The 103,568-nt window shown below is 57.8% G+C and carries 99 protein-coding genes and 1 pseudogene; 66 read left to right on the forward strand and 34 right to left on the reverse strand.

The window, feature by feature from the left end; translation table 11 throughout:
- Positions 1–210 precede the first annotated feature (210 nt).
- On the forward strand, positions 211–531 hold the full coding sequence (locus FBY10_RS28585; protein ID WP_145338533.1) for a 2Fe-2S iron-sulfur cluster-binding protein: 321 nt from the start codon (positions 211–213) through the stop codon (positions 529–531).
- 192 nt (positions 532–723) lie between these two features.
- Here the strand turns inward: FBY10_RS28585 and FBY10_RS28590 are convergent.
- From FBY10_RS28590 to FBY10_RS28620, 7 genes and pseudogenes are all read right to left on the reverse strand, one after another.
- Positions 724–1,061: pseudogene (locus FBY10_RS28590) on the reverse strand (SDR family NAD(P)-dependent oxidoreductase); the annotation flags it as partial.
- 61 nt (positions 1,062–1,122) lie between these two features.
- Positions 1,123–1,875 (reverse strand): hypothetical protein, encoded by a 753-nt coding sequence (locus tag FBY10_RS28595; RefSeq protein ID WP_145338534.1) that lies wholly within the window; start codon positions 1,873–1,875, stop codon positions 1,123–1,125.
- Positions 1,876–2,072: 197 nt separating this feature from the next.
- Entirely contained in the window at positions 2,073–2,924 is an 852-nt protein-coding gene (locus FBY10_RS28600; protein ID WP_145338535.1) for a 3-hydroxybutyryl-CoA dehydrogenase, read from the reverse strand.
- A gap of 10 nt (positions 2,925–2,934) precedes the next feature.
- Positions 2,935–4,116 carry an acetyl-CoA C-acyltransferase family protein gene (locus FBY10_RS28605; RefSeq protein WP_145338536.1) on the reverse strand — a complete coding sequence of 394 codons (1,182 nt, stop codon included), beginning with the start codon at positions 4,114–4,116 and terminating at the stop codon, positions 2,935–2,937.
- Positions 4,117–4,189: 73 nt separating this feature from the next.
- The gene (locus FBY10_RS28610) at positions 4,190–5,386 is read right to left on the reverse strand and encodes an acetyl-CoA C-acetyltransferase (RefSeq protein WP_145338537.1); all 1,197 of its coding nucleotides are present in this window, start codon (positions 5,384–5,386) and stop codon (positions 4,190–4,192) included.
- A gap of 28 nt (positions 5,387–5,414) precedes the next feature.
- Positions 5,415–6,665, reverse strand: coding sequence for an acetyl-CoA hydrolase/transferase family protein (locus tag FBY10_RS28615; protein WP_145338538.1), 1,251 nt, complete (start codon positions 6,663–6,665; stop codon positions 5,415–5,417).
- A gap of 122 nt (positions 6,666–6,787) precedes the next feature.
- Entirely contained in the window at positions 6,788–7,984 is a 1,197-nt protein-coding gene (locus FBY10_RS28620) for an amidohydrolase family protein (RefSeq protein WP_145338539.1), read from the reverse strand.
- Between the two features lie 206 nt (positions 7,985–8,190).
- Here FBY10_RS28620 and FBY10_RS28625 point away from each other — a divergent pair, with 206 nt between their 5' ends.
- Both FBY10_RS28625 and FBY10_RS28630 read left to right on the forward strand, forming a co-directional pair.
- Positions 8,191–8,904, forward strand: coding sequence for a hypothetical protein (locus tag FBY10_RS28625; protein WP_145338540.1), 714 nt, complete (start codon positions 8,191–8,193; stop codon positions 8,902–8,904).
- Between the two features lie 33 nt (positions 8,905–8,937).
- The gene (locus FBY10_RS28630; RefSeq protein ID WP_145338541.1) at positions 8,938–9,876 is read left to right on the forward strand and encodes a LysR substrate-binding domain-containing protein; all 939 of its coding nucleotides are present in this window, start codon (positions 8,938–8,940) and stop codon (positions 9,874–9,876) included.
- Here the strand turns inward: FBY10_RS28630 and FBY10_RS28635 are convergent.
- From FBY10_RS28635 to FBY10_RS28670, 8 genes are all read right to left on the reverse strand, one after another.
- Positions 9,868–11,055 carry a CaiB/BaiF CoA-transferase family protein gene (locus FBY10_RS28635; protein WP_218571051.1) on the reverse strand — a complete coding sequence of 396 codons (1,188 nt, stop codon included), beginning with the start codon at positions 11,053–11,055 and terminating at the stop codon, positions 9,868–9,870. The genes FBY10_RS28630 and FBY10_RS28635 overlap by 9 nt on opposite strands.
- Complete coding sequence (locus FBY10_RS28640; RefSeq protein ID WP_218571052.1) at positions 11,040–11,726, reverse strand: enoyl-CoA hydratase-related protein; 687 nt, start codon at positions 11,724–11,726, stop codon at positions 11,040–11,042. Before FBY10_RS28640 ends, FBY10_RS28635 begins: the two co-directional genes overlap by 16 nt.
- A gap of 35 nt (positions 11,727–11,761) precedes the next feature.
- Positions 11,762–12,772, reverse strand: coding sequence for a nitronate monooxygenase family protein (locus FBY10_RS28645; RefSeq protein WP_145338543.1), 1,011 nt, complete (start codon positions 12,770–12,772; stop codon positions 11,762–11,764).
- 14 nt (positions 12,773–12,786) lie between these two features.
- On the reverse strand, positions 12,787–13,269 hold the full coding sequence (locus FBY10_RS28650; RefSeq protein ID WP_145338544.1) for a PaaI family thioesterase: 483 nt from the start codon (positions 13,267–13,269) through the stop codon (positions 12,787–12,789).
- Between the two features lie 23 nt (positions 13,270–13,292).
- Positions 13,293–13,736: a PaaI family thioesterase gene (locus FBY10_RS28655; RefSeq protein WP_256663604.1), complete on the reverse strand. Its 444-nt coding sequence runs from the start codon at positions 13,734–13,736 to the stop codon at positions 13,293–13,295.
- Positions 13,737–13,746: 10 nt separating this feature from the next.
- Positions 13,747–14,523 (reverse strand): enoyl-CoA hydratase, encoded by a 777-nt coding sequence (locus tag FBY10_RS28660; protein WP_371921006.1) that lies wholly within the window; start codon positions 14,521–14,523, stop codon positions 13,747–13,749.
- A 61-nt stretch (positions 14,524–14,584) separates the two neighbouring features.
- The gene (locus FBY10_RS28665) at positions 14,585–16,234 is read right to left on the reverse strand and encodes an electron transfer flavoprotein-ubiquinone oxidoreductase (RefSeq protein WP_145338624.1); all 1,650 of its coding nucleotides are present in this window, start codon (positions 16,232–16,234) and stop codon (positions 14,585–14,587) included.
- A gap of 10 nt (positions 16,235–16,244) precedes the next feature.
- The gene (locus tag FBY10_RS28670; RefSeq protein WP_145338546.1) at positions 16,245–17,960 is read right to left on the reverse strand and encodes an MFS transporter; all 1,716 of its coding nucleotides are present in this window, start codon (positions 17,958–17,960) and stop codon (positions 16,245–16,247) included.
- A 152-nt stretch (positions 17,961–18,112) separates the two neighbouring features.
- On the opposite strand from FBY10_RS28670, the gene FBY10_RS28675 reads away from it, so the two are divergent.
- Together FBY10_RS28675 and FBY10_RS28680 are read left to right on the forward strand one after the other, a co-directional pair.
- A complete protein-coding gene (locus tag FBY10_RS28675) occupies positions 18,113–18,910 on the forward strand; it encodes a crotonase/enoyl-CoA hydratase family protein (protein WP_145338547.1) in 798 nt (265 codons plus the stop codon).
- 15 nt (positions 18,911–18,925) lie between these two features.
- Entirely contained in the window at positions 18,926–20,161 is a 1,236-nt protein-coding gene (locus tag FBY10_RS28680; RefSeq protein WP_145338548.1) for a CaiB/BaiF CoA-transferase family protein, read from the forward strand.
- Positions 20,162–20,197: 36 nt separating this feature from the next.
- On the opposite strand, the gene FBY10_RS28685 is transcribed toward FBY10_RS28680, so the two are convergent.
- From FBY10_RS28685 to FBY10_RS28695, 3 genes are all read right to left on the reverse strand, one after another.
- The gene (locus FBY10_RS28685; RefSeq protein ID WP_145338549.1) at positions 20,198–20,959 is read right to left on the reverse strand and encodes a DUF2889 domain-containing protein; all 762 of its coding nucleotides are present in this window, start codon (positions 20,957–20,959) and stop codon (positions 20,198–20,200) included.
- Between the two features lie 24 nt (positions 20,960–20,983).
- Complete coding sequence (locus FBY10_RS28690; protein WP_145338550.1) at positions 20,984–22,684, reverse strand: methyl-accepting chemotaxis protein; 1,701 nt, start codon at positions 22,682–22,684, stop codon at positions 20,984–20,986.
- A gap of 83 nt (positions 22,685–22,767) precedes the next feature.
- Positions 22,768–23,718, reverse strand: a complete 951-nt coding sequence (locus FBY10_RS28695; RefSeq protein ID WP_145338551.1) for an SDR family NAD(P)-dependent oxidoreductase — start codon at positions 23,716–23,718, stop codon at positions 22,768–22,770.
- Positions 23,719–24,094: 376 nt separating this feature from the next.
- Between FBY10_RS28695 and FBY10_RS28700 the strand changes: the two genes are divergently transcribed.
- From FBY10_RS28700 to FBY10_RS28720, 5 genes are all read left to right on the forward strand, one after another.
- Entirely contained in the window at positions 24,095–25,888 is a 1,794-nt protein-coding gene (locus FBY10_RS28700; protein WP_145338552.1) for a DUF1302 domain-containing protein, read from the forward strand.
- A 36-nt stretch (positions 25,889–25,924) separates the two neighbouring features.
- Positions 25,925–27,298, forward strand: a complete 1,374-nt coding sequence (locus FBY10_RS28705; protein ID WP_145338553.1) for a DUF1329 domain-containing protein — start codon at positions 25,925–25,927, stop codon at positions 27,296–27,298.
- A gap of 106 nt (positions 27,299–27,404) precedes the next feature.
- On the forward strand, positions 27,405–28,466 hold the full coding sequence (locus FBY10_RS28710) for a YCF48-related protein (RefSeq protein ID WP_178116807.1): 1,062 nt from the start codon (positions 27,405–27,407) through the stop codon (positions 28,464–28,466).
- A gap of 74 nt (positions 28,467–28,540) precedes the next feature.
- Entirely contained in the window at positions 28,541–31,024 is a 2,484-nt protein-coding gene (locus FBY10_RS28715) for an RND family transporter (protein ID WP_178116808.1), read from the forward strand.
- Positions 31,025–31,093: 69 nt separating this feature from the next.
- Entirely contained in the window at positions 31,094–32,161 is a 1,068-nt protein-coding gene (locus FBY10_RS28720) for a hypothetical protein (protein WP_145338555.1), read from the forward strand.
- Positions 32,162–32,205: 44 nt separating this feature from the next.
- Here the strand turns inward: FBY10_RS28720 and FBY10_RS28725 are convergent, their stop codons facing one another.
- From FBY10_RS28725 to FBY10_RS28760, 8 genes are all read right to left on the reverse strand, one after another.
- A complete protein-coding gene (locus tag FBY10_RS28725) occupies positions 32,206–33,051 on the reverse strand; it encodes an oxidoreductase (protein ID WP_145338556.1) in 846 nt (281 codons plus the stop codon).
- Between the two features lie 209 nt (positions 33,052–33,260).
- Positions 33,261–34,229 (reverse strand): nitronate monooxygenase family protein, encoded by a 969-nt coding sequence (locus tag FBY10_RS28730; protein WP_145338557.1) that lies wholly within the window; start codon positions 34,227–34,229, stop codon positions 33,261–33,263.
- Between the two features lie 64 nt (positions 34,230–34,293).
- Positions 34,294–35,265, reverse strand: coding sequence for a quinone oxidoreductase (locus FBY10_RS28735; RefSeq protein WP_145338558.1), 972 nt, complete (start codon positions 35,263–35,265; stop codon positions 34,294–34,296).
- 247 nt (positions 35,266–35,512) lie between these two features.
- Positions 35,513–36,289, reverse strand: a complete 777-nt coding sequence (locus tag FBY10_RS28740; RefSeq protein ID WP_145338559.1) for an enoyl-CoA hydratase-related protein — start codon at positions 36,287–36,289, stop codon at positions 35,513–35,515.
- A 28-nt stretch (positions 36,290–36,317) separates the two neighbouring features.
- Entirely contained in the window at positions 36,318–37,082 is a 765-nt protein-coding gene (locus FBY10_RS28745) for a glucose 1-dehydrogenase (protein ID WP_145338560.1), read from the reverse strand.
- Between the two features lie 50 nt (positions 37,083–37,132).
- Positions 37,133–38,416: a CaiB/BaiF CoA-transferase family protein gene (locus FBY10_RS28750; protein WP_218571053.1), complete on the reverse strand. Its 1,284-nt coding sequence runs from the start codon at positions 38,414–38,416 to the stop codon at positions 37,133–37,135.
- A gap of 2 nt (positions 38,417–38,418) precedes the next feature.
- On the reverse strand, positions 38,419–38,898 hold the full coding sequence (locus FBY10_RS28755) for a MaoC/PaaZ C-terminal domain-containing protein (protein ID WP_145338562.1): 480 nt from the start codon (positions 38,896–38,898) through the stop codon (positions 38,419–38,421).
- A gap of 60 nt (positions 38,899–38,958) precedes the next feature.
- Positions 38,959–40,131, reverse strand: coding sequence for an acyl-CoA dehydrogenase family protein (locus FBY10_RS28760; RefSeq protein WP_145338563.1), 1,173 nt, complete (start codon positions 40,129–40,131; stop codon positions 38,959–38,961).
- 435 nt (positions 40,132–40,566) lie between these two features.
- On the opposite strand from FBY10_RS28760, the gene FBY10_RS28765 reads away from it, so the two are divergent.
- From FBY10_RS28765 to FBY10_RS28925, 33 genes are all read left to right on the forward strand, one after another.
- On the forward strand, positions 40,567–40,935 hold the full coding sequence (locus FBY10_RS28765; RefSeq protein ID WP_145338564.1) for a Zn-ribbon domain-containing OB-fold protein: 369 nt from the start codon (positions 40,567–40,569) through the stop codon (positions 40,933–40,935).
- 67 nt (positions 40,936–41,002) lie between these two features.
- The gene (locus FBY10_RS28770) at positions 41,003–42,154 is read left to right on the forward strand and encodes a thiolase (RefSeq protein WP_145338565.1); all 1,152 of its coding nucleotides are present in this window, start codon (positions 41,003–41,005) and stop codon (positions 42,152–42,154) included.
- Entirely contained in the window at positions 42,151–42,948 is a 798-nt protein-coding gene (locus FBY10_RS28775) for an enoyl-CoA hydratase/isomerase family protein (RefSeq protein WP_145338566.1), read from the forward strand. The genes FBY10_RS28770 and FBY10_RS28775 overlap by 4 nt, the downstream gene beginning before the upstream one ends.
- Positions 42,949–42,960: 12 nt before the next feature.
- Complete coding sequence (locus tag FBY10_RS28780; RefSeq protein WP_145338567.1) at positions 42,961–43,761, forward strand: enoyl-CoA hydratase/isomerase family protein; 801 nt, start codon at positions 42,961–42,963, stop codon at positions 43,759–43,761.
- Between the two features lie 10 nt (positions 43,762–43,771).
- Complete coding sequence (locus FBY10_RS28785; protein WP_145338568.1) at positions 43,772–44,563, forward strand: enoyl-CoA hydratase/isomerase family protein; 792 nt, start codon at positions 43,772–43,774, stop codon at positions 44,561–44,563.
- A 4-nt stretch (positions 44,564–44,567) separates the two neighbouring features.
- Positions 44,568–45,419 carry an SDR family oxidoreductase gene (locus FBY10_RS28790; protein WP_145338569.1) on the forward strand — a complete coding sequence of 284 codons (852 nt, stop codon included), beginning with the start codon at positions 44,568–44,570 and terminating at the stop codon, positions 45,417–45,419.
- A 2-nt stretch (positions 45,420–45,421) separates the two neighbouring features.
- Positions 45,422–46,567 (forward strand): CaiB/BaiF CoA-transferase family protein, encoded by a 1,146-nt coding sequence (locus FBY10_RS28795; protein ID WP_145338570.1) that lies wholly within the window; start codon positions 45,422–45,424, stop codon positions 46,565–46,567.
- Positions 46,568–46,581: 14 nt separating this feature from the next.
- Positions 46,582–47,778 carry an acyl-CoA dehydrogenase family protein gene (locus FBY10_RS28800; RefSeq protein ID WP_145338571.1) on the forward strand — a complete coding sequence of 399 codons (1,197 nt, stop codon included), beginning with the start codon at positions 46,582–46,584 and terminating at the stop codon, positions 47,776–47,778.
- Positions 47,779–47,780: 2 nt separating this feature from the next.
- Positions 47,781–48,935, forward strand: coding sequence for an acyl-CoA dehydrogenase family protein (locus tag FBY10_RS28805; protein WP_145338572.1), 1,155 nt, complete (start codon positions 47,781–47,783; stop codon positions 48,933–48,935).
- Positions 48,936–48,955: 20 nt separating this feature from the next.
- Entirely contained in the window at positions 48,956–50,119 is a 1,164-nt protein-coding gene (locus tag FBY10_RS28810) for an acyl-CoA dehydrogenase family protein (RefSeq protein ID WP_145338573.1), read from the forward strand.
- Positions 50,120–50,131: 12 nt separating this feature from the next.
- The gene (locus FBY10_RS28815) at positions 50,132–50,956 is read left to right on the forward strand and encodes an enoyl-CoA hydratase (RefSeq protein WP_145338574.1); all 825 of its coding nucleotides are present in this window, start codon (positions 50,132–50,134) and stop codon (positions 50,954–50,956) included.
- Positions 50,957–51,048: 92 nt separating this feature from the next.
- Complete coding sequence (locus FBY10_RS28820; RefSeq protein ID WP_218571054.1) at positions 51,049–51,966, forward strand: SDR family NAD(P)-dependent oxidoreductase; 918 nt, start codon at positions 51,049–51,051, stop codon at positions 51,964–51,966.
- A 48-nt stretch (positions 51,967–52,014) separates the two neighbouring features.
- Positions 52,015–52,884 carry a MaoC/PaaZ C-terminal domain-containing protein gene (locus tag FBY10_RS28825; protein WP_145338575.1) on the forward strand — a complete coding sequence of 290 codons (870 nt, stop codon included), beginning with the start codon at positions 52,015–52,017 and terminating at the stop codon, positions 52,882–52,884.
- Positions 52,885–52,893: 9 nt separating this feature from the next.
- Positions 52,894–54,090 carry an acyl-CoA dehydrogenase family protein gene (locus FBY10_RS28830; RefSeq protein WP_145338576.1) on the forward strand — a complete coding sequence of 399 codons (1,197 nt, stop codon included), beginning with the start codon at positions 52,894–52,896 and terminating at the stop codon, positions 54,088–54,090.
- Between the two features lie 79 nt (positions 54,091–54,169).
- Entirely contained in the window at positions 54,170–55,300 is a 1,131-nt protein-coding gene (locus FBY10_RS28835; protein ID WP_145338577.1) for an acyl-CoA dehydrogenase family protein, read from the forward strand.
- A 1-nt stretch (position 55,301) separates the two neighbouring features.
- Positions 55,302–56,168 (forward strand): alpha/beta fold hydrolase, encoded by an 867-nt coding sequence (locus tag FBY10_RS28840; protein ID WP_145338578.1) that lies wholly within the window; start codon positions 55,302–55,304, stop codon positions 56,166–56,168.
- Between the two features lie 501 nt (positions 56,169–56,669).
- Positions 56,670–57,680: an alpha/beta hydrolase gene (locus FBY10_RS28845; protein ID WP_145338579.1), complete on the forward strand. Its 1,011-nt coding sequence runs from the start codon at positions 56,670–56,672 to the stop codon at positions 57,678–57,680.
- Between the two features lie 82 nt (positions 57,681–57,762).
- Complete coding sequence (locus tag FBY10_RS28850; protein ID WP_145338580.1) at positions 57,763–58,512, forward strand: electron transfer flavoprotein subunit beta/FixA family protein; 750 nt, start codon at positions 57,763–57,765, stop codon at positions 58,510–58,512.
- Position 58,513: 1 nt separating this feature from the next.
- Complete coding sequence (locus FBY10_RS28855) at positions 58,514–59,443, forward strand: electron transfer flavoprotein subunit alpha/FixB family protein (RefSeq protein WP_145338581.1); 930 nt, start codon at positions 58,514–58,516, stop codon at positions 59,441–59,443.
- A 156-nt stretch (positions 59,444–59,599) separates the two neighbouring features.
- Positions 59,600–61,141, forward strand: a complete 1,542-nt coding sequence (locus FBY10_RS28860) for a class I adenylate-forming enzyme family protein (protein WP_145338582.1) — start codon at positions 59,600–59,602, stop codon at positions 61,139–61,141.
- A 187-nt stretch (positions 61,142–61,328) separates the two neighbouring features.
- Positions 61,329–62,690: an SRPBCC family protein gene (locus tag FBY10_RS28865; RefSeq protein WP_145338583.1), complete on the forward strand. Its 1,362-nt coding sequence runs from the start codon at positions 61,329–61,331 to the stop codon at positions 62,688–62,690.
- Entirely contained in the window at positions 62,687–64,393 is a 1,707-nt protein-coding gene (locus FBY10_RS28870) for an FAD-binding protein (RefSeq protein WP_145338584.1), read from the forward strand. Before FBY10_RS28865 ends, FBY10_RS28870 begins: the two co-directional genes overlap by 4 nt.
- Positions 64,394–64,436: 43 nt before the next feature.
- On the forward strand, positions 64,437–65,420 hold the full coding sequence (locus tag FBY10_RS28875; protein ID WP_145338585.1) for a thiamine pyrophosphate-dependent dehydrogenase E1 component subunit alpha: 984 nt from the start codon (positions 64,437–64,439) through the stop codon (positions 65,418–65,420).
- Positions 65,417–66,412 carry an alpha-ketoacid dehydrogenase subunit beta gene (locus tag FBY10_RS28880; protein ID WP_145338586.1) on the forward strand — a complete coding sequence of 332 codons (996 nt, stop codon included), beginning with the start codon at positions 65,417–65,419 and terminating at the stop codon, positions 66,410–66,412. Before FBY10_RS28875 ends, FBY10_RS28880 begins: the two co-directional genes overlap by 4 nt.
- Positions 66,413–66,434: 22 nt before the next feature.
- Positions 66,435–66,665, forward strand: a complete 231-nt coding sequence (locus FBY10_RS28885) for a biotin/lipoyl-containing protein (protein ID WP_053136215.1) — start codon at positions 66,435–66,437, stop codon at positions 66,663–66,665.
- Between the two features lie 29 nt (positions 66,666–66,694).
- Positions 66,695–67,477, forward strand: a complete 783-nt coding sequence (locus FBY10_RS28890; protein ID WP_145338587.1) for a 2-oxo acid dehydrogenase subunit E2 — start codon at positions 66,695–66,697, stop codon at positions 67,475–67,477.
- A 110-nt stretch (positions 67,478–67,587) separates the two neighbouring features.
- Positions 67,588–69,123 carry a class I adenylate-forming enzyme family protein gene (locus tag FBY10_RS28895; protein WP_145338588.1) on the forward strand — a complete coding sequence of 512 codons (1,536 nt, stop codon included), beginning with the start codon at positions 67,588–67,590 and terminating at the stop codon, positions 69,121–69,123.
- Positions 69,124–69,146: 23 nt separating this feature from the next.
- On the forward strand, positions 69,147–70,037 hold the full coding sequence (locus tag FBY10_RS28900) for a crotonase/enoyl-CoA hydratase family protein (RefSeq protein ID WP_145338589.1): 891 nt from the start codon (positions 69,147–69,149) through the stop codon (positions 70,035–70,037).
- Between the two features lie 16 nt (positions 70,038–70,053).
- A complete protein-coding gene (locus FBY10_RS28905; protein WP_145338590.1) occupies positions 70,054–70,833 on the forward strand; it encodes an enoyl-CoA hydratase/isomerase family protein in 780 nt (259 codons plus the stop codon).
- A 40-nt stretch (positions 70,834–70,873) separates the two neighbouring features.
- On the forward strand, positions 70,874–72,091 hold the full coding sequence (locus FBY10_RS28910; RefSeq protein ID WP_145338591.1) for an acyl-CoA dehydrogenase family protein: 1,218 nt from the start codon (positions 70,874–70,876) through the stop codon (positions 72,089–72,091).
- Positions 72,092–72,100: 9 nt separating this feature from the next.
- Entirely contained in the window at positions 72,101–73,222 is a 1,122-nt protein-coding gene (locus FBY10_RS28915) for an acyl-CoA dehydrogenase family protein (RefSeq protein WP_145338592.1), read from the forward strand.
- 67 nt (positions 73,223–73,289) lie between these two features.
- On the forward strand, positions 73,290–73,832 hold the full coding sequence (locus FBY10_RS28920; protein ID WP_145338593.1) for a nuclear transport factor 2 family protein: 543 nt from the start codon (positions 73,290–73,292) through the stop codon (positions 73,830–73,832).
- A gap of 33 nt (positions 73,833–73,865) precedes the next feature.
- Positions 73,866–74,876 carry an NAD(P)-dependent alcohol dehydrogenase gene (locus tag FBY10_RS28925; protein ID WP_145338594.1) on the forward strand — a complete coding sequence of 337 codons (1,011 nt, stop codon included), beginning with the start codon at positions 73,866–73,868 and terminating at the stop codon, positions 74,874–74,876.
- Positions 74,877–74,958: 82 nt separating this feature from the next.
- On the opposite strand, the gene FBY10_RS28930 is transcribed toward FBY10_RS28925, so the two are convergent.
- Entirely contained in the window at positions 74,959–76,377 is a 1,419-nt protein-coding gene (locus FBY10_RS28930) for an MFS transporter (protein ID WP_145338595.1), read from the reverse strand.
- A gap of 73 nt (positions 76,378–76,450) precedes the next feature.
- On the opposite strand from FBY10_RS28930, the gene FBY10_RS28935 reads away from it, so the two are divergent.
- The 10 genes from FBY10_RS28935 (at position 76,451) to FBY10_RS28980 (ending at position 84,568) form a co-directional block, all read left to right on the forward strand.
- On the forward strand, positions 76,451–77,302 hold the full coding sequence (locus FBY10_RS28935) for an SDR family oxidoreductase (RefSeq protein ID WP_178116809.1): 852 nt from the start codon (positions 76,451–76,453) through the stop codon (positions 77,300–77,302).
- Positions 77,299–78,081, forward strand: coding sequence for an SDR family NAD(P)-dependent oxidoreductase (locus FBY10_RS28940; RefSeq protein ID WP_145338597.1), 783 nt, complete (start codon positions 77,299–77,301; stop codon positions 78,079–78,081). Before FBY10_RS28935 ends, FBY10_RS28940 begins: the two co-directional genes overlap by 4 nt.
- A gap of 18 nt (positions 78,082–78,099) precedes the next feature.
- On the forward strand, positions 78,100–78,912 hold the full coding sequence (locus tag FBY10_RS28945; protein WP_145338598.1) for an SDR family NAD(P)-dependent oxidoreductase: 813 nt from the start codon (positions 78,100–78,102) through the stop codon (positions 78,910–78,912).
- A gap of 7 nt (positions 78,913–78,919) precedes the next feature.
- On the forward strand, positions 78,920–79,498 hold the full coding sequence (locus FBY10_RS28950) for a nuclear transport factor 2 family protein (RefSeq protein ID WP_145338599.1): 579 nt from the start codon (positions 78,920–78,922) through the stop codon (positions 79,496–79,498).
- A 20-nt stretch (positions 79,499–79,518) separates the two neighbouring features.
- On the forward strand, positions 79,519–80,691 hold the full coding sequence (locus tag FBY10_RS28955; RefSeq protein WP_145338600.1) for an NADH:flavin oxidoreductase: 1,173 nt from the start codon (positions 79,519–79,521) through the stop codon (positions 80,689–80,691).
- 58 nt (positions 80,692–80,749) lie between these two features.
- Entirely contained in the window at positions 80,750–81,373 is a 624-nt protein-coding gene (gene folE / locus FBY10_RS28960; RefSeq protein WP_145338601.1) for a GTP cyclohydrolase I FolE, read from the forward strand.
- 15 nt (positions 81,374–81,388) lie between these two features.
- Positions 81,389–82,141 (forward strand): pteridine reductase, encoded by a 753-nt coding sequence (locus FBY10_RS28965; RefSeq protein WP_145338602.1) that lies wholly within the window; start codon positions 81,389–81,391, stop codon positions 82,139–82,141.
- A 175-nt stretch (positions 82,142–82,316) separates the two neighbouring features.
- Complete coding sequence (locus FBY10_RS28970; protein WP_145338603.1) at positions 82,317–83,285, forward strand: phytanoyl-CoA dioxygenase family protein; 969 nt, start codon at positions 82,317–82,319, stop codon at positions 83,283–83,285.
- Between the two features lie 10 nt (positions 83,286–83,295).
- Positions 83,296–84,120, forward strand: coding sequence for an SDR family NAD(P)-dependent oxidoreductase (locus tag FBY10_RS28975; protein WP_145338604.1), 825 nt, complete (start codon positions 83,296–83,298; stop codon positions 84,118–84,120).
- Between the two features lie 28 nt (positions 84,121–84,148).
- Positions 84,149–84,568 (forward strand): carboxymuconolactone decarboxylase family protein, encoded by a 420-nt coding sequence (locus tag FBY10_RS28980; RefSeq protein WP_053136158.1) that lies wholly within the window; start codon positions 84,149–84,151, stop codon positions 84,566–84,568.
- Positions 84,569–84,617: 49 nt separating this feature from the next.
- Here FBY10_RS28980 and FBY10_RS28985 read toward each other — a convergent pair whose 3' ends face one another.
- The 3 genes from FBY10_RS28985 to FBY10_RS28995 form a co-directional block, all read right to left on the reverse strand.
- The gene (locus FBY10_RS28985) at positions 84,618–84,938 is read right to left on the reverse strand and encodes a 2Fe-2S iron-sulfur cluster-binding protein (RefSeq protein WP_145338605.1); all 321 of its coding nucleotides are present in this window, start codon (positions 84,936–84,938) and stop codon (positions 84,618–84,620) included.
- Between the two features lie 25 nt (positions 84,939–84,963).
- Entirely contained in the window at positions 84,964–86,220 is a 1,257-nt protein-coding gene (locus FBY10_RS28990) for an NAD(P)/FAD-dependent oxidoreductase (RefSeq protein WP_145338606.1), read from the reverse strand.
- Between the two features lie 158 nt (positions 86,221–86,378).
- Positions 86,379–87,284 carry a LysR family transcriptional regulator gene (locus FBY10_RS28995; protein WP_178116810.1) on the reverse strand — a complete coding sequence of 302 codons (906 nt, stop codon included), beginning with the start codon at positions 87,282–87,284 and terminating at the stop codon, positions 86,379–86,381.
- 257 nt (positions 87,285–87,541) lie between these two features.
- Between FBY10_RS28995 and FBY10_RS29000 the strand changes: the two genes are divergently transcribed.
- The 7 genes from FBY10_RS29000 (at position 87,542) to FBY10_RS29030 (ending at position 94,493) form a co-directional block, all read left to right on the forward strand.
- Entirely contained in the window at positions 87,542–87,721 is a 180-nt protein-coding gene (locus tag FBY10_RS29000; RefSeq protein ID WP_145338608.1) for an SDR family NAD(P)-dependent oxidoreductase, read from the forward strand.
- Positions 87,722–87,945: 224 nt separating this feature from the next.
- Positions 87,946–89,193, forward strand: a complete 1,248-nt coding sequence (locus FBY10_RS29005) for a cytochrome P450 (RefSeq protein WP_145338609.1) — start codon at positions 87,946–87,948, stop codon at positions 89,191–89,193.
- A gap of 73 nt (positions 89,194–89,266) precedes the next feature.
- A complete protein-coding gene (locus tag FBY10_RS29010) occupies positions 89,267–90,868 on the forward strand; it encodes a GMC family oxidoreductase (protein ID WP_145338610.1) in 1,602 nt (533 codons plus the stop codon).
- A complete protein-coding gene (locus tag FBY10_RS29015; protein WP_145338611.1) occupies positions 90,865–91,626 on the forward strand; it encodes an enoyl-CoA hydratase/isomerase family protein in 762 nt (253 codons plus the stop codon). Before FBY10_RS29010 ends, FBY10_RS29015 begins: the two co-directional genes overlap by 4 nt.
- Positions 91,627–91,647: 21 nt before the next feature.
- The gene (locus FBY10_RS29020; protein WP_145338612.1) at positions 91,648–92,805 is read left to right on the forward strand and encodes a serine hydrolase; all 1,158 of its coding nucleotides are present in this window, start codon (positions 91,648–91,650) and stop codon (positions 92,803–92,805) included.
- Entirely contained in the window at positions 92,806–93,660 is an 855-nt protein-coding gene (locus tag FBY10_RS29025; protein ID WP_145338613.1) for a MaoC family dehydratase N-terminal domain-containing protein, read from the forward strand.
- Between the two features lie 41 nt (positions 93,661–93,701).
- Positions 93,702–94,493 (forward strand): CoA ester lyase, encoded by a 792-nt coding sequence (locus FBY10_RS29030; RefSeq protein WP_145338614.1) that lies wholly within the window; start codon positions 93,702–93,704, stop codon positions 94,491–94,493.
- Positions 94,494–94,550: 57 nt separating this feature from the next.
- Here FBY10_RS29030 and FBY10_RS29035 read toward each other — a convergent pair whose 3' ends face one another.
- The gene (locus tag FBY10_RS29035) at positions 94,551–95,417 is read right to left on the reverse strand and encodes an IclR family transcriptional regulator (RefSeq protein ID WP_218571056.1); all 867 of its coding nucleotides are present in this window, start codon (positions 95,415–95,417) and stop codon (positions 94,551–94,553) included.
- A 273-nt stretch (positions 95,418–95,690) separates the two neighbouring features.
- Here FBY10_RS29035 and FBY10_RS29040 point away from each other — a divergent pair, with 273 nt between their 5' ends.
- The 5 genes from FBY10_RS29040 to FBY10_RS29060 all read left to right on the forward strand — a co-directional run bounded on the left by FBY10_RS29040 (position 95,691) and on the right by FBY10_RS29060 (position 99,669).
- Positions 95,691–96,605: an SDR family NAD(P)-dependent oxidoreductase gene (locus FBY10_RS29040; RefSeq protein WP_218571057.1), complete on the forward strand. Its 915-nt coding sequence runs from the start codon at positions 95,691–95,693 to the stop codon at positions 96,603–96,605.
- Between the two features lie 106 nt (positions 96,606–96,711).
- On the forward strand, positions 96,712–97,911 hold the full coding sequence (locus FBY10_RS29045) for a cytochrome P450 (protein WP_145338615.1): 1,200 nt from the start codon (positions 96,712–96,714) through the stop codon (positions 97,909–97,911).
- A 9-nt stretch (positions 97,912–97,920) separates the two neighbouring features.
- Positions 97,921–98,085: a rubredoxin gene (locus FBY10_RS29050; protein ID WP_053136117.1), complete on the forward strand. Its 165-nt coding sequence runs from the start codon at positions 97,921–97,923 to the stop codon at positions 98,083–98,085.
- Positions 98,086–98,148: 63 nt separating this feature from the next.
- Positions 98,149–98,946, forward strand: coding sequence for an enoyl-CoA hydratase/isomerase family protein (locus FBY10_RS29055; RefSeq protein ID WP_145338616.1), 798 nt, complete (start codon positions 98,149–98,151; stop codon positions 98,944–98,946).
- 30 nt (positions 98,947–98,976) lie between these two features.
- Complete coding sequence (locus FBY10_RS29060) at positions 98,977–99,669, forward strand: SDR family NAD(P)-dependent oxidoreductase (protein WP_145338617.1); 693 nt, start codon at positions 98,977–98,979, stop codon at positions 99,667–99,669.
- A 327-nt stretch (positions 99,670–99,996) separates the two neighbouring features.
- Here the strand turns inward: FBY10_RS29060 and FBY10_RS29065 are convergent, their stop codons facing one another.
- The 3 genes from FBY10_RS29065 to FBY10_RS29075 are packed head-to-tail and all read right to left on the reverse strand — an operon-like array spanning position 99,997 to position 102,585.
- Positions 99,997–100,827: an enoyl-CoA hydratase/isomerase family protein gene (locus FBY10_RS29065; protein ID WP_218571058.1), complete on the reverse strand. Its 831-nt coding sequence runs from the start codon at positions 100,825–100,827 to the stop codon at positions 99,997–99,999.
- A gap of 18 nt (positions 100,828–100,845) precedes the next feature.
- Positions 100,846–101,760, reverse strand: a complete 915-nt coding sequence (locus tag FBY10_RS29070) for an NmrA/HSCARG family protein (protein WP_145338619.1) — start codon at positions 101,758–101,760, stop codon at positions 100,846–100,848.
- Between the two features lie 30 nt (positions 101,761–101,790).
- Positions 101,791–102,585 (reverse strand): IclR family transcriptional regulator, encoded by a 795-nt coding sequence (locus tag FBY10_RS29075; protein WP_145338620.1) that lies wholly within the window; start codon positions 102,583–102,585, stop codon positions 101,791–101,793.
- An 86-nt stretch (positions 102,586–102,671) separates the two neighbouring features.
- On the opposite strand from FBY10_RS29075, the gene FBY10_RS29080 reads away from it, so the two are divergent.
- Positions 102,672–103,445, forward strand: coding sequence for an SDR family NAD(P)-dependent oxidoreductase (locus FBY10_RS29080; RefSeq protein ID WP_145338621.1), 774 nt, complete (start codon positions 102,672–102,674; stop codon positions 103,443–103,445).
- The last annotated feature ends 123 nt before the right edge of the window (positions 103,446–103,568 follow it).

Raw genomic sequence — 103,568 nt, forward strand, 5'->3', positions numbered from 1 at the left:
TCCATTTCTGCCGGGACCAAGGGGGTGAAGGTGTTCGACGAGCTGAAACCGCTGACGTTCTTTACGCCTGAGTCTCTTGCGCGACAGTCTCAGCGCTGAAGGGCTGTAGGTGGTCAACTAGGCGCACCTGTTCGAAGGCAAGTATTGCCAGATAAGTCGAAATGGCAAGCCGCACATCTTTGATTTGAAATACAACGAGAGTACATCTCTATGCCCAAGATTAGCTTTATCGAACATAATGGCACAGTTCACACTGTCGATGCTCAAGTTGGGCAATCCTTAATGCAGGCTGCAATCGACAACCTGATACCGGGTATCCTGGGCGATTGCGGGGGATATGCAAACTGCGCGACCTGCCATTGCTACGTCGCGACACCCTGGGACGAACAATTATTAGGTCCGGACGCCACAGAAGAAGGGATGTTGGCGTGCGCAATTGACCCCAAGCCGAACAGCCGACTGAGCTGTCAGATAATCATGACCGAAGAATTAGTGGGACTCACTGTCGAGTTACCTGCTTCCCAGCTGTAAATTCTGCATGAAAGGCCAGTTGCATTTTGGAGGTAAGATTCAACCAGCCTTTCATTCTTTATAAGTTGCATGCAGAGATGCAAGCATTGTGCGCATGTTGGAAACTGCACGCTGGCGCTGTATCCCAACTGACGCTGTTGCGGAAGGCGTTGGTTGAGAATTCGTAACCAAGCGTTGTCCCGGAGCAATTCGAACAGCCCAGCCCATATACGCCTGATAACCGCCGATGGATGAGATGTTGATGATATGACTGCTACGCTGAGGACACATGTGCGGCGGAGCGGCTTGAATGACGCTCAGTATGCTGAACACATTGATAGCAAAGAGGTGCTCTGTTTCCCATGCGCTAGTTTCTTCTACCGCACTCAACAAGCCCCCCACACAACATTAATTCGACAGAAGCGCTTGATACCTTCCGCAACAGCTCGGTACGCCTCCTCTTCGCTGCTAACGTCCGACCGAACGGCCAGCAAGTTGGGGTGTTCACTCAGGCGAGTAATGATGTCTCGCGGTTTACGTGCGGATTGAATCGCACAAGGCGGGAGGAGTCATTACATTGCAATCAAGCCTATTACAATGCAATTGACCTGATCAGTTATTTTTTTTGAGACTTCGATTGGCCACGGCAAATTTTTCATCCAGCGTACGCTTGCTCAGGCCGGGCACATCTTTGTGACGGGCGACAATGGCGTCAACGATGGCTGCTTGATTCGTGAATACCGAAAGAGGTTTTCTGGCGGGCGAATGGTCCAAGAGAAGGCTGACCAATGCCCCAATGATGTTGTGATAGGTCACTTCGCTACGCTCGCTGAGTTGACCATTCGTTTTGGCCAAGGCTTTGAGATCATCTCTTTCAAGTCCAATCGACTGGAGCTCACCCAAGATTTCTTGAATGTGTTGCTGTTGCGCTTTCAACGCCCTCGATAACTCGTCTCGATCTGCTTTCAATGAAAGAAAAGTTCCGAGACTGACCTTTGCAGGAGCTGCATCCTCACCGGACTCGAATAAAAAGCTGGGCTTATGGTCGGGGTAATGAATCTCCATCCAGCGGCGTAAGTCCGAATGGCGGATGGTTAGCTGAAAGGGCTCTACATAGCTTCCGAAAGGAACCGAAACCCCGAGGCAGCCATACGGCAGCTCACCATTGCGTATGGCGTCTAAAATCCTTTCTATAGCGATATGGAGATTGGGCCATTGGGGAAATAGAACTGCAAGGTTCTCGGGACGAGACCAATCCGCCTGGACTATTTGGGCTTCGTAACGAGTAAGACTGCACCAGCGTAATGCTGCATCTATAGGGCGATAGAAGGTTTTGCTATGCGGATTGAACACATAAACAGTCATGACGTGATGGGCCTCCATTCCTAATGGATGGGCCTCTCACCGATTATCTGTAAATTTAAACTGGCTAATCACTCTAGTTGTTCCCCCGGTCGAAAAATTCTGTGAGGTCATTCCATTTCCAGTTAAACGAGTTTTTTATTCGATTTTAAAGTTCATCTTTTCGAACATCCTGGCTCTTCATTGAAGGATATTTGTATTCATTTATAGATGTAGAAACCACGACCACTTTTACGACCTAGATAACCTGCGGCAACCATTTCCTTGAGTAACTGCGGCGGGCGATATTTAGGGTCGTCGAAGCCTTGGTGGAGACTTTCCATGATTGCCAGCATGGTATCCAGACCTATCAAATCAGCAAGAGCCAGTGGACCGATAGGATGGTTACAGCCCAATTGCATACCCGTATCTATGTCCTTGGCGCATGCCAACCCTTCCTGCAAGACGAAGATCGCTTCATTAATCATCGGGCACAGGACTCGGTTGACGACGAAGCCTGGACTGTTGCGCACCATCACTGCACTTTTGCCAATTTGTTCAGCAAGTTTGATCGCCAGGGCATGGGTTACATCCGAGGTTTGTATACCGCGTATGACTTCAACCAATGCCATCAGGGGAACTGGATTAAAAAAGTGCAGGCCTATAAAGCGGCTCGGCTGGGTAACGACTGCCGCTAATTCGGTAATCGACAGCGAAGATGTGTTGGTTGCGATAATGCAGTGATCACTCACGACGCTATCAATCTGTTTGAGAATGCGTTTCTTCAGTTCTAGATTCTCGGTGGCGGCCTCAATCACCAGATCGGCAGCGCTTAATACGGCATAGTCGGTGCCTGGTGATATCCGGGCGAGGGCATCCTGTTTGTCTTTGGGACTAATGCTTTCCTTGCGAACCTGACGCTCCAGGTTTGCAGTGAGAGTTGCCACGCCTTTTTCCAGCGCCTCGTCGCTGACATCAAGCAGAGCGACATTGATGCCTGCCAGCGCACAGATTTGCGCGATTGCGTTACCCATCGTGCCCGCGCCAATCACTGCGATATGTTGAATGCTCACGAATATTTCCTCATACATGCTCAAAAATAGCCGCGATACCTTGGCCGCCGCCGATACACATGGTGACTAAGGCATAACGACCGCCAATACGATGCAGCTCATGAATGGCTTTGGTGGCAATGATCGCTCCGGTTGCCCCTACCGGATGGCCAAGGGAAATCCCTGAACCATTAGGGTTGACCTTCGCCGGGTCCAACTGCAGTTCCTGATTAACCGCGCAGGCTTGGGCGGCGAACGCGATGTTGGCTTCGATAACGTCTAGATCTGCAATCGTCAGGCCGGCACGCTTCAATGCCAGACGTGTAGCCGGAATGGGGCCTAATCCCATCAGCTCTGGTTCTACTCCCGCGTGGGCGTAGGTAACCAGACGGGCGAGAGGACGCAGATTATTAGCCCGTACCGCTGCGCCGGTGGCCATTACCAGTGCTGCGGCGCCATCGTTAAGTCCTGAGGCGTTACCAGCAGTGACCGAACCGTCCTTCTTGAACGCCGGCTTCATCTGCGCCAGTTGTTCTGTAGAGGTGAGCCTAGGGTATTCGTCGACGTCGAACACTTGAGTGCCTTTTCGAGTACGTATTTCAACGGCAGCGATTTGTTCGATGAACCTACCTTCCTCGATCGCGCGAAACGCACGCGTCTGATCTTCCATGGCCAACGCATCTTGCATTTCGCGACTGATGTTATTGCGCACCGCGATGTTCTCGGCAGTGATGCCCATGTGGATGCCATGAAAGGGGTCATGCAGGATGCCGAGCATGTAGTCGACAGTCTGGATGTTGCCCATTCGTGCGCCCCAGCGAGCGGCGGGCAAGATGTAGGGGCCTCGGCTCATGGACTCGACCCCCGCGCCGATGGCGATTTCGGCGTCACCCAGTAAGAGTGTGTGTGCCGCCGAGATGATGGCTTGCAGTCCTGAACCGCATAGACGGTTAACGTTAAACGCGGGTGTTTCTTTCGGGATGCCGGCGTTCATCGCGGCAACTCTGGAAATGTAAGCGTCCTGTGGTTCTGTAGGAATAACATTGCCCATCACCACATGTTCGACCTGGGCTGGATCGACGCCGCTTCGTTGCAGGGCTGCTTTAACGGCCGTGGTGGCTAAATCTGCCATCGGCACGTCTTTGAGTGATCCGCCAAAAGTGCCGATGGCGGTCCGTGAAGCGCTGACGATAAATACTTCAGTGGAACTCATTCTCGATCCTTGTTCTTATGGCAACTGCTCATGGGGTCATGGCGCGGTGATCAAGTGGCATCAATCAGCAAAATCAGGTGCGTTCAAAAATCGCCGCCAGCCCCTGACCTCCACCGATGCACATGGTCTCCAGCCCATACCGACCTTTGCGGCGCTCCAGTTCATGGAGCAGAGTACTTAGCATGCGCACACCGGTCGCACCGATTGGATGGCCCAGTGAAATGCCCGAGCCGTTCACGTTGACGCGATCCACATCATTCCAACCCCACCCCTTGAGCACCGAGAGTGCCTGGCAGGCGAAAGCTTCGTTGAGCTCAATCAGATCCATTTGATCCAGGGTCAGTCCAGTCTTGGCCATCAACTTTTGCACCGCGGGCACTGGGCCGATCCCCATCATTGCGGGATGGCAACCGCTGGCCGCCCAGCCCGCTAGAAAGCCCATCGGCTTGAGACCTAACTCTTCAAGCTTGTCTTCCGCTACGATCAAGCACGCTGCGGCAGCATCGTTTTGTTGACTTGAATTGCCTGCGGTAACTGTTCCGTCCTTGATCAGAGGGCGTAATTTTCCCAGTGAAATCAGGCTTGAGTCAGCACGAAAACCTTCATCTCGGTCGAACAAAATCGGATCGCCTTTGCGTTGCGGCACGCTGATAGGCACGACCTCGTCATTGAAACGTCCATCGGCCCATGCCTGGGCTGCGCGCTGATGACTGCGCAAGGCAAAAGCATCTGATTCTTCCCGGCTGATATGGTATTCCCGAGCAAGGTTTTCGGCCGTTTCGATCATTCCCGAAATCTGGCCAAAGCGTTCCTCTGGTTGCGAGCGTTCACGTCCACGCTCAAGCCGATCATGCATCGTCACACTGCCAGCGCGTGAGCCCCAGCGCATATCGGTCGAGTAATATTCAATGTTGCTCATGCTTTCTACGCCGCCGGCCAGTACGACATCGGCGGCCCCCGTTTGAACCATCATGGCGGCAGTAATGACCGCTTGCAGGCCACCTCCGCAGCGACGATCGAGTTGCATGCCGGGAACTTCGATGGGCAGTCCTGCCTGCAACCCAATCCAACGTCCAATGCATGGCGTTTCACTGCTGGCGTAGGACTGAGCAAAGACGATGTCCTCGATACGGGCTGGATCCAGACCTGTCCGCTCCAGGATCGCCTTGACGACATGAGCGCCCAGTACTTCGACGGACACTGGCCGTAGAGTGCCGCCAAAGGTTCCAACAGGGGTGCGTAGGGGCGCAACGATCGCGGCACGTCTCATCACTTATTTCTCCAGGTAAGGCAGGCCTTCAGAGGCCGGCGGCTTGTTCCAGTTGTTCGCGGAAATCGGGGTGGGCAATGTCCAGCATCTTTAACCGACGCTGGCTGATACTCAGGCCGCGCAGATCAGCTACGCCGTATTCGGTGACGATCAGGCCCGCATCGCTGCGCGGGGTACTGACAGGACCGTTGATGCGCGAGACGATGCGGCTGTGGATCCCGGAAACGGAGGGCAAGGCAATAATGGGTAAACCACCACGGGACCGCCGCGCTCCACGGAGGAAATCGAGTGCGCCGCCGACCGCGCCAATATAGCTACCACCGGCTGTTTCAGCGTTGATCTGGCCGCTCAGGTCGACTTCGATGGCCGAATTCAGCGCCACGAAACGCTCCAGGCTGCCCAGCACCTGCAGGTCATGCGTGTAAGCCGTCGAGCGCATCTGGATGGCTGCATTGCAATGGGCGAAACGGTTCAGACGGTGACTGCCCATGAGCACGCCAGTGATCGTGACACCGCGATCTATGGTTTTGTTCGTGTTGTTAATGACACCTTTTTCCATCAGGTCGACGACGCCATCACCGATTGCGCCGGAATGCACACCCAGATTGCGATGGTTTCCGAGGGCGCTAAGGATCGCTTCGGGAATGACCCCTAGCCCGAACTGCAAAGTGGAACCGTCCTCGATCAAGCCGGCGACCCGATTGGCAATTGCCTGTTCGACCTGACCGGGCTTCGACGCATGGCTCTCAAGTGGAGCGCGCGAAGTCTCCACCATGCAATCAATGTCTTCTTCGTACAAATAGCGCTCACCGAAGGTCCAGGGCGCTTGTTGATTAACTTCCGCGATCACCAGGCGAGCATGCTCAAGCGCTGGCAACAGGTATTCATGGGCCAGACTCAGGCTGTAACGGCCGTGCTCATCGGGAGGCGCAAGTTGCAGCAACAACACATCGATCTTTAACGAACCGTCCCGAATCATTTCGGGAAACTGCGAGTAATGGCAGGGCAGGATATCCAGCACACCGGCCTTGGCCAGTGCGCGATTCGCTCCACCGCCACAGTAGGAAAGAAAGCTGACGTGGTCCGCATGTTCCGGCCGACAGGTGTCGCTGTTGCTAATGCCGAGCATGACTCGGAACTGGCCTATTGCAGCCCGTTGCTCCATCAATGCTTGCGTCAGGGGAAGAGGCTCGGCATTAGCCTGACCCCAGAGGACGGTATCACCGGGCTGGATCCAACGGGACAGGTCGATGCGTTCGACGGAAGTATGCAGAGTCATGACGTCATTCGTTATTATGAACTGCGTTCAGAATAACATGGTGTTGAGGAAAAGCCGCAAGTGCTTTTTCCGCGCCAACAAAAAAGCCCTCACACAGTGAGGGCTTTTTTTGCCAGCTAATTTCAGCTCATGGCGATGAAGTGCTTGCCGTTTTCATACATGATTTTGCGTTGTTCTTCGACGCTGCAGTTGGTCAATGCTTCACCAATGAAGTCGGCCGGGGTCGGTACGCCTTCGGCGTGAGGATAGTCTGAACCGGTGATGATCCAATCGGCGCTGCCGGTTTGATCGATCAGGCTGCGAATGTTGTCTTCCGGGTAGGCGACAACACCGACGTGGCGTTTGAAAATTGCGCTTGGACGCTCTTTCAATTGCCCCGCTGGCCATAGACCCATCTTCGCCATGCCGCGGACCTTGTCCATTTTCACCAGCATGTTTGGCACCCACTCTGCACCGTTTTCGGCTGAAAGCAGCTTGATGTTCGGGAAGCGTTCGAAGAAGTTCCAGAAGATGAAGTTCGAGATGGTCTCGATCACCGGGCGTTCACTGTAGCCGTGCATCCAGACGAAGGCGGACTGGCGCATCCGCGATTGCTGCATCAACTCGCCCCAGACCGCCATATGGTGTTTGAGGTAGATGGCTTCCGAAACGTGATAGACAACCCGAACATGCGCTTCATTGAGAATTGACCAGAAGCGGTCGTAGTAAGGATCGGCGGGAGAGCGACCGATTTCGTTCGGGCCCATTGGCATCAGCACCAGACGGGCGCCGTTCTTGACCACGAACTCGGCTTCTTTAATTGCCGAATCAATGTCGGCCAGGGAAATCAGGGGGGCCGAGTAGATCCGATCGGAGTGATTGAATTTCCACTCGTCGAGCATCCAGCGGTTATAGGCATGCAACACCCCGGCCGCAGGCTTGGGGTCGTCGAGGTAGCTGACCGCTGCGACCATGTTGCCGCAGTACATGAAGCAGCCTTCCACGCCAAACTCGTCCATTTTTTTCAGACGGTCTGCGGCGTTGTACATATCCGGCGTCATGTCGACGCGCATTTCTACTTCACCATGACCGTCTTTCATGGCGCGCAACCATTCATGCAGCTTGCCAGGCGGCGGTACCTTACCGTCGGCGGTGAAGTAACCGGCGCTGACTTCCACTTTCTTCTGACCTACATAAAGCGCGTACTCGCCGTCGGCGCCGACACGCCACTGAAAGCTCCAATCCTTTTCCAATTCCTTGGGCAGGTAACGACTCCAGGAGTCGGGTTGCTCGTAGATATGCGTATCGCCGTCGAAAATCGCGCCTTTGTACGTGCTCATAACTCATCTCCGGTTACTTTTTTATGAACGGTGTTCACACTTGTGTGCGTTGGGTCATTCTTATAGAAAGGTCCGGTATGTGCAAACGCAATATCGTATTTCGAACGATTGATATCATATCGATATTGATCCCGCAGAAAATTTTCGCCTGAAGGGCCCATGCTTCAACCGATGTACACATAAACCAGACTGACGAGACCTGGTTTATGTTGGAGTGGCTGACACAATCTCAGGGAGGCCCTGTAGCGCTGAAGACCATGCGTGTGTTTATATTTGTGCGCGGCGTTCATTTTATTGTCTTTTGGCCGCTGCCGTATCTGCTCACTGCATCCCATGAGGTTTACATGGCACATCTGCCCGATTTTCCAACTGTCGCAAAGGTGATGGTCACGCTTTTCATCGAAGGAACGCCTGAGCTCATCGACGATTTTCTGGTGATCTGCGTCCCTTCGCCGACCATCCGTCCTGAGGAAATGACAACGGCCGAACTGCATTTCGACACCTTGCTCGCCAAACTAGGTTCTTTGGCACGCGCCAGTCGTGAGGTTTCAAGCCACCAGCAGGCATGGCAGAACGGAGAAACCCGCTCCCAAAATAGTCGCGTAAAAGCGTTGATAAAGGACACGAGTGCTCCGACCAGCAAGCGCCGCCAGTTGGAAATAGATTTCAGAATGGACGCTGAACTTCAGCCTGCCACGGTAAAGGCGGCTGAGTTGTTCCTGATTCGCTTGCTCAAACATCATTTTCCCAATGGCAGCATTGCAGCCAGTTGGCGGGCCGACCTTAGCGATGGGGCGATCTGGTATGGGGACACGCAATTCGCCTATAACTTGCTCCAGCCGGGAGTTGCCGGTCTGCACCCTGATGTTCACGCCGGTCTGGTCGAGCACTTTTCAGCCCCGCGTTGGAGCGCAATCTGATTTCCACCCACCCCCTATGAGCAGGTATCGATGATGGAACTGCGGCAGCTCAGACACTTCATCGTGGTGGCCGAAGAGCTGCATTTTGGTCGAGCGGCCACGCAGCTTGGAATGGCGCAACCCCCCCTTAGCCAATCCATTCAACGGTTGGAGGAGTCACTGGATGCACGCTTGCTGGACCGCACCAGCCGCCAAGTCAGCCTGACGCCTGCAGGCAAAGTCCTGCAGCGAGAGGCCATGGCCATCATTGCTCAGGTTGATTTTGCCGAGCAGGCAGTGCGCCGCCAGGCGCGGGGAGAATTGAGCCGAATGCGAATCGCGTTCTCACCTATGAGCGCGATGCGGATCTTGCCGGCGGCGGTCAAGGTGTTCAATGAGCGCTGGCCCAATATCGAAGTCCAGCTCGATGAACAGCTCAGCACCCAACAGGTCGAGGGGTTACGTAACGGTAACCTGGACATCGGCATTCTCAACCGCAACATGGTGAATACCGACGGCCTGGATGTCAGAGTCATTGAGTATTCCCGCGTCATTGTGGCGGTACCCGCCAAGTGGAAACTGGGTGATGAGAATGGAACCTTGCGGCTGGCAGAACTCGCCGGTCATTCGTTTGTGCTGTCGCCGCAGCATCTGACGCCTCACTTTCACACGGCACTTGAGTCCGCGTGCCGCAAAGCCGGGTTTTCACCCAAGCGCATTCAACAAGTTGCGCAGCCGTACAGCATGTTCAATCTGGTCGCCAATGAGCTGGGGATCGGTTTCGTGCAGGACACTGCACGACACCTGCCGATAGACGGTGTGCGATTCGTCACGGTGCGAGACCTGCCTGATTCGATGCATGGTGAAGCAGCGGTCGCTTGGGTGCCTCGTGCATTGACCCCGGCCCTGCGGGCGATGATCAGCCTGATCGAACGCATTGCCGAGCGCGAGCGTGCAGCACCAGACGAACGGCCAGCCGATCATTCAGTGTGAATGGATGACCCCCGCGCGGCGCAATGCGGCAATCTCTTGTTCACGGTAACCCAGCGCCGACAATATCGTTGCATTGTCCTCCCCCAAACGCGGCACGCGCAGGTTCGGTATGCCAGGCTCTTCCTGGAATTTGAGTGCAGTGCCAATGTGCTCACGGCCTTGACTATCGACAAGGAGCATCTGTCGTGCTTGGGTCTGGGGATGCTTGAGGGCATCCCGCACATCAAGCACTGGCGCGGCACTGATGCCACGCGTCTCCAGCCATGGCAGCCAATAGGCCCGCGACTGTTTGCTGAAAACCTCTGCAAGGAAGGCATGCACGGGCCCTTGGTCACCGCTCGTCGCTCCTGTGGCGACTTCGATCAGGTCAGCTCGACCCAGAGGCCTCAGCAGGTTTTCGCAGAAGACGCGCTCCCGGCCACCCAGGCAAAGCCACAGGTCGTCAGAGGTACGGTAAGCGCTGCACATTGCCAGGCCCTGATCCTCCTCAGGGTGGTCCGTACGGGAACGGAAGGGTTGCGCCGGCAAGAGGCAGTCTCGCATGGCTATATCGATGCGTTCGCCGCGACCGTTGCCGCGGGCGCTGAGCAATGCCATCAGAATCGCGACTAACCCGTTCAGTGCGCCGGCCAGCGCCGCAGTGGGCAGGCAATCGGTCACCGGCGTTGCGTCATTGGCCAAGGGTAGGGAGCCACCATACGCCTGAACAACACTGTCATGGGCCGGGGTGTCGCGCAAGGGGCCGGTTTGGCCAAAGGCGCTCAACGAGCAGTAGATCAACCGGGGGTTGCGCTGGCGCAGGGTCTCGTAATCCATACCAAGACGCTCGGCCACGCCCGGGCGAAATGACTCGACCAGCACATCGGCGTCTTCGACCAGACGGTAGAGGATCTCCTTGGCGGCGAAGCGCTTAAGGTCCAGGGACAGGCTATATTTGCCCCGGTTGCAACGGGCAAAGAATCCCACGGTTGCAGCAGCGAGATCAGGATCGTCGCGGTGTTCATGCTGGCGGGTCGGATCGCCGCCAGGGGATTCGATTTTGATCACCTCGGCGCCATGGTCGGCCATCATCCCTGTCAGGACGGAACCGGGCATGAACTGTGTCAGGTCCAAGACTTTTACGCCGTTGAGTTTCATCGCAGCTCCAGAGTAAGGCGGTTGTTTCAGGGCGTTTTCCATGTCGTGCCACCCTTTAGCTTGCTGGCCGCCAGCGCTTTCTTTTCCAGTTGTTGGGCATTGGCCAGCGAGCTGCGCGCGCCATCATCCAGTACACGTTTGACCGTGCCCACCAGTTGAACGTCGTGGCTTGCGATGCATTCTGCAAGGTCCTGCACGTAAGCGAGTAAGGTCTCTGGTGCATGCAATTCGTTGACAAGCCCGATGCGCAGGGCTGTTTCGGCGTCGATCGGCTGGCCGGTCAGGCTCAGCTGTTTGCCCCACCGCACGCCAACAGCGAAAGGCAAGCGCGATGTCGCACCGCTTCCGGACAGCGCGCCGATTTTGGTATGGGTGTCGGCAAATCGAGCCAGTGTCGAGGCAATGATGAAATCGCAGCCCAAGGCCAGTTCCAGCCCACCGGTCATGGCCGCTCCGTTGACGGCGGCGATAATCGGCTTGCTCAGGTTGGGCACCAAGTCGAGCAGTGCCGCGACTTCATGGCGAGGTGCATCGGGTGTTGAAAAGTCTTTGAGGTCGAGTCCGGCGCAAAATGCTGGGTTACTCCCGGTCAAGGTGGCCACGCGCAACTCGGGATCATTCTCGAAAGCCGTCAGCGCCAGGGTCAGCGCCCGGGCCAGTTCCAGATTGAGCGCATTCCGCGCTGCCGGGCGATTAAGGGTCAGTGCCAGCACACCTTTACTTCGGGATTGGATCAGAACGTCAGTCGTCATACCGAGTGCCCGCCGACCCGTGCCAATTCGTTGAGACGCCCCATGGCTAGCATTGCATCGTCGAGCATTTCATCGAAGATGAGTTCGACCGGTTTGATGGCATCGGCAAAAATCACCGCTGGCCCATAGTCCAGCATGCCCTTACTGCTGTCTCCCGAGGCGTAGGCCTGGGTGGCAAGAGCGCCGATCACATGCGGACGGTATTGTTCGAAGTCGGTTACCTTGGCTTCATCCAGCTCGATCACGGCCCGAGCACTATCGTTGTGCAATACCCGGTGATGGTCGCGGATGGCTTTCTTGACCACGACACTTTCGCTGCCATCCCCCCTCACTACCAGCTGTTTGTAGTGCTCATGAATGTTCAATTCTTCAGCCACCAACATGCGCGAGCCCATGATCACTGCATCGGCCCCCATGGCAAGGGTTGCCGCAACTTGCCTGCCGGTGCCAATACCGCCGCCGATGATCACCGGCAGATCAATGACGGCGGGGCCATGTGCCCCCTGGACCATGCTGCTGATGCCGAATAGGCCGGGGTGTCCTCCGCAGTCATTCCCGACAATGATCACGGCATCGACGCCGAAACGGGCAGCCGTATGAGCGTATTTCACGGCGGGCACTTTGTGCAGAATCTTGATTCCGGCTTCTTTAAGGCGCGCAACGATGGGCTCCGGACTGGCCCCGGCGGTCTCCACGCACATCACTTCTTCGTCGATAAGAATTTGCAATTGACGGTCCAGGCGCTCGGCACCGCCGGCTTGGCGGGAAATGTAGAGATTTACGCCAAAAGGCATTCCACCGGTCAATGCTTTGCAGGTTCGCAGTTGGTCACGAAATTCGTCGGGGTCCGGAAAACCGGCGGCGACGATAAAACCCATGCCGCCAGCCTTGACGACGGCGGCCACGTAACGCGAGTCAGACACTTTGGGGCCCATGCCGCCGCACAGAATGGGGTGGCGGATACCGAGCATTTCGGTAATACGCGTCTTGAAAAGAGCTTTACGCATTGAGCGTCTCCCAGTTATCGAGGCTCAAAGCCTTTGGTTGGGTGTACCAACCTGTCAGCCACTTCGGGCAGGACAGTCTGGGTGTTGTAAAATTGCCCGCGTCCGCTGGCGAGCAATTGCCCCGCCGCATTGCTGATGTGCGCTTCGGCACAGTTCAGACGATTACCGCGGTGCACAATGCTCCCTACAACCTGCAACTCGCCCAGGTTGGCTGAATGGTGGAAGTCTGTGAGCAGTGATACGGTGGAAACGCCGAAACCGGTACGGGCCATGACCGTATAACCGCATGCGATATCGACCAGACTGCTGAGAATGCCTCCGTGCACTCGCTGCAAGATCGCTGTGCCGATGAATTCAGGACGTCCACCAACCCGCAGCACTATCGACGTTGGATCAACATTCAACACCTGCACACCCAGCCAGACATTGAATGGATTACGGTCGCTTACGGCTTGCAGCTCGGGCACGGTCATTTGGAAATCCAACGCGTCAGACATCGTTCATATCCCGAGTACTAGGTTCAGATATCGCCGTTGAGCGGCTTGTTCATGTACTTGAATATGCCGCTGGCGGTGGCAATCAATTGGCCCTCACGGTCATACACATCGCCTTCGCAAAATGCCAGGGAGCGAGTCCCGTGGCGCAAGCGGCCGCTGGCACGCAAGGTTGCACCAACCGCGCCACCGGGGCGGATAAAGTTGCATTTCATCTCCACGGTGACACTGGAGCGATCGAGTTCATCGCCATGCCGGGCGGCGCTGGCCATCGCCATGTCGAGCAACGTCATGATCAAGCCCCCATGAGCCTGCATGCCGCCGTTCATGTGCTTTCTATCGAGATTAACCACCATGGTTGCGCCTTTATCCTGGCGTTCGACCATAACGCTCAAGTGATCGAGAAACGGTACTTCCATGCGGTATTCGGAATAGGGCATCAGCGTTGCGCTATCTTCTTTTATGGTCATGACCCCGCCCTCAGCGATGTTTGAACACGGCAGCGCGTTTTTCGCTGAAGGCTGCCATCCCTTCTTTCTGATCCTCAGTACCGAAAGTGACGTAGGACATGCGGCGCTCATACATCACACCTTCTGTCAGGGAGCTTTCGAACGCTCGGTTGACGCACTCCTTGGCAATCATCGAGACCGGCAGCGAGAAGTTGGCAATTTTCTTCGCCAGCAACAAGGCTTGATCCAGCAGCTCGGCGACGGGTAGCACCTGACTGACCAACCCACAGCGTTCGGCCTCTTCAGCAAACATGGAGCGCCCGCTCAGGATCATTTCCATAGCCTTGGATTTGCCAATGGCGCGGGTCAACCGCTGCGTACCGCCGGCACCGGGAATCGTGGCCAGGGTGATTTCCGGCAGGGCGAAGCGTGCGTTGTCGGCAGCGAGGATGATGTCGCACATCATCGCCAGCTCGCAGCCGCCACCCAATGCCAAACCGGCGACTGCCGCCACTACCGGTTTGCGACAGCGCGTTGCGCGCTCCCAATTGGCAGTGATGAACTGGCGCTTGAAGACGTTCATCATGTCCCACTCGCGCATCATCTTGATGTCTGCCCCGGCGGCGAACGCTTTGTCACTGCCGGTGATGATAATGGCGCCGATAGCATCGTCAGCTTCGAAGGCATCGAGTGCCAGCGTCAGTTCATTCATCAATTGATCGTTGAGGGCGTTGTAAGCTTCGGGTCGGTTCAAGCGGATCAGGCCGACCCGGTCATGCACCTCAAGGATCAGCGTGTGCGGGGTCAAGTGTTGATAGCTCATGTCTGGCTCCAGGTTGCTGGACGTCGTAAGGACGGTCTTCGGTGGTTTACATATTGGGATAGTTGGGACCACCGGCCCCTTCAGGCACCCACCAGATGATGTTCTGCGAGGGGTCTTTGATGTCGCAGGTTTTGCAGTGCACGCAGTTCTGCGCATTGATCTGGAAGCGCTTCTCACCATCTTCCTTGACGATCACTTCGTACACGCCGGCCGGGCAGTAACGCTGCGCCGGTTCGTCATACAGCGGCAGGTTGGTGTGTAGTGGGATGAGGGGATCTTGAAGTTTCAGGTGGCACGGCTGTTCTTCTTCATGGTTAGTACTGGAGAGGAACACCGAGCTGAGTTTGTCGAAGCTGAGTTTGCCGTCCGGTTTCGGGTAGTTGAGCTTCGCCGAGTCGGCCGCGAGCTTCATGCAGGCGTAATCCGGTTTTGTGTCGCGCAGGGTCAGCGGAATCTTGCCGCCAAACAGGTTCTGGTCGACAAAGTTGAACGCACCGCCGAGGAGCGGGCCGAACTTGTGCAGTGCAGCGCCGAAGTTACGGCTGGCGAACAGCTCGTCATACAGCCAGCTCGACTTGAACGCGTCGACGTAGGTGTGCAGCTCATCGCCACCTTCCTTACCAGCGAACAGCGCGTCGGCCACGGCCTCAGCGGCTAACATGCCGGACTTCATCGCGGTGTGGCTGCCCTTGATCTTGGCGAAGTTCAGCGTGCCGAGGTCGCAGCCTATCAACGCGCCGCCCGGGAAGACCATTTTCGGCAGCGAGTTCAGGCCGCCTTTGCAGATGGCGCGGGCGCCGTAGCTGATGCGTTTGCCACCTTCCAGGTACTGGCTGATCACCGGGTGATGCTTGAGGCGCTGGAACTCGTCGAAGGGCGACAGGTACGCATTGCCGTAGGACAGGTCAACGATCAACCCTACGACTACCTGATTGTTGTCCAGGTGATAAAGGAAGGAACCGCCGGTGTTCTCGGTGCCCATCACGTCCAGCGGCCAGCCGGCGGTGTGCACCACCAGGCCTTGCTCGTGTTTGGCCGGGTCGATTTCCCAGATTTCCTTCAGGCCGATGCCGTAGTGCTGGGCGTCGGCGTCGCTGTCCAGGTTGAAGCGCTGGATCAGTTGCTTGCCGATGTGGCCACGGCAGCCTTCGGCGAACAGGGTGTACTTGCCACGCAGCTCCATGCCGGGGGTATAAAGGCCTTCTTTCGGGTTGCCTTCACGGTCGACACCGAGGTCGCCGGTGATGATCCCGCGTACCACGCCGTTTTCATCGAACAGCGCTTCCTGGGCGGCGAAGCCTGGGTAGATTTCCACGCCCAGGTTCTCGGCCTGCTGGGCCAGCCAGCGGCACAGGTTGCCCAGGGAGATGATGTAGTTGCCTTCGTTGTGCATGGTCTTGGGCACAAAGAAGTCGGGCACCTTGGTCGAGGTGTCGGCGCTGCGCAGCACATAGATGTCATCGCGCACCACGGGGGTGTTGAGCGGGGCACCGAGTGCCTTCCAGTCCGGGAACAGTTCGTTCAGGGCGCGGGGTTCGAACACGGCGCCCGAGAGGATGTGAGCGCCGACTTCGGAACCTTTTTCCACCACGCAGACGCTGATTTCCTTGCCGGCTTCAGCCGCTTTTTGCTTCAGTCGGCAGGCGGCGGCAAGGCCAGCGGGGCCGGCACCGACGATGACCACGTCGAATTCCATGTATTCACGATCAGACAAAACTCTTTCCTCCAGGGGGCGGTGTACCGGCGGCTACGATGGCCTCGGTTGTTTTTTGGATAGCGGTATCTGCCGCAGCGTCGGGATAGGGCGCGACGATATACAGCGACATCACCGCACTTGAACCGGGCTTGAAGAACTGACGCAGTGCTTGTTCCTGCTCTCGGTCGGCCAGCGTCGAGCGTCCGCGCTGGCGTTGATGTTCCCCCCAGGAGGCAATGATAAAGCGCTCGCTGAAATGCCCCGGGTCAGCGACATCGCGGTACAGCAGCCAATGGCTGGCCCCGTCACGACGACGAACCTTGCCCAACTGATAAATGCTTTGGGTGAACGCGAAACGGTTTTCGTACGGGATGTGATAGTCGACTTGCACCGCTACCGGGCCATCATCGGGTCCCAGGTGGCCCACAATCGTTGGTTCTGCCCAGTGTTGCGACAATGTGACGTCGTCATCGTGGCCCATGCGAACTGGCAACCTGCGGGTCAGTAACAGGCTCAGACCAATCAGGCAGGCTGCCAGTGTCAGGGTCTGGGCGACGCTCAGATGGCTGGCAATGCTGCCCCAAAACACTCCTCCCAGCGCCATGGAACCCTGAAAGGTCAGCATGAAAATGGCCAATGCCCGCGCCCTGACCCAGGCAGGAAGGCTGGTCTGATAGGCTGCACTGATGGTTGAGTTGAAACTGATCCAACTCGCGCCACCCATGATCAGCGCAGGGCAAATCACCCAAAGTGAAGTCGACCAGGCAGCAATTAATATGGCGCCGGCAAACGCAACGTTCGACACCATCACCAACTGCTGCAGGTTGCTGAGGCGATTGCGAAAGCGTTGTAGCAATAAACCGCCCGCCACCGCACCCGCGCCCAGGCTGCCTAGCAACAGCCCATAGACGCTGGAACCGCCCGTCTCGATATTTTTTGCCACCAGCGGCAGTAGCGCCCATAAACCGCTAGCGCAGCCGATAAAGGCGAAAGTGCGAATGATGTGCCCATGTAAAGGTTTGGCGTGTCGGACGTAGCGCAGTCCTCCGCGCATGGCAGGAAACAGTCGCTCTGTCGTCAGCAGTGGGGCAACGTTGGGGCGGTACGCGAAGATGAAGAGCGACAGCACAATCAGGAACAAAACGATGTTGATGGTGAAGACCATTTTGGCCCCCGCTGCTGCAATGACCAGTCCGGCGAGGGCCGGTCCGACAGCGCGAGCGGCGTTATAGGCAATGCCGTTGAGGTTGATGGCCGCCCGCAGGGCTATGCGAGGTACAGCGTCCGAGGTGGAGGCCTGCCAGGCGGGGATGCTTGCGGCACTGCCACTGCCCAGCAAAAAGGTCAGGAGCAAGAGGCTCCATGGGGTAATGGCATCGAGCTGCAATAGGAGGCACAACAGTCCCGTGGCGATCAACATCCAGGTATGGGTCAGCAGCAACAACTTGCGTTTTTCGACCAGGTCGGCCATGACCCCCGCAGGCAAGCCGAACATAAAGGCAGGCAACGTAATCGCGGTCTGAATCAGCGCGACCATCAGTGGTGAGTCACTGATGGACGTCATCAACCAGGCCGCCGCGACGTTCTGCATCCATACGCCGATATTGGCAGCGAGCGTGGCAACCCAAACTGCGCGAAACAGCGGGTAGTGCAGCGGCGACAAGGAGACGCTGGAGGTTTCAGGTTCACACTGCGGCATGTGTCCATCCGGTGTCAGAACGGTCATTGAGCGGGACTGATGCTATTGTCAATATTGTGAACAGTGTTTATCATTCTGAACACAGCTTTGGTGGCTGTCAATGCGCTTGCGTGGGTTTATGGCGGGTTGAGCAGGGTACCGATGTCACGATGCAAGGCAGGCAACCAGGGGGTAGGCGCATGACCGACACACGCGATCCAGACGGGCAAGTAACGGCCCGGCAACAGGGCAATATTTTGCTGATCGGCATCGACCGGCCAGAAAAGCGCAACGGCTTCACACCCAAAATGTTCGAAGAACTGGCGAGGGCGTTTACCCGACTGGAAGAGTCGCCGGAATTGTTTTGCGGATTGTTGTACGCCGAAGGTGATCACTTCACCGCCGGTTTGGATATGCCAAAGATCGCGCCGCTGCGAAAGGAAGGCAAAGCGCTGTTTCCGGCCAGTGAGGCAGACCCTTTCAACCTGCGTGAACCGTTACGCAAAAAACCGGTGGTCATCGCCCTCAAGGGTATTTGCTTTACGGTTGCGGTCGAGTTGATGCTGGCCAGCGACATTGCGGTCGCTGCGAGCAATTGCAGGTTTTCTCAGTTGGAGGTCAAGCGCGGGATCATGGCCGGCTGCGGCGCTACGATCAGGATGGTCGAGCGTACAGGCTGGGGCAATGCGATGAAGGTGCTTCTGACCGGGGATGAGTTCAGTGCCCAGGATGCCTATCGCATGAACTTCGTGCAGGATGTGGTTGAGCCCGGCGAAGAGTTTGCAAAAGCCCTTGAATACGCGGAAAAAATCGCGGCTCAAGCGCCACTGGCGGTTCAGGCTACACGTGAGAATGCGCGTATTTCCCTCGGGCAAGGCTGGCTGACGGCGTATTCGAAGATTCAATCGACGCAGAAGTTTCTCTACAACACTGAAGACGCCAAAGAGGGCGTACAGTCGTTTGTCGAAAAGCGGACTGCGCGTTTTATCGGACGTTAAAAAGGACATAACAAAATGGCTAAAGGCCCGCTTTCTCGTATCCGCGTGCTGGATATGAGCCGAATTCTCGCCGGCCCCTGGGCAGCACAGATGCTTGCCGACCTCGGCGCCGAAGTGATCAAAATTGAGCGTCCAGGCAAGGGCGATGATTCACGCCAGTTCGGCCCACCCTTCCTCAAGGATGCCGAGGGTAATAACACGCGCGAATCATCGTTTTACATCAGCACCAACCGCAACAAGAAATCCCTCAGCTGTGATATCGCGAAACCGGAGGGGCAGGCGTTGATCCGCGCACTGGTCGCCAAGTGCGACGTGCTGCTGGAAAACTATAAGGTCGGTGATCTGAAGCGCTATGGGCTTGATTATGAAAGCCTGAAACAGGTCAACCCTAACCTGATTTATTGTTCATTGACCGGCTTTGGCCAGACCGGACCCTACGCGCCTCGTCCGGGTTACGACTCGATCTTCCAGGCCATGGGGGGGTTGATGAGCATCACCGGTCTGCCGGACGATGTTCCGGGCGGTGGACCGATGAAAACCGGGCCTAGCCTGGCCGACATCCTGGCAGGTCAATACGCGGCCTATGCGATTCAGGCGGCCCTCTATGCTCGGGACCTGAACGGCGAGCCGGGGCAGCACATCGACGTCGCCTTGCTGGACTCGTTGATCGCCGCGACCTCGCATTACGCCAGTCAGTACCTGGTCTCCGGCGACATACCGGTGCGGCGGGGGACCGAGGGCAATGGCGGCATGCCGTCACGCATGTTCCATTGTGCAGACGGCGACATCATGGTGGTCGCCGGTAATAACGAGCAATACGCACGCCTGTGCGCCGTGCTCGGTCATCCGGAGTTGACCACCGACGAGCGTTTCTCGGAAATTGCCTTGCGCGTGGTCAATCGTCGCGCGTTGGGAGAAGTGTTTGAACCGCTGGTGGCCACATGGCAATTAAACGATTTGCTGACTGCGCTGGATGAGGCCGGAGTGCCTGCTGGTCCCATCAATACCCTGGACAAGGTGTTTGCCGACCCTCATGTTCAGTCGCGCACTATGTGTGTTGAGGCCAAGCATGCCTTGTCGGCCAGCGGCACGGTAAAGCTGGTGGCTAACCCTGTGAAGTTCTCCGGGACGCCGATCACCGAGTACACGGCGCCGCCGATCCAGGGAGAACACACGGACGAAATTCTCAAGGGATTACTGGGTTTGGATGATTCTGCGGTCCAGGACTTGCGAAAAAAACGTATTGTCTGAGCGCCAGTAGAAAGAGGAGGGCGCCAGCGGGCGCCTTCACTCGAACAGCAGCAGGTCCTGCGGCCGCTCGCTGAAGTCGCGCACGGTGCCCAATACGGGCAGGGCGCGGTCAATGACGTTGGCCTGAAACGCATGGCAAGCACCCAGCAGTGCTTTAACAGGCTGGTTCCGACCAGCGCGCATCGCCTCCACATCCAGCTGGCGGGCGCGTGCGACCATCACTGCGATCTGCAGCACATAGGCCGCTTCCAGCCGGTCACCGCAATAGTCCTGCGCAGCCCAGTGTGAAAAGCCATTGCGCAAGGGTTTCCCCACCTGTTGGGCAGGCCCCAGCAAGGCGTCGAGATCAGTCTCCCAGGCCAGGATTTCCCGGCCATTGAGTTGAACATTGACCCGAGTCATACCCTCGCGCACGTCCGGTACTTCAATGTCGTAGAGGCGCGTGTCCTCGCACCGGCCAGCGTGTGCCATCGCCAACCACAGCAAATCATGTAAATGCGTGCAATGCAGACGAGGCGCCGTGTCTTTGCGAAACTGCATACGATCCGGAGTCAGAGGATGCCCCACCAACGCGTGCAACAAGGCCGGTGCTTCCAGGCAGGCGGTGGTCGGAATGCGCAGGCTCTGGGCGGTAATGTGGGTCAAGCACTGCTCGTCATGCTCCAGCGCCAGGCGAAAACCGTGATAGTCGTCTTCCAGCTCGGCGACTACGGTGCGGCCATTGCGTTGCAGCAATATCCGTCGTCGATAACAGCCCTGACCGTAAAGGGCGTTGAGCGGAATCAAGTCATCTTGCATAACGTTTCCCGTGGCTCATCCGATTCAGACCCGGAACTGGCCGGCCGTGGCCTGTAGCGAGCGCGCGAGGGTATTGAGTTGGCTGGAGATTTCCGACGTCTGACTCGCCGATTGGCTGTTTTCTTCACTCATGCGCGCCACCAATTCGACCCTGCGAGCGATGTCTTGTGTGGCGGTGTTCTGTTGATCGATGGCGCTGGCTATCAAGTCAATGGCGTCGCCTACCTGACTGGCGCTGACACGAATCGTCTGCATGCGATCGGCCACCTGGTCCGACAGCTGTTTGCCGGCAACCACGCGATCAGTGACGCTGAGCATTCGGGTCATGGCCTCGCGCGCGGACGCTTGGATCGTTGTCACCACCTGCGCGATTTCATCCGATGACACGGAGGTACGCCCAGCGAGCTTGCGAACTTCGTCTGCGACCACGGCAAATCCCCGTCCTTGTTCGCCGGCGCGTGCAGCTTCAATCGCGGCATTAAGGGCCAGCAGGTTCGTTTGCTCTGCGACGTCGCGAATGACCTGCATGACCAGGGATATTTTGTCTGACTGCTGCCCTAAATCAGTAATCGTAATACCGGTATCACTGACCGTGGCGGCGATCAGATCCATTTCCAGTGTATTGCGCGTGATAATGGCGCTGCCCTGACTTGCTGTTTCGCCAGCTTGCTGAGCGCGCAGCAGCGCGTCCTGCGTGCTTTCACTGACCTGACCAATGCTGACCGACATCTGTTCGACCGCCGCGGCGATCAGGGTCGCCGCCTCGCTCTGACTGGTAGAGGAGGCTGACACGTGGCGCGATGCGTTATACGCGCTGTCGGACACTTGGGAGAGTTGGTCGGCGTTGTTCAGCACTTCGCGCAACGACAGCTGGAGCTTGTCGAGCAATTGGTTAAAGGCGCGGGCGGTCTGGCTGGTCTCATCGCGTCCGCGAATCTGAGCGCGCAAGGTGAAATCATTGCTTTGGGCGACTTCGACGATGGTGCTGCGCATCGTGGTCAGGGCACCGACAATGTTGCGGGCGACCAGAAAGGTGATCAAACCCAGGCCGAGCACGGCTGCGCCAGACATGGCCAGGATCCATTGCAGTGCGCGTTGTCGGGCATGTTCGCCGTCAAGTTTTGCCTGGTTGGCATAACCTTTGTTGAGCTGGATCAGTTTATCCAAGGCCACGGCCAGGTTGTTGACCGCGCTTTGGGCTACCTGATCCAGACCGGTTACCTCGCTCATGTTCTGCCGTAATGCGCCCCAGGATGTGGCGGTACGCAACTGTTCGAGCAGCCGACGGATTGAGTCATTGCTGTCCTTGAAATTCGTCCATTCGCTCTGAACGGATTTCCATGCCTCGATTTCTTCCGGGTTTTTAGGCAGTTTTGCGTAGCTATCATAGGCTTGAGCGGCCATGAGTTCTGCCGACTCTTTGTCCTGTGCCACGCTGCTATAGAAGGCGTGGGCCTCTTCAATGATCAGGGTTTTATCGTCGATGGCATCGAACTGGTCCAGACTCCAGCCGATCATTTCCCGGGTCGAGTTGACCGTGCCAAGTTGCCCTAGGCGCAGGGTCAGCAGATGACTCACCGCAGGATCTGTTTCATTGCTGATGTGGTCCAGCGCGGCGCTTAATTGGCGTATGCCATTCCAGCCGCTGAGGCCGACCAGCATCAGCATCAACGTTGCAAACCCGGCCATGAACGCCAGTTTGGATTTGATCGAGAAGTTGCCCATGGGCGCGTGCCTTTATTATTGTTAGGGGCGGGCTTCGTCAGCGATGCGACCGCCTCCATGAGGCGGCTGCTATCGGTAGCGTTTTACTTGCGGAAATTGCGATTGATGATGTCGAATTCGTCGGACAATGAGCCAGGGATGTTATAGCTGCGGGTATCGGTAATTTGCTCGAAGTTGGCCGCCACCTCTTCAACTGTGGCAGGTTCAAGACGAGGACCGTTCCAGCCATCGGCGATACCGATGAACGCGCGGGCGTAGCGGCCTACCGAAGCCGAATAGATGGCGTGAGTACTCTGGCAGGTTTGGCTGGCAAGATAGACGACCAGTGGGGTGACAAATGCCGGCTCATAGGATTGCCCCAAATGTTCACCGAAGGCAGCGTACTGAGCACCGAAGGCTTCGAGCTGTTTTGGGTCCATGGCCTCGGCCATGCGGCTGTTGGCGGTTGGCAACAAAGCGTTGCACAGCACACCATGCTCCTGGCCCTCAAGCGACAAAACGTTCATCAAGCCGATAAGCCCTGCTTTTGCGGTCCCATAGGCAGCTTGCTGTGCGTTACCGAAAACACCTGCGGCCGAAGAGGCAAATACCACTCTGCCGTATCCTTGTTTTTTCATGATTTTGTAGGCAGGTTGGGTGACGTAGATCGCGCCTTTGAGATGCACATCAATGATCGAGTCCAGGTCTTCGTCATTCAGGTCTTCAAACCGTGCATTGCGCAGATGGCCTGCGTTATTGATAACAATGTCGACTTTGCCAAAGGCATCCAGCGCAGCCTGAACGATGGCCTCGCCTCCGGTACGGGTGGCCACTGAATCATAGTTGGCCACCGCCTTGCCGCCGGCAGCGCGGATTTCCTCGACCACCTGGTCGGCCATCCGATGAGAACCACCTTTGCCGTCAAAACTGCCACCCAAATCATTGATCACCACTGAGGCGCCACGTGCGGCGAGCTCCAGCGCGTAGGTCCGGCCAAGGCCGCCTCCTGAACCCGTGACGATGGCGACGCGTCCGCTGAAATCGACCTTGCTCATAAAACGACCCTCTGTTTGTTGTTGGTGTTGTAAGGTGGTTATTGAACGTTATTCATATATGTGTCCGACGTCAATGCCGGATCCTCGATCTGAGGTCTTGATAAGTGAAGGAGTCGATTCAACAGCCGGTCGAGCTGTCGTTTGTCGCCGGAGTGCATACGGATGGTCGCAAGAGCGAATCGTTACTGGGTTGGGATTGACAACCTGTCGCTCATGTACAATTATCTGAACGATGTTCATTAAAAATGAGCGATAGGCACCCTTTCGCGAAACCCGGCGAGGGGAGATAAAAATAAAAAACGGGAGCGGTTGCCGGTATCCGGCGCCTCCTATGGGCACCTAGCGGGTGTGGCATCAGAGATGGAGAACAATAATAATGAATCTTCGCTTCGCACAACCTCAGCATAGGCTTTACCGGCGTCATCTCCTGCAGGTGTCAGTGTTGGCATTGGCGGTGGCCGGTGTGATCAACGACGCCAACGCAGTCAGTCTTGATTTTGGCAATCCGGACATTCAGAGCCGTCTGGACACCACGGTTCGCTACAACCTGGGTATCCGCGGGGAAGGCACGGATTCGCGGTTGAAGCTAGGGCCTAATGGAACGGCTGATGCCAACAACAACGCGGTCGCGTTGGGTAATAATCGATTCAAGAAGGGCGATGTGATTCTGAATCGCCTCGACGTGCTGTCCGAATTCGATTTGATCATCAAGGGGAGCTACGGCCTGCGTGTCAGCGCGGCGGGCTGGTACGACTCAACCTACGGCGGTGGTGTGGATGACCCCACAACGAATAACTTTCTTTCCAATGAGTTCTTCAAAAACGGCAAGTATTCGGACTACACCCGCAACTACACGAGCGGGCCATATGCTGAAGTGCTTGACGCGTTTGTGTTCAATACCTTTGACCTTGGTCAAACCACAACATCGGTAAAATTCGGTAGACACAACATCTATTGGGGGAACTCGCTCTTCCCTCAATCGAAGCAGTCGTCGATTGCCTATGGCCAAGCGGCGATGGATCTACAGAAAGCGGCACTCAGTCCTGGCCTGGAAGCCAAGGAGCTATTTCTGCCGCAGAATCAATTTACCGGTACTACGCAGCTCACGCCTGAGTTCTCGCTTGCCTGGCAGTACTCACTGGAGTGGCGTCGCGATCGTTATCCAGAGGGCGGTACTTATTTTGAAGCCGCATCGCCGGCTTTCTATGGGGCTGACGGCCCCCTGATCGGCTCCACTCACAATAAACCGGGCAGCGGAGACCACGACTGGGGGGTTATGGCCAAGTGGCAACCCGATTTCCTGGATGGCGGCAACATGAGCCTGGTTTACCGCGAGTTCTATGAGAAAACCCCGAATCCGTTTGCGACCGCGCCTGATGGCACGCTGGACCGTTTTTACAACCCGAAAAAGAACCAGCTCTTTGGTTTTGCGATGGAGCAAAACATCGAAGGGGTTAACTTCGGGATGGAAGCCACCTATCGGCGCAATGCGCAGTTGTTTACGCCGGTAACGGGGCGGCTTGCTCAAGTTGCCCCGGGCGTGATCGCTGGGTTCGACTCCGAAAATGCTCCCCGCGGAAACGTCTATGGTCTGGTACTGAACGCGGTAAAGCTGCTGCCTGAAACCAGGTTTTGGGACGCTGGTGAAGTTGCCGCCGAACTGGCGCTTCAACACCTTGACGAAGTCACCTATAACCCGGCATTTGGCATCAGTGCAGGTGGCGTGTTCACGCCTCTGGGTGGTAATAATTACCCGCTGAAAGGGTCCGACTCGCCACTGTGTGCCAACCGTAGCGGTCGCGCGGGTTCAGGCGATGAAACCTACGGGTGTGCGACTCGCAATTCGACGGTGTTCTCCACCAACTTCACGCCACGCTGGTTGCAGGTTTTCCCGGGCGTCGATATCAGCTCGCCGGTGTTTGTCAGCTATGGTCTTCAAGGTAACGCGGCCACCGGAGGCATGACCGGCGCGGAAGGACAGGTCACTTATTCGTTTGGCGTACAAGCGGATATTTACCAGACACACGTTATAAAGTTGGCATGGAACGATTCCTGGTCGCCTAATCATACGACCCATCCAGCGACCGGAGGAGAAGGCATGACCGGGGCCGGGAGTTGGTCGCAGAACGATCATGGTTGGCTGTCGTTGAGCTTGAAAACTTCTTTCTGAGTTTTTTCAACAGTGCGGAACGGACGGGTGAAAAACATGAACTACAAGAAATACCTTCTTTCCATCGCAGTCTCCTATGCCATGGCGGCCCAAGGCTTCGGTGCTCCTGGTGCCGACGAGATCAAGCAGATCGGCACCACCTTGACTGAGTTTGGCGCGACCATCGCGGGTAACAGTGATGGCAGCATTCCTGCCTATGATCCTGCCAAGGCATTGACCACGCCACCGGCAGGATACAAACCTATCAACGCTGCCGGTGGTTTCCCTTACATCGACCCCTATGCCAATGAAAAACCGTTATTTTCCATTACCGGCAAAAACATGGCGCAGTATGCCGATAAAATCGATGATGGTAACAAGGCGCTGTTGTCTCGCTACCCTGACTATCGTATCGATGTTTACCCCACACATCGAAGTGCACCACCGCTGCCAAAATTTGCTCATGACAATACCATCAACAATATCACCAAGCCTCATACTGAGGGCGATAACACTGGCCTGGCTGATGCTCATGCACAGATCGCATTTCCAATTCCCAAAACGGGTTATGAGGCCATGTGGAACTTCACCACACGGTTTTTCCGGCCCTACGAAGTGGGCAATTTTGCGACCTACCTGATCGACAGTGCGGGTGAAAAAACGCTGATTACCGACGCTAACGTGCATTACGAGCACGAATACTGGGATGGTTCCAAAACCAGTTCTGAGTACAGTAACCGCTTGCTCAACGCCAACAATGCCCCCGCGTCCAAGTCGGGCTCCAAGGATATGCGCTACTCGCCGCTACGACTGGATATCAAAGCTGACAGTGCCTGGTCCTATTCTCCAGGCCAGCGCCGGGTACGACTCGCGCCGGAGTTCAAGTACGACACCGTTTCTGCGCAGTACGGCGGCCTGATTACCTTCGACGAGATCAGCGGTTTTGACGGAAAGATGGATCGTTTCGACTTCAAACTACTCGGCAAGAAGGAGATGTACGTCCCGTACAATACGTACCGCACGGCTTCGGCAAAGGTGGATGAACTGGTCAAGAAAGGCTTTGCCAACCCGGACAAAGTCCGCTGGGAACTGCATCGGGTTTGGGTCGTGGAAGCGACGCTGAAACCGGGTCAACGTCACGTCAACTCCAAGAAGGTGTTTTACCTCGACGAAGACAGCTGGAACATGACGATGTACGACGCCTATGACGCCGCGGGTAAGTTGTACCGCTCGCAGAACTTCTTGTTGTTTGTCGCTTATGAAGGCACACCGATGATTCGAAGTGAAGGGGTGTTGATGTACGACCATACCAAAGGTGCCTATGGCTTGGCATCACTGCCTTTTGACACCCGCACGGGTTGGTACACGTCGGAACCGTTCTCACCCAACTTACTGTCACCTGCCGCTATGGCCGGGGCCGGTATTCGCTGAGGATATTCTGGGTGAGCGGCCATTACCTGCTGCGCGCAGATCCAGCCATTAACACAGGGCGGGGTGGTGATTGCTACCCCCTGTTTTGAACGTTTTGGAGGTGCTCTTGACGGGTTACCACAAACTGCTCTTCGGAGTGTTGTCGCTAGGGTTGCTGCCTTATGCCGCGCTGCACGCACAACCCTATGAAGATCCATTGAATGCGCCCGCGCAGATCAATCGGCTCGCGAGTACGTCGCAATTGACGGCGGCGACGCTGGCCGGCCAACGCCTTGTGGCGGTCGGCGCAAGAGGCTTGGTGTTGTTATCCGACGATCAGGGCAAAAGCTGGCTACAAGCCAAGGTACCGGCGAGTTCCGATCTGGTATCCGTGCAATTTGTCACTGACCGGCAGGGCTGGGCGGTGGGCCACGATGGGATCGTCTTGCACAGTGGGGATGGTGCAAGCTCCTGGGAGAAACAGCTCGACGGCAACAGCCTGCAGAAACTGTTGGTCGACCATTTTGAAAGCCTGTCCAGCCAGGGCGATGAAAAAGCCGGCCAGTACCTGGACTTGATCAAGCTGAACTTTGCCAACGGACCGGAACAGCCGATGCTGGGCGTCTGGTTCAGTGATCCGTTAAACGGGTTCGCCGTTGGCGCCTTCGGCACTATCGTGGGGACCCATGACGGCGGTAAAACCTGGGAATCCTGGGTGGAGAAGGTCGATAACCCGCAGATGTTCCATTACAACGCGATTACCGGGATAAATGGGCGCCTTTATATCGCCAGCGAGCAAGGCACGGTCTTTGTGCTCGACGCTGACCAGCAACGCTTCATCAAGCTGTCCACAGGCTACCCCGGCAGCTTTTTCGGGGTTCTGGGTAACGAGCACTATCTGATTGCCTACGGATTGCGCGGCAACGCTTACAAGTCCAGCGACCAGGGCAGCACATGGGAACGCATGGAAACCGGCGGCAGTGCAGGGCTTGTCGACGGTGCTATCGATGATAAGGGGCGCATTCTGCTGGCCAGTCAAGCCGGCGCAATCCTTGTCAGCAGCGATCAGGGCAAAAGCTTTGCCCCATTGCCAGACGTTCACCCTGCATTATTTGCTGGGCTGGCACTGCTCAAAGGGCAGGTCGCCATCGTTGGCTTGTCAGGTGTGCAAGTGGTCAGTAACCGGTGAAAGCCGGGGATTGATCAGGGCGGCTATCGTGTTATGGCCAGTCTTACTGAACAATAATAATCGAGAAGACATTTATGGCTATTCCTGCCGGCAATCAGGGTGACATGCAAGTCATCCGCGATCCCAAGGATTTTGATCGAAACAGCGGCATCTGGTTCGAACGGTTTATCTTCAACCATCGTCTGCCGATCCTGCTGATTTGTCTGCTGGCGACTGTGTTCTGGGGTTGGCAGGCTTCGAAACTGCCGGTCAATGCCAGTTTCGAAAAAATGATCCCCCAGTCCCATCCCTACATTCAGAACTACTTTCAGAACAAGGATGCGCTGCGCGGGATGGGTAACTCCGTACGCGTGGTGGTGGAGAATACCCAAGGCAGCATCTTTGACAAAGACTTCCTTGAGACCGTGCAAAAAGCCAGCGACACCTTGTTCCTGATGCCGGGTGTCGATCGGTCGGCGTTGCGCAGCCTATGGACATCGAGCTTGCGCTGGACCGAGGTGACGGAGGAGGGCTATCGCGGTGGCCCGGTCATGCCGGATCCTTTCGACGGGTCCGCTGCGGCGATGGATGCTTTGCGTGGCAACATCCTGCAGTCGGGGATTGTCGGCAACTATGTGGCGTCCGATTTCCGGTCGAGCCTGATCATCGTGCCGTTGATGGACAAGAATCAGGACACTAATCTGCCCCTGGACTACAACGACTTTTCACATCAATTGGAAAGCAAAGTCCGGGTGCTGGAAACCGACAAGATAAAAATTCACATCATAGGTTTTGCCAAACTGGTGGGAGACCTTATCGATGGATTATGGCAGGTCAGCGAATTTTTTGCCTTTGCCGCCGCTATCGCTGCGTTATTTGTTTTCCTCTACACGCGCTGCATTCGCAGCACCCTATTACTGGTCTTTTACGCCACGCTGGGCGTGTGTTGGCTGCTGGGTATTCTCAGTGTCATCGGCTATGTGCTGGATCCGTATCTTATTCTGGTGCCCTTTCTGATCTTTGCCATTGGCTTGTCCCATGGTGCGCAGAAAATGAACGGGATCATGCAGGATATCGGGCGCGGTACGCACAAATATGTCGCCGCACGTTATACCTTTCGCCGTTTGTTCCGCGCCGGGCTGACCGCATTGCTGGCGAATGTGGTGGGCTTTGCTGTGTTGATCATCATCGACATTCCGGTGATCAAAGAACTGGCTATCAGTATGTCCATTGGTGTCGGCATTCTGATCTTCACTATCCTGGTTCTGGTTCCTGTGTCGCTGTCTTATGTCGGGGTAAGCAAAAGCGCCGCCGAGCGCAGCATTCGCCAGGAGCGTGGAGAAGGAACCAGTAGATTTTGGGAGTTTTTCGCCAGTTTCACACAGCGTGGACGGGCGATAAAAGCCGTATCGGTTGCGGTCTTGCTGGCCATCGGCGGGTTCGTGGTCGGTACCCAACTCAAGATCGGCGACCTGGACGCCGGCGCTCCGGAACTGCGTCCTGACTCGCGCTACAACAAAGATGTGCGTTATTTGACCCAGCACTACGCGCTGTCCAGCGATATGTTCGTGATCATGATGAAAACCCCGGAAGGTGGCTGCCAGCAATACTCATCACTGGTAGAGGCCGACCGCATGAGCAACATGCTGCGGCAGGTCCCCGGGGTGCAGATGACGATGTCAGCGGCTGACTCGGTACGAATGGTGTTTTCCGGTCAGAATGAGGGCAGCCCCAAATGGCTGAGCATTCCGCGCAATCCCAGCAACCTCAATGGCGCGATTGAGCAGGTTCAGGTGGATAAGCCCGAGCTGGTAGACCGGCGGTGTTCGGTAACCCCGATCGTGGCTTATCTTCAAGACCATAAGGCCGACACGTTGGAGCGTGTGGTCAAGGCGTCGGAAGCCTTCGCCAAACAACATGACACCGAAGATCGCCAATTCCAGTTGGCCGCAGGCAGCGCCGGGATAGAAGCGGTGACCAACATTGTGGTCGAACGCGCCAATGTGAAGATGTTGCTTGCACTGTATGCGACGGTGTCCTTGCTGTGTCTGATCGCCTTTCGTAACTGGAAAGCCGCCGTTATTGCCGTGGTACCGCTGTTCATCAGCACCCTCTTGTGCGAGGCGCTGATGGTGGGGTTGGGAATTGGCATGAAAGTCGCGACTTTGCCCGCGATTACGCTGGGCGTGGGGATTGGCGTGGATTACGCGTTGTATCTGCTCAGTGTCCAGTTGCAACAACAGCGCGCCGGCCGAAGTCTGATCGAAGCCTATCGCCATGCCTTGCAATTTACCGGACGTGTCGTGGCCTTGGTGGGCCTGACCCTCGCTGCGGGCGTGGTGACCTGGGTATGGTCGCCGATCAAATTCCAGGCCGACATGGGCATCCTGCTGACCTTCCTGTTCATCGGGAACATGGTCGGAGCATTGATTCTGATACCTGCGATGTCCTATTTCCTGCTGCGAGGCCCGGCGGACTTTCGGTCCGACGATGTCAGCACATCAGACGCGGACGAGTTGGCCGCGGGTGAGGGCGAGTCAAAACCCATTTCCAAGGTGCCCAACGCCAGCGTCTATTGAGTTGCGGTGTTCATGCGCGAGTGCGCCGATGTTTTCTGTTTAAGGCGCTGCAACGATTGAGGTAGCAGCATGCGGCTTCCCCTGACGATCGAAGGCATAACCGCACAATGGTTGAGCGAGGCGCTGGCGTTGAGTTGGCCCGGGGTAGAGGTGCGCGAGGCCAGGGTTGTCGATGTCCTGTTAGGCACCTCGACCAAGATCCGGGTTGAATTGCGCTATAACGCGGTGGGCGAGCTGGCCGGTTTGCCGCGGCGCATGATTGTTAAAGGTGGGTTCGAAGCCCATAGCGCGTCCATGGGATTCATGTATGCCAAGGAAACACGGACTTACCGTGAGGTACTGCCTCGGGTCGCCATGAACACGCCCCGGTGTTTCTTCGCCCAGAGCGACGAGGACCCCGCGAGTTACCAGTCCATCATATTGATGGAGGATCTGAATCTGGCCGGCGTACGATTTTGCAATGCGCTACAGCCACAATGTCCCGACCAGGTCAAAAGACGTCTGCAGGCGATGGCCCGCTATCATGCTCAATGGTGGGATCACTCGGATTTCCAGGCGGGCGCGCCGATGGCATGGGTCGAACCACGCATGACCGGCGATACACTGATGTATGCCGACCGTTATTTGCAGCCCGAGGTCTGGCGTGGCTACATTGAGTCGCCTCGTGGCGCCGCCGTGTCGACGCGCTTGCATGATCTGGAGTGGATGCGCCATGCCTTTGGTGAGCTTGCACGACTGCACCAGGCTCATCCGCCGACCCTCAGTCACGGGGATACTCATCTGGGTAATCTGTACGAAGATCCCCTGGGTACGCCGGGTTTTCTCGACATGCAAATCAACAGGGCGCCGTGGTTTGCTGATGTGACTTACCACCTGATCTGCGCGTTGGACATCGTCGATCGCCGCGAGTGGGAGCAACCATTGCTGGCGCACTACCTGAAATGCCTGACCGAGGAAGGGGTCACTGCACCGGGTTTTGAAGAGGCGCTGGAGTGCTATCGCCGAGAGATTGCGTGGGGGTTGTTTGTGTTCCTGATCAACGAAACCCGCTTTCAAAGCGAGTCGGTCAATACCGCCTATGCCGCGCGTTTTGGCGATGCTGCACTGACTCATGGCACGTTGGCGTTGTTGCGCTGACGTGCCGCTGAAGCTCATGACGTAGTGACCCTTGCGTCGGCTGGTCAGGCGAAGGCGGTGGCGACAGAGGTGCTTTCCCAGCTGTCGATCTCGGCGCGGACCTGGCCTAACTTTCCGCGGATCGCTGCCACCGCATCGGCGCCCAACACCAGCCGTAGCGGCGCCTTGGGTGCGTCAAGCATGTCCAGAATCGCCTGCATGCCTTTGACGGGGTCACCTGGCTCATGGCCGGCGTAGCCGCTGATGTGTTTTCGTGTCTGCCCGGCCGGTGTCGCGTCATAGGCCGCAATGGGGTTGGCCACAATCGCCAGAGAGCTGCTGGCGAAGTTGGTACGAAAGCCTCCCGGCTCGATCAGCGTGACCTCGATGCCGAACGGCGCGAGCTCTTTCGCCAGCGACTCGCTCATGCCTTCAAGCGCAAACTTCGCCGAGCAATAGAGGCCGACGCCAGGCATGCCAATCATCCCCGCGAGCGAGGAGAAGTTAATGATGTGCCCCTGTTTACGGGCGCGCATATGGGGCAGGACGGCTTGAATCAGGCGCAGCGGGCCGGTGAAGTTGGTGTCCATCACCTGTTGCAGCTCTTGAGCCGTGGCTTCCTCGATGGCGCCGAACAGGCCATAGCCGGCATTGTTGACCAGGATGTCGATATGCCCCAGTGCCGCGATGGATTTGGTAACCGCGGGGTCGATGCACTCAGCGTCGGTGACATCGAGTTGGACGCCATGGGCACGGCCTGGCGCCAGGGCTTCGAATTCGCTGATCTGCGACGTGCGCCGCAGGGTTCCGACCACGGAATCGCCACGCGCCAGAGCGGCTTGAGCGAGTATCCGGCCGAAGCCACTGGAAACGCCAGTGATCAGCCAATGAGTCGTTTGACGTGAAGCCATTGTGCTCTCCTTGTTATTATTTTTTGAGGAATCAGACATAACCAATATATAGGGCCCTTGATAGCTGACGTCATGTGATCGGCCGCTCGTAAAACCAAGGTGTCTAGAGCAAAAATTCGCTAAAAACGCGGCTTTATGGGGGCCTCTCGCCAAGCTGTGTCAGGTTGCCAGGACGCAGATGAGCGCACATATCGAATGCGCCGAGGCTATTAGCCCAGCATGTTTTTCAAACGCTCACCGACGCTGCTGCGGGCTTCATTGATAATTCGCTGGATAAGTTCGGCGCAACTGGGAATATCCTCGATCAGGCCAACCCCCATGCCTGCGGCGAAGGCGCCGTCGTCTGGGTTGCCGGCAAGCGCTGCTTGAACCCAACGGTGACTGCTGGCCAGACCGAGCAGTTCCTCATGAGTGATCTCACCCTTTTCGAGCTCAAGGATTTTCGCCGTCAGTTCGTTCTTAAGCACGCGTGTCGAATCACCGATAGAGCGGCAAATCAATGTTGTGTCGCGCTCCGTCGCCTGTAAATAACGCTGTTTGACCGCCTCGTGCATAGGCGACTCGCGGGTCATCATGAAGCGGGTGCCCATGCTGATACCCTCGGCCCCCAGTGCCAGTGCCGCCACCAGACCCTGACCGTTGACGAAGCCACCGGCAGCCACCACTGGAATTTCCAATTTGGCCACTGTCGCAGGGATCAGCACTAAACTTGGCACATAGTCTTCGCCAGGATGCCCGGCAGCTTCAAATCCTGTAATGCTCACCGCATCGGCGCCCAACTGCTGGGCCTTCAGGGCAAAGCGTACGGAGGTGCATTTATGCAGCACCTTGACGCCGGCTTCATTGAATGCGGCGATGAAGCGAGCCGGGTTGCCGCCAGCGGTTTCCACGGCCGTTACACCACAGTCGACGATCACTCGGGCGTAGTCGTCAGGCTCGACGCCCAGACCCGGCAGAATGGTGAGATTGACGCCAAAGGGCTTGTCAGTGAGCGCGCGAACCTTGGCAATTTCCTCGCGCAGTGCCTCGGCTGAAGGCAAGGTATGTGCAGAAAGGAAACCAAGTCCGCCAGCGTTGGCGACAGCAGCGACAATCTCCGCGCGACTGACGTGACGCATGCCGCCCATGATCAGGGGGTAATCGATGCCGAATAGTTGTGTTATGCGCGTGTTGATCATGTCAAGCTCCTCGTTGTGACCGTCGTAATCGAACCGACAAGCAGAGTCGATAGGACACCTTTTATTACAGCAATAACAAAGTGGAGCCCTGTGTGTGGCGCGCCTCTAAGTCCTGATGAGCGCGGCCAACCTCGCTTAGAGGGTAGGTCTGGCCGATATGAATCTTTACCTGACCGCTACTGACCATGTCGAAAAGCTCGTGAGCCATCGTGCGCATCAGTGGCAGATCCTCAATGAACGTCTGCAGGCTGGCAACGGTGATACTGAGTGAGCCAAGCGCCGCAAGCTCATGCACGTCGAAGGGGGGGACTGGGCCAGAGGCTTGGCCAAAGATGATCAGATGGCCCAAGGGTTTCAGCGATTTGAGCGAGCCACGAAAGGTGTCTGAGCCAACACCGTCGTACACCACACTCACGCCTTTACCTTCGGTAATTCGGGCCACGGCGTGGGCGACATCCTCTTCACAATAATTGATGACGTCATGGCACCCGTGAGAGAGAGCAAGCTGTGCCTTCCCCGCGCTTGAGACGGTGCCAATCACCCGTGCGCCCAGGGCTGCGGCCCATTGGCATAGAATCAATCCGACGCTGCCAGCAGCCGCCTGTACGAGTACGGTCTCTCCCGGCTGGACAGGGCTCAATTGCCGCAGCAGATACTGGGCCGTCATCCCGGCCAGCATCATCCCAGCGGCCGTTCGATCATCTATATTGGCGGGTAGTCGAATGAGTTTGTCAGCGGAAATCAGACGCTGCTCACAGTAGCTGCCTGTGAACGGGGCATAGGCAATACGGTCGCCGATCTGGAATTCGGTGACGCCTGCGCCCACGGCTTCGATAATGCCTGCCGCTTCATTCCCAAGAATGGCGGGTAATCGCATAGGGTATCGGCCCCGACGGTTATAGACGTCGACAAAGTTAAGCCCTATTGCGGTATGCCTCACGCGTACTTTCCCTGCGCCGGGATCGCCTACGTCAATCGACTCCCACCGGAAAACATGGGGTCCGCCAAATTCATGGATACGGGCTGCGTAGGGCATGTTGTCCTCTGCGCATCGGATAGGCTACCGAGCAGTTTGCGGAAGTGGCTGATCGGACGCCGCATCCAGTGCGTCGTCATTGTATTGGGTCTAAAAGGGCCGCCAGTCGTGGAACAGGCGGCCGGAGGTCACCCTGAATGGGTGAACGTCACGCTCTTCTTATACCGGTTCATTGCTGAGCCGGCTTGGCATGTCAGGGAGTCAAACAGCGCGACAAAATAAAAATGCACCTATGTAAGTCAAATCTTCACTTCACGTATTTACGGAATTCAGGCTTACGTTTTTCGCGAAACGCGTTACCGCCTTCTTTGGATTCTTCGGTGTCGTAGTACAGGGCCAGCGCTTGCATGGCGAAAGCGCCTATGCCACGAATGTTTTCGTTGTCCATGTTGAACGAGCGCTTGGCCAAGGCGATGGCGGTAGGGCTCATCATCAGGATTTCGTCGCACCATTTCTTCACTTCAGCGTCTAGCTGGTCTAGCGGCACGACGGCGTTGACCAGGCCCCAGTCCAGCGCCTGCTTGGCGGAGTAACGGCGGCACAGGTACCAGATCTCGCGGGCTCGCTTGTCACCGGCCAGTCGGGCGAGCAGGGCGGTGCCAAAGCCTGGATCGACCGAGCCGACTTTAGGCCCGACTTGACCCAGTTGCGCGCTTTCGGCCGCGATGGCCAGGTCACAGAGCGTGACCAGGACGTTACCACCGCCGATGGCATAGCCATTGACGCGGGCGATGACCGGTTTAGGGATGTCCCGAATGATGCTTTGCAGCTCTTCGATGGGCAGGCCGACCACGCCGCGCCCCGCATGACGACCACCGGATTGATCACTGCCGGTGCAGAACGCCTTGTCACCGGCGCCGGTCAACACGACCACGCCAGTGTCTTTGCTGTATCCGGCCTTGCTGAACGCCTGGATCAATTCCTCACAGGTGTTGGCGGTAAAGGCGTTGTACACCTGCGGACGGTTGATCGTGATAGTCGCGATACCGTTATCTTCGGTGTAGAGAATGTCTTTGAATTCCATGGGCAGTTCCTGAATGAAATGAGTGGGCTTAGCCGACCATCGTCAAGCCACCAGACACACTGATGACCTGGCCGGTGATAAAGGCGGCATCGTCGCTGGACAGAAACAGGACCATGCCTGCCACGTCGTCCGGCTGACCCATGCGACCGAATGGAACGGCCCTGACCAGACCGGCTTTGATTTTTTCGCCTTTTTCGCCTTGGGCCAGGTTGTCCAGCAGCGCGGTTTCGGTCGGGCCTGGGCACACGACATTGACGGGAATCTGCTGGCGCGACATTTCACGGGCCATGGTTTTGCTGAACGCGATCAGGCCGCCTTTGCAGAACGAGTAGACCGCCTCCATCGACGACCCGACCCGACCGGCGTCCGAGGAAATATTCACCACGCGACCGGTACCGCGTGCGCTCATGCGCTTGAGTACGGCGTGGTGCATGTTCAGTGGACCGTAAAGGTTGATCGCAACGACTTTGTCCCAAAAAGGCTTTTCGGTTTGCAGGAAAAATGCGCCGATATCCCAGCCGGCGTTATTAACCAATACGTCGATAGGGCCCAGTTCGTCTTCGACTTGAGTGACGGCGGCGTTCACGGCGTCATGATCGGTAATATCGACCTTGTAGCCACGAGCACGGACACCCAGGGCTTCGAGGTCATTGGCCAGTTTTTGTGTGGCTTCGCTGTTGAGGTCGAACACCGCTACGGTGGAGCCTGCTTCAGCGAAGCGACGGCAGATGGCACTGCCAATACCGCCGGCGCCACCCGTGACCAGTACGACCTTGTCTTTCAATCCTTTCATGTTCAATACCTTCTTCTAGCAGTCGATTCGCGGACTGGCCGCACAGGCGTTCATTGTTTTGGCGACTCAGCCGCAGCTGCAAAGGGCATGGGCTTGGCGACAGGACTGCTCGCCGTGGCGCGTTTCTTTGCATGGCTTTGGGATAGCCGGGCCGCCGTGTCAGCGCTGTAGCCAACCTCGGCGAGAATTTCCAGGCTGTGCTCGCCCAGATTCGGGGGGAGATAACGGACGTTGCCGGGAGACGCCGAGAACTGAACCGGGATTGAGGTCATCACCAACTCGCCCTCGGTGGGGTGCTCCACATGCTGGAAGAACCCGGTTTCCTTGAGGTATTCGTCCTTCATCAAATCGTTCAGCTCGCGCACCTGACCATGGGGAACATCCGCTTCAGCGAAGATGTTTTCCCATTCGGCCGAGCTTTTGCAGGCAATGGCAGCCCCCAGAATTCCATACAGCTCGTTGATATTGAGCATGCGTTCGCTCATGCGGCAGAAACGCGGGTCTTCCAATAGCTCGGGCCTGCCGATGGCCTTGAGCACCCGTCGCCATTGCTCGTCGTTGACCGCCAGCAGACAGATGTGCCCGTCCAGGGTGGCGTAGGGCTTGCGATGGGTTGAAAACATCCGCGTATAGCCCAGCCCTTCACCGTTGGATGAGCCCAAGGCACCTTCCCACAGGTGCTCGAACAGATTGAACTGCAGCATGGTTTCGAGCATGGGCACCAGCACCTGCTGACCTTCTCCGGTACGCTCGCGGTGCAGCAATGCCATGCTGATTGAGGACGCCAGGACGTAACCGCAGAACTTGTCGACGATGACCGTCGGGAAGTAGCGAGGTTGCCCATCGAGCCCACGGTTGATCGCGGCCAGACCGCTTTCGCCTTGAATGACATCGTCGAATGCCGGCATGTCCTTGTACGGACCGTCGCCTCGATAACCCGGAGCGAAGGCGTAGATAATCTTCGGGTTTCGCTCGCGGATCTTTTCATAGCAAATACCCAAGCGCTTGGCAGCGCTGGGACGCATGCTGTGCACCACCACATCGGCGGTTTCTACCAGCTTGAGCAGTGCTTCCATGCACTCGGCCTGCTTGAGGTCGAGCACCACGCTGCGCTTGTTGCGGTTCATGATCAGGTAAAACACCGCCATGTCCGGGTTTTTGCCTGGGCCGTTCTGACGGTTCTGGTCGCCGGAGGGCGGTTCGATCTTGATAATGTCAGCGCCCATATCGCCGAGGATCTGGGTCGCTACCGGGCCGAGGACATTGATCGACAAATCAATGACCCGCAGACCGGCGAGTGGGCCGGTCGGTTTCTCCAATTCCTGCTGGGCCATGGTCAATTACCCTTATAGTCTTTGCCTTTGACCAGGCGCAGCGGGGTGTAGACCTGCACCAGCGTGCCATCTTGCTTGATGATCCGGTTACGCGTGCGCACCAGACCGAGCCCCGGGCGATTGGCGCTTTCGCGGCACTCGATGACCTCGCATTCGACGTGAATGGTATCGCCGACGAACACCGGTGCCTTGATGTCCAGTTCCATGTTCAGGAACGCAAAGCCAACCCCTTGCATGGTCGCTTGAGTCAGCAGACCCTCCGCGAAGGTAAAGACCAGTGCGCCAGGGGCAACACGACCTTTGATCGCAGATTGCTCCTTGAGAAATTCAATGTTGGTGAACAACACTTCGAGCATGCCTGTCACGGAAACGAAGTTGACGACATCGGTTTCCGTCACGGTGCGCCCGACGGTCTGGAATTTCCTCCCTACAGACAGATCTTCCCAATGGATGCCCAGGCCTACGGTCTCAATCTGCTCCATGGTTTTGTCCTTTCTCGTTCTTGTTGGTGAGTGCGGGTGATAGGTCACTGCGCGCTGAAGTCATGAGGCGTCGCGCCGGGCCACTCGGCCCAATACGCTGTCGGCGATAATGTTTCGCTGGATCTGGTTGGTGCCCTCAATGATCTGGATCACCTTGGCATCACGGAAATAGCGGTTGATCGGGTACTCATTGGAAATGCCGGCGGCTCCGAACAGCTGGACGGCATCGGTCGCGACTTTCATGGCTACGTCCGAGGCGAACATTTTTGCCATGGCCGCCATAGGGGCGAGCGCCCGCCCGCTAATACCGGCGTCAACCATAGAGGCGGTGCGGTACACCAGCTGGCGTGCGGCTTCGGTCTGGGCCACCATGTCGGCGACCATCCAGCGAATACCTTGGAAGTCACTGATTTTCTGTTTGAACGCCATTCGATTCTGGATGTAGTCAATGGCATGATCGATGGCGCCTTGCGCCAAACCTACCGCCCTGGCTGCAATCAAGGGGCGGCTGGTGTTCAGCGCCTCCATAGCGACTTTGAATCCTTCGCCGCCTTCGGGGCCGAGGCGGTTGTCATCGGTGATGAAGGCATCGTCGAAAAACAGTGCGCAGGCGGGAATGCCGCGTGCCCCCATCTTGTGTTCGGGAGCGCCAATGGTCAGGCCAGGTGTCGTCCGGTCGACAATGAACAGGTTGATCCCCAGCGGGGTGCCGTCTTCGGCCACGGTTTTGGCCGCCACGAGGATGAAATCGGCGATGTGCGAGTTGGTGCACCAGATTTTTGCACCATTGAGCACATAGCCGCCTTCGGTTCTACGCGCCGTGGTCTTGATTCCGGACACGTCAGAACCACTCTGCGGCTCGGTCAACGACAGCGCGCCGCGTAAATCACCCGACGCCAAGCCCGGCAACAATCGCTGCTTCTGTTCTTCAGTTCCGCCGCCCAGGATCGCGCCGAACGGTGTCCACTGAACCACCAACAGATAGCCGGTGTTGTAGCAAACCCGGCCCAGCTCTTCGACCGCTATACAGGCAGACAACAAACTGTTGGTGCCGCCGTATTCCTCAGGGAACGGCAGGGCAAACAAGCCAAGCTCTTTGAGAAGGGCGAACATATCGTGAGGATATTCACCAGTGCGGTCGATAGCGTCGGCACGTGGGGCGACCTTGTCCCTGGCTACTCGGCGGACCAGATCCTGAATTTCACGCTGATCATCGGTCAGTTCGTACGTCACGGTTATGCTCACTCCCCAAACACACTGGTTACGGCGGCGGCTCGAACCTACCAACGGGTTCGGCCAATGCAACGCTGTCAGAAGCCGGCGTCCATGTTTCTGAACGTCGTTCGTAAAAGTAAACGTCGTTCAGGTTTTGTGTCAAGCGCATTTAAGCTGAATGCAGGGGATGGACCCTCGCAGAGGGCTGAGAACCCTGTATATCCGAGATTTTACGGGTGGCTGGCGCGTCTTGGAGGCTTTCAAAAAATCTGCAGGGGAGATATTTGAGGAGGGATCAGGCAAAAAATATGAAAATACCGTTCGGTATTATGTATATCTTGTGAGTACGCAATAGATGCAGCATGCTTGACGTTGCAGAAGAACGGCGTTTACTATTCGGAATGACGTTCATAAAAACAACTTATTTTCTGCGAATATACGAAGGTAAAACCCATGGATGCCTTGCTCCCTGAGTCTGATTACCAGTGCCATCTCTCCGAGGGGCGATTCATGCTGCAGCGCAGTCGGCAGAGCGGTGCTTTCGTCTTCTATCCGCGTGTTGCCGAGCCGGGATCCGGGCGCACTGACCTTGAATGGGTCCCGGCCAGCGGCCGTGGCGTGGTGTATTCCACCACCGTCGTTCGTCAGCGCCCTCCGACACCTCATTACAACGTAGCCCTGATCGACCTCGCTGAAGGCGTGCGCATGATGAGCCGCGTCGAAGGGATCGAGCCTGAGGCCGTGCAGATCGGGCAAAACGTTCAGGCCCGTATCGTGCGTGACGCCAGTGATGTGGCGGTGCTGATTTTCGAACCGGTTTGACGAGCATCGCTTCAAAGAGCCAGTGTCTTTCTATTTACCTGCAGCCATAACAACAAGGCAGGACCCTATGGATTACAACTTGCGTGGGCGTACGGCAATTGTTGCCGCTGCCACTTACGGTATCGGTGAAGCCCCCGGCCTTTCTTCCATGGACCTTGCCGCCAGCGCGAGCGTCAAGGCGCTGGCCCAGGTGGGATTAACCCCGGCTGACGTCGATGGGCTGTTTGTGTGTGTGCCGGATGACATGTTGTCTGGACTGACCTTTGCCGAATACCTGGGTATTCACCCGACGTTTACCGACAACAACCGTACCGGCGGTTCTGCGTTCCAGATTTATGCTCATACAGCGGCGATGGCCCTGGCGACCGGGCAGATTGACGTCGCGTTGATCGCCTATGGCAGTAACCAGAAAAGCGCCTCCGGAAAACTGATCCAGTCCTCGCGGCCCTCGCCGTGGGAGACGCCTTACCGACCGATGAATCCGGTGTCGTCTTATGCCCTGGCAGCCGCTCGCCATATGCACCAGTACGGCACCACCCGCGAGCATTTAGCTGAGGTGGCAGTGGCGGCCCGCAAATGGGCGCAGCTCAACCCCGAGGCCTACATGCGTGATGACCTGAGCATTGACGATGTGCTTGGCGCCCGGATGGTGTCCGACCCACTGAGCGTGCGCGATTGCTGCCTGGTGACCGATGGTGCCGCCGCCGTGGTCATGGTGCGGGCCGATCGTGCACGGGATTTAGCCAGCAAGCCGGCCTACCTGTTGGGCGCGGGTTCGGCCACCAGCCACCGCGAAATCGCTTCCATGGCCGACCTCACCGTGACGGCGGCGCGCGAGTCTGGAAAGCGCGCCTACACCATGGCCGGCGTAGGGCCTGCTGATGTCGATGTGGTGATGTTGTACGACGCGTTCACCATCAACCCGATCCTGTTTCTCGAAGACCTGGGTTTTTGTCCGAAGGGCGAGGGCGGCAACTTTGTCGCCAATGGAGGCATAGCCCCCGGTGGCCATCTGGCAGTCAACACCAATGGCGGCGGTCTTTCCTGTGTGCACCCCGGGATGTACGGGCTATTCACCATGGTCGAAGCCACGCAGCAGTTGATGGGGCTGTGCGATGCGAGGCAGGTCCCGCAGGCGAAACTGGCGATTGCCCATGGTAACGGCGGCGTTCTGTCCAGCCAGGCGACCCTCATTCTTGGTACGGCGGACACACTATGAGCAGTTCTGAACACGTGGCTTCGGATGACATCGTTTACATTGAACATCAAGGCGCGGTGGCTATCGTTACCCTCAACTACCCCAAGCGTCGCAACGCATTCTCGTTGAGGATGCGCCAAGCCCTGCTTAAACGTCTGAATCAACTGATGCACCGCGATCCGTGCCGGGCCATTGTTCTAACAGGTGCCGCCGGTACTTTCTGCGCAGGTGGCGATATTTCCGAGATGCAGGCGCGCACCGTTCTGGAATACCGCGAACGTAACCAGTTGCCTCTGGACATTTTCAAGCTAATGGTCGAAGGCCCCAAAGCCATAGTCGCTGCCGTCGAAGGCGTTGCCATGGGCGCTGGGGTGTCACTGGCAGCGGCCAGCGACTATGTGGTCTGCGCATCCAATGCCCGCTTCGCCTGCGCATTCCTCAAGGTGGGGCTGATGCCGGATACGGGTTTGTTCTGGTCACTGAGCCAGCGTGTGGGCGCCGGCAAGGCCCGGGAATTAATGCTTACCACCCAGGAGTTCAATGGAAAAGAGGCTGCCCGCATCGGCTTTGCCAATCAACAGGTCGAGCCGGGGACGGCGTTGGCCGCCGCGCTGAAGGTTGCGCATGAGTATGCGCTGATGCCGCCGCTGGCTATTGCGCACCTGAAGACTGCATTAGCCAACGGTATCGATTCACTGGATGAAGGGATCGAAACCGAAGTCAATCTGCAACCGCTTTTGCGTCGCAGCCAGGACCACGTCGAGGCGACCAAAGCCTTCATGGAAAAACGCCCTGCGGTTTTCGTCGGCAACTAAGGAGCAGCAGACATGAATGCTTTCAACCTGAAACATGCGGACGAGCGTATCCAGGTCACTCGCGAGGGTGAAATCGCGATCGTGACCATTGCTAACCCGCAGCGACGCAATGCGCTGGGCCGGCAGATGCGCTTGACCCTGCGCGACACCCTCCATCACCTGTTGGTGGCCGATCCGGATTCGCGGGCCATCGTACTGACGGGCGCCGACGGCCAGTTCAGCGCGGGTGCCGATATTTCCGAAATGGTCCAGCGCACCGTGTTGCAAAGCCGGGAAATACTCGATGAATCCTGCCAGGTCGTGCGCGACATGCTGGGTGGCCCGAAACCGGTGATTTGTGCGGTAGAGGGCATTGCGTTCGGCGCTGGCCTGTCGTTGGCCGTGGCAACCGACTACATCGTGGCGTCTTCTTCGGCGCGTTTCTGCGCGGCATTCCTGCGCATCGGGTTGATTCCCGACACTGGCATTCTTTGGACGCTGCCGAAAAAAATCGGTATGAGCAAAGCACGTGAACTGCTGTCCCTGGCGCGAGAAATCGATGGCGTCGAAGCGGCGCGTATTGGCTTGGTCAATCAGTTGGTTGAGCCTGGGCAAGCCTTGGCGGCAGCCGTTGCCTATGCCAGGGAGCTGGCCAAACAACCGCCTTTAGGCATGGCGTTGCTCAAGGCCGCGCTCACCTTCGGTGCCGATGATATGGACGCCTCATTGCGTGCCGAAATCGACTTTCAGCCGTTGCTGCGCCAATCCAAAGACCATCTGGAGGCCGCCAGCGCCTTTATCGAGAAACGCGCGCCTGTCTTCACCGGCCAGTAGGGAGATACCGATGAGCGAACACAACGACATCGTCCAGGTGCACCGCGAAGGCGCGGTGGCTGTGGTCACGATGAACTACCCGGAACGCAGGAATGCGTTCTCGATGAAGATGCGTCTGGCGTTACTGGACACCTTCCATATGTTGTTTAACGAAGACAGCGAGAGTCGAGCCATCGTGCTGACGGGCGCTGGTGGTCATTTCTGTGCGGGGGGAGACCTGTCCGAGATGACCTCTGTAGATTCTTCGCTGCTCGCCATGCGTGAACGGATCGCCATCGGCACGCGCCTGTTTCGCTTGATCTTTACAGGAAGCAAACCTGTGGTTGCCGCCGTCGAAGGCAACTGCATGGGCGCCGGGGTCTCGCTGGCGGCAGCCTGCGATTTGGCCATCGGCAGTGCTGCTTCGAAGCTTTCGTGTGCCTTCGTCAAGGTCGGGTTACTCCCGGACACCGGTGTGCTGTGGACCCTGCCGCAAAAAGTGGGCGGTGGTAAAGCGCGGGAATTGATGCTCAGTGGCGCCTCCTTTGATGGCGTTGAGGCAGGGCGTATCGGGCTGTTCAACCAAGTTGCGGAGCCCGGTGAGGCGTTGGCCCTGGCGTTGTCGCGCGCCTCGCGGCTGGCACAACTTCCGCCCGTGACCCTCGCGCTGCTCAAGGCAAGCCTGGTCAACGGCAATAACACCATCAGCGCCGCCTGGCGCCGGGAAGTCGATCTTAACCCCTTGACCCGCCAGACCCAGGATCACCTGGAGGCCGTTGCGGCCTTTATGGAAAAACGCCCACCGACCTTTAGCGGGAATTGATGCCATGTATGCAAGTGATTTGTTGGCCGGAAAGAAAATCCTGATCACGGGTGGCGGTACAGGGCTGGGTAAAAGCATCGGCAGGCGTTACCTGGAACTGGGTGCCGAACTGGTGATCGCCGGGCGTCGCCTGGAGGTCCTGAACGCGACGCTGGCCGAGTTCCGCGAGGCCATGCCAGGGGTTCGCGTCAGCGCGGTGCAGGTCGATGTACGCGACGCCGAATCGGTCGAAACGATGATGGAAACTATCTGGCGGGACGGCCCCCTGGACGTATTGTTGTGCAACGCAGCGGCTAATTTTATCGCGCGCACCGAAACCCTTTCGTCTCGTGCGGTCGATGCGGTGCTGGATATCGTGCTGCATGGCAGCTTCTATTGCGCGATCGCCGCCGGGAAGCGCTGGATCGCTGAAGGCCGTCCGGGCAATGTAATCAGTACTGTGTCAACGCCGACCATGACCGGTTCGGCATTCACAGCCCCCAGCGCGGCGGCCAAGGCCGGAGTGTTGGCGATGACCCGTAGTCTGGCGGTGGAGTGGGGCCCTAAAGGCATTCGCTTGAACTGTGTGGCGCCTGGGTTGTTTCCGACCCCGGGTGCCTGGGAGCAGCTCTATCCGCAAGGCTCTCAAGTGGAACCGCAAGACCTGAGTGTGCCGCTGCGGCGTTTTGGTGAGCATCAGGAATTGGCTGATCTGTACAGCTACCTTGCCTGTGATGGCTCTGGCTACATCACCGGTGAAATGATCGTGATCGATGGTGGACGCTGGATGCAGGGCGTTGGCGGCCCGACTGCCCGTGCCATGCAGGGCTGGTCGGAAGATCAATGGGAAGCGATGCGCAACAAGGGGCGGAAATAATCATGGCCGGTCCGCTCACCGGCTTCAAAGTGGTCGAACTGGCCGGCATCGGCCCCGGACCGATGTGCGCGATGCTGTTGGCCGACCTGGGCGCGACCGTGATTCGGGTGGATCGCAAGGAACCGGTCACGTTGGGAATCGAGCGCCCACTGCAATACAACACGTTATTGCGCAATCGCTATGCGATTGCCCTGGATCTCAAAGACCCGATGGGCGTAGAGACGGTGCTTAAGCTGGTCGAACAAGCCGACGCGCTGATCGAAGGTTTCCGTCCCGGTGTCACCGAGCGTCTGGGACTGGGGCCCGATGACTGCCTGGCGCGTAACCCTCAGCTGATTTACGGGCGCATGACGGGTTGGGGCCAGACCGGGCCGATGGCAGCGTATGCCGGTCATGACCTCAACTACCTGGCACTGACAGGGGTGCTCGATGCCATTGGTCGTGAAGGTCAACCACCCACCATTCCTCTTAATCTACTGGGTGATTATGCGGGCGGTTCGCTGTACCTGGCCCTGGGTATTCTCGCGGGTGTCCTGGAAGCCCGGCAGTCCGGCAAAGGCCAGGTGGTCGATGCGGCCATCGTCGATGGTGCAGCGCACTTGGCAACCACCTTTTTCGGCATGCTCGCCGCCGGCATATGGAAAGAAGGGCGCGGCACCAACATCACGGACAGCGGTTCACCGTTCTATGACTGCTATGCCTGCAAGGACGGAAAATTCATCAGCGTCGGACCGATCGAAAGCAAGTTTTACGATCAGCTGCTGAGCCTGATGGATATTGATCCCGTCAGCTTGGGGGCACAGATGGATCGTAGCGCCTGGCCTAAAGCCAAACAGATTATCGCCGAGCGCTTCCTCAGTCGCAGCCGTGAGGAGTGGGTCAGCCTGCTGGAGGCCAGCGACGCCTGCGCGGCCGGCGTACTGAGCTTTACCGAAGCGACCGAGCATCCACATCTTAAAGCGCGCGGAACCTTCGTGAAGGTCGATGGCGTAGTGCAGCCAGCCCCGGCACCGCGTTTTTCCCGCAGCGAGCCTTCGACCCCGACGGCGCCAAAACCGGTTACCCCTGAGAACACCAATGCCGCGCTCGCCGCGTGGTTCAGTGCCAGCGAAATTGCCGCGTTGCGTGGCGACGGCATCATCGACTGAGAAGGAATGTCTCCATGGATCTACGCTTTACGGCTGAGGAAGTCGCCTTTCGCGATGAAGTGCGAGCGTTCCTTAAAAGTGCGCTGCCGGTGGCAGTTCGGCGCAAGGTGGAGTCTGGCCAGCGCATCTCCAAAGATGAGATGGTCGACTGGGTGCGCATTCTGAACGCCAAGGGTTGGGCAGCCCCTGCCTGGTCCCCGCAATGGGGGGGGCAGGGCTGGACCGCAACCCAGCAATACATCTTCAAGGAAGAGCTGCACATGGCTCCGGCGCCAGAACCGATCTCGTTCAATATGAACATGATCGGTCCGGTGTTGATTGCCTTTGGTACCGAGGCGCAGAAACGCGAATTCTTGCCGCGTGTCGCCAACATGGACTACTGGTTCTGCCAGGGCTTTTCGGAGCCGGGTGCAGGGTCGGACCTGGCCTCCTTGCGTACCAGCGCGGTACGTGACGGTGACGAGTACGTGATCAACGGCCAGAAAATGTGGACTTCGACCGCGCACCATGCCGACTGGTGTTTCATGCTGGTGCGTACCGATGCCACGGCGAAAAAACAACAGGGCATCACGTTTTTGCTGATGGACATGCGCACGCCGGGTATCACGGTCCGTCCGATCATCACCCTGGACGGGCATCACGAAACCAACGAAATGTTCCTCGACAACGTGCGCGTGCCGGTCGCCAATGTCATTGGAGAAGTGAACAAGGGGTGGGATGTCGCCAAATTCCTGCTGGGCAGTGAGCGCGGAGGGATTGCTCGGGTGGGCCTGTCGAAGTTTCGCGTAAGGCGCGCCAAGCAACTGGCGCGCAGCGTGAGCATCGGTGATGGTTGCCTGGCGGACGAGCCGCGCTTTCGCGAGCGCGTAGCGTCCATTGAAGTGGAACTCAAAGCGCTTGAAATGACCCAGATGCGCGTTATCGCGGACAGCGAAAAATATGGTCACGTCCCGGATCCGCGCAGCTCGATCCTCAAGATGAAAGGCTCCGAACTGCAACAGGTGGCCACTGAATTGTTGATGGAGGTCGCTGGCTACAACGCACTGGAGTTCGATCTGTCGTTTGTCACCGGCGAAAATACGGCGTCCGGAGAGCATGACTGGGCCCTGACCATCGCGCCGAATTACTACTGGGTTCGCCACGTCTCCATTGTGGGTGGCTCCAATGAAGTTCAGCACAACATTCTCGCCAAGACGTTGCTGGGGCTTTAAGCATGAATTTCGATCTTAACGAAGAACAACGCATGCTCAAAGACGCGGTCGAGCGTCTGGTGGCCGATCAATACAGCTTTGATCAGAGGGGGCGTTACCTGGTGCAGCCAGACGGCTGGAGCCGGCGATTGTGGGCGCAGTTTGCCGAACTGGGGCTGCTCGGGTTGCCGTTTTCGGAAGAGGACGGCGGCTTCGACGGTGGATCGGTGGAGACCATGATTGTGATGGAGGCCATGGGGCACTCCCTGCTGCTTGAGCCTTACCTGGCGACGGTGGTGCTGGCGGGTGGGCTGCTACGCGCATCGGCCAGCCCCGCACAACGTGCAGATTTGCTGCCGGGGTTGATCGGCGGAGAACTGCTGCTAGCCTTTGCCCACAGTGAAGACCAGTCCCGCTATGACCTGGCTGACGTGGCGACCACCGCCCGGCAAGACGGCGATGAGTGGATTCTCGATGGCGCCAAGCGCTTCGTGCTGCATGGCGACTGCGCCGACAAGCTGCTGGTCTCGGCCCGTGTCAGCGGTGACCGACGTGAGCGTGACGGCATCGCTTTATTTGTGGTCGATGCGCAGGCCGAAGGCGTTTCACGTCGTGGCTACAGGATGCAGGACCAACTGCGCGCTGCCGACATCCGTTTGTCCCAGGTCAGGGTCGGCCCGGCGGCCCTGTTGGGTGAAGCCGGCAAGGCCCTTGAATCAATCGAGCAGACGGTCGATGCCGCCATTGCGGCGCTGTGCGCTGAAGCCGTGGGTGCTATGGAACAAGCGCAGACGATGACTGTGGAGTACCTCAAAGTGCGCAAACAGTTTGGGGTGGCCATCGGCTCTTTCCAGAGTCTGCAGCACAAGGCGGTAGACATGCTGGTGATGACCGAGCAGGCCCGCAGCATGGCGCTTTACGCCAGCATGATGAGCAATGACCCGGATCCTCTGGAACGCCGCCGGGCGATCTGCGCCGCCAAAGTGCAAATCGGTCGTTCGGCACGTTTCGTCTCGCAAACAGCCGTGCAGTTGCATGGCGGCATCGGTGTCACCGAAGAGTGTCAGGTCGGCCACTACATGCGTCGCCTGTCGATGCTCGAATTCATGTTCGGTGATACCGACCATCACTTGGCGCAGTTGGCCCGCGATGGCGGCCTGATCGCAGAGAACGCCTGATTTTTCCGGAGAAGAACACGATGAAACACGCCAACAACGATCCGTACCGTGACCTGCGCGACTCCTTGCGCGATCTGTGTGCCGAATACCCGAACGAGTACTGGCGCAAGATCGACCATGAACGGTCTTACCCGGAAGCCTTTGTCGATGCGTTGACCCATGCCGGCTGGATGGCCGCGCTGATCCCCGAACAGTACGGTGGCTCGGGTCTGGGACTCACCGAAGCGTCGGTGATCATGGAAGAGATCAATCGCAATGGCGGCAACTCTGGGTTCTGTCACGGCCAGATGTACAACATGAATACCCTGCTGCGTAATGGCTCAGAAGCACAAAAGCAGCTGTACCTGCCGAAAATCGCCAGTGGTGAACTGCGCTTGCAGTCCATGGCGGTCACCGAGCCTTCGACGGGTACCGACACCACCAAAATGAAAACCATGGCCGTCAAAAAAGACGGTCGTTACGTGGTCAACGGGCAGAAGGTCTGGATCTCGCGGGTACAGCATTCGGACCTGATGATTCTGCTGGCGCGTACCACGCCGCTGGCTGATGTAAAGAAAAAGTCCGAGGGCTTGTCGTGCTTTTTGGTCGACCTGCACAGCGCCATTGGCAACGGCCTGACCGTGCAGCCGATTCCGAACATGGTCAACCACGAGACCAACGAGCTGTTTTTCGACAACCTGGAGATTCCGGAAGAAAACCTGATCGGCGAAGAGGGCATGGGGTTCAAGTACATCCTCGATGGCCTGAATGCGGAACGTGCATTGATTGCTGCTGAGTGCATCGGTGATGGTTACTGGTTCGTTGATCGCGCCACTCAGTATGCCAATGACCGCATCGTGTTCGACCGGCCGATCGGCAAGAACCAGGGCATTCAATTTCCGATTGCTGAAGCTTATATGGACATCCGGGCCGCTGACCTGATGCGGTACCAGGCCTGCTCGTTGTTTGACAGCCACCAACCGTGCGGCGCCGAAGCCAACATGGCCAAGCACCTTGCGGCGACCTCGTCCTGGAAGGCCGCCAATGCCTGTCTGCAAACCCATGGCGGCTTTGGTTTCGCGTGTGAATATGACGTCGAGCGCAAGTTCAGAGAGACGCGTCTGTATCAGGTTGCGCCCATCTCCACCAACTTGATCCTTTCCTACGTGGCCGAGCACATTCTCGGGCTGCCACGTTCTTTCTGACAGGAGTCACCCATGAGCGTTGAAGCTCCTCGCTATGAAACGATTCTGTATGAGGTCAAGGATCGCATTGCGACCATTACCCTCAACCGACCCGATCAGCTCAACACCTGGAACGACGCGGTCGCTACCGACGTCTACGACGCGATGCAAAAGGCCGGCGCGGACAAAGGCGTGCGGGTCATCGTCTTCACCGGCGCGGGCAAGGCCTTCTGTGCCGGCGGCGACATCAACAGTTTTGGCGGCGATCCGAACCGCTTGATGACCAAGCTGCCGCGCCCGTTCGACATGCGCCAGCGTCCGGATTGGCAGACGCGCTGTTCCTATTACCCGGCCATTCCGAAGCCGGTGATTGCCATGCTCAATGGCGCTACGGTCGGAATCGGGCTGATTCACGCGCTGTTCTGTGACATCCGGTTTGTGGCCGAGGACGCCACCATCACCACCGCATTCGCTCGTCGCGGGTTGACGGCTGAATATGGCATGGCGTGGATTCTTGAGCGCCACGTCGGCCATGCCCATGCCCTGGACCTGTTGTTGTCGGGCCGCAAGATCAAAGGTCGTGAGGCCGAGCGCATGGGGATGGTCAACCGGGCTATCCCGGCAGATCGGTTGGTTGAAGAGACTTACGCCTATGCCCGGGATCTGGTTGAAAACTGTTCTCCACGTTCAATGCGAGTGATGAAGCAGCAACTCTGGGAAGTGCCATTCCAGACCTGTCATGAAGCGGTGATGAGCGCCGGGTTGGACATGCCGATTGCCAATCAGGGCCCCGACTACAAAGAAGGCATCGCCAGTTTCATGGAAAAACGCAAACCCGAATTCCCGGACGACCTGTAAGCATCACCCGTGGGCTACAGGCCAGACGAAAGCTATCGATAGCGTGGCGGGAACTGCTCCCGGCGCTCAAATAATGACTAGAGGACGCAGACATGAGTGCAATGCTGGAAGGTAAGGTTGTAGTCGTCAGTGGCGCCGGCAACGGCATCGGTCGTGCCATCGCCCTGGAAATGGCGGCTGAAGGCGCCCGTGTGGTGGTGAATGATCTCGGTTCTTCAGTACACGGCGAGGGCCAGGATGCAGGACCTGCGCAGCAAGTGGTCAACGAGATCAAAGCGCTGGGGGGCGATGCCGTAGCCAGTACCGACAGCGTCGCGGGCTGGGATTCTGCGCACCGTATCGTGCAGACCGCCATGGACACCTTTGGGCGTATTGATGTGGTGGTTAACAATGCCGGCATTCTGCGTGACCGGATGTTCCACAAGATGGACGAGCAAGAATGGCTGGCAGTGCTTAACGTCCATCTCAACGGTTCGTTTTTCCTGGCGCGGGCTGCCGCACCGCACTTTCGCCAGCAAAACGGCGGCTCTTACATTCACATGACCTCCAACACCGGCCTGGTGGGTAACGTCGGCCAGGTCAATTATGCGGCCGCCAAGCTGGGTATCGTGGGCATGTCCAAGGCGATAGCGCTGGACATGGCGGCTTTTGGCGTACGTTCCAACTGCATCTCGCCGGCCGCCTGGAGCCGCATGATCGGCGCGGTCCCCACCGACACCCCGGAGAAAAAGCTGCAAGCCGAACGCATGGAAAAAATGATGCACCCCTCCAAGCAGGCACCCTTGGCGGTGTTCCTGGCGAGCGATGCGGCCAAGGATGTTTCGGGTCAGATTTTCTATGTGCGCTCCAACGAAATCATGCTGGTCAGCCAGCCACGGGTGGTTCGCTCAGTACACCGCGACGCCGGCTGGACCGCGCAATCGGTCGCCGAACACGCCATTCCGGCGTTGCGCGCCAGTTTCCTGCCGTTGCAACAGACTCATGAAGTCTACAGCTGGGACCCGATCTGAACCGTCGGTCAACCCATCACTGCGCCTGGAAACCCTGAGGACCCGAACATGCTGAACTACGACAAAGTCAAACACTGGCCCATAGAAGACGTCACCCAGACCTGGACTGAGCGCGACAGCATCATTTACGCATTGGGCCTGGGCGTGGGTGGCGACCCTATGGATGCCAACCAGTTGCGGTTCACCTACGAAAAAGATCTGCAAGCTGTGCCGACCCTGGCGGCAGCAATTGCTTGGCCAAAATCGTGGATGCGCAATCCTGAGACCGGAATCGACTACCTCAAACTGGTTCACGGTGAGCAAGACACCTGCTTGTTCAAACCGATGCCAGCCAGTGGCACTGTGACCAGCCGTACCCGGGTCAGCCGGATCTGCGACAAGGGTGTTGGTAAGGGCGCGATTGTAGAGCTGCTGCGCGACATCATCGATACCGAAAGCGGTGAACGGATTGCCGAAACCCGGCAGATCTCGTTTCTACGTGGCGACGGTGGTTTCAGTGAAGTGTCAGGCGTGTCCGACGAGCCGCCTGTGGGCTTACCGGGTGTGCCTGAGCGCGCACCGGATGCAGAGTTCGAATTGGCTTCGCCGGCCCAGGCGGCCTTGATCTATCGTTTGTCGGGGGATTCCAATCCGCTGCACGCGGACCCGCAGATCGCGGCCAAAGCCGGTTTCAGCAAACCGATCCTGCACGGCCTGGCGACTTATGGCATGGCGGCGTTCGCGGCGATCAGTTGCCTCGCGGGGGGCGATGCCAGTCGACTCAAGCGTGTCGCTGCGCGGTTTACCGCACCGGTCTATCCCGGCGAGACCCTGCGCTTTCAGTTCTGGAAAGGTGACAACGGTCAATGGCACCTGCGTGCGCGGATCGAGGCGCGTGACGTTGTAGTGCTCAATAACGGCCTGATCGTACTGATTTGAGATAAGCCTATGAACCTAAGTGAAAGCGCAGAAGACAAAGCCTTCCGTCAGCACGTGCGTGAATTCGTTGCCACCCAACTTCCGGCTGACATCCGCGACCGTGTGCTCAATTTCAAGCATCCGGTGCGCGAAGACTACGTTCGTTGGCAGCGCATTCTTGCGGCCCAGGGCTGGGGCGCGCCAGCGTGGCCACAGTCCTTCGGGGGTGCCGGCTGGAACTCAGCCCAGCGCAATATATTCGACGAGGAATGTTTCTGTGCCGGCGCGCCCAGACAAATGCCGTTCGGGCTATCGATGGTCGCGCCGGTGCTGCAGAAGTTTGGCACCACGGCTCAGCAAGAGCGCTTTCTGCCGCGCATTCTCAGCATGGAGGACTGGTGGTGTCAGGGCTATTCGGAACCCGGAGCCGGTTCGGACCTGTCGTCACTGAGCTGCCGGGCCGAACGCGAGGGTGACTTTTATCGCGTCACTGGTCAAAAAATCTGGACTTCGTTTGCCCAATGGGCCAATTGGATTTTTTGTCTGGTGCGTACCGATGCGTCGGGACGCCAGCAGGAAGGTATTTCGTTTCTATTGATCGAAATGAACACCCCCGGCATCCAGGTGCGCCCGATCAAGACCCTGGACGGCGGCCATGATGTCAACGAAGTGTTCTTCGATAACGTCAAGGTCCCGGTCGAGAATCTGGTGGGCGAAGAACACCGAGGCTGGAATATCGCCAAGTATTTGCTGGGGCATGAACGAACCAACATTGCCGGACTGGGTAACTGCAAGCGCTTCATGCGGCGCTTGAAGGAAATTGCCGCCAGCGTCGGCAAACACGGAAAACCACTGATCGAAGATGCGCGCTTTCGCGACAAAGTCGTGCGTATAGAAATGGAGTTACTGGCCCATGAGTGGTCTCTACTGCGGTTGATCGACCAAGAGCAAAAGCAACAAAGCACGGGCATCGAAGCGTCACTGCTGAAGGTGCGCGGATCGGAAATCCAGCAGACCCTGACCGAGCTCATCATGGAATGTGCCGGCCCTTACGCTGTGCCGTTCACCAGCGAGGCAATGGAGGCCGATGCGCAGGTCGACACGGCCAATGGCGAGTTGCTCAACGCCTTGGCGGCGCACTACCTCGATTGGCGCAAGATTTCGATCTATGGCGGCTCCAACGAGGTGCAGAAGAACATTATCGCCAAGTTGACGCTTGGTCTCTGACTGTCGACGGATCGGCCCATTCACGTGCGCGACGCTGGGGCGACGAGCCGGTGGATGGGTTGGCCATGAGGGTACTGCCATGGATTTTTCGCTGAACGAAGAACAAAGAATGCTGACCGACCTGGTCAACCGCTTCATTGAGCGCGAGTACGCATTTGAAAACCGCCGCAAGCTGGCGCAGACCGCACAAGGTTGGTCGACGGAAAACTGGGCCGCTCTGGCCGACACCGGGTTGTTGGCGTTGAACGTTGCCGAAGTTTATGGAGGGCTGGCGGCCGGCCCGGCAGAAACCATGATGGTCATGGAGGCGTTTGGCCGGGGGTTGTTGCTTGAGCCGTATCTGCCCACCGCCGTGGTCGGTGCAGCGCTGATCGGTAAATCGGCCACTGACGCACTCAAGAGCGATTTGCTGGGCGAATTGGCGGCCGGCTCGTTGCGCGTAGCGCTGGCGGCGCTGGAGCCACAGGCTCGTTTCGATTTGGATGATGTGTTGACCGACGCCAAGCGTTCGAATAATGGATATGTGCTCAACGGGCAAAAAGCCGTGGTGGCCCACGGTGATTCAGCCGATTGGCTCATCGTTTCTGCGCGCACCTCTGGCCGGCAGCGCGACCAGCAGGGTATCAGTCTGTTCCTGGTGCCCGCCACGGCCGCCGGTGTTGAAATCAAAGGCTTTTCCGGGCTCGATGGTCAACGTGTCGCCGAGATCAGACTGATCGATGTTCATGTCAACGCTGAAGCCTTGCTGGGCCGTGTTGATCTGGGGTTCGACGACCTGGATTGGGCGGTTGATCGTGGTCTCTTTGCCCTGTGTGCCGAGGCTGTGGGCTGCATGGCCAGACTCACCGAGCTGACCGTCGACTACCTGCAGACCCGCAAGCAGTTTGGCAAGGCGATTGGCAGCTTTCAGTCACTTCAGCACCGCCTTGCCGACATGCTGGGCTGTGTCGAACAGTCCCGCTCAATCACCCTGTATGCGGCGTCCTGCCTAGACGGGCCGGCCGTAGAACGGTGCAAGGCGGTGTCGGCTGCCAAAGCCTTGATCGGGCGGGCAGGTCGCCTCATCGGGCAACAGGCGGTGCAATTGCACGGAGGGATGGGCATGACCGATGAACTGGCGGTGGGTTGGTATTTCAAGCGACTGACCTGCATCGACATGACCTGGGGAGACGCTGATCACCATGTCGAACGCTACAGTGAACTGCTGTGATATGACGACCTTCAATGAGCAAACACCGGCCTGGTTCGACCAGGCTATCGGGTGTCCCGCACGCTCTCATTTCGCTACGAGCGAGGGCGTCGCGGTGCATTACCTGGCCTGGAACGAAGAGGAGCGGCACAAACCGGCGTTGCTGTTCGCCCATGGCTACCGTGGACATGCGCACTGGTGGGACTTTATCGCGCCGTTTTTTCGCGAAAACTATCGGGTGTTTGCCCTGGACTTCAGCGGCATGGGCGACAGCGCCTGGCGGACGCAGTACAGCGCTGAAGTGTTCGTCGAAGACTTACGAGCGGTGATCGAACACGCCGACATGGGCACCGCTACCCTGGTGGGCCACAGCTACGGCGGTACCCGTGTACTTCGGGCGTGTTCGGTCTGCCCCGAGTTGATTCATCGCGCCGTGGTGGTCGACAGCTATGTCGCGTTTATCGACACCGACACACCACCTGTGCAGCGTCAATACGGCGGCAATGTCTATCCGGATGCCGCCACCGCAATGCAGCGCTTTCGTCTGATGCCTGAGCAGCCGGCCCATCAATGGGCGCGTGAATACATCGCACGGCATTCGTTGCGTGAGACCGAACAGGGATGGACCTGGAAGTTCGATCCCGACCTGCCGTTTGCACTATTTGAACGCGACGGTGAGTCTGTCTTGCAACAGATCACGGTGCCGCTGGATTTTGTCTGTGGTGAGCTTAGCCAGGTGGTCAGTAGCGCCCGTGCGGAACGTATTGGCGCAGTCCTGGCGAGACTGCCCAATGCCAGAGGACCGGTAGTCATGCCGCAGGGGCATCACCATTTGATGCTGGATCAGCCATTGGGCTTGATCAGTACTTTAAGGGCGTTGTTGTCCTAAGGGGAATCCCGGCGCTGGATATCGCTGGGCAGTCGAATACTCGCTCGCAGCAATGGCTGCGAGCGAGCACAGATGAGCCCAGATGCCAGCCGACGCCTCAACGCAGCGAGGCAAAGCTCACGGAGGGTGTCACGCACTGAAGGGGATTCATCTTGCAATTATTGATTGCCGCCTGAGGATTCGCGATGCGAATTTCATTCACTGCGGCAGCGAACACCATGATCGAAAGTAACAAAACAGACGTGCTTATTATTGTTTTCATGTCTTTACCTGCCTGTTAGCAGTGTCTTGGAAAGTCCAGCACCTGTTCCAACCGCAACCTGCGCTGGTGTCGATAAGGCCTCGAACGCACTCATCCTCCCACACTATTCAGTTATTGTGAACGGTGTTTACAAATATAAATCGCATGCCGTAAGTTCCTCACAGGGGAGTGCCGACGTATGGCGCGAGTCTACGTGCTCTCCCCATCCTTGATGCTCACAACAAAAACGAGAGTGATCTATGAGTGCTTTCTCTATCAGCAAACGCTTGGACATGCACGTCGATGTCAGTGCGGTGATTCCCCTGCCAGGCCCGCATCGGGTGGCGATGACGGTGTATTTGCCGGATGTCGACCGCTTGACCCAGCCGCCGGTCGCTATCTTCGCCTCGCCGGGTGGCGGCTACACGCGTCACTATTACGACATGTCATTTGCCGGCCACGCAGGCTACAGCGAAGCCGAATATCACTGCGCGCAGGGGCTGATTTTCATTGCCTACGATCATCTGGGTGTTGGCGACAGCTCCACGGAGCACCTCGGCGCCTATACCGTCGAGCACCTGGCTGCGGCGAATGACAGCGCGGTGCGTCAAGTGATCGAGCTATTGCGCAGCGGCACGTTGACCGAGGGCTACGCCGCGTTGCCAATGCTGCGCAAGGTGGGTATCGGTCAATCGATGGGCGGCTGCATCACGCTGATCATGCAAGGGCGGCACGCGACCTTTGATGCGGTGGCGGCGTTGGGCTACAGCGCATTGCATACGGTATTGCCACAGCGTAATCCCGAGGATGTAAAGCGCGGTATCGACGCCCATAACCAAGGACGCGAGGCTGCTCCAGCCGAGCTGTCTGTGCAGCAATCAAGCCTGCAAATCGTGGATTTCGTCTATCCCTTTCACTGGGAAGACGTTCCTCAGGACATCCTTGAGGCTGATATGGCGGGGGGCTACCCCATCCGACTCACGGCCCCTGCGTTTGGCAGCTTGACCGTTCCGCCCTGCGCGGTGGCGATGATGTCTGAAGGATTTATTCGTGAAGAGGCGAACCTGATCACGGTCCCCGTGCTGATGGCCATGGGGGAGCGAGATGTCAGTCAGCATCCGCAATTGGAGCCCAGTGCGTTTGCCCAGGCCCGCGACGTGTCGGTGTTTGTCGTACCCTCGATGGCGCATATGCATAACTTCGCCTCAAGCCGACTCACCCTATGGGCCAGGATCAACCGCTGGGCCATGATGGTCATCACTGACGTGTGAGCGGAACGCTTTCAGGATTGACAGATAACCTGAGCGGAGTTCAGTATACTGAACATCATTCAGGTTATCGGGCAGGTCCGTTATGAAAGTGCTGGTCGCCGTCAAGAGGGTTATCGATTACAACGCCAAACCGCGCGTCAAACCTGATGGCTCGGGTGTTGATCTGAGCAACGTAAAAATGTCAATGAACCCTTTCGATGAAATTGCCGTGGAAGAAGCGGTCGCGCTCAAGGAAGCCGGTATCGCCAGCGAAGTGGTGCTGGTCTCCATCGGCACCCAGGCTTGTCAGGACGTGCTGCGGACCGGTTTGGCCCTGGGAGCGGACCGGGCGATTCTGGTGCAAACCGACATTCAGGTGCAGCCACTGGGCGTCGCCAAGGCGCTGAAGGCGATCTGTGAACGTGAGCAGCCAAGTCTGTTGATTCTTGGCAAGCAGGCCATCGACGATGACGCCTGCCAGACCGGCCAGGCGGTCGCCGCGCTGTTGGGCTGGCCACAAGCGACATTTGCTTCAAACGTCGAGCTGTCGGCAGACACTGTCGTGGTTACCCGAGAGGTGGATGGCGGTTTGGAGACCCGGGCGTTGTCCCTGCCTTCGGTCATCACCACGGACCTGCGCCTCAACACCCCGCGTTATGCCTCACTGCCCAACATCATGAAAGCCAAGAAAAAGCCGCTTGAAACCCTCAGTGCGACAGAGCTTTCAGTGGATCTCGCACCTCGTCTTAAAACAGTCAGCGTGCGTGAGCCAATGGCGCGCGAAGGCGGGGTGCTGGTCGCTGATGTGAAGGCGCTGATTGATAAACTTCGTTTGGAAGCAAAGGTGATTTGATATGGCTGTCCTGGTAATTGCGGAACACGACAACCGTTCGCTCAAGAGCGCGACGTTCAATACGGTGACAGCGGCCTTGCAGATGGGCAGCGACGTACACGTGCTGGTCGCCGGACACCAATGTTCAGGCCCAGCCAAAGAGGCTGCGGGCATCGTCGGTGTGAGTCGCGTGTTGCACGCCGATGGTATCGAGCACGCCTATGCACAGGCGGAAAACCTTGCGACCCAGGTGCTTGAGCGCGCGCGTGACTACAGTCACATCGTCACGGCGGCCAGCGCGGTAGGCAAAAGCTTTATGCCGCGTGTCGCGGCTCTGCTCGATAGCTCCCAGGTGTCGGATGTAATGGCGGTCGTGGCGAGCGACACCTTCGTTCAACCGATTTATGCCGGTAACGCCCTGGCCACTGTCCAGACCTGCGACCCGATCACCGTGGTGACCATTCGCACCACGGGGTTTGATCCCGCCTTGACGGGTGGGCAGGCCGTTATCGAAGAAATTCCGGTGGTGGCGACCTTTGCGTTGTCGCGTTTTATCAGTCAGCAACTGACCCGCTCGGATCGCCCGGACCTGACGGCTGCTTCTATCGTAGTTTCCGGTGGTCGCGGTATGGGCAGCGCGGACAATTTCAAACTCCTGGAAAACCTGGCCGACAACTTGGGAGGCGCGGTCGGTGCCTCGCGCGCGGCCGTGGACGCAGGTTTCATGCCCAACGACTATCAGGTTGGGCAGACCGGCAAGATCGTGGCCCCTGAACTTTATATTGCTGTGGGTATTTCAGGCGCCATTCAGCATCTGGCGGGTATGAAGGATTCCAAGGTCATCGTTGCTATCAACAAAGACCCTGACGCACCCATTTTTCAGGTCGCGGATTACGGGCTGGTGGCGGATTTGTTCGAGGCAGTACCCGAACTGGCCGAAGCACTCGGTTAGTTTCAAACGCTTGTGCCTGGAAAGCGGCTGCGGTGTGTTGCCAAACGCCGATGGTATAGCAGACTCTTGACTCATAACTATAAAAGGCAGGTTTCCTATGTTTGCCAACGTGCGTGACCTGAGGGTGAAACGGATGCTCATGTTGGGGGAGCTATTTTGAAGACGCTTGCAGAACTGCTGGAGCGCAACGCTCGCCTGTTTCCCGAGCAGGAAGCCGTGGTGTATCAGGATCGTCGTATCGCCTATGGCCAGTTGCTGGAGCGCGCTTTGCGCCTGGCGTCGAGCCTGCATCGCATGGGCATGCGGCATCAGGATCGCGTGGCGGTCCTGGCGATGAACTGTAACGAGTATTTTGATGTGTTTGCCGCCTGCCAGATGACCGGGTTTATTTGTGCCACGGTCAACTTTCGACTGGCGGCCCCAGAGCTGCAGTACATCCTGAGCGACAGCGCACCGTCGGTGTTGATCTTCGAAGCGCAGTACGCTGAATTGGTTAATTCGTTGCGCCCCGGTTTGCCCGCCATTGAGCACTACCTGTGCATCGGCGAATGCCCTACCTGGGCACAACCCTACGAGCTGAGCCTGGCCACGGGGGATCCGGCGGGTCCAGGGCTGCGCGCGCTGCCGGAGGATATCGTCCATCTGATATACACCAGCGGCACCACGGGCCGGCCCAAAGGCGCGGCACGTTCGCAACAGGGCGACCTTGCGCTGGCTCAGAACCAGTCCGCAACCATGGATATCCGCACCAACGGCCGCATGCTGGTGATGATGCCCATGTTTCACGCCGGTGGTATCTCGATGATGCTGTCGGAGTTCTGGCATGCCGGCTGTGTGGTCCTGCATCGCAAGTTCGAGCCCGAGGAAGTGCTGCGTACCATCGAGCGCGAGCGTATCGAAACAGTCCATATGGCGCCCACCATCGTTCAGCAAGTTCTCGACTTGCCGAACATCGGTGATTTCGACCTGTCGAGTCTGGAAACCATCCTCTACGCCGCAGCCCCCATGCCGGTGGCTGTGCTCAAGCGTGGCGTCGAGCTGCTCGGACAAATATTCGTCAACTCCTGGGGCATGACCGAAACCAGCGGGACCGTGTTGCCGCGCCATCTGCACAAGCTCGAAGGCAGTGCCGAAGAGGTGCGTCGCCTGGGCTCGATCGGCCAGGCCATGACCTATTGCGACATCCGCGTGGTTGATGAGCAGGACCAGGACTGCGCCTGCGGTACGCCGGGTGAAATTTGGATCCGTTCGCCTGCCAACATGGCGTATTACTGGAACAACAGCGTAGCCACCATCGAGACGTTGCGTGACGGTTGGCTGCGCACCGGTGATATGGCGTGGATAGATGAAGCTGGCTTCCTGTTCCTGGTGGATCGCAAGAAAGACATGATTATTTCCGGTGGCGAGAACATCTACTGCCAGGAGGTTGAGCAGGCCCTGATGCATCATCCTGGCGTGGCCGACGTCGCGGTCATTGGTGTCGCCCATGAGAAATGGGGAGAGGCGGTGAAGGCGGTGGCTGTACGCACCCCCGGCATGTCTGTCACCGAAGCTGAATTGATCGAGTTCTGTACCACCCGTATCGCCCGTTACAAGAAGCCTGCGAGTGTCGACTGGGTAGACGAACTGCCGAGGCTGCCGAGTGGAAAGGTGAATAAGGTGGTTCTGCGCGAGCGCTATCGCACGGCGTCCAGCTGAGGGTACCAAGCCAGGCGAATGCGCCAATGATTAGCTAGCGAAGTACATTGACACCCATTTACTTGCCGTTTATATTTTTGAACATCGTTCATTAAAGGTGTCTGCACAGTTCGATGTGGTTCAAATAGATAGTCCTGTACCGAAAACAATAAAAGGCAGTGCGCTGCCAGATACCGGAGGATTTCTGATGACTGTTCATGAAGCGGCTCCTCAGCCGATTCGAGAAGACTTCGTCCCGCGTGACGGGTACATCTCTCCCAAGTTCCTGCAACTTGAAAACGAACGGATGTGGCCGAAAGTCTGGCAAGTCGCCTGCCGGCTTGAGGAAATCCCTAATGTCGGCGATTACGTGACCTTTGATGTCATCGGTGACTCAATCATCATCACTCGTTTGACCGGCGACAAAATCAAGGCGTACTACAACGTGTGCCAGCACCGGGGCCGGCGTTTGACCACGGGCTGCGGCCATGCCACCAAGTTCCACTGCAACTACCACGGCTGGCAATGGAACCTGGATGGCAGCGTGCTGCGCATTCTTGACGAGAGCGATTGGGCCGGCTGTCCCAGCATGAACAGGGAAGACCTTGCACTCAAGGAGGTGCTGGTCGACACCTGGGGCGGCTTCGTGTTTATCAATATGGACCCGCAGGCTGAGCCGTTGGCCCAGTACCTGGCGCCGGTCCCGGAAATCACCGATTGCTACGAATTCGAGAAAATGCGCTACCGCTGGTACAAGTCGGTGAAGCTGCCGTGCAACTGGAAAGTCGCCCAGGAAGCATTCAGCGAGGGCTACCACGTGGCTGCCACGCACCCGCAGATCCTCGATACCCAGGGTGACGACGTGACCCGCAGCTTCGCCTTCGGCAAGCATGGCATGTTCGGCTATTCGACTGCAGTCCGTATGCCGGGGACACCTTCCTCGCGTACGGGCAAGCCGATTCCAGAAGACATTCGCCCGGGCATGGTCAAGTTTTACCAACTGATGGAAGATCAGTTGAAGGCCATCTTTACTGACCGTGACAACGAGGCCACCAAGCGCCTGATGACGGAGCTTGAGCCGACTCAGGACCAGTTTCTGGTGCTTTCCAAAGCCATGGAGTTTCAGCGGGAAGCGGCCATTGCCGATGGTGCCGGTTGGCCGGACATTTCCTTCGAGCAAATGGGGCGCGCTGGCACGGATTGGCACGTATTTCCAAACCTGGTGTTCCTGCTGTACCCGGATGGCGCATTGTTCTACCGCTCCCGCCCGGACGGCGATAACCCGGACTCGTGCCTCTTTGATATCTGGTCGCTCAAACGTTATGCGCCGGGCAAGGAGCCCAAACTCAACCGTGAGTTTTATCACGGCGTGGATGACTGGAAAGTCGACACGGCGGAAAACTTTGGCGTGATCCTCAGCCAGGATTTCATGAACATGGGGCAAGTGCAGCAAGGCATGAAGTCCCGTGGTTTTGCCGGTGCGCGCACCAACCCGCTGCAGGAAACTGCTATCTCCAACTTCCATCGCGAGCTCTCCGAGTACATCAATGGCAAGGAGACCACTCGATGAGCGATTGGCAGGAGAGTTATGACCTGGTGATCATTGGCAGTGGCGGCGGCTCGATGTGCGCTGCGCTCATGGCGCAGCAACTGGGCAAGAAAGCCCTGATCATCGAGAAGCAAGACAAGGTCGGCGGTTCGACCGGGTATTCCGGGGGCGTGTGGTGGGTACCCAACAATCCCGTGATGAAACGGCACGGCGTCCAGGATTCCTATGAGCGCGCTCGGCAATACATGGACAGCACGGTCACCTATGACGGCCCGTCGACGTCGCCGATCCGCCGTGAGGCGTTCCTCAAGACGGGTCCGATCATGGTCGATTTCCTTGAGCGTAAAGGCATGGCGTTCGAGTACGCCGATGGTTGGTCAGACTATTACGACGAGCTTCCAGGCGGCGAACCTCGCGGTCGCTCGTTGATCGCCAAGCTATTCAATATCAATGAATTGGGACCATGGACCCAGAAGCTCTCGCGCTACCGCGGAGCCGGTATTCCAGCCACGACCAACGAATACCCGACGTTGTTTCTGATGAAGCGCACCTGGGCCGGTAAACGCATGGCGATGAAACTGGGCCTGCGCATCCTCAAACAGAAGTTGCTGAAACAGGAGTTGCTCGGCGGCGGGGCTGCGATTCAAGGGCGCATGTTACAAATCGCCTTGAGGAACAAATTGCCGATCTGGACCGAAACCCCGGTCACTGATCTTGTCGTCGAAGACGGTCGTGTCGTCGGCGTGCTGGCGCAGCGTGAGGGTAAACCCGTTCGCATTCAAGCGCGTGAGGGTGTGCTGATCAATGTGGGTGGCTTCTCGCGTAATGCAGCCATGCGCAAGCAGTACCAGCCACAGCCGTCGTCGGCCGACTGGACCAATGCCAACCTGGGCGACACCGGCGAGATTATTCAGGCCGCGATGAAGCTGGGTGCTGCCGTGGATTGCATGGACGAATCCTGGTGGGTCGTGACGTCCCTGGGACCCAACGAAAGCTTCCCAGAAGGCGCGCTGACGCCGGAAGGCAAGCCGTTGCCTTTCATGCATCACCTGGATTTGTCGCTGCCGTACTCGATCATGGTCGATCAGGACGGCCAGCGTTTCTGTGATGAAGCGGGTGCCTATATGGAAATCGGTCAGCGCATGTACAAACGTCAGGCCGAGACCGGCAAGGCTGTGCCAGCGTGGGTCGTCATGGACAGTCGTCAGCGCAAGTTCTATCCCTGGGGCACTGCTATGCCTGGGCAGATCCCCCAGCAGTGGCTGGACAGCGGGTACATGATCAAGGCCGACAGCCTCGACGAGCTGGCGCGCAAATGCAGCATTGATCGCGAGGGATTGGCTGCGACGGTGGCGCGCTTCAACGGCTTCTGCCAAAGCGGAGTCGATGAGGATTTCGGTCGCGGTTCCCGCGCTTTCGACCGCTGCCACGGCGACCCGACTGTCAAGCCGAATCCAAACATGGGCAGCATTGAAGAAGGGCCGTTTTACGCCGTGCGTATGTACCCGGGCGACGTGGGCACCGCCGGTGGTTTGGTCACCGACGAGTATGCCCGAGTCCTTAAAGAGGACGGCAGCCCCCTCGAAGGACTCTATGCCACCGGCAACTCGACGGCCGGTGTCACCGGGCGGTGCTATCCAGGTGCGGGCACCAGCATTGCGGCCTCGTTCATTTTCGCCTACATCGCCGCGCAGCACTCGGCCGGTGTGGAAAAGATCTGGTAACCCCTCGAATCCATTCGTGACGGCTTTAACGGAGATTCACCTCATGGCAGGCACACTTCCAGACAGCAGCACGCTGGTCGATATCTACCAACGCATGACCCGTATCAAACAGAACGACGAGCGCTTTCGTGCCGTGATCAAGTCCGGCCAGTTAGTCATGCCGTACTACTCGCCTCGTGGACAGGAAGTCATTCCGTCAGCGGTGTCGGCGAATCTGACCAACGACGATTACATCTGCACGATCTACCGTGGCGTACATGACATGATCGCCAAGGGCATTCCGCTCAAAGAGCTGTGGGCGGAGTTCGGTGGCCGTGCCACCGGTACTTGCAAAGGCAAGGGCGGCCCGATGCACGTGACACACCCGGCCACAGGCGTGATGGTCACCACGGGCATCGTCGGCAGTTCCATGCCGATTGCCAACGGCCTGGCCCTGGCGGCGCAGATTCGCGGCGAGAAACGTGTGGCGATTGCCTACTTCGGTGATGGCGCCAGCAACATCGGCGCGTTCCACGAATCGTTGAACCTGGCGTCGGTCTGGAAGCTGCCGGTGGTGTTCGTGTGCCAAAACAACGGTTATGGCGAACACACCAAATACGCCTACAGCACGTCGGTGGCGAACATTTCGATGCGGGCTGCCGGGTATGGCATGCCCGGTATCACGGTCGACGGCAATGACCCGATTGCCATGTACAACACCGCCAAGGACGCCATTGAACGCGCTCGCAATGGCGCTGGCCCAACACTGATCGAAGCCAAGACCTTCCGTTTTCATGGTCACGTGTTCGGCGATGTGGATGCGTACATGGATAAGGGTGAAAAGGACGCCTGGATCGCCAAAGACCCGGTGCCGCTGTTTCGCACTTGGTTGATCTCGACCGGCAACGCCAGCGAAGACCAACTGGCCGCCCTTGAAGCCAGCATCGAGCGCGATATCGATGAGGCCGTCGAATTCACACTTTCCAGCCCATATCCGGATCTCGCCGAACTTGATCGCGATATCTACAAGGATCAGGTGAGCGCATGAACCATAAAGTAGAGACCAAGCTCAATACGATCCAAGCCGTCAACCTGGCTCTGGATGACGCCATGGCTGCGGACGAGAACGTGATTATTCTCGGCGAAGACGTCGGCGATAAAGAGGAGGGCGGCATCGTGGGCGTCACCCGTGGTTTGTCGACCAAATATGGCGACTCCCGGGTGCGCTCGACGCCTATTTCCGAGCAGGCAATCATTGGTGCGGCGATTGGCGCGGCGATTGTCGGCATGCGGCCGGTGGCCGAAATCATGCTGATGAACTTCACCACCGTGGCCATGGACATGATCGTCAACCATGCGGCCAAACTGCGCTTCATGTCCGGTGGCCAGACCCATGTACCGATGGTTATTCGAACCATGACCGGTGCGGGTTTTGGTACGGGCGGCCAACACGCTGATTATCTGGAAGCCTGGTTCGCTCATACCGCCGGTATCAAGGTAGTGGCTCCTTCCAGCCCTGCGGATGCGTACGGGCTGATGCTCTCGGCCATCGAGGACGATGATCCCGTGTTGTTCATTGAAAACATGCCGACGTACTGGGCGCCCGGCGCGGCCCCTGAGCGCGGCAAAAAAATCCCGCTGGGCAAGGCCAATATTCTGTGCGAAGGCAAGGACGTGACGCTGATCACCTACAGCCGTCGTGTACTCGAAGCCAGCGCTGTGGTTCATAAACTGGCCAAGGAAGGTATCTCGGTCGAGCTGATTGATTTGCGCACCATCGCGCCGATGGACACCGACACCATTCTGGCCTCGGTGGCCAAGACGGGCCGCGCGGTGATCGTGCACGAGGCAGTAAAGCCTTTCGGGGTCGGTGCCGAGATTGCCTCGCGCATCTACGAATCACTGTTTGCTCAACTCAAGGCGCCCGTGCAACGTGTGGGCTCGCATTTCTCGCCCGTGCCGTTCTCCAAACCGCTCGAAGACGCCTATGTCCCGGGTCTGGACCAAATCGAGGCGGCGATTCGCGCCACGCTGAAGTGATCAACCGAAGGAATACATTGCGATGACGACACAAGTACTTATGCCCAAGCTGGGTTTCTCGATGAATGAAGGGACCATCAGTGAGTGGCTGATTGACGACGGTGCAACGGTCACTGAAGGGCAAGCGCTGTACGCGCTTGAAAGCGACAAGTCAGTTCAGGAAATCGAGGCACCGGCCAGCGGTACGCTGAAAATTCTGGCCCAGGTAGGCGAAGTCTACGAAGTCGGCGCCGTGCTGGCGGAGATCGTTTAAGCCGTTATCGGCACGCAAGGGGGAGACTGATGAGCGCTGAAACAGTGATAGATGTCCCGAAGCCCGCAGCCTTTGGCAGTGATTTACCGCTTTGGCCTCAGGTTGACTTCAGCGAGTTTGGTGAAGTCGAGAGCAAGCCGCTATCGCGGGTGCAAAAGCTGACCGCGCAATACATGTCGCGTAACTGGGTGATGATTCCGCATGTGACCCACAACGACGAGGCCGACATCACGGCTCTGGAGTTGCAACGCAAGGCGCGTAATGCGGCCGGCGAAGCGATCAAACTGACCTTGCTGCCCTACCTGATCAAGGCCGTCGTTGCCGCGCTCAAGGCGTTTCCGCAGTTCAATGCATCACTGGACGGCAGTGGTAAAAATCTGGTGTTGAAGAAGTATTTTCATATCGGCGTGGCGGTCGATACGCGCTTCGGTTTATTGGTCCCGGTACTGCGTGATTGCGACAAGAAAAGCCTCGCGCAGATTGCGGCCGAGCTGCACAGCATCTCCACCCAGGCACGGGACAAGGGCCTGAGCATGGCGCAAATGTCGGGTGGCTGTTTCACCATCAGTTCACTGGGAAGCTTCGGGGGCACCTCATTCACCCCGATTGTCAATGCACCGGAAGTCGCCATCTTGGGCGTGACTCGCGCCGACGATAAGCCTCGACGGGGCGCCAATGACGCCATCGATTGGCGGCTTACGTTGCCGCTTTCGTTGAGCTATGACCATCGGGTCATCAATGGTGCCGATGCCGCGCGCTTTACGGCAAAACTGGCTCAATTACTCGCTGACGTCGCTGCACTGGAGTCCTGAACACGGCACGCTATCAATACCTGTACCGACCGGAAACACTCGACTAAAAGAGACTGTCTCCCGTTGCGGCGTTTCGAACCGTTCAACAACATAATAAAGACGGGATTTCGATGAAAACACTGGGTGAGATGATCGAGCGGAATGCTCGGTATTTTCCTGATAAGGAAGCCTTCATTTCGGCTTCTCGCAGGATCACTAACCACCAGCTCGCGGAACGTGCCAAGCGCCTGTCCAGTCATCTGTATAACCACGGGCTGCGGCGACAGGATCGGGTGGCCATTCTGTCGATGAACAATCTTGAGTACTTTGAAACGTATCGTGCTTGCGAATGGGCGGGCTTCATTGCCTCGACGGTGAACTTTCGCCTGGCGCCACGGGAAATCCTCTACATCCTGCAGGATGCCTCACCCAAGGCGCTGGTGTTTGAAGCCCAATACACCGAGGTGGTGGGAGAGCTGAGACTGGATTTGCCGGGCATCGAGCATTTCATTTGTATTGGGGATGGGCCTGCGTGGGCGCAGTCCTTTGAAAGTGCGATGGACCAAGGCTTGGTGCAAGGCCCGCCCGTCCGCTCCAACCCCGAAGATTACGCCTATTTGATGTACACCAGCGGAACGACAGGTCGACCCAAAGGTGTGGTCCGCACTCATCATGCGATGTGCGTCACGGCAGACAGCTGTGCCTTGATGACCGAATTCAAAGGTTCAACGCGGGTGCTGCAAACCACGCCGGCGTTCCATATCGGCGGTATCGGATTCGTCAATGCGGCTGCATGGCTGGGTGGGACGACCATTGTCCAACAAGGGTTTGACCCTCGCGCAGTGGTGCTGGCCGTCCAGGAGGAGGGCGTGACCTTCACCTTCATGGTCGCTGCGATGTTGCAAGCGTTGCTGGATCTACCGGGTGTCGCCGATTTCAACCTGCGCTCGCTTGAACATGTGGTCACGGCTGCTGCGCCGATTCCTGTACCGCTGCTCAAACGGGCGATGGACCTTCTGGGACCAATCTTCTCTATCCAGTACGGCATGACTGAAAGCAATGCCTGTGTCATGCAACGCCATGAAGTGGTCGCCGAGGGCACGCCGGAACAACTTCACCGACTGGAGTCGGTCGGCCATGCATGTCCAGGTATCGAGCTGAGAATCGTCGACGAGCAGAGTCAGGATTGCCCTGTAGGCACGCCCGGCGAAGTGCTGCTGCGCTCCGACACACAACTGAGCGGCTACTGGAACAATTCGGTCGCGACTGTCGAGGCCTTGCGCAACGGTTGGTATCACACCGGCGACATGGGTTATCAGGACGCGCAAGGCTATGTGTTCCTGGTTGATCGCAAGAAAGACATGATCATTTCGGGTGGCGAAAATATTTACAGCCGTGAAGTTGAAGTCGCGCTGGAACTGCACCCGCTGGTGGTCGAGTCCGCCGTCATTGGCGTGGCCGATCCGCGCTGGGGTGAGTCGGTAAAAGCTCTCGTGGTCTTGAGTCCCGGCGCAGGCCTCGGCGAACAAGAGCTGATCGCACATTGCAAGGCGGTGCTCGCCAGTTACAAGTGCCCAAAAACCGTGGAGTTCATTGATGAGCTGCCGCGTATGGCCACGGGCAAGATCAATAAAGTCGTTCTGCGTGAGCGTCAACGCAGCGTCTAAACGCATTGAGCGGAGAACTACACATGGCTAAGTGGCTGCAATCGAGTGAATGCGTGACCTTTGAAGTGGCTGATCGCGTTGCTCGGATCACGCTCAACCGACCGGAAAAACGCAACGCCATTAACAACGTGCTGTTACGTGAATTGAAACAGGCGCTGCTTGAAGCGGATGACCTCAAATCGGTCAACGTCATTGTGCTCCAGGGCGCGGGCAAGGACTTTTGCGCGGGTTATGACCTGGTCACCACCTATGGCGACCTTGCTGAAGTCAACCCGACGGATTATCGCGGTACGCAGAAAAACTTCGATGACGATTGCTGGTCGATGGAGCGGCAGAACGAAACCATCAACCTGTTCGCCGAGATCCACAAACCGATCATCGCTCGGGTGCATGGCAATTGTTTGGCCGGAGGGACTGACCTGGCGCTGGCCTGTGACATGGTATTGGCTGCCGACAATGCCAGGATCGGTTTTCCGGCTACCCGGGCCAATGGGTCGCCGCCGGCGCATATGTGGTTCTACCACCTGGGGCCGCAGTGGGCCAAACGCATGCTGCTGACGGGTGACTCACTATGGGGGCGTGATGCCGCCAAGCTGGGTCTGGTGCTGGATGCTGTGCCGCCCGAGCAGCTTGACGAGGCGGTCGATGAGTTGGCACGGCGTTTATCGTTCGTCGACGCCGATCTTCTGTCGGCCAACAAACGCATCGTCAACTTGGCGCTTGAGTTGTCAGGCTCGAAAACCTTGCAACGGCTGGCGGTGGAGAACGACTCCCGAGCCCATCAATGCCAGGGCCCCCGTCGCACCCAGTTCAAGGAAGACATGCAGAACCTGGGCTTGAAAGATGCCCTCAAACGCCGCGACGAACCGTTCGGTGACGGAATGATCAAGCTCTACGCCCGTGGCGAAGAGTGAATTGGAGAGCGCATTAATGGATGTTGAACTGACAGTCAACGGTTCGGTAGCAACGCTTATCCTGAATCGCCCGGACAGCCTGAACGCACTGACGCCACAGATGCTGGAATTGATTATCGAGCACCTGGACCGCGTGGAAAGCGACCCGCAAATACGGGCCTTGATTTTTACCGGGGCCGGTCGCGCATTCTGCGCGGGTGCTGACGTCAAGGGTTCGGGCTCGGCCCCGGTGCGCATGAGCGTCAGCCATGCTCGGCGCTCGTTGGTGCCTTATCAGCAAGTGGCACTGAAACTCTACAACCTGAATAAACCCGTGGTCGCGGCGGTTCGTGGCGCGACGGTGGGCATTGCCTGGTCGTTCGCGATGTGCGCCGATCAACTGGTTGCCTCGGAAACCACCAAGTTTATTCCGGCGTTTCTGGCCCGGGCCACTGTGCCGGAGGGCGGCATGCTGCACCTGTTGGCACGCCATTGCGGTGAGTTTCGGGCCAAGGAAATCATGTACCTGAACCGCACACTCAGTGGACGTGAGGCCTTTGATATCGGTCTGGCGAGCAAGGTGGTGACGGACGATCAATTGATGGTGACCGCACAAGCACTCGCCCAAGAACTGGCCGAGGCGCCGACCTTCTCCATTGGGTTGACCAAACAACTGTTTCGCGCAACGTCCGGAAATTTCGAGGCGTACCTGGCGCTTGAGTTGAATGCCGTGGCGTTGGCGGTCAATTCCGCCGACGCGTCAGAAGGCCGTCAAGCTTTTCGCGACAAACGCAAACCCGAATTCCAAGGGCAATAGGCCCGACGTCCTGGACGTTTTACCCGACAGAGGTCAGACCATGCATTTCGAATTCAGCCCCGAAGATGAAGCGTTTCGCCAGGAAGTCCGGCAGTTCTTCAAGGAAAACGTAGGCTCCGAGGTCGCGCGTTATAGTTTTGAGGGCTGCCACCCGCCGCCCCGTGAGGTGTTGCGTCAGTGGCAAAAAATCCTGCATGCCCGTGGTTGGGGCGCGCCGCACTGGCCTGAGGCGTTTGGCGGTACCGATTGGTCGCCGCTGCGCAAGCACATCTTTCTTGAGGAACTGGTGAATGCCGACGGCCTGGACTACGGCTGGCAAGGCACGCACATGATGGCGCCGGTGGTGATCGCCTTTGGTAATGCCTGGCAGCAAGAGACATTTCTGCCCCCCTTGTTGGCGGGCGACACGTTCTGGTGCCAGGGCTTCTCTGAACCGAATGCCGGTTCCGACCTGGCCAGCCTGCGCACACGGGCCGAGCTGGACGAGGCGGGCACCCATTACGTTGTTAATGGCCAGAAGATCTGGACCAGTGACGCGAAGATTGCGGATTGGGGGTTTTTCCTGGTGCGCACCGATGCGACCGTCAAGCCTCAGCGTGGTATTTCGTTTCTGCTGATCGATATGAAAAGTCCAGGCATCACCGTGCGGCCAATCATCTCCATTGATGGTGGCGACGGGCTCGCCGAAGTGTTTTTGGAGAATGTGCGGGTACCCAAGGAACACTTGGTCGGTGAGCCGGGGATGGGGTGGACCTATGCCAAATACCTGCTGGAAAAGGAACGCACATCCAGTGCCTTCATCTACTTCAACAAGCGTGAATTAGAGAAAGCCAAAGCCATCGCTCGTCTCGAAAAAATTGACGGGGTTCCGTTGATCGATACACCGGCCTTCAGTCGCCGGCTCGCGGCGATTGAGGTGGATATTCTTGGGTTGGAGTGGTCGGTGCTGCGTATCTTGAGCAAGGAGACCTTGCGCGACAACATCGATGCGGTCGTCTCGACCCTGAAGGTCCGGGGGTCGGAATTGCAGCAGCAGGTCACCGAGCTGCAGGTCGACGCATTGGGACCTCGGGCACTGCGATTCTACGACCATGGACCCAATCGCAAAGCCCATGAACCGACCGCCTCCGACGAGCTCTGGCCTGCCTATGTGCCAGGGCGCAGCAATATGTACTTTTTCCAGCGCGCCTCGACCATTTATGGCGGAGCCCGCGAAGTGCAGAAAAACATTATCGCCAAGCTGGCCTTCGGACTCTGAGGACGTACCATGGATTTCAATCTATCTGAAGAGCAGACGATGCTGCGCGATGGCGTAGAGCGTTATATCAAAGATGCTTACGGATTTGAGGAGCGCCGTCACCAGGCCGTGAGCGCCGAAGGTTTCAGTCGCGCACATTGGCAGCAATTTGCCGACCTTGGCTGGCTGGCCCTAAACCTGCCGGAGGACGTGGGCGGCCTGGACTGCTCATTCGCTGAAACAGCTATTGTTCTAGAGTCCTTTGGGCGTGGCATGGTGCTTGAGCCTTATATCACCAGCGCGGTGTTATGCGCGCGGATCATTGACCAATCCGGTAACGACCACCATCGACATGACTTGCTCCCGGCGCTGATCGAAGGGCGTTTGTTGCTGAGCCTGGCCGACAGTGAAAACGGCTCGCGGTTTGCGGTCGGTTGCTGCGCCGAGACGTTTGCGGTGAAAACTGCCCAGGGTTACACCCTCAGCGGCCTCAAAACCCTGGTTATGGCTGCCGCTTCGGCGGACAAACTGCTGGTGACCGCCAGCCTGGACGACTTCAGCGATCCAGCGGTGTTTGTGATTGACCGCAATGCGCCGGGCGTCACCCTCGATCATTACACGTTGATCGATGGTACTCGGGCAGCCGACGTGTGGTTTGACGCTGTTCAGTTACCGGCATCTGCCTTATTGCTGGAGCCATCGGCCAGTCAGAAGGTGCTGGAGGAGGCGCATGATCGAGGGGCACTGGCGGTAGTCGCACAGATCCTGGGGGTGATGCACGGTGTCATGGACTTGACGGCTGAATACATCAAGACCCGCGTGCAATTCGGCCAGCCCATTGGCAAGTTTCAGGCCCTGCAACACCGGATGTCCGAAATGTTCGTTGAAGCCACCCATACACGGTCGATACTGTTCCGGGGGATGGCGTACCTGGAGAAGTCGCCGCCAGAGCGCCGAAAGGCTATCTCGGCCGCTAAAGCCGCCGCGAGCAAATCCGGTCGGTTCGTCTGTGCTCAGGGGGTGCAGTTGCACGGTGGTATCGGTCTGACCGAGGAGTATCAGGTGGGCCATTATTTCCGCTTGATGACCCTGCTGGAAAAGCAGTTCGGCGATATCGACTACCACCTGGCCCGCTTTGCCGCCACACGTTGACGACTGTCACTCGGGGCTGTCCGCAGACCCGAGAGCCTCCCAATAATAAAAAAAGGAAGTCTTGCTCATGAACGTCACCGAAGAACTGCTGGCCAATGTTCGGCTGTTGCTTGATCGCCAAGCCATTTCAGACTGCGTCACCCGTTATTGCCGGGCAGTAGACCGATTTGACCGGGACCTGCTGCGCACGGTTTATCACGAGGACGCCACTGACGATCATGGTGCATTTTGCGGGGGGCGCGAAGCCTTCATCGACTGGGCTTTCGCCTACCACAATGAATACCAGATATCACACCATCACATCATCACTAACCACACGGCCGAGATCGAGGGTGATACCGCACACGCCGAAACCTACTGGCTGTTCTTCGGTGAAAATCGCACCAAGCCCGACACGGTCGCGGTGGGGCGCTACGTTGATCGTTTCGAAAAGCGTGACGGACATTGGGCCATTGCGGCACGGGTGTGCGTCACGGAAAGCATCAACGAACTGACTCCCGCCGAGATACCAGAGGTGTTTCGACAGTTGCAGATGGGTAACGCCACCAGCGCCCGGTCGAAAGACGACGTGTCCTGGATGCGCCCGCTGAACGTACGCCAACCCGTCTGATTCTGTTCGTCCATCAAGCTTCTGGAGGCAACCATGCGTTCCTATGTCATTTCGCACTATGGCGGAGTCGATGGCTTACGCCTTCGTGAAACCGACGCGGCGCCAGCGCCGGCACCGGGTCAGGTGCTGGTGCGGCTGCGGGCCGCTTCGCTGAATTTTCGTGACCTCATCATCCTCGCTGGCGGATACCAACAGCTGTGCAAACCGGATCTCGTGCCTTGCTCTGATGGCGCGGGAGAAGTGGTCGCGGTAGGTGAGGGGGTGCAGCGGGTGTGTGTCGGTGATCATGTTGCGCTGACGTTTCATCCACACTGGATTGCCGGTGAGAGGCCTCTGGGGCGGGCTATTCTAGGGCGTGGGGGGGCTGTGGACGGCACCTTGTCTGAATATGCCTGTGTGTCCGAAGAGGAGCTGGTCAAGGTGCCTGCGCATCTATCCTTCGAGGAGGCCGCCACCTTGCCTTGTGCCGCACTCACCGCCTGGTCGGCGCTCTGCGCGCAAGGTGTGCTGCTCCCCGGACAGCGCGTGTTGGTGCAGGGCAGTGGCGGGGTTTCGGTGTTCGCGCTGCAACTGGCCATGCTATTTGGGGCTGAGGTCGTCGCGTTGTCATCTAGCGCCGAGAGGCTTGAACATTTACGGTTATTGGGCGCCGACCACCTGATCGATTATCGCGTCCATGAGGATTGGCATCGGCAGGTCCTGGACTGCACCGAAGGGGAGGGAGTGGACGTTACGGTGGAAGTCGGTGGTGGCGAAACCATCGAGCGTTCGGTGCAATCGACGCGTATTGGCGGGCGTATCAGTGTCGTCGGGTTGTTATCCGGGAGCCCCGCACTCAGTGAGGGATTCTTCTACCGAGGATTGAGCGTCAATACCATCGGCGTCGGAAGTCGCGAGCAGTTCGAGCAGATGAATCGCGCCATTGCCTTGCACCGACTCAAGCCGGTTATCGACCGGGTGTTCAGTTTTGAACAAGTCCCTGAAGCGTTTACCCATCTGAAACAACGCAAGCACGTTGGAAAGGTAGTGGTTCGTATCGATTGATTGCCCGCAGAGGTACTTGCCCTGGCGCGCATGGCTTTAAAGGGGCTCGGCGGCGCCAAGCATGGCGCCGCGGGCCCTTCCTCTATTCAGCCAACGCAAGCTCCACTTGTTCCTTTGCCGGCCTCTTGGGCAAGGTAAACGCCACCGCCAGCCCTGCCAGTGTCATTACCAGCACATAGCCAAACACCCGCATGTAAGCCAGGTCGCTCGGTAAGCTCAGCGCATTGGCCATGGGGGGGGCGTGGTCGGATGCCAGCAGCGTGAAAATCATTTGCGCGCCGAGGGCGAAGGCGCAGGCGAAGAACACATAGGTGACGCCTGTGGTTTCCGAGGTCCGTTCGGCAGGCGTGGCTTCAATGATCAGGTTGTAGACGGCTGGGTGAGCGAACGCGAATCCGATGGTCGAGAGGACTGCGCACGCCAGCGTGGCAGCTAGCGTCGCATGCAAGAACAACATCGCGGCCCATGCCGCTGAGGCTATCGACAGACCAATGATGGCCGCAGAACGAGCACCTCTGCGGGCAGCAATACGGCCACTGAGCGGTCCCCCAATGAGTGAAAACAGGTTGATGCACAACATGGAAAGGCCAGCACCCGTGGCACTCAAGCCAAAGCTGCCCAGCGTGCCGCCAGGTTGCTGCAAATAAAGCGACATGACTTGGCCGATCTGAACGCAGCCCATGCCAATACAAACCATGCAGAGGTTGGCGCGAATGACTTGTCGGTTAGCCAATAGGCGCAAATCGATTAAGGGTGCCGGTTGTTGCCACTGTTGGCGCCCCCAAACCAGCAGAACGCCCACGCCAGCCGCCAACAAGCCCCAGGTATAGGCATCCCAGCCCCATGCAGCGCCCTTTTGCACCACCACCAGCAACGCAGCCAGACCCGGCGCGAACAATAGACCGGAAAATAGAGAGACTCGTTGTCCGGCCTTGGGCTCGGAGTGATGCACTGCGAGGTAGACGGCCAGCATCGCCGCCAAGGCGAGTATCAGTTTGAACCAGAAGCCGCCCTGCCATGAGTAGTGATCAATGACAACGCCGGCCGACAAATAGATCACGCCAGCACTGATCATTCCCACCGCGCTCAACAGACCTACTGCAAACGGTATGGATTTGGCGTCCAGGTTTTCGCGCAGAATGCCAAAGGCCAGCGGGGTCAGTGCACTCGCCAGACCCTGTATGGCGCAACCGACGATCATCCACTCAAGGCTTGCGGCCAAGGCCGCAATCAGCGCACCGGCCATGCACAACCCCAAGACCCAAAGCGTTATTTTGCGTCGGCCCATCAGGTCGCCAAGTCGCCCGCATAGCGCGGCGGCGATGGCCGATACCAGCCAGTAAATGGTCACCACCCAACCGATGGCGGAGGCGTCCGGGAAGTGCCGGTACAGCACTGACAGCATGCTGTAGATCACCGTGATCCCTGCCGAGGACACGATGCTTAATAGCGTCAGTGCAGTGTAGAGCCCAATTCGGTTGCGGCGTTGTGCGGACTGCATCGGTTTCCCTCCAATTATTATTTTTATGAGTGGGCACTGTTGTGCACAACAGACCCTTGGCTTGACAGCAAATATGAACGCTGTTTACATAGATGAATATATAGAGCTCTCCGTCATACCTACAAGCCTTAAGATCGCGACTCCGAAAAACAACAAAAACGGGAGTGTGTGCATGACCGTCAACCCAATGTCCGGAGCGCTGCGATGCGCCAAGGATAAAAAAATTATTGTCATCGCCATGGGCTTCGGTGCCGCAGACAGCCTGGTACAGGGGCTGATCGCACAGGGCGCCAGCGTTGGCCTGGTCACCGATGCAGTGCAAGCGAGCACCTTAAATGCGTTGTGCGACAGCGAGTTCAGCTCCCAATCTGGGTTGGCATTGGCGCTGCGGCAGGCCGTTCAGCAATTGGGCGAAGTTGATGCCGTTGTTATGGCCTTGACCCCGGCGGCCTCGCTGGTTGCCCGTCCCATCACTTCAATGTCTTTCGAGGATTGGCAAAGCGCTTGCCTGGCGCCGTTGCGTTTGGCGCGCCAATGTTTGCAGGAGGCATTCGCGCTGTTTGCCGGACGGCCCGGCAGTGTGGTGCTGCTGGGGGCAAATCTTTCACTGACTGGCAGCGCTGGCCTGACCGCGTTTTGCGCCTTCAGCGAAGGGCAGCGTGCGCTGATGAAGTCTGCCGCCAGGCAGTGGGGCAGCAGAGGTGTCCGTGTGAACTGGGTGGGCGTCGACGCGGTGACCTTCGTGCCATCGCTTCAGGAGGTGCCCATCCCTTTAAGCCCGGAAATGGGGCCACCGCCTCCTGCCTTGGGCTACATCCCGACGCTGGACAAGGGGGTGGCTGAATCGATCGCGATGCTGGTCGGTGCGAGTGCATTGACCGGGATTTCGCTTCCCGTGGACGGTGGTTTGTGGATGGTCCCATGAGTAATCAAATGACGCGCATGCTCGACGGTGAAACCGTGCTGGTAACCGGTGCAGGAGGCGGGCTTGGCCGAGGCATCGCGCTGGCGATGGCTGAAGTCGGTGCCCGGGTGGTGATCGCCGCGCGCCGGGGCAGTACCGGTGAAGAAACGGCACAACTGATCCGCGAGGAGGGAGGCGAGGCTTTGGCCGTCGAAACCGACGTCACCTCACTGGAAGGCATGCGCCAGGCAGTTACCGCTGCCGTCAGCCATTTTGGCGGCCTGGATATTCTGGTGCACAACGCCACTCATGGCGCCTCAGGCCACCCGAAAAACCTGGAGGATTTTGCAGATGACGATTGGGATAGCCAACTGGCGGTGGATCTGGTCGGTGCCCACAACTGCGCCGTCGCCGCGTTCGATGCGTTGCATGCCACGGGGTGTGGCCGACTGATTCTGCTGTGTTCGGCGTTCGGTTTGCACGGCGCGGCGCTTAATCCGGGTTATGCGGCCAGCAAGGGCGCCATTCGCGGCCTGACCAAGTCCCTGGCGCGGGAATGGGGCCCGTTCGGCATTACCGTCAATGCGGTTTCCCCTGCGGCACTGACCCCGGCGGCTGAGGCTTTTTTCGCCATGAATCCGGTTCTGCGCGATCAGTACATCGCCAACTTCCCGTTGGGATACATGGGCCGTGAGCGGGAGGATGTGGGGCGTGCCATTACGGCCTTGTGCAACCCCAACCTGAGTTATGTGACAGGACAAATCATCCAGGTCGACGGCGGCCTCTATACCGCGGTTTAACGTTCAGGAGTGCTATCAATGAACCGACTACAAGGCAAAGTCGCCATCGTTACGGGGGCGGCGTCAGGCATCGGCCTGGGTGCTGCCAGGCGTTTTGCGCAAGAGGGCGCGCGGGTGGTGTTGGCCGACCTGAATGGCGAAGGGGCGCGCCGAGAAGCGGAGCGCCTGTGTGCGGACGGGATGCGGGCGGTTGCCGTCACCGTAGACTTGGGCGATGAAACATCGATCCGCGCCATGATCGATTTTACCCTCAAGACCTTTGGCGGTCTGGACGTGCTGTTCAACAACGCGGCTGCGACCCATTTGTCCCAGTTCAAGGACTCTCCCGTCGAGCAGATGGACACTCAGGTCTGGGATGACACCCTGCGCATCAACCTGCGCGGCTGCATGCTCGCCAGCCGGATGGCGATTGCGCCGATGCGCCAGGGGGGCAGTGGTTCGATCATTAACACCAGTTCCGACTCCGCCCAGGCCGGCGCACTCGGGTATAGCGCCTACGCAGTGTCCAAGGCCGGGATCGAAGCCCTGACTCGGTACATCGCGACCCAGCACGACAAAGAAGGCATTCGTTGCAATGCCATCTCACCCGGCTTGATCGTGACCCCCGCCACCGAGCAGGGCTATGCCGGCGCTGCAGGCCAAATGATGCTTGAACATCACCTGACGCCACGCCTGGGTTCGGTGGAAGACATCGCCAGCGCAGCCCTCTATCTGGCCTCAGACGAAGCGGCATTCGTAACCGGTCAAGTGATCAACGTGGACGGCGGGCTTCTGGCGCATCAACCCTATTACGCCGATGAGCGCCGCGCCATGGCCACTGCTCAGGAGTAACCCTTCGATGAGTCAACTTCAAACCCTCGAACAGCGCCTTGAAAGGGTTGAGGCGCAACTGGCTATTCAACAACTTCCATCGCGGTATGCCCTGAGTGTCGACGGTCGTGACCTCGATGCGCTGGTCGCGCTGTTTACCGACGATGTGGACTGTGGCCGCAGGGGCAAGGGGCGTGCGGCGCTCAAGGACTTTTACGCTTCGGAATCGATTCTCCAGGCGTTCTACCGCAGCGTGCACCAGATCTGCGGGCACACCATCGACTTGCTGGATGCCGACCATGCGACCGGCACTGTGTATTGCCGCGCCGAGCATGAAGACGGTGAACACTGGGTGGTCATGGCTATCTGTTATTTCGACAGCTATGTACGGCGTGACGGGGAATGGTTTTTTGAACGCCGTGACGAACGTCATTGGTACTCCACCGACTGGCAGCAACGCCCAGGGGTTCCGCAATGGCAGTGCTGGCCGGGCAAATACACTGAGCCGCGATTTGAACCGCGTTTGCCGAGCAGCTTCCCCCACTGGGACACCTTTTGGTCGCGCAGCTCCAGTGAGTTACGCCAACGCCTGACGAAGCAGCCATGACTGCCTGCGAGGAGCACTCCATGTCCAACCTTGTCGCACCTTTATTTGAACCCTTGCAGCTCGGATCGCTGCGCTTGAACAACCGTATCGTGATGGCGCCCATGACCCGGAACTTCTCCCCTGGTGGCGTGCCAGGTGAAGACGTCGCGGGCTACTACAGTCGCAGGGCACAAGGTGAAACCGGTCTGATCATTACCGAAGGTGTTGGCGTCGATCATCCCTCGGCTTTGGGCGAGGCTGGCATCGGCGAAAGCGACCTGCCGCACCTTTACGGCGAAGCGGCGCTAGCCGGCTGGCGTCGGGTGGTTGAGCAGGTGCATGCCGTGGGTGGGCGTATTTTTCCGCAACTGTGGCACCAGGGGGGTATGCGCTTACAAGGCACCGGCCCTAACCCGCACATACCGTCCTCGCGTCCTTCCGGGATATGGGGGCCACCTGCTGGGCTAACCTCATCGCCCGCCGACTACGTAGCGGCACAGTTGGTGCCGACCACGGCGATGAGCGAAGAAGACATCGCCGATGTCATCGCAGGCTATACGCGCAGTGCCGCCTATGCCAAGGCGCTCGGTTTTGATGGGATCGCGGTCCACGGCGCCCACGGTTATTTGATCGATACCTTCTTGTGGCGCGTGACCAACCTGCGCACCGACGCCTGGGGCGGTGACCGCAAGGCGCGCAGCCGCTTTGCCGTCGAGGTGATCAAGGCCATTCGTGCGGCGGTCGGTCCAGAGCTGCCGATCCTGTTCCGCTTTTCACAATGGAAGCAGCAGGACTTCAAGGCTCGGCTGGCGGCGACGCCCCAAGAATTGCAGGACATTCTGCTGCCGATCGCCGAGGCCGGAGTCGATGTGTTCGATGCCAGCGTGCGCTATTTCAATCGCGCCGAGTTTCCGGACATCAGCGGAAGCGATGGTGAGTTGAATCTGGCGGGTTGGGCCAAAAAAGTCACCGGCTGCATGAGCATGACGGTCGGCGGTGTTGGGTTGGAAAACGGTATGTACGACAGCAACAAACAGGGCGGGGCCCACTCCAGTAATAACCTGCAATTGCTCATGGCGCGTTATGAGCGGGGTGAGTTCGACCTGGTCGGTGTTGGCCGGTCCCTGTTGCAGGACCCCAATTGGGCAAGCAAGGCCCGCCAGGGCCAGGTTTTCGAACCCTTTAGCAATGAGTCCCTGAGCGTATTGACCTGATCGCACAAAGCATTGGGTTCCCGATATGTCTCCGTACAGCATGCAGAAGAGTGATGTGATGACGGTCAAAAAACAGTTTCAACTCCAGGCACGGCCCACCCGTGACGAAGCCGAAGCGGCAGTACGTACCCTGATTCGTTGGGCCGGCGACGATCCCGATCGTGAAGGCTTGCTCGATACGCCACGACGGGTCGTCAAATCGTATGACGAATTCTTCGCGGGTTATCTTGAGGAACCACGAGAAATTCTGTCGCGCACTTTCGAAGAAGTCGAAGGCTATGACGAGATGATCGTGCTGACCGACATCCGTTTCGAAAGTCACTGCGAACACCACATGGTGCCGATCATTGGCAAAGTCCACGTGGCCTATCTGCCGGACAAGCGAGTGGTGGGGATTTCCAAGCTTGCGAGGTTGGTCGAGGTCTATGCCAAGCGTTTGCAGATTCAGGAAAAGATGACCGTGCAGATCGCCGACACGCTCAGTGACGTGCTGCAACCACTGGGTGTGGCCGTGGTCATCGAGGCCTCTCACCAGTGCATGACCACCCGCGGCGTGCACAAGGCCGGCGTATCGATGGTCACCAGCCGGATGGTCGGCGCGTTCCGCGATCATGGCGAAACCCGCCGCGAACTGCTGGCGATCATCGGCCTTGCCGCTCACCCACGATTCGCCAATAGCTGAATAAGGAGATGCGCAATGTCCAATTCGTCCCTCCACGGCAAGGCGATTCTGGTCACGGGCGGCGCGAAGCGCGTCGGTGCAGCCATTGTCAGAGCCCTGCACGATGCAGGCGCCTCGATCATTCTGCATTACCGCCGTAGTGCCGGGGACGCCAACGAACTGGCCGAACGGCTGAACTGGGAGCGGCCGGGTTCTGTCACCTTATTGCAAGCCGACTTGCTGGACACGCAGGCGCTCGCAGGATTGGTCGAGTGTGCGGTTGAAAGCTTTGGCCGTCTTGATGGGCTGATCAACAACGCCTCCAGTTTCTACCCGACCCCTTTGGGCAGTATTGACGAACAGGCCTGGACCGACCTGATCGGCAGTAACTTCAAGGCACCGCTATTTCTGTCCCAAGCGGCATGGCCACACCTGAAGGACACCGGTGGCACCATCATCAATATCGTCGACATCAATGCGGAGAGACCAATCGAAGGGTTTTCGACCTACTGCGCAGCTAAGGCCGGGCTACTGGGGCTGACCAAAGCGCTGGCCATCGAAATGGGGCCACACGTACGGGTTAATGGCGTTTCACCGGGCGCCATCGCATGGCCTTCGGACGGCTTATTCGACGCGGCAACGCGGCAGACGATGATCGACTCAACATTGCTCAAGCGCACGGGCGAACCCCATGACATCGCTCGCACCGTGTTGTTTCTACTGGCGGACGCACCTTATATCAGCGGCCAAATTCTTGCGGTGGATGGCGGTCGGTCAGCCCACCTTTGACATTATCCGTTGACGTGGCTGCGGTATCTCGCTTGATTGATCAATAAAACTGAAGGGTGTTTTGGTGGTAAGGCGGATTATCCGGCATCGCCTTCTCGGTAGTATCAGTCCAGTGCCGGTGTACTGATGCGGGTACCCCCAGCGCGACAACGACAACAAGAAAGGGCTGCAGTTGATGAATATTTCTTCGCCTATATCAAACCAACCGCCGATGCGAGAGTTGAACGTTTCCAACGCCTTGCTCGATGACCGCCAGGCACTGAACGCAGCCTGGGAACGCGATGGCTATTGGTTCTTCCGTGATGTCCTTGACCAAGGATCGGTGTCGCGTTTGCGTGGCGTCTACATGGATTTACTGGATGAGCTTGGGGTTACCCAAAAAGACGACGCGCAGGCGCTCTACAGCGGTAAAAGTCTCGACGGATTCCCGTTCCGCATGGAGCCTTTGGTCGAACGTGAAATCTGGCGCCCCTTTGTCCAGGAACCGCCGATCAACGCGTTCTTCCAGCGTTTGCTGGATGACCAACCGTTCTGGATTCCAACCGTGGAGTACCGCGCCACGCCGCCCACCGCAGAGCGCAAGCCCAGCCGTCTGGATTACTTGCATCAGGATGGTTTCTACAACGTCGGTATTCCGTTCCTGATTTGCTGGATTCCGTTGTCAGTGATCAGCGATGAGGTGGGTGGCCTGGTCTTGGCCGAGGGCATGCACAAAGGGCCGTATTTGCACGATGTGAACACGCCGCCATTGTTTCCGATCCCCAATGGTTCAGTCCCTGATCACGCCTGGCGTCGAACCACCTACCGTCCCGGCGATGTGCTGCTGATGCATATCAACACCCCGCACAGCGGGCTTGCCAACTACTCGGACCGTTTTCGTTTGTCGATGGACATTCGCATCATGGGCGCCTCGGGGCACACCCCGATTATCGGCACCTTGAGCGCGTTATCCAGCAGTTCGGTCAGCGTGGTCGGCGACGATGGGCGCACGGGGACGTTCGTCGTCGATACGCAAACCTATTGCCGGGGTATTGACGGCAAGAAGGTCCCCCTGGAGGAAATTCCCCAGCGCATGAAGGCCGGTGATCCTGCGATTGTTGCTTTCAGCGACGGCCACGCCACCCTTATTCGTCCGCCGCACTGAGGAGCCTTCGATGCCATTACCCACTGTTTTTAATACACGGCTGGCCGGCAAAGTGGCCATCGTTACTGGCGCGGGCTCCCAGGGCAAAGGCGTGGGCACCGGAAAGGCCATCGCTTACCAGTTTGCACGGGAAGGGGCCAGGGTCTGCCTGGTAGATCAACACCCCGAGCGCGCGGAAGAAACCCTGGCGATGATTCTCGAGGCGGGCGGCGATGCGTTTGTTTGCGCCGGTGATGTCACGTCCGATGAGGACTGCCAGCGCTTCGTGAGCGACACGGTCGCGCGTTACGGGGCGCTGCACATCTTGGTCAATAACGTCGGCATCGCCACCGGCCCGCAGCGTTTTGAACAGCACCCCCTCGAACTGTGGCAGCGAGTGATGGAGGTTAACCTCAAAAGTGCTTTTTTGATGAGTCGGCACGCCTTGCCTCACCTCTTAGCAAAGCCCGGTTCGGCCGTGCTCAATATCGCCTCGACCGCCGGTTTGCAAGGCCACGGCTCGGTCGCCTATGGGCCATCCAAAGCGGCGATGGTGCAAATGACCCGTGAGCTGGCGGTGATGTATGGCCGTCAGGGGCTGCGCGCCAACACCGTTGCGCCCGGGCACATCTTTACGCCGTTGGTGGACGGTCTGCTTAACGACAGCATGCGTACCCTGCGCCGCGGCATCGCCCCCCTGAACATTGAGGGTGACGCCTGGGATGTCGCCGCTGCATGCCTGTTTTTGGCCAGCGACGAAGCACGGTTCATTACCGGGATCTGCTTGCCTGTGGATGGCGGTGTGACGCAGGTTGCACCGCTGACTGCCTATGGTCAGGTTCAATCTGAAATCTGACCCCTTCTTCACGACGAGAACAATAACAATGAACGAGAACTGGCAAGCAGGGCATGAGTTGATGGTCCAGATGATGGGGCCTGAGTTCGCCAAGGCGATAGAGGCGGGGGCAACCTCAGGTGGTTTTGCCGCCGATGTCGCGCGCATGGCCATCGAGCATGCGTTTGGCAGCGTGTGGTCACGTCCCGGATTGGAACTCAAGTACCGAAGCGCGGTGGTCATTGGCGCGCTGATTGCTCAACACCAGCCGGCCGAACTGAAGAACCATCTGCGCTTCGGCCTGAACAATGGTCTGACGGTGTTGGAGCTGCAGGAAATCATCATTCAGACACTGCCGTACGTGGGCTTTCCGGCTATTTCCAGTGCGTTGACGGTGACGATTGAAGTGTTGCGCGAGCGCGGGTTGGACGGTGGGGTGAAAAAGGCCGACGAAAGCGGCTTGTTGTAGTTCCACAATCGCCCGTCGCACAGTGAGATGCGACGGGCTGCTGGGGCGCTCAGGTCTGCGACACGGGCAGGCGGATAATCAAGCCATCGAGTTCGGGGGTCATGTTGATCTGGCAAGTCAGTCGGCTTCTGTCATCCACGTCCATGGCGCAACTGAGCATGTCGACTTCATAGGAAGCGGCTTCTGGCATGTGTGCGGCCCATTCAGGTTCGACATAGCCATGGCAGGTTGCGCAGCTGCAACTCCCACCACAGTCTCCGAGAATCCCTGGAATTTGATTATTTACGGCAAGCTGCATCACCGATTGACCGACTTCGGCCTGCACGGTTTGTTCCGTGCCATCGTGCTGGATAAACGTAAGTTTTGGCATCGTTGTTATTCTCAGGCCAGGGAAATCAAGGGGGCGGTAACAGGCTTTTCAGGGGTATGCTGTCGTCTGCCAACTGTTCAGGGTCCACTCGCAGGCGCTCGGCGATGATACGTTTGGCGAGCATGAATTCGGGCGGACGATTGACGGTATCGGCCGCCAGCACCAGGCCGTCCTTGAGATAAAAGGCGCTGAACGAATCGCTGTCCGGCGAACCGCGCACCACCAACTGATCGTAGCCTTGGGACAAACCGACCATTTTCAGCTTCAGATCGTATTGATCAGACCAGAACCAGGGGATGACGTTATAGGGCTTTTGCTTGCCGCAGATCGCCGCCGCTGCGGTACGGGCCTGCTCCAGAGCGTTGGGGACCGACTCCAGGCGCAAGCGCCGCCCCAGCGATGCATTGGGATGATTGGTGCAGTCGCCGGCGGCGTAGATATCTGGATCACTGGTTTGTGCGTGCTCATCGACCAGAATGCCATTGTCGACGGTGAGGCCTGCCTCCTGCGCCAGCTCGGTATTGGGGATCAGGCCGATACCGACCACCACCAGGTCCGCCGGTACTCGAGTGCCATCGGCGCAGAGCACTGCTGATACCGCGTCGCCCGAACGGTCCATCTCTACGTCACTGACCTGCACGCCCGTGCGAATCTCCACGCCGGCTTCGCGGTGTTTGCGCTCATAGAAGGCTGAAAGTTCCGGCGCGGTGACCCTGGCCAGTACGCGAGGAAAGGCTTCCAGCACGGTGACCTTGAGGCCCAGCTTGACGGCCACGGCCGCCACTTCCAGACCGACGTAGCCACCCCCCACGATGACCAGTCGCATGCCGGGTTCAAACTGACGACGCATGGCATCAACGTCACCCAGGGTGCGTAAGTAATGAAAATTGCCCGATTGTTCCGCGAGGCTCGATTTCGGTACCGACAGCGGGCGAGGGCGGCCACCGGTGGTCAGTACGAGCTTGTCGTAGCCAATCCATTCGCCATTCGCCAATTCGACAGATTTGCGTTGTCGATCGATGCGCAAGACCCGCGTGTTATTGATGATCTCGACGTTGGCTTTCATATAGGTGGCAGGGGATTTGATCAGCAGGCTTTCTGCTGTGGCCGCACCGGACAAGTAGGCCTTGGAAAGAGGCGGGCGGTGATAGGGCAAATGGGGTTCGTCACCGATCAGGACAATCCGACCACTCCAACCGTTGTCACGCAAGCTGGTGGCCAACTCCCCGGCGGCATGCCCGGCGCCAACGATCACAGCCGTGCGATGGGTGTTTTCAGTCATTGTTCACCTAGCCTGTTATGAGGGCTTTGAGCGCAGCCGTTATGATTGTTGTTATGGGTTTATTATGAACGTCGTTTCGAATAGTGAACGATCTGTGTGGTGGCTGTCAAACCACTTCATGCGAGAGATGGTGGGCGTAACCAGGGCTGGCCTGATCTTCACTGGCTGCGGGCGGGCGCTATCATTTCCTGCGCCGCGGGATAATGCTCAATAAGAAAATCGACAAATGCGTGGACCTTGCGCGACTCCCTGCGGCCTCGCGGATAAAGTACTTCCAGCGTGGGCGCCATCGAAACCCAGTCAGGCAACACCTGTTGCAAGTGCCCCGACGCCAATGAACCTTTCAAGTGAAAAGCCATTCCCTGGACAATGCCCAGGCCATTCAAGGCGGCTTCGATTCGCGTGTTGCCCTGGCTGATCGACAATCCTCCCAGGGTTTGCAGCTCGATCGGCTGCCCACCGTGCTGGAAGGACCACGGAAGTAAACGGCCGGTACGCTCTATCAGATAGTTGATGCACTCATGCCCATGCAGGTCGTCAGGTGTCAGCGGAATTCCGCGCTGGGCCAGGTAATGCGGTGAGGCAACCGTCAGCAGGGCTGAATGGCCAAGCGGTCTGGCGATCATTCCAGAGTCCCGGAGCAGGCCCAGCCGTATCATCACGTCGTACTGGTTTTCCACGGTTTCGAGGATCTGCTCCGAGTCGGAAAAATCCAGGTGTATAGCCGGATAACGCCGTCGAAACTCCGGGAGCAGGGGCATGATCAGGTGCTGGGCGATGGTGCTGGGGATGTCCAGACGCAGCCGCCCACGTGGTGTGCCGCCTTTGCCCGCCAGCTCGGCTTCGACCCCGCTGATTTGATCGAGAATCTGTTGGCAGTGTACATGATAGGTCACGCCTTCATCCGTCAGGCTCAAGCTCCGTGTGGTGCGATTGAGCAGCCTGACGCCGAGGTCTGATTCCAGGTTGCTCAGGTGAGTCGACACCATCGACGGAGACAGCCCCAGGCTCGCCGCCGCTGCACTCAGGGTGCCGCGGTCGACCACGGCAAGAAAGACTTCCATACAGCGCAACTTGTCCATGGGCCATGCCGATTCTTCAAGATAATTGAAAGATTAATACGGTTTATGCAGGTTTATCTAGCGGGTAAAGACCCCAATAAATTAATTCGGTTGAACAGCGTTCAGCTGAGGTCCTTTTGGGTCAGCGAACGCGAGAGCGAAGCCATCCGTGCTAGCCCTGCAGCCGCTGTGCCGTAGGGCGCGCGGGTCAATAACAATAATTCAGCCAAGGATGCCCCCCTTGAGTAACGACACAAACTGTGTTTCGCCTGGACGACAAGACTCCCGTTGTTACCGGCGTGGGTTCAGGCATTGGCCAAAGCATTGCCGAGTTGTTTGCCCACGTGGGGGCGCAGGTCATTGTTGCCGACGTTAACCTTGAGGCCGCGTGCGCTGTCGCCCAACGTATCGAAGCTGTGGGGGCAGGGCGACTGCGTTGAAAGTGGATGTTTGTGTGATGAAGTGCGCCACTTTGGCGCGGATCAACTTTATTCGAGGAGCTGCTTGCTGCCTTGAAACTTCGTGATTATAGTGAACGAGGTTCGCATATATGAACAATGTTCGTGTGTGCTGGAGATGCGCCTTCTGAAGCGGCTTCAGATCGCCTTTGATGATGTTGTGGCCAGCGCGTACCGATACCCGACGCGATGCGGAGATAATAATAATGGGTGCAAAACTGAATATTGAAGACTTCGACGATCCTTCCTTTGACCCGTTCCTGGAAGACGCGTTGATGTTTGGCGATCACCTTGATCCCTACGCCAAAATTGCCGAAATGCGTCATCAGGGTTCGTTGCACAAAGGCGAATATCGGACGTTGATGGGCTTGTACGCAGACATCACCAAGCCAGCGGATGCGCAGTATTACAGCGTCTTCGGCTATGACGAGGTGGCTCAGGTATTGGGCGACCCGGCCACCTACGGCAATCATGCCTACGACTACAACATCGGCATCAGCTTCGGCCAGAGCATCTCGACCATGGATGCTCCGGAGCATCCACGGTTTCGCCGGATTTTCCAGAAAGCCTTTTTGCCGCAAACAGTCGCCGCCTGGGGTGAAACGCTGGTCGACCCGGTGTTAAGGGGCTTGATGAGCACGTTCGAAGGCCGAGGCGAAGCGGATCTGGTGCAGGAGTTCACCCTGCACTATCCCTTCCACATCATCTATCGCCAATTGGCGTTGCCGCCTGAAGACGCGAAGATTTTCCATAAGCTGGCGATTGCCCAGACCGTGGTATCGGTGGACATCGAACACGGCACGGAAGCGTCGCGCAAGCTGGGCGACTACTTCATCAAGCTGGTGGCCGAACGCCGCGCCAATCCGGGCGATGACCTGGTCAGTTCTCTGGCATTGGCGGAAGTCGACGGCGAATACCTTCCGGAAAATGTGCTGATTTCGTTCTTGCGGCAACTGGTCAACGCTGCGGGCGATACCACCTATCGCGGGACCAGTGTGTTGCTGACGGGACTGTTGAGCAATCCAGAACAACTGGAAGCTATTCGCAACGATCGCTCGCTGATTCCCCAGGCAATCGAAGAGGCATTGCGTTGGGATGGGCCGGTCTTGATGCAGAGTCGCTACGCTCGTGCTGATGCTGTCTTGGGAGGGGTCAATATCCCGGCGGGTACCTTTATCGATGTGGTGGCGGGATCGGCCAACCGTGATGAAAGCAAATTCCCCGACCCAGATACCTTCAATATTTTCCGCAAGCCTCAGCACCGGCATTTTGCGTTTTCCTTTGGCCCTCATGTCTGTATCGGTCAACACTTGGCTCGGGTTGAAATGACCCGTGCGTTGACGGCAATTATCGATGGCCTGCCCAACCTGCGCCTTGATCCGGACAAGCCTGCTCCCCAAGTGCGTGGAACGATGATGCGGGTGCCGCATTCGATTCACGTGAAGTTTGGTTAACAGCCTCCATGCACAGGCTCCAGCTCTGTCATGGTCAATGCGGCCATCACGGGCTTTTGAAGAGTTAAGCTCAATGAAAGAGTTCGATTACATCATCGTCGGTGCGGGTTCGGCCGGCTGCGTATTGGCCAACCGGCTTTCTGAATCTGTGCACAACAGAGTCCTGCTGATCGAAGCCGGGCCTGAAGACCGTAACCCGCTGATCCACATGCCCAAGGGGTTCGGCAAATTGCTGTCGGACCCGAAACACGCCTGGTTTCTTCCGGTGACCACAGACCCAGGCACCGGTCGCACCACCGAGATTTGGGCTCGCGGCAAGATGCTGGGCGGCTCCAGCGCCATCAACGGCATGGTCTACATGCGCGGCCACCCACAGGATTACGATGATTGGGAGGCCAACGGGGCCACCGGCTGGGGGTGGAAGACCATGGCCAAGGCATTCCGCAGTATCGAAAACCATGCGCTGGGTGAAAGTGAGCTGCGCGGCGGTAAAGGCCCTTTGAAGCTGTCCAACTACAGCGACCGTAATGCGCTGGGGGATGCAGTGATCAATGCCTGCAAGGGCCTGGGGTTGAAGCTGCGGGACGATATCAACGGACTCGATCATGAAGGTGTGGCCTATCTGACTTACACCATCAGCGGTGGTGTCCGGCAGAGTGCGGCGAAAGCGTTTCTTGGCCCGGTCCGTCAGCGAAAGAATCTCACCATCGTCACTGCTACCCAAGTGCAGCGGGTGCTATTCGAAGGTACGCGCGCTATAGGTGTCGAGTGCATAAAGGGTGGGACATTGGTGTCTTACACGGCGCGTTGTGAGGTCATACTCAGTGCGGGGGCCCTGGAAACTCCACGTCTCCTGCAATTGTCCGGCGTCGGCGACAGGGCACACCTGACGGCGTTGGGAATCCCCGTGGTTGCGCATAATCCGAACGTCGGCCGTAACATGCGTGAACACCTGCTGTATTTCCTGCAGGTGCGCCTGCGGCATTGGCGTGACAGCCAAAACCGCGAGTTCAGCGGTATACGGCTGATCAAAAACGCCTTGCGTTATGCGCTGACGAAAACCGGCATAATGGCAATGGGCTCTTATCAAGTCGGTGGCTTTTTCAAAAGCCGCCCCGAGCTCGATCGCCCCGACGCGCAATTGATGATGGCCCCCTATTCGCTGGACTTTTCCTCGCCATCCTATGGGTTTGAACCCTTTCCGGGTATGCAGTTATTTGCCTACCCCTTGCGTCCGCGCAGTCTGGGGAGCGTACAGATCACCTCGGCGGACCCGGCTCAGCCTGCACAAATCATCACCAATTACCTGACCGATCCTTACGACCGTGAGGTATCGGTGGCCGCGTTTCGTTTCATGCGCAAAGTCGTCAACAGTGCGTCGATGAATCACATGGTCCTGGAAGAAACGCATCCGGGACCGAAAGTGCAGACCGACGAGGAAATTCTTGCCGAGTTTCGACAGCGTGGGCAGTCGGGATTTCATGCCTGTTCGACCTGCGCCATGGGCTCGGATGACGATGCCGTCCTAGATCCGAGGCTGCGGGTCAGAGGCGTTGAGGGACTGCGCGTGATGGACTTGTCGGTAATACCCACGATGGTGTCAGGCAACACTAACGGGCCAATGATGGCTATGGCATGGCATGCCGCCGATTTGATTCTGGAGGACGCGTCATGAGTCGATTCGAGGACTACGCACAGCGCTTCGCAAACATTCACTTGGAGCGCAAGGACGGCATTGTGCAATTGTCGGTGCATAGCGAAGGCGGTTCGCTGAAATGGGGGGCGTTGGAGGGCAGCATCCACACCCAATTGGGTGATTGCTTTCGTGAGATCGCCCGAGACCCTGAAGTCCGCGTGTTGATCATTACCGGCACCGGTGATGCGTTTTGTGCTGCGATGAACATGACCGAAATGCCGAGTGAGCCGATGTCTCAGGGATGGCACCGCTTGCAGCGTGAAGGAAAGGATTTGCTGATGAACCTGCTGGATATTGAAGTCCCGGTCATTGGTGCCATCAATGGTCCGGCGTACATCCATGCCGAAATCCCGGTGCTGTCGGACATCGTACTGGCGAGCGAAACCACGGAGCTGGCCGATCTGGCGCACTTCGTCCACGGCGTCGTCCCTGGCGATGGCGTACAGGTGGTGTGGCCGATGCTGCTGGGCGCCAATCGAGGGCGTTACTTCTTGCTGACCGGTCAGCGCCTGGGGGCCGCTCAAGCGCTGGCATTGGGCGTCGTCGCCGAAGTCTTGCCTGCGGACAAACTGCTGGCTCGGGCCTGGGAACTGGCTGGGCAATTGGCAAGCAAGCCCCTGCATACCTTGCGCTATACACGTGTCGCCTTCACTCAACCGATCAAGCGCCGGCTTTTGGAGGAGTTGGGCTACGGCCTGGCAATGGAAGGTCTGGCCACCATCGCCATGACTCAATAACGGTCACAAGAGGCTTTTTCAATGAGTCACGTTTTAGATGCCCACGCTCAGGCTGTTGTACAAAAAGCACTGGATCTGGCCACCACCCAAGGCGGTGAAGTCGGCGTTCAGGTGGCGGCTTACCTTAATGGCAAGCTGGTGATCGACGCCTGGAGTGGTTACACGGACGAAGCGCGAACACACGCGGTCGATGGCGATACGCTGTTTAATGTCTACTCGGTGACCAAGGCCGTTGCGGCTACCGCCCTGCATATTCTTGCTGACCGGGGCCAGATCGATTACGACTCGCCGGTCAGCCGTTACTGGCCCGAATACGCTGCCAATGGCAAGGCATTGACCACCGTTCGTGATGTGCTGACGCATCGCGCCTGTGTACCGCAAATGCCCGAGGGTGTGACCCCGGAGCGGATGTGCGACTGGGACTGGATGACTCAGGCCATCGCAGATCTGGAGCCGTTGGCTACGCCTGGCACTAAGACTCTGTACCTGTCGATGACCTTCGGCTGGATCATCGGCGAACTGGTCCGCAGGGTTGATAGCAAACATCGCTCCTTTGGCCGTTTTGTGCGTGAGGAAATCGCCGAGCCACTAGGCATTACCGACCTGTGGATCGGCATTACCGATGACGTCGAGCCGCGTGTCGCCAGGCAAATCAATGCGATGGTATCGGTGCCTGCCGAGTACCTGCCACCGCTGTTCAGCGCCTCGATGCCCGACGCGGTTGCGCTGGCTCCCGAAGTCTTTGAGCGGGCCGACGTGCGGCGTGCAGAGGTCGCGGGGGTAGGGGGCATATTCAACGCCCGCTCCGAGGCGCGGTTCTGGGCGTTTCTCGCCAACGGTGGCGAACTCGACGGGGTACGCCTGCTTTCCAGGGAACTGGTCGCAGCCCTGAACACCCCTCGGGCCAACAGTGAAGAGCCTGACCCGGTAATGTTCGGCTTTCCGATTCCGATCACCATCGGCGGTTTCTGGTTCGGCGGCAACTACCCTCCCGTGACGTGCGTGCAGAACCCCCGCGCGATCTGCCACCCAGGTCAAGGCAACTCGATCGGCTGGGCGGACCCGGACGTCAATCTGGCGGTTGCGATTTGCCATAACAAGCTGTTCAACCCGACCAGTCCTGAAGAGGACCCGTTGCTGCCCATTGCCCAGGCAGTACGTGAGGCATTGGGTATTTGAATGAGCATTGACATCGAACATTTGAAATCCTGGATCGGTCGGCAAGAACATCAGAGCGATCAGCTCACGCGGGTGCCCATGACGGCGTTGGCCGCGACGCTGGAGCATGAGCCGGTCTGTGTTGGGCTGGAGCATGCGCTGCCGGAGCTATGGCACTGGTTGTACTTTTTGCCGCTTGCACAACAGTCGGCTATCGGTGATGACGGTCATCCACGACGTGGCGGATTTCTGCCGCCCATCGAACTGCCTCGCAGAATGTGGGCAGGTGGGCGGCTGGAGTTTCTGCGCAGTCCTTTGGTGGGCAGTTCGGTCGAGCGGACTTCGACGATTCTTAATGTCAGCCACAAAAGCGGTCGTAGCGGTGAGCTGGTATTCGTCACGTTGGAGCACCAAATCGCAGATTCCGGCGGCGTGCTGATCCGCGAAGAGCAAGATCTGGTTTACCGTGATCATCCGCAGCCAGGGGCCCCCTTAAAGGCTACCGAGCTGACGCTGCGTAAGCCGTTATGGACCCGGGAAATCACCCCGGACCCCGTGCTGCTGTTTCGGTATTCGGCACTGACGTTCAATGGACACCGTATTCATTACGACCGACCTTACGCACAGACGGTAGAGGGGTATCCGGGGTTGGTGGTGCACGGCCCGCTGATTGCAACCTTGCTGATGGATTTACTCCATCGGCAGAGGCCGGGTGTCAGGCTCAAACACTTCAGTTTCCGCGCTATGCGGCCGTTGTTCGATACCGCACCGATCACCCTGTGTGCCTTACCTGCTGACAAGGGGGGAACGGTGCTGCTGTGGGCCCAAGGCCCTGACGGGGAAATTGGCATGGAAGCAACCGCCACGCTGGCTTGATTCCACGCCGCGATTCAGTGACTTAGCGTCAAGGAGAACCCATGCGTTCCTATTTGTTTGTTCCCGGTAATCGACCCGAGCGTTTTGCTAAAGCACAGGCATCGGGCGCCGACGTCGTGATCATTGATCTGGAGGACGCGGTGGCCGATGCCGATAAACCTCTGGCACGTGAGCATGTGCGCACAGCCGTGGAGGGGGGCGCTCGTGTCTGCCTGCGGATTAACGCCTACGGTTCGCCTTGGTTCACTGAAGATCTGGCACTGTTGGCTTCAATGAACGTCGAGAGTGTGATGCTGCCGAAGGCCGAGACCCTGGAGCCATTCCTGGCCCTGCGCAGGGTGACTCAGGCGCCGATTATCGCGTTGGTGGAAACCGCGCTGGGTATCCAACAAGTGCTGGTCGTGGCGCAAGCCCCTGGGGTCCAGCGCATCGCTTTTGGTTCAGTGGATTATCAATTGGACGTGGGCTGTGATGGCAGTGATGACGCCTTGTTGTACGCGCGCTCGCAAATTGTCGTCGCCTCGCGGGTCGCACGTATTGACGGGCCGATCGATGGGGTCTGTGTCAGCATTGATAATCAGGACGCCATAAGGCATGAGGCCGCACACGGCAAGGCGCTTGGCTTCGCCGGCAAGATGTGTATCCATCCGCGGCAGGTGCCTTTGGTCAATCAGGTGTTCAGCCCGTCCGAGCGTGAAATGGCCTGGGCCAAAGAGGTCATCCAGGCCTTCGCGCTCTCGAATGACGGCGCGGTGAAGGTGCAGGGTGAAATGATCGATCTGCCGGTGCTGCTCAAAGCGCGAAAAATCATCGCTCAAGGCGAGTCCGACTAGGTTGTGTAGTGCGACACCCAATTCGGACGGAGTCGAATCAGGTGTTTCAGCGCTTGTTCATGCGTGACCGAGCAGACCGGACGCTGCGGTGCCTACCGAGATCAGCAACTCGCGCAGCTCATTGAGTTTGTGCTGCATGCGTTCGGCAGGTGCTGCGATCACCAACGCTGCCGCTACTGTACCGTCGGTGTTGTGGACCGGTACTGCAATCCCGGCGGCGCCTTCGCTGAGCTCGCTGATGCTGATGGAGACGCCGGTTTCACGAATCTCTTTCAGCTGCTTTTTCAACGTGCTGCGATCTGTGATGGTGCGCCAAGTCATGGCCTTCAGCTTCGCGGACTTGAGGTAGGCATCCTGGGTACGTTCATCCTGATAGGCCAATAAAAGACGACCAGGCGCAGTACAGTGGAGGGGACGTGGAGCGCCCAGCGGCGAAACGTAACGCACCGGGTTCTGTGAGTCGATACCGTCGATGTGGGTCACCATCTGTGACTCCATATCGATCACGGACAGGTACACGCTTTCGCCAGACTTGACGGCCAACTCTTCGAGATAGGGGCGCATCAGCTTGGGGAAGTTGCGGGTGGCCAGGATGTCTCCCGCCAGCCGGTATATAAACGGACCAAGCCGGTAACGATTGCTGCCATGGCTGAGATAGCCTTCAGCGACCAGCGGACGCAGCAGCGTTAACAGACTGCTTTTCGGGGATTCCAGCGTCACGCTCAATTCGGCAAGAGAAAGGCCGTCAACGGCCTTTGCCAGGGTTTCGAACAGGCCCAGGATCCGCGTTACAGAGCGTGGGCCCATGGATACTTGAGATTCAGCACTATCCACGTGTATTACCTTTTCATGATTGATCAAATCGTTGTGTTGATGTCTAGCCCATCGAATGCAACGGTACTGCTTGAAGTAGGTGTGCATCATACCAAATACCGTTTAACAATTCCCTTTGATCTTGAACGCCTTGTAAACGCTGCGCTGTAGCCAGGTTTTGATGGCCCTATGGCTTATTTATAGAAGGCATTTACCCGACGCGCCGTTTTTTTTGAGGTTTTCTGAACGGCTTATTTGTTTGCATATGTGAATATCGTTCAGTATTCTGTTGTGAGTGATCACCTCGAATTGCGGCTATCCGCTCGCTGCTGTGAGCCTGTCCGGGATTATGGGTGATGCGTATTCACGATCGAGGGATCAGGCATGACGGATATGGTTAAGGGCAAGGTGGTGGTCGTCACGGGCTCCGGTGGCGGCATTGGGCGAGACATTGCGTTGCTCATGGCGAAATACGGTGCCAAGGTGGTGGTCAACGATGTCGGGGCCTCTGTCAGTGGTGAGGGGCTGGATGTCGGGCCCGCGCAAAAAGTTGCGGATGAGATCAGGGCCGCCGGCGGCGACGCCGTGGCCAATACCGACAGTGTTTCTGACCCGGCGGCGGCGGCCAGGTTGATCGAGCAGGCGGTGCAAACCTATGGGCGGATTGACGTCGTGGTCAACAACGCCGGCATCCTGCGTGACCGTTTTTTTCACAAAATGACAGCCGAAGAGTTTGACGCGGTACTCAAGGTCCATCTCTACGGCACCTTCTACGTCAGCCGCGCTGCCGCCAACTATTTCAAGGAGCAGGAATCGGGGTGCTTCGTGCACATGACTTCTACCTCTGGCCTGATCGGCAACCTCGGTCAAGCCAACTACAACGCCGCGAAGCTGGGCATCATGGCGTTATCCAAGTCCATCGCCCTGGACATGCAAAAATTCAATGTTCGGTCGAACTGTATCGCGCCTTTCGCGTTCAGTCGCATGATTGGTGCCATACCCACCGATACGCCAGAGCAGCAGGCCCGCGTCGAAAAAATCAAACAGATGACGCCGGCAAAAATCGCCCCCATTTGCGTGTATCTGGCCAGTGACCAGGCAGCTGAAGTCAACGCTCAGGTGTTTGCGGTGCGTAATAACGAGATATTTTTGATGAGCCAGCCGCGACCGATCCGATCGGTACAGCGCTCGGAAGGCTGGACCCCTGAAACCTTGGCTGAGCACGGTATGCCTGCGCTGAAAGGCTCCTTCATTCCCATGGATCGCTCCGGCGATGTCTTTACCTGGGATCCTGTTTAAAGCTTGCAGTAGCGGTAATTGGAATCGAGTTCGTAGCTTACGACGTGAATAAAAACAACAATAAAAGCCGCTTTTTTGACCAGAGGCGGCAGAGGAGGGAAGTAACGTGACTTACCCTGATAGCTGGACAGTGCCTGCACATGTCCCCCCCCATCTGGTGATTGATTTCGACTGCCTTCATCCGGCAGGCGCCGAGACGGACGTGCACCTCGCCTGGAAGGTGCTGCATGACGGCCCCGACATTGTCTGGTCGCCTTATAACGGCGGGCACTGGATCGCCACCCGCGCAGAGGACATTGAAGTCATCCAGAAAGATGGCGCTCGTTTCTCTCATCGCCTCATAAATATCCCGCCTACGCCACAAATCACTCTGGTTCCGCTGGAGTTGGACGTGCCGGAACATACGGCTTATCGAGCGTTGATCACACCGTCTTTCCTGCCGCAGGCCATTGCCTCGATGGAAGATGATATCAGGGCGCTGACGATCGAGTTGATCGAAGGTTTTCAGGCGAACGGTCAGTGTGAGTTCGTCAACGACTTCGCCAAAATGTTGCCAATCCTGATTTTTTTACGTCTGGTGGACCTGCCCAGCAGTGATCGCCTTGAGTTGCTGACTATGGCGGAGATGGCCGTGCGCGGCACGTTGGAAGAGCGCATCGAGTCGCAGGTTTTACTGCAGCGTTACCTTGGAAATTGGATTCAGGATCGGACGCTCAACCCAGGCACCGATGTCATCAGCCTGATTGTCAATGCGCAGATCGACGGCGTCCCTATCCGGCCCGAACGCATGTTTGGCATGCTGATTGTGGTGCTGTTCGGTGGCCTGGACACCGTTGCTTCAATGATGAGTTTTATCTGTCGCTTCCTCGCCGAACACCCAACCAAACGGCAACAACTGGTTGACGCTCCCCAATTGATTAATACCGCGGTCGACGAATTGATTCGGCGTCACGGGGTCACCAATACCGCGCGGGTCGTGACCGGCGATTTCGACTTCAAAGGTGTGCCGCTCAAAGACGGCGATCAGATTCAGGTTCCGAATGCGCTGTTCGGTCTGGATGAACGCCGCTTTACCGATCCCATGGATGTTGACTTGACCCGCAAGCCAGTGATCCACGCAGCCTTCGGCAATGGTCCGCACCGCTGCCCCGGGTCGTTTCTGGCCCGCACCGAAATCAAGGTATTCCTGCAGGAATGGCTCAAGCGCATTCCAGACTTTCGCGTGAAACCGGGTGAGCAACCGCGTACGGCGTCAGGGGCGGTGAATGGAGTGCTTCATTTGCCGCTGGTCTGGGACGTTAACTAAGGAGTCGACATGAAACAGTGGCAATGCATTTTCTGCGGTTTTTTTTATGACGAAGCCTTAGGTCTGCCCGAAGAGGGCATTGCGCCCGGGACACGCTGGGCAGATATTCCCGAAGACTGGATGTGCCCTGAATGTGGTGCCGCCAAAGTTGATTTCACCATGGTCGAAGTCTGATTGTCCTGCACCTTACAGCGATAGACGTCCAGGGCGTCAACCTACTGCCAAAAGGATACCTGAATGGATTTTTCAAGTTATAAAGCGCTCAAGCTGGAACGCGATGAGAACGGTATTTTGACGATCACCTTCAATCGCCCAGACTCACTCAATGCCGTTGATGCGGGCATGGATGAAGAATTGGGCAGAGTGTTCACCGAAGCGGGATACGACGAACAGACCCGCGTGGTGATCCTGACCGGTGCCGGCCGTGCTTTCAGCGCGGGCGGCGACCTTGAAGAAATGCAACTGGTCATTGATGAACCCCAGCGATTCATCGACGGCATGCGCCGTGGCAAGCAACTGCTCTTTTCGATGCTTGATTGCCCTAAACCGATTATTGCCAAAATCAACGGTCATGCCATCGGCCTGGGCGCCACCCTGGCACTCTTCTGTGACCTGACCTATGCCACGTTAACCGCCAAAATCGGTGATCCTCATGTCAGCGTGGGCTTTGTCGCGGGTGATGGCGGCGCGGCCATCTGGCCGCAACTGATCGGTTATGCGAAGGCCAAGGAGTATCTGCTGACGGGCGAGGCATTGACCGGCGAAGAGGCTGCCCGTATCGGTTTGATCAACCATGCCGTCACGGCCGAAGAGCTTGACGAAACCGTCCAGGCGATGGCGCTCAAGCTGGCCCAGGGCGCCTCGAAAGCCATCCAGTGGACCAAGCTTGCGGTCAACATCAGCCTCAAGCAGATCGTCAGCTCGGTGATTGATGCCTCGTTCGCGTATGAGGCCTTGTCCAACCAAACCGAAGATCATCAGGAAGCGGTCAATGCGTTCCGGGAAAAACGTAAACCGGTATTCAAAGGTCGCTGACACTCACTGTGTTGAAAAAGGGCATCTGACATGAGTAGGACGGTGGTGATTACGGGCGGCTTCGGCAGCCTGGGTGTTGCAGTAGGCCGATCATTTGCACAGGCAGGCTGGCAGGTATCGCTGGTAGATCGGGCCGCGCAGGCTCTGCCGGCGATCAGCGCCGAGTTCAGCGGGCAGTTGTTGCTGGGCGATGTGGACCTGACGGATCTGGCAGCGGCAAACAGTGCCTTGGCCAAGGTCCAGGCGCACTTTGGCAGTGTGGATGCGCTGATTAACGTAGCGGGCGGATTTCGCTGGGAAACTCTGGAGGAGGGCGATCTGGCGACGTGGGATCTGCTGTACCAGATGAACCTGCGTACGGCCGCGACGGCCTGCAAAGCCTCACTCGCGCATCTTAAGGCGAGTGGAGCAGGGCGCATCGTCAATATTGCAGCCGGTGCTGCCAGCAAGGCAGCCTTGGGCATGGGGGCTTATGCGGCGTCCAAGGCCGGGGTGATGCGACTGACCGAGGCGGTGGCTGAAGAGCTCAAAGATCACGGGGTCACCGTCAACGCGATTTTGCCCTCGATTATCGATACGCCGCAGAACAGAGCAGACATGGCAGATGCTGACTTCACGCGATGGGTCCAACCGGCACAGATCGCGCAGGTGATTCTGTTTTTGGCGTCTGACGCAGCGTCGGCAATCACTGGCGCGTCGATTGCAGTCAACGGCAGAGTCTGATTTTCCGCATCCAACGCGCCGGTCAGAACTTGCAGCTCGGCGAAAGTAAGGGGGGCCTGGCTTCTCGACTATCACGGCCTGTTCACTGATGCTTTTACGCCAGACACGAATGCTAACTTTCAGGGCACGGGCGAATGCCAGGACAAACGGCACCCGATGCCCGACCTCACCAAAGGTATAGGTGAACACCGCTCAGGAAAGGCCTGTATTTTATTAGTCGACAACCAAAATCGGCACATCTGTAAGGATTGCTGAACGAGTTAGAAGACGAGAAATCAGCCCGTTGGTGATCCCCGGCAGAAAGCCAGTTGGTTAGCCTAGAAATGATCAAGGCTCCTTCTGTGTACGTCTTTGCTGGGCAATGAAGGCCGTCGCGAGGCTGTGGTGTTCTTCACTCAAGGTGGCCGCCAACTGCCGCCCCAAGGTCGTGTCAAGCACTTGGGCAGCGCTACGATGCAGGTAGCTGTTCATGATTTTTTTGGTTTCACGCAGTGCCTGGCTGGGTTGTTTGAGCAGCTTTTCAGCCAATGCGCGGGCTTCTTCCATGAGTTTTTCCGGCGCTACTACGCGGTTGGCCAGCCCGTAGTCCACGGCCTGCTGTGGGGTGATGCGATCGCCCGTGAAGATCAATTCCTTGGCTCTCAATAAACTGGTGTAAAGCGGCCAGGCCACCGAAATACCGTCGCCCACGACCAAGCCGATATTGATGTGCGGCTCGGCCATGAACGATTTTTCCGACATCAGCACGATGTCGCACAGGGTGGCCATGGTCGCGCCCCATCCTACTGCCGGTCCATTCACTGCGGCGATAATCGGAATGGGCAGATCAATGAAGCTGAGGAGGGTGCGACGGGCATTTTCCTGCACCGACCGCGCAAAGTCCGAATCTTCCAGCGTCTTGACGAAGTGCTGAAAATCACCACCGGCACTGAAGGCTCGGCCGGCACCGGTCAGGATGGCGACACGTGCTTCCCTGTCTTCGGCCAGAGCGCGAAACAGTTTTGGATAGGCGAATAACATAGCGGTAGAGGATGCGTTGAGGTCATCAGGTCGATTGAGGGTGATCAGGCGCAAGCCGCCTTCGGCAGTCACCTGAATTTCTGGTGGCAAGTCATAAAGATTTGGCATGTCTGGCTCCTTGAGAGTATGGGTGGGCACCGATAGGCGCCTGTACCATCAGCCTGGAAACTCACTGATATGGTTTTTTACCCACTGCTCCAGCAGTGTAAGTGGCACTTCGTAGGCTGCCAACGCGTTAATGTCAGCGCGATAACCCACTTCGTTTGTCCACTCCTGCGAACGCACCCAACCTGGAAATAGGCCCGCCGCGATAGCCTCGCCAGGGGAGACCGATTCACTGATGATGTTTCTGTGAAGCACACGGCTCAGCAGTGCTGCAACCTCATCCATCGACAACGCCTCATTGGCCAGATCGATGCTTTTGCCGTTGTATCGTTCAGGGTGTTCTAACGCTGCTCGCGCAAAGGCGCCGACGTCATCGGCCGTGGTCAATTGCAGGTGGGTATTAGGATCGAGGGCGGTGATGATTTTTCCGTCAACCAGGTGTGGAAACATGTACCGGGCTTTGGGCAGGGTGAAGTTGTCCAGCATGAAGGCCGGCTTGAGCACCGTCCAGGATGGGAATCCAGCGTGGCGAACGCGCTCCTCGATGTCCCACTTATCGGTCCAGTACTTCTGCCACCAATAGCCACTGCCCCAGCGTGCAAAGCTCGTGTGTTTGCCGGCCTCGCACACCGAGGTATGCACGAAGTGTTGAACGCCGGCCTGGTAGGCAGCCTCCACCAGCGCGAAGCCCTGCTTACGCTCGCTGTCTGTGTTGGAACTGTCCGGGATCTGTACCGAAAATACCCCATAAATACCTTGCAGTGCATTAACCAGAGACGCGGGATCGTCCATGTCGCCCGCAACAACAGTTGCCCCTTGTTTGACCAGCGCCTGTGCAGCAGGCGAGTCAGGAGAACGCGTTAAAACTCGCACGGGATATCCAGCCGCCAGCAGCGCCCGCGCGGTAGCCCCCCCTTGGGCACCCGTACCTCCAGTGACGAGGATCGGTGAATTACGGTTGTTCATTTCAAGACTCCTGAGTCGATACATGCGGGATCAGTTGGAAACGAGAGACAGTTTTTTCGCCAGTTCAACCAGTTCGGAGCCGATGGCCAGCAGCTTTTTACGGGGCCAATCCAAGGCCAGGCCAGAGGCAGACAAACCGTATATTTTTCCGGTGTCCCGGGTGCGAATGGGTACAGCCACGGCGTTGAATTGAGGGTGCATGACGCCAATGCTGAGGATGAATCCATACGTCTGATAGTCCGCAATCGCCCGTCGGATGTTGGCTTGGGTCGTGGGCCAATCACTGGGATGTGCTGCTTTCAGGCCCTTTATGACGTCCTCACGTTCCTCGGCCTCATACGCCGCCAGGCACGCCCAGCCAGTAGGTGCGGTTGCCAATGGGCGGCGCGCACCGACCGGATCGTTGAAGTAAACGAAGTCACCGTGAGTGCGTTGGAGATAGAGCATGTCCAGGCCGTCGCGAACCGACAACGAAGCACCCATCCGATAGCGCTCGGTTAACGACTGCATATAAGGCTGGGCGACCTTGGGCAGTTCGGCACGCACCAGCGCCGCATAACCGAGCGCAAGTGCCGGTAGGCCCAAAGCTATCTTGCTGTTCTCACCCGCGCAGACCAAAAAACCTTCGCGTTCAAGCGTGTAGCACAGGCGCCAGACCGTGGGTTGTGGCAGCCCCGTCATGGCCACCAATTCACGCGCGGTCAGTTCAGGTCTGTCGTAGGTAAAACACCGTAGAATTTGTAGACCACGCGCCAGGGCGGTGACGTACTGACGGTCTTTATCGGGTTTATCCATTTCGACATCACTCTGAACGATGTTCGGCATTGTAAACGACGTTCGAATAAATTACATTCATTCGCACAGCAGATTCAACATTCGCTGTGCGAATAAATTCAGAGGATAAAAATAAGATGACCTCCAGTCTGTTCGATCTCCACGGTAAAGTTGCCGTCATTACCGGCTCAAGCCGCGGCCTTGGATTTGCCAGTGCCAAAGGCATGGCAGAGCAGGGCGCTAAGGTGGTGATTTCTGGTCGTAAAGCGGACGCCTGTGAAAAGGCGGCTCAATCGATTCGCGACGCCGGAGGCGAGGCCATCGCCGTACCGTGCAACATTGGCCGCAAAGATGAACTGCAAAATCTGGTGGACACCACCCTTGCAACCTGGGGCAGGATTGACATCGTGATGGCCAATGCCGCCATCCATCCCTGGGGCGGCTCGGTCCTGGATCTACAGGACGAAACCTTCAACAAATTCATGCAGGTCAATGTGCAGAGCAGCATCTGGCTGACACAGATGACTCTGCCGGCCATGCTGGAGCGGGGTTATGGACGTTTTATCGTCGTGGCCTCGATCGTTGGTCTGCTGGGTGACCCGGTCAGTGGCACCTACGGGCTGACCAAGGCTGCGGACATGCAGATGGTGCGCAACATGGCCAATGAATTTGCCAGCCGGGGCGTGACGGCCAACTGCATCGCTCCCGGTACTTTCAAGACCGAAATGGCGCGTTCCCAGTGGGAGGATCCTGCCATGGTCGAGTGGTACAACGGGCGCAATCCCTCCAAGCGCTTTGGGGAGGCTGACGAAATCGCCGGACTTGCCGTGATGCTGGCTTCGCCGTCGGGTGGTTACATCAACGGTCAGACCATCGCAGTGGACGGCGGTCACACTGTCTCCTTTCGCTAGAGCCCTGGAACTTCGTTCTGGTGCGCACTGAATCGCCCCGGATTCTCTAGACACCTTGCAAGCTCATTGCATAACGCTTTTCAAACTCTACCGGTGACAGCTGATTGTTGAAACCATGGCGGC

Origin of the sequence: Pseudomonas sp. SJZ103 (assembly GCF_007828335.1) — a bacterium.
Classification (GTDB): Bacteria; Pseudomonadota; Gammaproteobacteria; order Pseudomonadales; family Pseudomonadaceae; genus Aquipseudomonas.

Excerpts from the sequence above, each read along its gene's own strand:
- FBY10_RS28585 (WP_145338533.1), top strand. The coding sequence starts at position 211 with ATGCCCAAGATTAGCTTTATCGAACATAATGGCACAGTTCACACTGTC.
- FBY10_RS28595 (WP_145338534.1), bottom strand. The coding sequence starts at position 1,875 with ATGACTGTTTATGTGTTCAATCCGCATAGCAAAACCTTCTATCGCCCT.
- FBY10_RS28605 (WP_145338536.1), bottom strand. The coding sequence starts at position 4,116 with ATGAGTTCCACTGAAGTATTTATCGTCAGCGCTTCACGGACCGCCATC.
- FBY10_RS28610 (WP_145338537.1), bottom strand. The coding sequence starts at position 5,386 with ATGAGACGTGCCGCGATCGTTGCGCCCCTACGCACCCCTGTTGGAACC.
- FBY10_RS28615 (WP_145338538.1), bottom strand. The coding sequence starts at position 6,665 with ATGACTCTGCATACTTCCGTCGAACGCATCGACCTGTCCCGTTGGATC.
- FBY10_RS28620 (WP_145338539.1), bottom strand. The coding sequence starts at position 7,984 with ATGAGCACGTACAAAGGCGCGATTTTCGACGGCGATACGCATATCTAC.
- FBY10_RS28625 (WP_145338540.1), top strand. The coding sequence starts at position 8,191 with ATGTTGGAGTGGCTGACACAATCTCAGGGAGGCCCTGTAGCGCTGAAG.
- FBY10_RS28630 (WP_145338541.1), top strand. The coding sequence starts at position 8,938 with ATGGAACTGCGGCAGCTCAGACACTTCATCGTGGTGGCCGAAGAGCTG.
- FBY10_RS28635 (WP_218571051.1), bottom strand. The coding sequence starts at position 11,055 with ATGGAAAACGCCCTGAAACAACCGCCTTACTCTGGAGCTGCGATGAAA.
- FBY10_RS28645 (WP_145338543.1), bottom strand. The coding sequence starts at position 12,772 with ATGCGTAAAGCTCTTTTCAAGACGCGTATTACCGAAATGCTCGGTATC.
- FBY10_RS28650 (WP_145338544.1), bottom strand. The coding sequence starts at position 13,269 with ATGTCTGACGCGTTGGATTTCCAAATGACCGTGCCCGAGCTGCAAGCC.
- FBY10_RS28655 (WP_256663604.1), bottom strand. The coding sequence starts at position 13,736 with ATGACCATAAAAGAAGATAGCGCAACGCTGATGCCCTATTCCGAATAC.
- FBY10_RS28665 (WP_145338624.1), bottom strand. The coding sequence starts at position 16,234 with ATGGAATTCGACGTGGTCATCGTCGGTGCCGGCCCCGCTGGCCTTGCC.
- FBY10_RS28670 (WP_145338546.1), bottom strand. The coding sequence starts at position 17,960 with ATGACCGTTCTGACACCGGATGGACACATGCCGCAGTGTGAACCTGAA.
- FBY10_RS28675 (WP_145338547.1), top strand. The coding sequence starts at position 18,113 with ATGACCGACACACGCGATCCAGACGGGCAAGTAACGGCCCGGCAACAG.
- FBY10_RS28680 (WP_145338548.1), top strand. The coding sequence starts at position 18,926 with ATGGCTAAAGGCCCGCTTTCTCGTATCCGCGTGCTGGATATGAGCCGA.
- FBY10_RS28685 (WP_145338549.1), bottom strand. The coding sequence starts at position 20,959 with ATGCAAGATGACTTGATTCCGCTCAACGCCCTTTACGGTCAGGGCTGT.
- FBY10_RS28690 (WP_145338550.1), bottom strand. The coding sequence starts at position 22,684 with ATGGGCAACTTCTCGATCAAATCCAAACTGGCGTTCATGGCCGGGTTT.
- FBY10_RS28695 (WP_145338551.1), bottom strand. The coding sequence starts at position 23,718 with ATGAGCAAGGTCGATTTCAGCGGACGCGTCGCCATCGTCACGGGTTCA.
- FBY10_RS28700 (WP_145338552.1), top strand. The coding sequence starts at position 24,095 with ATGAATCTTCGCTTCGCACAACCTCAGCATAGGCTTTACCGGCGTCAT.
- FBY10_RS28705 (WP_145338553.1), top strand. The coding sequence starts at position 25,925 with ATGAACTACAAGAAATACCTTCTTTCCATCGCAGTCTCCTATGCCATG.
- FBY10_RS28715 (WP_178116808.1), top strand. The coding sequence starts at position 28,541 with ATGGCTATTCCTGCCGGCAATCAGGGTGACATGCAAGTCATCCGCGAT.
- FBY10_RS28720 (WP_145338555.1), top strand. The coding sequence starts at position 31,094 with ATGCGGCTTCCCCTGACGATCGAAGGCATAACCGCACAATGGTTGAGC.
- FBY10_RS28725 (WP_145338556.1), bottom strand. The coding sequence starts at position 33,051 with ATGGCTTCACGTCAAACGACTCATTGGCTGATCACTGGCGTTTCCAGT.
- FBY10_RS28730 (WP_145338557.1), bottom strand. The coding sequence starts at position 34,229 with ATGATCAACACGCGCATAACACAACTATTCGGCATCGATTACCCCCTG.
- FBY10_RS28735 (WP_145338558.1), bottom strand. The coding sequence starts at position 35,265 with ATGCCCTACGCAGCCCGTATCCATGAATTTGGCGGACCCCATGTTTTC.
- FBY10_RS28740 (WP_145338559.1), bottom strand. The coding sequence starts at position 36,289 with ATGGAATTCAAAGACATTCTCTACACCGAAGATAACGGTATCGCGACT.
- FBY10_RS28745 (WP_145338560.1), bottom strand. The coding sequence starts at position 37,082 with ATGAAAGGATTGAAAGACAAGGTCGTACTGGTCACGGGTGGCGCCGGC.
- FBY10_RS28750 (WP_218571053.1), bottom strand. The coding sequence starts at position 38,416 with ATGGCCCAGCAGGAATTGGAGAAACCGACCGGCCCACTCGCCGGTCTG.
- FBY10_RS28755 (WP_145338562.1), bottom strand. The coding sequence starts at position 38,898 with ATGGAGCAGATTGAGACCGTAGGCCTGGGCATCCATTGGGAAGATCTG.
- FBY10_RS28765 (WP_145338564.1), top strand. The coding sequence starts at position 40,567 with ATGGATGCCTTGCTCCCTGAGTCTGATTACCAGTGCCATCTCTCCGAG.
- FBY10_RS28770 (WP_145338565.1), top strand. The coding sequence starts at position 41,003 with ATGGATTACAACTTGCGTGGGCGTACGGCAATTGTTGCCGCTGCCACT.
- FBY10_RS28775 (WP_145338566.1), top strand. The coding sequence starts at position 42,151 with ATGAGCAGTTCTGAACACGTGGCTTCGGATGACATCGTTTACATTGAA.
- FBY10_RS28780 (WP_145338567.1), top strand. The coding sequence starts at position 42,961 with ATGAATGCTTTCAACCTGAAACATGCGGACGAGCGTATCCAGGTCACT.
- FBY10_RS28785 (WP_145338568.1), top strand. The coding sequence starts at position 43,772 with ATGAGCGAACACAACGACATCGTCCAGGTGCACCGCGAAGGCGCGGTG.
- FBY10_RS28790 (WP_145338569.1), top strand. The coding sequence starts at position 44,568 with ATGTATGCAAGTGATTTGTTGGCCGGAAAGAAAATCCTGATCACGGGT.
- FBY10_RS28795 (WP_145338570.1), top strand. The coding sequence starts at position 45,422 with ATGGCCGGTCCGCTCACCGGCTTCAAAGTGGTCGAACTGGCCGGCATC.
- FBY10_RS28800 (WP_145338571.1), top strand. The coding sequence starts at position 46,582 with ATGGATCTACGCTTTACGGCTGAGGAAGTCGCCTTTCGCGATGAAGTG.
- FBY10_RS28805 (WP_145338572.1), top strand. The coding sequence starts at position 47,781 with ATGAATTTCGATCTTAACGAAGAACAACGCATGCTCAAAGACGCGGTC.
- FBY10_RS28810 (WP_145338573.1), top strand. The coding sequence starts at position 48,956 with ATGAAACACGCCAACAACGATCCGTACCGTGACCTGCGCGACTCCTTG.
- FBY10_RS28815 (WP_145338574.1), top strand. The coding sequence starts at position 50,132 with ATGAGCGTTGAAGCTCCTCGCTATGAAACGATTCTGTATGAGGTCAAG.
- FBY10_RS28820 (WP_218571054.1), top strand. The coding sequence starts at position 51,049 with ATGAGTGCAATGCTGGAAGGTAAGGTTGTAGTCGTCAGTGGCGCCGGC.
- FBY10_RS28825 (WP_145338575.1), top strand. The coding sequence starts at position 52,015 with ATGCTGAACTACGACAAAGTCAAACACTGGCCCATAGAAGACGTCACC.
- FBY10_RS28830 (WP_145338576.1), top strand. The coding sequence starts at position 52,894 with ATGAACCTAAGTGAAAGCGCAGAAGACAAAGCCTTCCGTCAGCACGTG.
- FBY10_RS28835 (WP_145338577.1), top strand. The coding sequence starts at position 54,170 with ATGGATTTTTCGCTGAACGAAGAACAAAGAATGCTGACCGACCTGGTC.
- FBY10_RS28840 (WP_145338578.1), top strand. The coding sequence starts at position 55,302 with ATGACGACCTTCAATGAGCAAACACCGGCCTGGTTCGACCAGGCTATC.
- FBY10_RS28845 (WP_145338579.1), top strand. The coding sequence starts at position 56,670 with ATGAGTGCTTTCTCTATCAGCAAACGCTTGGACATGCACGTCGATGTC.
- FBY10_RS28850 (WP_145338580.1), top strand. The coding sequence starts at position 57,763 with ATGAAAGTGCTGGTCGCCGTCAAGAGGGTTATCGATTACAACGCCAAA.
- FBY10_RS28855 (WP_145338581.1), top strand. The coding sequence starts at position 58,514 with ATGGCTGTCCTGGTAATTGCGGAACACGACAACCGTTCGCTCAAGAGC.
- FBY10_RS28865 (WP_145338583.1), top strand. The coding sequence starts at position 61,329 with ATGACTGTTCATGAAGCGGCTCCTCAGCCGATTCGAGAAGACTTCGTC.
- FBY10_RS28870 (WP_145338584.1), top strand. The coding sequence starts at position 62,687 with ATGAGCGATTGGCAGGAGAGTTATGACCTGGTGATCATTGGCAGTGGC.
- FBY10_RS28875 (WP_145338585.1), top strand. The coding sequence starts at position 64,437 with ATGGCAGGCACACTTCCAGACAGCAGCACGCTGGTCGATATCTACCAA.
- FBY10_RS28880 (WP_145338586.1), top strand. The coding sequence starts at position 65,417 with ATGAACCATAAAGTAGAGACCAAGCTCAATACGATCCAAGCCGTCAAC.
- FBY10_RS28885 (WP_053136215.1), top strand. The coding sequence starts at position 66,435 with ATGACGACACAAGTACTTATGCCCAAGCTGGGTTTCTCGATGAATGAA.
- FBY10_RS28890 (WP_145338587.1), top strand. The coding sequence starts at position 66,695 with ATGAGCGCTGAAACAGTGATAGATGTCCCGAAGCCCGCAGCCTTTGGC.
- FBY10_RS28895 (WP_145338588.1), top strand. The coding sequence starts at position 67,588 with ATGAAAACACTGGGTGAGATGATCGAGCGGAATGCTCGGTATTTTCCT.
- FBY10_RS28900 (WP_145338589.1), top strand. The coding sequence starts at position 69,147 with ATGGCTAAGTGGCTGCAATCGAGTGAATGCGTGACCTTTGAAGTGGCT.
- FBY10_RS28905 (WP_145338590.1), top strand. The coding sequence starts at position 70,054 with ATGGATGTTGAACTGACAGTCAACGGTTCGGTAGCAACGCTTATCCTG.
- FBY10_RS28910 (WP_145338591.1), top strand. The coding sequence starts at position 70,874 with ATGCATTTCGAATTCAGCCCCGAAGATGAAGCGTTTCGCCAGGAAGTC.
- FBY10_RS28915 (WP_145338592.1), top strand. The coding sequence starts at position 72,101 with ATGGATTTCAATCTATCTGAAGAGCAGACGATGCTGCGCGATGGCGTA.
- FBY10_RS28920 (WP_145338593.1), top strand. The coding sequence starts at position 73,290 with ATGAACGTCACCGAAGAACTGCTGGCCAATGTTCGGCTGTTGCTTGAT.
- FBY10_RS28925 (WP_145338594.1), top strand. The coding sequence starts at position 73,866 with ATGCGTTCCTATGTCATTTCGCACTATGGCGGAGTCGATGGCTTACGC.
- FBY10_RS28930 (WP_145338595.1), bottom strand. The coding sequence starts at position 76,377 with ATGCAGTCCGCACAACGCCGCAACCGAATTGGGCTCTACACTGCACTG.
- FBY10_RS28935 (WP_178116809.1), top strand. The coding sequence starts at position 76,451 with ATGAACGCTGTTTACATAGATGAATATATAGAGCTCTCCGTCATACCT.
- FBY10_RS28940 (WP_145338597.1), top strand. The coding sequence starts at position 77,299 with ATGAGTAATCAAATGACGCGCATGCTCGACGGTGAAACCGTGCTGGTA.
- FBY10_RS28945 (WP_145338598.1), top strand. The coding sequence starts at position 78,100 with ATGAACCGACTACAAGGCAAAGTCGCCATCGTTACGGGGGCGGCGTCA.
- FBY10_RS28950 (WP_145338599.1), top strand. The coding sequence starts at position 78,920 with ATGAGTCAACTTCAAACCCTCGAACAGCGCCTTGAAAGGGTTGAGGCG.
- FBY10_RS28955 (WP_145338600.1), top strand. The coding sequence starts at position 79,519 with ATGTCCAACCTTGTCGCACCTTTATTTGAACCCTTGCAGCTCGGATCG.
- folE (WP_145338601.1), top strand. The coding sequence starts at position 80,750 with ATGACGGTCAAAAAACAGTTTCAACTCCAGGCACGGCCCACCCGTGAC.
- FBY10_RS28965 (WP_145338602.1), top strand. The coding sequence starts at position 81,389 with ATGTCCAATTCGTCCCTCCACGGCAAGGCGATTCTGGTCACGGGCGGC.
- FBY10_RS28970 (WP_145338603.1), top strand. The coding sequence starts at position 82,317 with ATGAATATTTCTTCGCCTATATCAAACCAACCGCCGATGCGAGAGTTG.
- FBY10_RS28975 (WP_145338604.1), top strand. The coding sequence starts at position 83,296 with ATGCCATTACCCACTGTTTTTAATACACGGCTGGCCGGCAAAGTGGCC.
- FBY10_RS28980 (WP_053136158.1), top strand. The coding sequence starts at position 84,149 with ATGAACGAGAACTGGCAAGCAGGGCATGAGTTGATGGTCCAGATGATG.
- FBY10_RS28985 (WP_145338605.1), bottom strand. The coding sequence starts at position 84,938 with ATGCCAAAACTTACGTTTATCCAGCACGATGGCACGGAACAAACCGTG.
- FBY10_RS28990 (WP_145338606.1), bottom strand. The coding sequence starts at position 86,220 with ATGACTGAAAACACCCATCGCACGGCTGTGATCGTTGGCGCCGGGCAT.
- FBY10_RS28995 (WP_178116810.1), bottom strand. The coding sequence starts at position 87,284 with ATGGAAGTCTTTCTTGCCGTGGTCGACCGCGGCACCCTGAGTGCAGCG.
- FBY10_RS29005 (WP_145338609.1), top strand. The coding sequence starts at position 87,946 with ATGGGTGCAAAACTGAATATTGAAGACTTCGACGATCCTTCCTTTGAC.
- FBY10_RS29010 (WP_145338610.1), top strand. The coding sequence starts at position 89,267 with ATGAAAGAGTTCGATTACATCATCGTCGGTGCGGGTTCGGCCGGCTGC.
- FBY10_RS29015 (WP_145338611.1), top strand. The coding sequence starts at position 90,865 with ATGAGTCGATTCGAGGACTACGCACAGCGCTTCGCAAACATTCACTTG.
- FBY10_RS29020 (WP_145338612.1), top strand. The coding sequence starts at position 91,648 with ATGAGTCACGTTTTAGATGCCCACGCTCAGGCTGTTGTACAAAAAGCA.
- FBY10_RS29025 (WP_145338613.1), top strand. The coding sequence starts at position 92,806 with ATGAGCATTGACATCGAACATTTGAAATCCTGGATCGGTCGGCAAGAA.
- FBY10_RS29030 (WP_145338614.1), top strand. The coding sequence starts at position 93,702 with ATGCGTTCCTATTTGTTTGTTCCCGGTAATCGACCCGAGCGTTTTGCT.
- FBY10_RS29035 (WP_218571056.1), bottom strand. The coding sequence starts at position 95,417 with ATGATGCACACCTACTTCAAGCAGTACCGTTGCATTCGATGGGCTAGA.
- FBY10_RS29040 (WP_218571057.1), top strand. The coding sequence starts at position 95,691 with ATGACGGATATGGTTAAGGGCAAGGTGGTGGTCGTCACGGGCTCCGGT.
- FBY10_RS29050 (WP_053136117.1), top strand. The coding sequence starts at position 97,921 with ATGAAACAGTGGCAATGCATTTTCTGCGGTTTTTTTTATGACGAAGCC.
- FBY10_RS29055 (WP_145338616.1), top strand. The coding sequence starts at position 98,149 with ATGGATTTTTCAAGTTATAAAGCGCTCAAGCTGGAACGCGATGAGAAC.
- FBY10_RS29060 (WP_145338617.1), top strand. The coding sequence starts at position 98,977 with ATGAGTAGGACGGTGGTGATTACGGGCGGCTTCGGCAGCCTGGGTGTT.
- FBY10_RS29070 (WP_145338619.1), bottom strand. The coding sequence starts at position 101,760 with ATGAACAACCGTAATTCACCGATCCTCGTCACTGGAGGTACGGGTGCC.
- FBY10_RS29075 (WP_145338620.1), bottom strand. The coding sequence starts at position 102,585 with ATGCCGAACATCGTTCAGAGTGATGTCGAAATGGATAAACCCGATAAA.
- FBY10_RS29080 (WP_145338621.1), top strand. The coding sequence starts at position 102,672 with ATGACCTCCAGTCTGTTCGATCTCCACGGTAAAGTTGCCGTCATTACC.